The organism is Phenylobacterium koreense (assembly GCF_040545335.1).
GTDB lineage: Bacteria > Pseudomonadota > Alphaproteobacteria > Caulobacterales > Caulobacteraceae > Phenylobacterium > Phenylobacterium koreense.
Window position 1 is genome coordinate 944,268 of sequence record NZ_JBEPLU010000001.1, and the last position, 112,164, is coordinate 1,056,431.

Sequence of the window (112,164 nt, forward strand, 5' to 3'; positions counted from 1 at the left end):
CCGGCGAGATGATCCTGGCCGAGGCCGAGGAAGACATGATCGCGCAGGCGCTGTCATGAACGCCCTGGCCGCCCAGCCCTACGCCTTCCAGCCCAGTCGCTGCGGCGGCCTGCGGATGAACCTCAACGGCGCGGCCGTGACCCTGCGCGCCAGCGGCGCGCTCTGGATCGAGGCCGCCCGCATGCTGGTGGTGGCCGACCTGCACCTGGAGAAGGGCTCGGCCTACGCCGCCCGCGGCCAGATGCTGCCCCCCTACGACACCCGCGACACCCTGCGCCGCCTGCAGGCCGAGGCGCTGGCCACCCTGCCCGACGCCCTCGTCCTACTGGGCGACACCTTTCACGACCGCAGGTCGGAGGACCGCCTCGCCCGCGACGACGCCGAGGCGCTTCGCGCCCTGGCCGGCCTCACCCACCTGATCTGGGTGGTGGGCAACCACGACGCCGACGGACCACGGCATCTGCCCGGCGAGATACGTGACGAGATCGTGGTCGAGGGCCTCGTCCTGCGCCACGAGCCGACCGAAGGCGCCCAGCCTGGCGAAGTCGCCGGCCACCTCCACCCTTGCGCCCGCGTGGTCGCCAGCGGCGGCAGCGTGCGGCGGCGGTGCTTCGTGACCGATGGGGCGCGGATGGTGACACCCGCCTTCGGCGCCTATGCCGGCGGGCTCAATGTGAAGGACCAGGCCTTTGCGGGCCTCTTCGGCCGCCCTCCGCTCTGCGGAGCTTTGGGAGCCGGCCGGGTCCACGCCGTCGGCTGGCGGTCGCTGGCCGGCGACTGACTACATCCGCAGCGCCTGCTCCAGGGCCAGCGCCAGTGAGAGGCAGGCCCCCAGGGTCAGCACAGTCATCAGCCGCGGATAGCGCGCCGGCACGTCCGGCGCGGAATGGTCGAACAGCCATTGCAGGATGAAGGCCGCGAGAAATCCGCCGAGCAGCCAGGGCATGGCGATCGAGCCACGCGCAAAGAGCAGGGCCCAGCCGCCGATCGGCGAAACGGCGCTGAGCGCCAGCCGCGGCCAGCGCGGCTGGGCTCGTCCGCTCTCCAGCCCCCAGCGCACGCCGCCCAGAAAGCCCAGCATCACCGCCGACCACGACAGCAGCACGGTCAAGGCGTCCGGCGAGATTCCAGGCGGTCCGTAGACATAGGCGAGGGCCGCCGCCGGAAACGGCGCAACGCCGGCCAGGGCGATCGCCCAAAGCGGCTTCGGGGCTGGGCCGCCCCCTGGAAGATCGGCGTGAATGTTCAAGCTCAGTTCCTCCGGAACGCGACGGACGCCGCCCAGCCGGCCGCAAGGGCGATGGCGACGGAGGCAAGACCGTAGAGCCACGGTCGTCGGTTGGCGAAAAGATAGAGCAGGCGTTCGAAGCCCGCCTTCTCGACGGTCAGGCCGCGCATCCGCCGCGAGACCGCCTCCCCATTCTGGAACAGGAATATCTCCGCCGAATAGGCGCCGATCGGCGCGCCGGCCGGCAGGTCGATCTCGGCCCGGAACAGGCCGCGGTCCACGAAGGTCACGCCCCGATCGCTTGCCGCATAGAGGCCCGCGTTCTGCTTGAGCCGGACGACGGCTCGTCGCCAGTCGAGATAGTCCGGCCCCAGGCGCGAGACGACCACGTCGCGGACCCCGTACCGCGTCTCGGTCCGCTGCTCGAGGGGAGCGTTGATCCGCAGGTGGTCCACCCCCGCCCCCAGCCGCCGCAGGGTGCTGAAGCTGGCGATCTCGCTCAGCGGCCGGGTGGAGGCGGCCATGTAGAAGCCCGGCGCTCCCTCGAACACCACCGGCTTGGAGTTGACCCAGATGCCCGCCACCCTGGTCTTGCGCGCCAGGCGGACCGGCGCGTCCGGCCCACGCACGATCACCACCACGTCGCTCGGCTTGGTGGTTGGATCGAAGACCGCGCCATAGAGCACGATCCGTGCGCCACGGAAGCTGGAGGTCACCCGCACATTGGTCGTGGTGAGGGCGGCCGACACGGCGGCGGGCGGCGTCTCCGGGGGCGGAGCATAGGCGCTCATCCGTTCGCCCCCATCAGCACGAAGGGTTCGCTGGGGGTGAAGAAGAGGCCGAGCCCCATCCGCAGGCCCACCGCCAGCACAATCAGGGCCAGCAGGGCCCGCAGCTCCTCGGCCCGGAACCGCGAGGAGGCGCGCGCGCCGATCTGGGCGCCCAGCACCCCGCCGACCAGCAGGGTGGTCGCCAGGACGATGTCCACCGTCTGATTGCGCCCAGCCTGCAGGACGCTGGTCAGCGAGGTGGTGATGATGATCTGGAAGAGGCTGGTCCCCACCACGACGCCCGCCGGCATGCGCAGGATGTAGACCATGGCCGGTACCAGCACGAAGCCGCCGCCCACGCCCATGATCGCCGACAGGATGCCGACGAACACCCCCAGCAGGATCGGCGGGATCACGCTGATATAGAGCCGCGACCGCGGGAACCGCATCTTGAAGGGCAGGCCGTAGAGCCAGGGCGGGCGCCGGTCGCGCCGCGCCTTGGGCGCTTCGCCGCGACGCCGCCGCAGGATCGTCGAGAGCGACTCGCTGAGCATCAGCGCGCCGATGATCCCGAGGAAGATCAGATAGGACAGCGAGACGACAAGGTCGGCCTGGCCCAGCAACCGCAGCCAGCGAAAGACCTCAACCCCGATGAGCGAGCCGATCGCCCCGCCGGCGGCGAGGACGCCGCCCATCCGGAAATCCACCGCCTTGCGCCGCGTGTAGGAGATGACGCTCGAGGTGGAGGAGGCGGCGACGTGGTTGGCTTCGCTGGCCACCGCCACCACCGGCGGGATGCCCAGGAACACCAGCACCGGCGTCATCAGGAAGCCGCCGCCGATCCCGAACAGCCCGGAGATGAAGCCGACCGCAGCCCCCAGCGCCACCAGGAGCGGCGCGTTTACCGAGACTTCTGCGATGGGCAGATAAAGGTCCAAGCAAGCCCCTTAGCCGGCCAGGGCTACTGGGTGAAGACCTGCAGGCGCGAAAGAGTGGTCGGATCGAGCGCGCCGGTCGCCGTCAGGCCAGCTTCGCGCTGATATGCGGCGATCGCCATCTTCAGCGCCGGCGAAGAGACCCCGTCGGTGGGGCCCTGATAGTAGCGCAGCACCGACAGCGCCTGCTGGGCGCTGGAGATGTCGGCCGGCGAGGCGCCGCTCGGCGCGGCCAGGGCGGTGGTCGATGGGTTCGGCTCGGTCGGGCGGAAGGCGCGCGCCGCGCGTTCGGCGACGGTCCGGGCCTCAGGGCTCAGGGCCTGGCGCAGGCGGGCGGCGTTATCGAGCGCGCCCTTGTCCCGGCTGCGCGCGGCGATCAGGTACCACTTGTAGGCCTCGGCCGGGTTCAGGCTGACGCCCCGCCCCTGCTCGTAGAGGACGCCGAGGTTGAACTGGCTGTCCACGAGGCCGAGTTCGGCCGCCCGGCGGAACCACTGCGCGGCCGTCACCGCATTGGTCGGACCGCCTTGCCCCTCGGCCAGGGCGATCGCCAGATTGTGCATGGCGGCCCGGTTGCCGCCCTCGGCCGCCCGCTCCGTCCAGCGCCGCGCGGCGACCGGGTCCTTCTTCAGCCCGGCGGCCCCCTCGGAGTAGAGCTTGGCCATGTAGAATTGCGCCGGGGAATGCCCGAGATTGGCGGCCCGGCGCAGGCTGTCGACGCCGCCCGGCCGCCCCGCCTCGATGGCCTGCAGGCTTTGTGCATAGAGGTCCGCCAGGGCCGCGGCATCCTCTGGCGTCGCCGGCGTCTTGGCCGAACCAATGGGAGAGCCGGCCGCCGTCGTAGGCGCGAGCGCGACGGCGGCTCGGGCGACCGCCGGCGCGGTGTCGGCTTCCCCGGTCGTGATCTCGCCCGCCCGGTCGCGCTTGAGCACGTCCAGCGCGTCGGACACGCGGTCGGGCGTCGCCCCACGCGGCTCACCATCGACCACGAAATAGCTGGCCGCGCCGAGGCTCAGGCACGCCGCGCCCCCGGCCACCAGCAGGGCGGTGTGCAGCGAAGAGCCGCCGCCTCCGGCGCGCTTGCGCAGGCCGGGGAACAGCGGCTTGCCGTCCCGCTTGGGCAGTTTCTCGAGCTTTCCGCCCTTGTGGCCCTTCGCCTCGGCCGAGGCGGCCCGCGCCGCCGCCCGCGCCTGTTCGATCACCTCCCGCGTGGAGAGCTGGCGCTGGGGCTGCGGGACCTCTTCGGCGGCGGCTTCTACGATCTCGGCGGCCGCGACCGTCGCTTGGGTCTCATCAGCAGGCTCGACCAGCAGCGGGTCGAAGTCGTCGGCCGCCTCGAAGTCGGCGGCCTCGAAGGCCTGAGCCTGGGCCGCTTCGGCGAACTCGTCGGCCTCGCCCGGTTCTTCGATGTCGTCTTCGTCGGCCCGCGTCGCCTCCGCCACCTCTTCGACGGGCAGGTCGCTGTCCTGAGGATCGGGGACGGCGAAGGCCTGCAGCGCCAACGGCGCTTCCTCGAGCTCTTCGCCCACGATCTCGTCGAGCGGCGCGTCCGCCGTTTCCTGCATCAGGCGTGGCGCGTCGCCGGCCTCGGCGGGCTGCTCGTCCATGCGCTCGCGCGAGCGCGCCAGACCGCGATCGACCTTCTCCCGCGCCTCTTCCAATAAGCGGGCGGTGCGTTCCTCGCTCTGGAGGACGCGTTCGGACAGCAGCGAGACCTGTTCCCCGACCTCGTCGATCGCCGCGGCTGCGCGACGGTCCGAGCTGCCGATGCGCTCGGTCAGGCGATCGGTGATGCGGCTGATCTCGGCGCCCAGCCGCTCCAGGGCCTCGGCGTGGGCGCTCTCGGAACGACCGAAGCGGCCTTCCATCGCCTCGGCGATCCGGGCGACCTCGCCGCCGACCTGCTCGATGGCGTCGGCGCTGCGGCGCTCGGCGGCCTCGACCTGTCGATTGAGGTTGTCGGCGACGGTCATGACCTCGCGGCCGACCCGCTCCACGGCGTCTTCGGTGACCTGTTCGGCCCGGCGGACCGCTTCGGAAATCTCACCGCGGAGATCCTCGACCCGTTGGGACAGCGCCGCCGACAGGCTCTCGATCCGTCGTTCCACGTCCGGCGTGCTGCCGACCTCGGCCGCGCCCACGCGGCTGTCCAGATCGGCGAAGGCCTGGCCGAGATTGACCAGGGCCTCGGAGGTGCGGCTTTCGGCGTCGGCCAGCCGCGCTTCGACGCGCTCTGCGATCTCGTCCAGCAGACCCGCGCGATCCGGCGCGCCGCCGCCCAGTTGCTCGATGCGGGCTTCCATGGCCCGCAGGCTTTCGCGCGTTCGTCCCTCGCCTTCGCTCAGGTGGCTGGCGACGCGGTTCAGCGCGGCTTCGAGGGAGCGCAAGGCTTCCGGCGACTTCCCCCCGGCCTCGACGCGCCCCAGGCGCTCGGCCAATCGGCTGTTCTCTGCGCGCGCCTGCTCGACCGCGCCTTCGACCCGGGCCACCGCCTGGGTGATCTCGTCGGCGTTCCGCCCGGACCCGCTGTCATTCTGTGAGTCGCCGGGATCATCCCCTTCGAGGATCATCCGGTTGAGCCATTCGCCCAGGGTCATGCCGGACCGGCGGGCCAGGTCCTTCGCGACCTCCCTCGCCTTCGGATCAATGCCCTTGACGCTCCAGGGCGCACCCGAGGTCATGTCGAATCGCTCTCCCAGCCCATGGAGGACGCTATCACCGATCAGTGGTGTGTAAACGAGCTGTTAACACCAGATATAGCGTCCAGCGTGCGAAACCTGTGGATGGTTAAGCTTGTTCGCCGATGGAAGTCCCGGCGACCGACGGCCGCAGCTTCGCCGCTTTGCCATCGCCCGCGCTCTGATGTAGGCGCTCGCCCATGCCGCTGAACGTCACCATCGCCGCGAGCCTCGGCCTCCTCGCCCTCGCGGCCTTCGCAGGCTGGCGCGGCTCGAAGCCGTCCGACCCCTTGAAGGGCCCGCGGCTCATTCCATGGCGGTTCATCATGGTGACGGCCAGCGCCCTGGCGCTGTTCTTCGTCGTCCACCTGGTGAACCTGCTCGGGGTCACCACCGGCCGCTAGGCGGCCGCGGCCGGCTCCTCGGACTTCTTCGGCCGCTTGGCCAGGCCCGCGACGCCGCCGGAGGTCAGCAGACCCATGTCCGCCAGCAGCAGGGGTATCGACCACTTGTTCGGCGCAGCGATGTAGCGCGGCCGCCAAACCGGGTCGTACTTGCCCTTGTAGGCCCGCACGCCCTGGAAATTGTAGATCTCCTCGCCGCGCTCGAAGATCAGAGCGCCGACCCGCGAGAGCACCGGCGCCAGGGGCCGGCCTTCCAGCCCCGACAGCGGCGCCATGCCGAACTCGATCGCGGCGTAGCCCTCGCGCCGGCCCCATTCAATCAGCTCGACGAACAGGAAGTCCATGATGCGCCGCGGCCCCTCGTCGACATAGCGCATGAGGTCCATCGAGAAGGCGCTCTTGTTGGCCGTGGTCCAGAGCGTCGCAAAGGCGATGATCTTGCCCTCGAAGCGGACGACGCCCACCGGGAACTCGGCGACATAGGCCGGATAGAAGCCGCCCATCGAGAAACTCTTGTCGGCGCCGGCGTGGTGCACCAGCCAGGCGTCGGAGATCGCCTGCAGCTCGGGCAGGATGGCCTGGACGCCTTCGGGCGGGACGACTTCGAAGAGCGCGCCCGCCTCGCCCGCTTGCCGCCAGGCCCGGCGCAGGTTGCCGCGCTTGGTCCCCTCGATGGTGAAAGTCTCCAGCGAGACCATCGCGCTTTCTCCCACCTTGGCGATCGCAAAGCCCAGCTCGACGACGTCGGGCAGGTGCTCGGGGTCCAGGCCATAGAAGCCTGGCCGGGCCGCGTGGGCGTCGGCCAGTTCGCGGAAGCGCCAGAGCAGGTCCATGCGCTCGTCCCGGCGGCCGACCGGCGCGCCCAGCGATATCCAGGACCGGCCGCGCACGCCGAACATCAGGAAGCTTTCGCCCGAGGATGAGAACAGAAAACGCTTGTCGCCCAGCAGGGCCAGGTTCGACCCGGGCTCGGAGTCTTCGGCCTTGGCGATGATCGCCCGCACGCGCTCCAGTTCCGGATCATCCTCGCCGACAACCTTGGGAGTCGCGGCCGATGCGAACAGTCGCCAGATCCCGAAGCCGAACAGCAGCACCGCCGCCCCGGCCCAACTACGGATGGCGCGGGCGGCGTCGGCGTCGGCCATCACCGCCCAGAACGGCTTGTCGCCATAGTCTGCGTGCTGGAACGACCAGATGCCCAGCAGCCCCGCCCCCGCCACCGCGGCGAAAGCCGAGAACAGCCAGCCGGGCGTCACTTCCATCCGCGCCAGCCGCGCCTTGCGCGGGAAGGCGCCGTGGAATGGGGCGAGCAGGGCCGCGAACCCCGCCAGCAGCACCGCTTCTTCCCAGGCGAAGGCCTTGAACAGCGCCAGCGGGCTGGCCACCAGCAGTGTCGCCATGGTCGCCCACCAGGCGCCGTCCAGCCGCGCCTTGAGGCCGAACGCCAGCAGCACCAGCACCAGGCCCAGGATGCTGGACAGGAAGTGGCTGACCTCGATCAGGAAGACCGGCGCGAACTCGTAGAGCTGGAAGAAGCGATCGGGGATGGTCGGGGTGGCCCCCGAGGCCAGCAGCATGACGCCCGCGAGCAAGGCGAGGATCGCCGCCGTGACGGGCGCCGCAGCGAACGCCGCCGGCTTCAGTTCGCGCCAAAAGCTCATCCGCCCTCCGGGCCCCACGTCAACGGCGGCTATATAAACCGATTTGAGCAAGGGACAGCGCGCTGCAAAGCCTTAAACAAGCGTTTCGTTCCGCTTGCTCTTGGGGCGCCCGGCGCTAATGTGGCCGCGCAAAGCTATTCCGATCCCCGGAGGATTCCATGGCCGACTTTGGCGGCGGCGAGCTCGACGCCTTCCGCAACGAGGTGAAGGCTTGGCTGGAGGCCAACTACCCGGCGGAATTGCGTGATCCGAACGCCAAGAGCGATCCGGAGGCGATGTGGGGCGGCCGGGCCTTCGCCGGCTCCAGCGACCCGCAGATCGTCTGGATGAAGCGGATGGCCGAAAAGGGCTGGACCGCCCCGACTTGGCCGGCGGCCTATGGCGGCGGCGGCCTGACGCCGGCGCAGGCCCGCGTGCTGGACCAGGAACTGGCGGCCGGCCGCTATCGCACCCCGCTCGCCTCGTTCGGCATCTGGATGCTCGGCCCGGTCCTGCTGGAATACGGCACGGAAGCGCAGAAGGCCGAACACCTGCCGAAGATCGTTCGCGGCGAAACCCGCTGGTGCCAGGGCTATTCCGAGCCGGGGGCCGGCTCCGACCTCGCGGGCCTGCAGACCAGGTGCGAGGACAAGGGCGATCACTGGCTGATCAACGGCCAGAAGATCTGGACCTCCTACGCCAACAAGGCCGACTGGTGTTTTTGCCTGGTGCGCACTGACACCAGCAAGAAGCACGAAGGCATCTCTTTCGTACTCATCGACATGCGGACCCCGGGCGTCGAGACCCGGCCGATCCAGCTTATCTCCGGCGAAAGCCCCTTCTGCGAGACCTTCTTCACCGATGTGAAGATCCCCAAGGACGCCCTGGTCGGCAAGGTCAACGGCGGCTGGGAGATCGCCAAGCGCCTGCTGCAATACGAGCGCCAGAACATCTCCGGCGGCTTCGGCGGCGGCGGTGGCGCGGGCGGTGCGTCGGGCGACCTCGGCCAGCTCGCCAAGACCTATTTCGGCGTCGATGGGACCGGCGCGCTCGCAGATCCGGATCTGCGCACCCGGATCACCAAGAACAAGATGGACTTCGACTGCTTCTACAAGACCATCGCGCGGATCGCGGCGGAGTCGAAGGCGTCGAACGGTCCCAGCGCGGCGACCTCCATCATCAAGTACGCGGCCGCCACCTTTGCTCAGGAGCGATCCGAGCTCATGGTGGAGGCCATGGGCGCTCAGGGCCTCGGCTGGGAAGGCGAGGCCTTCAGCCCGCTGGAACTGGCCGCTACTCACGGCTGGCTGCGTTCCAAGGGCAACTCCATCGAGGGGGGCACCTCCGAGGTGAACCTCAACGTGGTGTCAAAAAGGGTGCTCGGCCTGCCCGACCCCAAGTAAGTGTGAACGACGGCGCCCTGTTCTTCGGACGCCGTCCTTGTTTTGATCGACCTGATTTCGAGAGGCGAGATTTCCATGGCTGATTTCGGCGGCGACGACCTGCAGGCCTTCCGCACGGAGGCCGCGGCCTGGCTGGACGCGAACTTCCCCAAGGCGCTGGCCGCAGACCCGGCCGCCCAGACCGCCAAGGCGGGCGGCGGCGAGGAAAGCGCCGACGCGCTGGCCTGGCGCAAGGCCATGGGCGCCAAGGGCTGGGGCGTTCCGACCTGGCCGGCGGAATACGGCGGCGGCGGCCTGACCCGCCAGCAGGCCCGCGTCCTGCAGGAAGAAATGGCCAAGATCGGCGCCCGCAACCCGATCGGCGGCATGGGCGTGATGATGTTCGGCCCGACCCTGATCGAATACGGCACCGAAGAGCTGAAGCGCCAGCACCTGCCGGGCATCATCAACGGCGACGTCCGCTGGTGCCAGGGCTACTCGGAGCCGGGTTCCGGGTCCGACCTCGCCTCGCTGCAGACCCGCGCCGAGGACAAGGGCGACCATTATCTCGTCAACGGCCAGAAGATCTGGACCAGCGGCGCCAACCTGGCCGACTGGTGCTTCTGCCTGGTGCGCACCGACACCAGCAAGAAGCACGAAGGCATCTCCTTCCTGCTGATCGACATGCGGACCCCGGGGGTCGAGACCCGCCCGATCCGCCTGATCAACGGCTCCTCGCCCTTCTGCGAAACCTTCTTCACCGACGTGGTGGTCCCGAAGAACCAACTCTTCGGTCCGCTGAACGGCGGCTGGACGGTGGCCAAGCGCCTGCTGCAGTTCGAGCGCGACAACATCTCGACCGGCCTTGGCGGCGGCTCCATCGGCGCCCCGGTCCGCGCCCTGACCGTCAAGCAGGCCGCCAAGGACTATGTCGGCCTGGACGAAACCGGTCGCCTGGCCGACCGCGACCTGCGTCAGCGCATCACCGACCACCTGATGGAGACCCAGTCGTTCCAGCTCACCGTCCGCCGGGCGGCTGACGAGGCCAAGGCCGGCAACGGCCCCTCGGCGGCGACTTCGATCATGAAGTATGCTGGCGCCAAGCTCGCTCAGGATCGCAACGAGCTGATCATCGAGGCGCTCGGCTCGGCCGGCGTGGGCTGGCAGGGCGAAGGCTTCGACGAACCGGAGCTGGCCGCCGTGCGCACCTGGCTCCGCTCGAAGGGCAACTCCATCGAGGGCGGCACCTCGGAGATCAACCTGAACGTGGTCTCCAAGCGGGTCCTCGGCCTGCCCGATCCGAAGTAATTTCCACCCCCTGCCACTTCGCGGGGGCACATGCTATACTGAGGTTTAACATAATGAATTTTAGGGAGATTTTCCATGGCTGACTTTGGCGCCCCCGATTTGGAGGCCTTCCGCACCGAGGCCCGTGAGTGGCTTGAGGCGAATTTCCCGAAGTCCTTGGCCAAGGACGTCGAGGCTCAGGCTAACGCCGTGCAGAGCCCCGACGCCCCCAAGGGCGACATGGCCATCTGGAAACAGCGCATGGGCGAAAAGGGTTGGGGCGTCCCGACCTGGCCCAAGCAATACGGCGGCGGCGGCCTGACCCCGGCCGAAGCACGCGTTCTAGCCAGCGAGATGGCGAAGATCGGCGCCGTGAACCCGATCAGCGGCATGGGCGTGGCCATGTTCGGCCCGACCCTGCTCGAGTACGGCACCGAAGAGCAGAAGCAGAAGTACATCCCCGACATCGCCACCGGTAAGGTGCGCTGGTGCCAGGGCTTCTCCGAGCCGGGCGCCGGCTCCGACCTGGCCTCGCTGCAGACCAAGGCCGAGGACAAGGGCGACCACTGGATCGTCAACGGCTCGAAGATCTGGACCTCCGGCGGCCAGTACGCCGACATGATCTTCTGTCTGGTCCGCACCGACCAGACCAAGAAGCACGAGGGCATCTCCTTCGTGGTGTTCTCGATGCACCAGCCGGGCGTCGAAGTCCGCCCGATCAAGCTGATCGCCGGCTCCTCGCCGTTCTGCGAAACCTTCTTCACCGACGTTCCGGTGCCGAAGGAAAACCTGGTCGGCCCGCTGAACGGCGGCTGGACCGTCGCCAAGCGCCTGCTGCAGCATGAACGCAGCGGCATGGGCGGTCGTCAGGGCGACGGCAGCCAGAAGTCGGTCCCCTTCGGTGTCTTCGCCAAGAAGTATGTCGGCGAGGACGAACAAGGCCGCCTGGCCGATCCGGACCTGCGCACCCGCATCATCCTGAACGAGATCGACCAGCGCGCCCTGCAGCAGACCGTCCGCCGCGCCGCCCTGGAAGCCAAGGGCAACGCCGGCCCGTCGGCCACGACCTCGATCATGAAGAACGCCAACATGAAGGTCGCCCAGGATCGCGCCGAACTGACCCTGGAAGTCATGGGCCATCAGGGTCTGGGCTGGGAAGGCGACGCCTTCACCCCTGAGGAACGCAACGCCGTCCGCGGCTGGCTCTCGGGCAAGGCTGGCTCGATCTACGGCGGGTCCAACGAGGTCCAGAACAACATCATTTCCAAGCGGATCCTGGGACTCCCGGACCTCACGCAGAGCCGCTAGGGTACGCAAGAGCTTGGCCGCCGCGCCCACATTTTCGAGCGCGGCGGCCCCCAAGTTTCAAACGACCTGATTTTTTAGGAGACTATTTCAATGGCAGATTTTGGCGGCGGCGATCTCGACGCGTTCCGCACGGAAGTGCGGGACTGGGTCGCGGCCAACTTCCCCGAAGGCCTGAAGGGCAAGCCCAACCCGGCCATGCGGGAAGAGCGTTCCACCCCGAGCCCGGACCAGGAAGCCTGGCGCAAGGCGGTCGGCGCCAAGGGCTGGGGCACCCCCACCTGGCCGGCCGAATATGGCGGCGGCGGCCTGACCCCGGCGCAAGGCCGGATCGTCCAGCAGGAGTTCGCCAAGGCCGGGGCCTACAACCCGATCGGCGGCATGGGCGTCATGATGTTCGGCCCGACCCTGCTCGAGTACGGCACCGAGGCTCAGAAGCAAGAGCACATCCCGCCGATCTGCCGCGGTGAGCTGCAGTGGTGCCAGGGCTTCTCCGAGCCGGGCGCCGGTTCGGACCTCGCCTCGCTGCAGACCAAGTGCGAGGACAAGGGCGACCACTACCTGATCAACGGCCAGAAGATCTGGACCTCCGGCGCGCAATACGCCGACTGGTGCTTCTGCCTGGTGCGCACCGACACCAGCAAGAAGCATGAAGGCATCTCCTTCGTGCTGTTCACCATGCACCAGCCGGGCGTCGAAGTTCGTCCGATCCCGCTGATCGCCGGCAACTCGCCCTTCTGCGAGACCTTCCTGACCGACGCTCGCGCCGAGAAGAAGGATCTGGTCGGCCCGCTGAACGGCGGCTGGACCATCGCCAAGCGCCTCCTGCAGCACGAACGTTCGGGCCTCTCGGGCGCCGGCGGTGGCGGTTACGCCGGCGGCCGCAGCCTGCCGAAGCTCGCCAAGGACTATGTTGGCGTGGACGCGCAAGGCCGCCTGGCCGACACCGACCTGCGCACCCGCCTCATCCTCAACGAGATGGACGGCCGTGCTTTCCAGCAGACCGCCGTGCGCGCGATGATGGAAGCCAAGGGCAATTCCGGCCCGTCGGCGGCGACTTCGATCATGAAGAACGCCGGCACGCGCTGGATGCAGGACAAGGCCGAACTGACCCTCGAGATCATGGGTCACCAAGGCCTGGGCTGGGAAGGCGACACCTTCACCGGCGAGGAACTGGGCGCGGTGCGTTCGTGGCTGGGCGGCAAGGCCACCACGATCTACGGCGGCTCGCAGGAGGTGCAGAACAACATCATCTCCAAGCGCATCCTCGGCCTGCCCGACCTGTCGCAAAACAACTAACCCTCAGAACAACCACAAAATTTCAGGAATAGGATTTTAGACATGGCCGTTCTGAACGAAGAACAGAGCATGCTCCGCGACGCGGCGAAGAGCTGGGTCCAGGAAAAGAGCCCGGTCACCGCTTTCCGCAAGATGCGCGACTCGGGCGTCGAGCTCGGCTACGACGCCGCCGCCTGGAACGAACAGGCTGAAATGGGCTGGGCCGGGGTCATCATCCCGGAAGACTTCGGTGGCTCGAACTTCGGCTACCTGTCGATGGGCCTGATCCTCGAGGAAATGGGCCGCACGCTCACTGCCTCGCCGCTTCTGGCCTCCGGCCTGGCCGCCGCCAGCGCCCTGATCCTGGGCGGCAACGACGCTCAGAAGGGCGAGTACCTGCCGAAGATCGCGGACGGCTCGCTGGTCGCCACTCTCGCGGTGGACGAAGGCGCGCACCACGCTCCGGAAAAGGTCGCCCTGAAGGCTGAAAAGTCGGGCGCCGGCTACAAGCTGAACGGCAAGAAGACCTTCGTCCTCGAAGGTCCGGGCGCCGGCCTCTTCGTCGTCTCGGCCCGCACCTCGGGCGCTCCGGGCGACAAGGACGGCATCAGCCTGTTCCTGGTCCCGGCCGACGCCAAGGGCGTGACCAAGCAGAACCTGAAGCTGGCCGACAGCCGCGGCGCCTCGAACGTCTCGTTCGACAACGTCGAAGTCGGCGCCGACGCCCTGCTGGGCGCCGAGGGCAAGGGCTGGGACGTGCTGGAAGGCACCCTCGACCGCGCCCGCGCCGGTCTGGCCGCCGAAATGCTCGGCTCGGCCCTGCAGGCTTTCGAGACCACCCTCGAATACCTGAAGGTCCGCGTCCAGTTCGGCCAGGTGATCGGCTCCTTCCAGGCCCTGCAGCACCGCGCGGCCAAGATGTTCACCGATCTGGAACTGGCCCGCTCGGCGGTTGAAGCCGCCCTGCAGGCGATCGACGCCGGCTCGCCGGACGTTCCGGAACTGGTCTCCCTGGCCAAGGCCAAGATGGGCGACGTGTTCCACCTGATCTCGAACGAAATGGTCCAGATGCATGGCGGCATCGGCATGACCGACGCCCACGACGCCGGCTTCTATATGAAGCGCGCTCGTGCGGCCGAAGCGGCCTACGGCTCGCAGTCCTACCACCGCGACCGCTACGCCCGCATCCAAGGCTACTAAGACCAGGCCTTCGGGCCTCAAGTCTCAGAACTAAGAACCCCTCCGGCTCGCGCCGGAGGGGTTTTTCTTGGCCCCTAAGATTGCTCCCCGCTCACCCAGACATAAAGGCCTGCAGCGCTCCAATTACGGTGTCATCCCGGTTTGCGAAGCAAGACCGGGCCCTATACGCGCCACATCCCGACGAAGATGGCTCGGGCCTAGTCTGTCCCTGATAAATCCGGTGCTTATGGGTCCCGGTCTTCGGCCTCCGGCCGAAACCGGGATGACACGCAAGTTTAGCGTCGCACTGGCGCGCGCCATCTCCCCCAGAAGGGGAGGATCGCCTAGGACCGCCCCCGCCGGGCCTGCAGCAGGTCCGACCAGCGCCACTGGTCGCGGCCCAGCGCGATGCGCGGCGCGCCGGGGCCGTCGCCCAGCGAGATCAGCACCAGGCCGCGGACCGGAATGGTGCGGCAGGCTTCGGGCGCGAAGGCGATCTTCCACATCATGGCCTCGCGCACGGTGGCCAGGCCCCCGCCTTCCTGGCCAGGATGGCGGACCCACTCGCCGGTCCACACCACCACCGGCTTGCCTTTATGGGCGCCGGCCATCGCCGCCTGCACGCGGGGAGACTCCCGCAGTTCCTGCTGCAGCCACTCCAGCATGTTGCAGGCGCCGCCGCCCGCGCCGGAGCCGGACCCACCGCCCCCGCCGCCGGAGCCGACCCGCGCAGCGCCGGCGATCTGGGCCTCGCTGAACTCGACGGCGGCGACTGCGCCCTCGTCGGCGCCTTCGGGCTCGCCGGTCGGGATCGGCTTTTCCACGGGCTTCGGTTTGGGCGGAGTGCGCCGGGCGACGGTCTTGCGCGGCGGCGACTTCTCGGGCGCCTTGGCGACCTTCGGAGCTTCGGCCGGCTTGGGATCGGGCGAGGGTGACGGCGCCGGCGAAGGGGACGGCGGCGCGATCACCGGCGTCGGCTTGGTGATCTCCACCAGTTGCACGATCATCGGCTCCGGCTCGAGCGGCGTCTCCTCCGGCTTGGCCGAAAAGATCGCGAGCAGAACGGCCAGGTGGGCCAGGGCGCTTGCCGCTGTCGCCACCCAGCGCGAACGCCGACGCAGCGCCAGCTCCAGAGCGGCAAGGCCACGCGGGGGCTCGGCTTGCGGGCCGAAGGTCGGCTGGGTGTCGGCCATCGCGCCTCTACTTCACAACGATTCAAGCAAGGCGCGTACGGCCAGCAATCCCTTCCATCCGAAGCGAAAGGGGCGCTTTTCGGGCGCAGCTTGACTGTAGAGGCTGCTTCAGAGGCGCCGGTCGCGCTGCAGCGTCCGGACCACGCCGGTGCAGATCAGCAGTTGGCCGAAATAGTAGAGCCCCCAGATGGCCAGACCGATCCAGGCGGCCTGCGCCCAGGGGCCCGCGCGGGCGAAGATCAGGAGATCGGAGAGCACGAACATCAGCGCCCCCAGACCGGTCAGCGCCAGCGGGAAACGGCTGATCAAGGCGCAGGCGGCCATCAGCGACAGCCCCAGCGTATAGAGCGCCACGCCCGGCGCCATCGCCCGATCGGTCGGCAGCAGGTAGGCGATGGCCACCGCGGCCGGCACGATCAGGAAAGCCCAGGCCCGTCCGCCCAGCCGATGCGCGCGGTTCTTCAGATAGAGCCCGATGGCGACCAGATGCCCGGCCAGGAACGCCAGCGCCCCCACCGTGAGGCCCGAGGTCTCCAGCAGGACGTCGCCCAGGGCGCCCAGGGCCATGACCAGGCAGATCAGCCAGCCGTCGAGGTTGCGCGCTTTCAGTCCGGCATAGAGAGGCAGCAACGCCACGCCGGCGCCCTTCCAGGCCACGGCGAGGGTCGGCGTCAGGGCCAGATCCCGGGCGATCCAATAGCTCACGCCAGCGGCCACCGATGCGGCCAGCACCAGCCACGCCGCCGGGCTCTTCCGTTCCATGGCTCCCCCTCCCCGTCGCCGCCGAGCCTGGCCTCGGCGATGCGCGCGACCTAGCTGTACCTCAGCGCCGCGGTGTCCAGGTCGATCTTCGGGAGCTCGTCCTTCTCGGCCCAATAGTCCTGGGTGTGCTGCCACTCCGAGCCTTCGCCGCTTTTGGGCATCAGGTGCAGGCCCCGCATCAGGTAGCCCGGATTGAAGTTCTCCGGATCGATCCAGGGCTTCAGCTCCATGCCCTCGGGAACCTGCGGGACGACCTTGTGGTAGCCCTTGTCCTGCATGTGCGCCAGGAGCCGGGCCACGAAGTCGCTGACCAGGTCCGCGCGCAGGGTCCAACTCGCCCGGAAATAGCCGAACACCCAGACGAGATTCGGCACACCGGTGAACATCATCCCGCGATAGGTGACGGTGGAGGACCAGTCGACAGGTTTGCCATCGACCTCGAAGGGAATGTCGCCCAGCACGCTGAGATCGAACCCGGTGGCCGTGATGATCACGTCGGCCTCCAGCTCGAGGCCCGACTTCAACAGGATGCCCTTGGCCGTGAAGCGCTCGATCTCGTCGGTGACGACCGAGGCCTTGCCCGCCTTGATCCCCTGGAACAGGTCGCCGTTCGGAATGAAGGCGATCCGCTGGCGCCAGGGCCGGTAGCGCGGGGTGAAGTGGGTGTCGATGTCGAAGTCGTCTCCGAGGAACATCCTCACGCCGGCCAGCAGTTCGGCCTTCACCGCCTCGGATTCCTCCTGGGCGCGGCGGGTGAAATTCGCTTGGTCGAACAGGATCTTGCGGCGGACGATCTCGTGGATCCACGCCTCGTCCACCTTCAGCTCGCGCAGGGTGTCGGCCAGTTCGTTGGCGTTGCGGCCCGGCACGAAATAGGTCGGCGAACGCTGCAGCAGGGTCACGTGCTCGACCTGATCGGCGATATTCGGGACCAGGGTCGCGGCGGTCGCGCCCGAGCCGATCACCACGACCTTCTTGTCCTTGAGGTCGATATCCTCGGGCCAGGTCTGCGGGTGGACGATCGGCCCCTTGAAGTCCGACATGCCGGGCCACTGGGGCGTATAGCCCTGATCGTGCTTGTAATAGCCCTGGCACATGAAAAGGAAGTTGGTGGTGAAGCGTAGCGGCTTGCCGTCGTGGACCGCCTCCACCGTCCAAAGATTGTCCTGGCTGGACCAGCTCGCGCTGGTGATCTTGTGCCCGTAGCGGATGTGGCGGGCCAGATGGTTCTCTTCGATGACCTCGCCCATGTAGGAGAGGATCTCCTGGGCCGTGGCGATGGGCGTGCCGGTCCACGGCTTGAAGCGATAGCCGAACGTGTAGAGGTCGCTGTCCGACCGGATGCCCGGATAGCGGTGCGTCACCCAGGTGCCGCCGAAGGTGTCCTTGGACTCCAGCACGACAAAGCTGGTTCCAGGGCGCTGGGTCTGGAGGTGATAGGCCGCCCCCACGCCGGAGATCCCGGCCCCGACCACGAGCACGTCGAAGTGCTCGGTCTTGGCGCTCGTCGGCCGCGCAGCAACCATATCCGTGGCGGTCATTCTTCCCGTTCCCTCTCCCATTGCCGTTTCGGCCGCAGGTCTTTCGCCCGCGAATAACTTATCATCGATAATGAATGCGCTCGAGACGCTGCGTCAAGCTTTCGCAACGCGGGCGACGAGGGTTAAGCTTCGCTCCAAAGCAACAAAGGAGAGGACGCATGACCCAGGAACTGGCCGGCAAGACCGCTTTCGTCGCCGGCGCGTCGAGCGGCATCAATCTCGGCATCGCCAAGCGGTTCGCCGCCGCCGGGGCCAAGGTCGTCATCATCAGCCGCAGCCAGGAGAAGATCGAGGCCGCCGCCAAGGAGGTCCAGGCCTTCGGCCCCTGCATCGGCATCGCCGCCGACGTGCGCGACTACGCCGCGGTCGAGGCGGCTCTGAAGCGGGCGCACGACGAGTACGGCCCGATCGACATCGTCCTGTCGGGCGCGGCGGGCAACTTCGTGGCGCCCGCCCTGGGCATGAGCGCCAACGGCTTCAAGACCGTGGTCGACATCGACCTGATTGGCACCTTCAACGTGCTGCGCGCCTCGTTCGAGTTCCTGCGCCGACCGGGCGCCTCGCTGATCTCGATCACCGCCGGCCAGGCCGAGCGCGCCTCCCTCTTCCAGGCCCACGTCTGCGCGGCCAAGGCGGGCATCAACATGCTGACCAAGTGCCTGGCGCTGGAATGGGGACCGGGCGGCGTCCGCGTAAACGCCATCTCGCCCGGCCCGATCGCCGAGACCGAGGGCATGGCGCGCCTGGCGCCGACAGCCGAGGCCGAGGAGCGGGTGAAAGGCCGCAACCCGCTGCGCCGCTATGGGACCAAGGACGAGATCGCCGACATGGCCATCTTCCTCTCATCCGACAAGGCGGCCTATGTGAACGGGGCGATCATCCCCGTGGACGGCGGCAGCGGCGCAGGCGATGCGAGCGGCAACGCCCTGGCCAACTATGCCTGATCGCGGTCCTCGCGCTGCGAGGGCCGATAGAAGAGGCCAAGCTTGAAACTGTCGGCGATGCGGCTCGCACGGGCCTGCAGGCCGCGGGCGAGTGCAGGCGCGTAGAGTTCATCGGTGGTGCGGGCCCAGTGCGCGAGCCACCGGTCGAACATCTCCGGCTCGATCGGATGGCGCATATGCGCGGCCATAGGGCGCCCGGTGAAACGCCCGACGCCCAGCAGGCCGCTGGCCCAGAACTGCGCGATATGATCGAGGTGATGGTCCCAGTCGTCGATCGCGGCGTTGAAGACCGGTCCGATCATGTCGTCCTCGCGCACGGCCGCATAAAAGCGGCCGACGAGTTCGCGGAGGTTTTCGGGCGTCAGTTCAGCGTGCATGGCCGGCAGATCGTATCGGGAAGGCGGCCGCGCCAGAGGCGTCTCGCCGCAGAGCGCCGCTTTCGCATGGAATCCGGCGATGCGTCACCCTCGGTTGACCCCTGAGGTGGGCTCCGGGGCTGATCTGGGCCGATTCACTTTTTTTGCCAGACAACCGCCACGCGAACGCTACGGCACAGCTTCGGCACCCATCCGCCCGCGCAAGCTGCGCCTCGACATGCCCTACGCAACAGCCGAGATAGCGAAATCTTGCAGCCTTGGCGCCGGCCATAGGCATGCAAGATCACATGTCAAGCCCGACTACCGCCACTGTGACTGACCGGTCACACCCTTCGCAGACCAGCGAAATCCGAGGGCCCGGACCATTGTGACGAGGGGATGACAGGCATAGCTGGGCTCCAGTGCTTTCAACCCACAGGGGATCAAAAAAGTGAGAAACCAACTGTTCGCGACGGCCGCCGTGGCCGCCTTTTTCGCGCTGACCGGCGCCGCCGCCCAAGCTCAAACCGTCGGCTCCGTCGGCGCCGGCTACAGCCGCGCCGAAGTCGACACCGGCCTGGGTGACGGCGACCTCGATGTCTTCTCGGCTGACGGCTCCGTCGCCTTCGACGCCGGCTCGCTGCGCGGCGCGGTCGATGGCTCGGTCGCCAACTTCGACGGCGACGGCGGCGACGCCACCAACTGGTCGGTCACCGGCCACCTGAACACCGGCTTCAACGGCGGCCTGGCTGGCGGTTTCGTCGGCGTGACCACCAATGACGAAGTGACCGTCTGGGGCGTGGGCGGCGAAGCCCAATTCAACGTCGCTCCGCAAACGACCCTCTATGGCCAAATCGGCTACGGTCAATCGGACGACCTGGCGGACGCCGACCTGTGGGCCGGCCGCGCCGAGCTGCGCTACTTCATCAGCGACAACTTCAAGGTCCAGGGTTCGGCTGGCTACACCAACATCGACACCAACTTCGGTGATCTCGACACCTGGAACATCGGCGCCGACGCCGAATACCAGTTCGCCAGCACCCCCTGGAGCGTCACCGCCGGCTACGAGCATGGCGAAATCGACGACGCCAACCTGGAATCCGACACCTTCAAGGTCGGCGTGCGCTACAGCTTCGGCGGCACCCTGCGTGACCGCGACCAAGCCGGCGCCTCGCTGGGTTCGGTGAACAACCTGTTCGGCGGCGCCCTGGGCCAAAGCGTCATCGCGGCCTTCGGTCAGTAAGACGCAAGCCTACGCCGCGCTTCCCCCTTCCCACCGAAGCGCGGCGCAACGCCCCGGCCCCTCCCCCGGCCGGGGCGTTTTCCTTTCCAGCTAGGCTGCTTCGGCCATGGCCGAGCTCAGGCTGGCCTCGAAGTCCATGAAAATGTCGACGAGTTCATCGACCGCCACCCGCTGCATCCGGCTGGTCGGGAAGCGAAAGCGCCAGAAGCTGGCCACATGCTCGACGGCGCTGAGACGCTCGCCCAGGGCGTTGAACATTGCGGGCGCCTTGACCAGGAAGTCGCGGAAGAACGCCGGGTCGCTCTCCTGGGTCATGGCCGCATAGGCCCGATCATAGACGCCGACGGTGTCCGTGACGCTGGCGATCGCACCGAAAATCCAGCCGCGCAGATCGCCCTTGATGCGGCTGATATAGACCTTGTCCTCCGGATCGACCGCGCCGACCGGACGGATCACCGCGATCTCTTCGACCACCGCCTGGATTCGCGGGATCAGATCGCGTAGCTGCCATTTGTAGTAGAGGAACGCCTTCCAGCAGAACACGCCCTCGCGGAACTGCTCCGGCTCCATCCCCATCACCCGGCGCAAGGGCTCGAGCTCGACGCTGTTGGCGTCGGCCAGGATCTTTGCAAGGAAGGTCGCCGCCTGGGCGCTTGAAGCCTGGCCGCCCCCGAGGGACATCCGCACGAGCGGCTCGAGCTCGGTCCGCGTCGAGGCGAACAGTCTCTCCATGTCTCCATCTGACACGCTGAAATAGCAAGCCGCCGGCGTGTAGCCGTTCGTCTTCAGGCTCTCGCGCATCAGGAACGGATCGAGGGACGGCAACGAGGCGATGAGATCCAGGACGATCCGGTCGCGGGCCCCGACCTGCAGATCCTCGCCGAAGGACTCGGCGGCGATCTCCTCGAAGTTCCGCTGGCCGACGAACAGAAAGCGCGCGCCATAGCGCAGCTCCCGCTCGGCGATCGGCAGCAGAATCTTGGTGGAAGTCTGAACCGGGTAGTCGAAGAGATCAGCCTCACCGCCCCGGATGCGATGCTTGAGGATGATGCTGCGGTTCAGCAGCGCGTTCCTGAAGAACGGCTTCTGCCCATGTTCAAGCTTGCCGCCGTCGCGCTGATAGATCTGCCAGAGGTTCAGCACCCGGGACGTGGCGGCGCTTCTCCGAAGATGCTCCAGGCTTCGATAGGATCGATCGCGCGCCACGTGGGAGCCCGCCCAAGATTAGACGATGATATCCAGGGCGTGGCCCCGGCTTTCGTCGCGCTGCTGGCCAGCCGGCACCACGCGGGTCTCGTCCGCAAAGCCGAGGCCCTCCAGGCTTGCGGCCAGGTGATCGGCGCCCACTTGCGTCATCGGCAGAGCCGCACGGCTCCACAGCCCCTCGCCCGTCAGGCGAAACTCCACTCGGTACATGGCCCCGCGCCTTTCCCGCGAATCGAGGCCTGCACCTTATCCATGTATGGTTATCGCCAGCTTAACCATAGACGTTCAGCGAACATCGTTACGCCGGACGTCATCGACGAGCTGGGCAGCGACACGGAACCCGGAGGCTCCGTGTCGCCGTCAGGATCAGGCCTGAGCGTTGGCCGCGGGGGCTGGCGCCGGCGCGCCGGGCGGACGACCGATCCAGATCTGGCCGGACCGCGCCATCACCTCGCCCTTGTCGTCGAACAGCGCCACGCCTGCGAAGTGCTTGCGGCCTTCGACCTCGCGTGCCCAGGCCACGACCACATAGGTTTCGCCGACCTTCGGCTTGCGCAGCACCTCACCGGCCATGGTGCCCAGCAGGCCCACGGCCGAACCGGTCTTGATCCACCAGGCCATCGAGCCCGAGCAGTCCAGAGCGCCCCAGGTGATCTCGTCGGGGATGGTGCCGTCGTCGAGCGCGAAGTTCTCGTGCGGGGTCCAGACGCCCGCGCACTGGCCCAGCGGCGCGCCGTCGATCTGGCCGACGTGGACGCCCAGGCCCTCGCCCGCTTCACGCTCGATGCAGCAGGAGAAGCAGCCACGGTGCAGCGACCGCTCGGCGAACTGCGAGGCCGCAGCGAAGGTCTTGGCCTCCTCGACGGTCGGAGGAGCCGGGGGCGGGTTCGGAATCTGGCTGTCGTCGGCCGGGCGGGCCGAGCCGAGGATGGCGCCCTCGGCGTTCACCAGCGTCACCGCCCCGTCTTCGCCGGGTTCGATGCGCACGGCCGTGTCGAGGGGAACGCCGGAGCGGAGCATGGCTACGCCACGGCCACCGACTGCGCCCGCGAGGACGCCGCAGATGTAGCCGCCGTTGGCCTGGAAGGGGGGACCCCGAAATTGGCGGGGTACGACGATCTCGGTCATCGGAAATGATCTCTGGTTTGAATCAGCGGTCAAAAGAATACGCCGATCATGGCCCAGCCCATGGCGACTAGGAAGCATGACCTTGGGGAAACAGCGCTCGCGGGGCAGGAACCCCTTGCGGGCTTTGGGGTTGAACCTGCGTCATTGCACCGAGGAGTCGTCATGAAAACCGACATGAATGACCCCGCCGCAGTCGAACAGCGGCTTTGGGAGGATATCGAGCGCCACCAGATCGGAATGCTCGGTCTGCTTGGAAGGCTCGATCACCACACCCAGCCGATGACCGCCTTTGTCGAGCGCGACGCGCGCACGCTCTGGTTTTTCACCAGCATCGACTCCGGAATGGCCAAGGCCGTCGCGGAGGGCGCGCCCGCGCTTTTCACTTTCAACCATAAGGAGATCCAGGCCAGCATCTCAGGCGTGCTCGACCTCGTTCATGACGAAGCGCGGATCGCCGAGTACTGGAACGCGGTGGCCGCCGCCTGGCGTCCTGGTGGCAAGGACGACCCCCGCCTCACCCTGCTACGCCTCGATTGCCGTGAAGCCGAGGTATGGCTGTCCCAAGCTGGCCCGGTTCAGTTCGCATGGGAAATCGCAGTCGCCAACGTCAGAAAACACGAGCCGCATCTGGGCGGACACGCCAACCTCCGCTTCCATTGACCGGCGTTTTGTGAATGTCGCTATACTTCGGTCGACTTGCGATTACGCAGAACGCTGGTCACCGCTCGACCGATTATTCCGAGATTCTTTCCTAGTATCGATTTGTTTTAGTAAATCTGAGCACAACTGTGTCGTGTTCACGACAGTCATTCGCGGCAGCCGTGGGTAGGCTCCATCCAGGCCGCAAGGCTGCTTCCGATTCGCCACCGCCAAGGTGCCTCCGGCCCGTGCAAAATCGTCTGCTCGCAGCGTTGCCCCCCGACGACTATGGGTTGCTCGCACCTCATATTACGCACGTAGATCTGGAGCGGGGTCGGCTGCTGCACGATCCCGGGGACCGCATCGAGGTGGTCTATTTCCCCCACGACGGCGTCATCTCCCTGCTCACCCTGATGAACAACGGCGCGGCTATCGAGTGCGCGGCCGTCGGCTATGAGGGCGCGGTCGGGCTGAGCGCGGCGTCCGCCCCCCGTACTTCGCTCTCCCGGGCCATGGTCCAGACGCCCTGCCGCTGCGCGCGTATCGGCTCGTCGCAACTGCACGACGCCTGGCTGAAAAGCTCCCGAATCCGGGAGATGGTCGATCGGCATTCCGAGGCCCTGCTCGGGCACATGGCCCAGTCGGCCGCCTGCAACGCCCTGCACACTGTGGAGGCGCGGTTCTGCAGATGGCTCCTGACCTGCGACGACCGGATATCGACCCACACGGTCGCCCTGACGCAGGAATTCGTCGCCGACATGCTCGGCGTGCAGCGGACGACGGTCACCGCCGTAGCCCGCGCTCTGCAGGCCCGCGGCTTCATCCGGTACAGGCGCGGCGTCATCGACATCGTCGACCGCGAAGGCCTGCACGGCGCGGCTTGCGAGTGCTACGGCGTCGTCCGCCGCCACTACGAGCGGCTGCTTCTCCCTATGGAAGCCGGCGGCTAGGCCGCGAACAGCAGTCTGGCCGTGACGCTCGGCTGGGAGCTCAGCTCGAACTCGCCACGCACCTGGGCGGCCAGGCTGCGGACGAACCAAAGGCCGAAGCGCTCGCGGCAGGTCGAGGGATCGAAGCCCTTGCCATCGTCCTTGACGATGAGTTCGTAGCGCCGCTCACCGGCGGGCGCGAGGCTGACCCGTAGAACGCCGCCGGCGTCGTCATAGGCATGGGCGAGCGCGTTGGAGGTAAGTTCATGGACGATCAGCGCCAGGGTCGAGGCCGTCTGGTCCGGCGCGATCAAGGTCTCGACCGACAGCACCACCTCGGCCGACTGCACGCCGCGCCGCCGGCTCCAGACCGGGGCCATTTCGTGGAGATAGGCGCGGAAGTCGACGCCGCCCTCGCAACGGTGGCGCTCCAGCGCCCCCAACGCCCCGACGGCGTCGGCCATCCAGACGAGTTGCCGACGGGTTTCCGGATCTCCGGCCCGCTGGCCGCGCATGCGGGCGAGCGCCGATATGAGCTGCAGCGTGTTGGCCGTGCGGTGCCGAACCTCCGCCGCATGCGCATCGTGGCGCGTCTCATCGCTCATCTTCAGTCGCCCCAGCCTCGCCGCCGCGCGGCGGTATAGCCCGGCGACGTTCCGCCTGTCGGTCGGGCCGGCGACCGAGCTACGGCGGATTTTTCGAACATTAAGCATGTCCGGCTCGCGATAAAAGCCGAACATTTCTATCAGAGGTCGAAAAGCTCAGCTCGTGACCGCAAAAGCAGCAGCCGCGCCCAGCATGAAGCCCAGCTCGAAGACCTGCTCGACGCCGCCCAGCACGTCGCCCGTATAGCCGCCCAGCAGCCGACGCGCCGTCAGCGCCAGCAGGGCGGCCATCGCAGCGCCCACCACGAGGGCGAGGCCCGCCGCCTGCCATGACCCGAAGAGCAGCGGCGCGCCTGCGGAACCCACGGCGACCAGGGTTTCCGGCCAACTGAGATTGGCCGGCGCCGGCTTCCATTTCGAGACCTCGAGCGCCCCGACATAGCCAAGGCTGCGCATCGTCACCACCGAGGCGCCGCGCGCGGCCGCGTGCCCTGCGACCAGCGCCCAGGCTCCCGGCGCGGCCGGCAGGCTCGCCAGGGCGGCGGCCTTCAAGGCCAGGGACAGCAGCAGGACCAGCGCGCCATAGGTCCCGATCCGGCTGTCCTTCATGATCTCCAGCCGCCGCCGCGGATCGCCGCCGCCGCCCAGCCCGTCGGCCGTGTCCGCCAGGCCGTCCTCATGGAAGGCCCCGGTGACCAGCACCCCCACGGCGATCGCCAGCAGCGCCGGCAGCCAGCCGCTCCAGAGCTGGGACGCAGCCCAGAACACGGCGGCGCAGATGCCGCCGACCAGCAGGCCGACCAGTGGGAAATAGCGGGCGCTGCGCGAGATCCAGTCCGCCTCGAACCCGTGCAGGGTGGGCGTCGGCATCCGCGTCAGGAACTGCACGGCGCAGATGAAGAGCTGGATCTGGCGCGCGAGGAACCTCAAAGCCGGCCCGCGAGCACGTCGTCGAGGCTGGCGACGTCCGTCAGCAGCGCCGCGGCCGCGCGCATCAGCGGCGCCGCCAGCAAGGCCCCCGTGCCCTCGCCCAGCCGCATGGAAAGGTCCAGCAGCGGCGCGGCGCCCGCCGCGGCCAGCGCCAACGCGTGGCCCTTCTCGCAGGAGCGATGGGCGAAGACGCAATAGTCCGCCACCGCCGGCTCCAGGCGGATCGCCGCGAGGGCCGCGGTCGAGGCGATGAACCCATCCACGATCACCGGACGTCCCGCCGCCCCCGCGCCGAGGATCGCCCCGGCCATCATGACGATCTCCAGGCCGCCGAACTGCGCCAGCACATCCATCGGCTCTACGGCGGCGCTGCGGGCTGCGGCCCGGGCCAGCACGGCGACCTTCCGCGCCATACCCTCGGCGTCATGGCCCGCGCCGGCGCCGATGCAGTCGTCCAGCGGCGCCGGCGCCAGCCGATGCAGCAAGAGCGCAGCACTGGCGCTGTTGCCGATGCCCATCTCCCCGACCGCGAGAACCTCGAAGCCCTGCTCCTCGATCGCCTGCCTGGCGATGGCCGCCCCGCGGGCGAGCGCCAGTTCGACCTCCCCGGAGGTCAGGGCCGGACCGAGCTCCGCATTGCGTGAGCCTTTGCGGACCTTTGCTTCGATCAGGAGCGGATGCGGCGCGAGGTCCGCCGCCACGCCCGCGTCCACGACCTTCACCTCCGCGCCCACCGAGCGCGCGAAGGCGTTGGCGCTGGCTCGGCCGGCCAGTAGGGTCGCCACCATCGCCGTGGTGACCGATGAGGGAAAGGCCGACACCCCCGCCTCGTTCAGTCCATGGTCGCCGGCGAACACAAGCAGCAGCACCCGCTCGCATCGCGGATTGGGCCGCCCCTCGATGAGGGCGAGGCGCACCGCCAGGTCCTCGATCCGCCCCAGGGAGCCAAGCGGCTTGGCCTTGCCGTCCACCAGGGCGCGGTAGGTCGCCTCGAGGCTCCGGTCCAACGGCCGAACGGAAATCATGAACGCCCCTCCAGGCCGGCGATGGCCACGATACGATCCAGGTCGAAGTGCTTGTCGAGAACCTCGGCGATCTCGTCGAGCGCGCGGTCCACGCGATCCGTCTGCTCGCCCCCCACCGATGCGGCGCCCAGCTCGGCCAGGATCGCGGCCCGCGCCTCGCCGCGATCGAACAGGCCATGGACATAGGCGCCGGCGATCCGCCCGTCCGCCGAGATCGCCCCCTCGCCCGCCCCGTCCTCGCGGATCAGCAGCGGCCGCGAGAACGCCGGCCCCTGGCTGCGCCCGACATGGATCTCGTAGCCGGCGAAGGCCCCGCCGCGCACCAGCCGCCCGGCGGTCGGCCGCAGGGTCTTCTCGCCGGTCAGCACCGTGCTCATCTCCAGCAGGCCGAGCCCCTCTACCGAGCCTGGAGCGCCTTCGACGCCTTCCGGATCGGCGATGGTCCGCCCCAGCATCTGGAACCCGCCGCAGACGCCCAGCACGCGCCCGCCGCGCCGGACATGGGCGGCCAGGTCGATGTCCCACCCCTGCGCGCGCAGGAAGGCCAGGTCGGCGATCGTCGCCTTGGTCCCGGGCAGGATGACGAGGTCCGCATCGCCCGGCAGCGGCGATCCGGGCGGAACGAATCCGAACTCGACCTCGGGCTCGGCCTTCAGCGGGTCGAAGTCGTCGAAGTTGGCGATCCGCGAGAACATCGGGGCGATGATCTTCACCCGGCGCCGCGCGGTCCCGCCGCCGCGCTCCAGCACCACGGCGTCCTCGGCCGGCAGTCTGGCCGCCGCAGCCAGCCACGGCGCCATGCCCAGGTCAGGCCATCCTGTCCGGCGGACGATCTCGGCCCGGCCATCTGCGAAGAGACTAGGGTCGCCCCGGAACTTGTTGATCAGGAAACCCGCGACCATCGCCCGGTCCTCGGGATCCAGCACCGCATGGGCGCCGACCAGCGCGGCGATCACGTGTCCCCGATCGATGTCCCCGACCAGGACCACCGGCACGTTCGCCGCCCGCGCAAAACCCATATTGGCGATGTCGCCGGCCCGCAGGTTGGTCTCCGCGGGGCTGCCCGCGCCCTCGACGATGACCAGGTCGCTCTGCGCCTCCAGGCGTCGATAGCTCTCCAGCACCACATCCAGCAGGGCCGCCTTGCGCTCCTGGTAAGCCCTCGCCTTCCACGTGCCCGCCATCTCGCCGCGAATGACCAGTTGCGCCCCGACGTCGCTCTGCGGCTTGAGCAGCACCGGGTTCATGTCGACGGTGGGCGGCGTGCGGCAGGCCATCGCCTGCAGCGCCTGGGCGCGCCCGATCTCGCCGCCGTCGGCGGTCACCGCGGCGTTGTTCGACATGTTCTGCGGCTTGAAGGGACGGACGGTCAGGCCGCGATTGGCGAACAGGCGGCACAGACCGGCGACCAGCACCGACTTGCCGACATCCGAGCCGCATCCCTGGATCATCAACGCGGCCAAGCCAAACCCCCGAGAGCCAAGAGAACGGCCAGGACCGCGCAAGCGCGCAGATAGATCCCAAGCCCCCGTTTCAGGTCGGCCGTCGTGGGCCGCCGCCCGTCTCCGAAGCTCGGCCGGGCGTGCTCGACGCCGTCATAATAGGCAGGGCCGCCCAGTTGCACGCCCAGGGCCCCGGCCATCGCCGCCTCCGGCCAGCCGGAGTTGGGCGATGCGTGGCCCCGCGCGTCCTGCGCCATGGTCTTTCCCCCGCGCCCGGCGGCCAGCACGATCAGCAGCCCAGCCAGCCGGGCCGGGACGAGGTTCATCAGGTCGTCGCTCCGCGCCGCCGCCCAGCCGAAGCAGCGATATGGCTCCTCCTTGTGGCCGATCATGCTGTCGGCGGTGTTGACGGCCTTGTAGGCGAAGAGGCCGGGAAGCCCCGCGAGCAGGAACCAGAACAGCGGCGCGACGACACCGTCGTTGAAGCTTTCCGCCAGGCTTTCCAGCGCCGCCGCCGCGACACCCGCCTCGTCCAGCCGATCGACATCGCGGCCGACGATCATCGCCACCGCGGCCCGCGCCGAAGCCAGGTCCGGCGCGCGCGCCACCGCCGCCACGTGATCGTAGAGGCTGCGGGCGGCGAGGCCGGTCGCGCCCGCCAGGATCGTCAGCGGCGCCCAGTCCAGGCGCGCGACCGCGTGGCCCGTCAGCGCCGCGCCTCCGGCGACGATGACCAGCGTGACGGCCCCGGTCAGCCGCCGCGCCAGGTCGCCGCCGCGGTTGAACCAGCGGTCGAGCAGGCCGAGCGCCCCTCCGACCCAGGTCACCGGATGCGGCAGCCGCGCGGGATAGCCGACCGCGCCCTCCAGCCCGGCGGCGGCCAGGACGATCCAGGGATCAGCCGGCACGGCCGACGATCTCGATCAGCACGCCGCCCTCGCCCTCGGCGATGCGGGCCTCAACGCCATAGGCCTGGCGCATCACGTCCACGGAGAGCGCCGCGGCCGGCGGCCCGTCGGCCAGCAGCCGCCCGCCCGCCATGATGATGATCCGGTCGGCGATGCGCGCGGCCAGCGACAGATCGTGCAGGGTGAGGATCACCCCACGCCCCTCGTCGTGCGCCAGGCTGCGGAAGAGGTCGCCGGCGTCCAGTTGGTGCCCTGGATCGAGCCCGGTCAGGGGTTCGTCCGCCAGCAGCCATTCCGGATCCCCGGCAAGGGCGCGGGCGATCAGCACGCGCCCGCGCTCGCCGCCCGACAGGGTCGTCACGTCGCGGTCGGCCATGGCCGCGACTCCCGCCGCCTCCATGGCCCGATCGATCGCTGCGGCGTCCTCCAGCGAGAGGCCGCTGGAACCGATGAACGGCGTCCGCCCGAGGCCCACCAGGATCCGCGCCTCCACCGCCCAGGCGATCTCCGGCGTCTGAGGAATGAAGCCGATCCTGCGCGCCCGCCCACGCGGCGGCATGGCGAGGATGTCGTCGCCGTCCAGCGAGACCCGGCCGCCCTGCGGCTTTCGCAGGCCGGCAAGGCAGCTCAGCAGGGTCGACTTGCCCGCACCGTTCGGCCCGAGGATCGCGGTCACGACGCCGGACTGGAACGCCGCCGAGACGCCGTCCACCACCGCCCTGCCGCCGAGGCGGACAACGACGTCCTGCGCGACCAGGGCGCTCATGCGATCCTCCGGCGCAGGGACAGCAGCAAAGCAAAGAAGAACGGGCCGCCCAGCACCGCCATGGCGACGCCCAGCTTCACCTCCCCCGCCGCCGCCGGCGTCAGGCGCACCGCAATGTCGGCGGCCAGCACCAGCACCGCGCCGCCGATGGCGCTCGGGATCAGCAGGCCTCCCGGCCGCGCACCAACCAGCGGGCGCAGCAGGTGCGGCACGATCAGGCCGACGAAGCCGATGACGCCGGTCACCGCGACGCTCGCCCCCGCCGTGAGGGCGACGCCCAGGGCCAGCGCCCAGCGCATCCTCGTCATGTCGACGCCGAGCGAGCGGGCTCCCGTCTCGCCAAGGGTCAGGGCGTCCAGGCCGCGCGCCGTGGTCAGCAGGATCGCCATGCCCGCCACCATGAAAGGCAGCGCCAGCCGCACGTCGTCCAGGCTGCGATCGGCCAGCGAGCCCATCAGCCAGTTGACGATCTCGTTCACCGCCCAGGGGTTCGGCGCCAGGCTGAGGGCCAGCGCGACGCCGGCGCCGGCCACCGTCTGCAGGATCACCCCCGCCAGCACAAAGGTGACGATGCTCGACGCCTGCCCCGACAGGGCCAGCAGCAGGAAGACCGCGATCAGCGCCCCCAGCATCGAGGCGCTGGCGATCACCCAGGGCGCGGAGGCCCCGGCGCCCAGATAGAGCGTGAGCACCGCCCCCAGCGCGCCCATGGAAGAGACCCCCAGCGCACCGGGATCGGCCAGTGGGTTGCGCGTATAGCCCTGCATCGCCGCGCCCGACATGCCGAGCGCGGCGCCCACGGCAACGCCCAGGATCGTCCGCGGCAGCCTCAGTTCGAGGATGATCGCCGAGCGGGGGTCCGACGGGTCGAACCAGTTCTGGAACGGCGTCCAGACCCGGCCAGCCATCATGCCGCCCGCCGCCAGCAGGACGAGCAGCCCGGTCAGGGCGGCGATGGTCGTGGTCCGGCGGCTCATGCGGCGCGCGCCTTCAGGGCTTCGCGCCGCGCCTTGGCGAGCATGGCGGCCGTGCGGATCAGCACCGGCCCGCCGCAGAAGGTCAGGTTCTGCGGGAAGGTCGCACGATGCATCCTGTGCGCCACGCGGGCCAGGGCCGGATGGTTCAGAACGCGGTCCGCCCAGGTCGGCGCGCCAGGCTCGGCCTCTCCCGCCAGCAGGACGTCCGGCGGGTCGGCGATCAGCAGCTCCAGAGGAATGTTGCTGGTCCGCTTCAGGCCATAGCGCCCCGCGGCGTTGTCCAGCCCGCAACGGCGCATCATCTCGTCCATCAGCGTGCCGGGCGCAGTGGCGAATCCGCCGGCCTGGAACGTAACCGCGCTGAGCCTGGGCGCGCCGGCCGGCGGCGTGGCGGCGGCGATCGCGGCCCGGATCCTGGCGACCATGGCCTCGCCGCGCTCGGGCTGGCCCACCGCCGCCGCCACCTGCCGGACCTGGGCCAGGCTCTCCTCGACCGAGCCCGGTATGGAGAACAGCTCCGTGCGGACGGCCAGGCGCTGCAGCGCCGCGCGGGTCGCGGGGGCGGAGTGGCGGGCCATCAGCACAAGGTCGGGCCGCAGGGCCAGCACCTCCTCGGCGCTCTCGTGGGTATACGGATAGGTTTCGGCGCCCGGACCGATGCTCGAGGAACTGGGCTCGTGCGAATAGTGGCTGATCGCGGCGATCTGGCCGCGGTCGGCGACATTGACCAGGATCACGTCAAGGCACGGGTTCAGCGAGACGATGCGGTGCGGCGGCCGCTCGCCCGCCCCGCCGAGCCCCACCGCCGCACCGGCGGCCAGGGCCGACCGCCGTGTGATCCTCCAGCTCAAAAGTCGATCCCGCGCTGGGCCTTGATGCCCTGTTCGAAGGGATGCTTCACCAGCGTCATCTCGGTCACTAGGTCGGCGATGGCCAGCAGTTCCGGCTTGGCGTTGCGGCCGGTGACCACGACATGCTTGTCGCGCGGGCGGGCCTGGAGGTCGGACACCACCTTGGCGATGTCGAGATAGTCGTACCGCAGGGCGATGTTCAGCTCGTCCAGCAGCACCAGCTCGAGCTGCGGATCGTGCAGCATCTCGACGGAAGTCGCCCAGGCCGCTTCCGCCGCCGCGATGTCCCGCGCCCGATCCTGGGTCTCCCAGGTGAAGCCCTCGCCCATCACCTCGTAGCGGACCTGGTCGGGGAACCGCTTGAAGAACTGCCGTTCGCCGGTGATCCACTTGCCCTTGATGTACTGGACGATCCCGACCTTCTGGTTCCAGCCGAGGGCGCGGGCGACCATGCCGAAGGCCGCGGTGGACTTGCCCTTGCCGTCGCCGGTGTGGACCAGCAGCAGGCCCGGCGCCTCGTCGGTCTTGGTAGCCATCAGCGCCTCGCGCTCGGCCTTTAGCGCCTGCATGGCGGCCCTGTGCTCGGCGTTCTTCTGATCCTCGTTGGCGCTCATGGGCGGGAGTCCTCCAGGGCGGCGGCCAGCCTCGGCCAATCCTTGGGTTTTGGCAGACCGAACCTGAGCCAGGTCGGCTGATCGGAAAAGGGGCGAACCAGCACGCCTCGGCGGGCCAGGGCGACAAAGCGGCTCCGGGCGTCCGGTGCGGCGGCCAGGCGGAACAGCGAAGTTCCGCCGACGATCTCGTAGCCTGCCTTGACCAGCAGGCGGTCGAGCCGAGCCGCATCGCGCTCCAGGCGCCGCCGGGTCTGCTCGCGCCAGGCCTCGTCCGCATAGGCCGCGCGTCCCGCTGCGATGGCCTCGGCGCTGACCGGCCAGTCGCCGAACCCGGCCGACACGCGAGCCGCCAGGCCCGGCGCGGCGATCACGAAGCCGAGCCTGACGCCGGGCAGCCCATAGAACTTACCGAACGACCGGATGACGATGGTCCCGGCGTCGGCGCGTGAGGCGATGCTCTGCCCCGGACAGCTTTCCACGAAGGACTCGTCGACGATCAGCCACGAAGCGGCCGGCTGAGAGATGTCGACGGCGCGGCCGTCAGGGTTGTTCGGGTTCACGACCACGACCACCTCGGCGCAGGTGGCCGTCGCGGGCCACGCAACCTCCCGCACCTTGGCGCCCGCCAGCCGCCAGGCCTCGGCGTGGCCGCCGTAGGTCGGCGTGGCGACCGCCACCGACCGCGCCCCCAGCAGACGCGGCAGCAGGCGCAGGGCGGCCTCGGCGCCCGGCGTCGCCGCCACCCGGTCCGGAGACACGCCGAAGGCCCGCGCGGCGGCCGCTTCCAGTTCGCGGATTTCCTCCGGATCCGGCAGGCGCTGCAGGGCGGCCGCAGCCGCCCTGGGCGCCGGATAGGGGCGCGGATTGATCCCGGTCGACAGGTCGAGCCAGGGCGAGGGCGCCTCGGGAAACGCCGCTCGCGCCGCAGCCAGTCGGCCGCCGTGCCGAAGGAAGGCCTCCAGGGCCGGATCAGAATCGGGCGCGGACACCGACATAAGCCCCGCGGCCCGGCGAGCCGTAGTTGCGGACGGTCTCGTAGTCCTCGTCGAGCGCGTTTTCGATCCGGCCATAGAGCTCGAACGTCTCGTTCACCGGATAGGACGCGCGCAGGTCAAGCAGGGTGTAGCTCTGCAGCACGGTGGTGTTCGCCGCATTGTCGTAGCTCTTGCCGACATAACGGATCGCACCCCCGAGCGTCGCGTGGCTGGGCCAGCTATAGACGGCCTGGATATTGGCCTGATGCTCGGGTCGCCGGGCCAGCAGCTTGCCGTGGTTCGCCCCCTCGGAATCGTTCTTCGCTTCCGTCCAGGTGTAGTTGGCCGCGACCTGCAGCGGGCCGAGATCGGCTTCGCCCTCCAGCTCGACGCCCTTGGCCTTCGCCTGCGCGATGTTGTCGTAATAGCCCCAGCGCACGGCGCCGTTCACCACGCACATCGGATCGGCGGCCGAGCTGCAGGAGACGTAGTCGATCTGGTTCGTGGTCTCGCGCTGGAACCAGGTCGCCCGGGCGACGAACCGGTCGCCAAGGCGCTGCTCGACGCCCAGGTCCCAGCTATCGGCCTCCTCGGCCTTCAGGTTCGCGTTCCCGTACTCCGTGTAGAGCTGATAGAGCGTCGGGGCCTTGAAGCCCTGGCCGAAGCTGGCGCGCAGGATGGTGGAGCCGTCGTTAAGCGACCAAGCCGCCGCAACCTGCCCCAGGACGTTGTCGCCGAACGCGTCGTGGCTGTCGCGCCGCAGTCCGGCGGTGATGTTCAGTCCACTGACGACCTCACCCTGCACCTGGGCGTAGACGCCGTCGATGCCGGCCTTGCCGCGCACAACCGGCGGATGGGGATCGAAGTCGGTGGGGGACGCGGTGCGCATCTTCGCGTCCTCGGTCTCGCCGCCGAAGGTCGCGGTCCAGGCCCGGTTGATCTTCCACACGCCCTGGTACTCCCAGCGCCGGTTCTCGCCGCGGGCGTCGAAGGTGGTGGTGGTCACCGCCTGGTCCGGATTGAAATTTTGCCGGTCGGTGCGGGTGTAGGCGTAGGCGACACGGTTGAAGAGCGCGCCGCCGAACAGCTCGAAGTTCACGCCGGCATAGCCGACGAAGTCCTCGGTCTCGCCATGGTCGCGACTGTCGGTCAGGAAGCCGTCGAAGTCGTTCCGGCCCTTCGAATAGACGCTGCGCAGGTCGAGGGAGATCGTGTCCGTCGCCTGGAAAAGCGCGCGGCCGCTGACGCCGGTGTTCTCGTACCCGTCCTTCTCCTCGCCATAGCGGTAGGACGAAACGCCGTCGGTGTCATAGCGGCTGGCCGCAAGGCGCCAGGCCAGGCGTTCGGTCCTGCCGCCGGCGGCCCCACGGAAATAGCTGGTCCCCATCGAGCCGCCCTCGGCCGAGAGGTCGGCTTCGAAGGGTTTCTGCGGTTCACGAGTGGAGATGTTGACGATGCCGCCGATCGCCTGACTGCCCCAAAGCGTCGACTGGGAGCCACGAAGGATCTCGATCCGGTCGATGTCGCCGGCCAGCAGATTGGCGAAGTTGTAGCCGCCGCCGGTTGAGGACGGGTCGTTCAGCTTCACCCCGTCGATCACCACCAGGGTCTGGTCGGTTTCCGCCCCGCGGATCCGCAGGGTGGTGGCCGCGCCCACGCCGCCGTTGCGGGCGAACGAGACGCCGACCGTCCGGGACAGCAGGGTCGAGACGTCGGTCGCCTGGCTGGCCTTGATGTCCTGCGGCGTCAGCACGGTGATGGCCTGGCCGACCCGCTCCAGCGCCTGGGGCGAGCGGTTGGCGGTGACCACCAGCTCGCCGACGCTGGCGACCGCGACGGGCGTGCTCTGGGCGAAGGCGGTGGTGGAGAGGCCGCAAAGGGCGGCGGCGGTGGCGAATAGAACGGTCTTCATCGGGTATCCCCCTGACGCGTGACGACGAAGCCTGTGCACGAACACAGGCCAACGGACGTCGTCTCTCGGGAAGATTCCCCGTTCGCTCGGCGCACCCCGGCCGGACGAAGGACGACGGCGTCAGGCAGGTCTCCTGGCTCACGGGTCACAGCCGATACGCGCCGCCTTCCCAGACTTTCGTCCAGTGGCTTATGACGCGTGGGCTCGCCGCTTACAGTTGCGGGGGCAGCCCAGGTTTCACACCTGAGTTCCCTATTAATCCCCTTGCGGGGAACCTGTCGCGAGGCCTGGACTAGGCTTCGCCATGCGGAGCGTCAATCCCGATGAGCTTGACATTCGTCATTGGAGGGGCCCGCTCGGGCAAGACCGCCTATGCCATGAGCCGGGCGCTTTCCCGCCCAGCGCAGCGAAGGGTGATGATCGCCACGGCCCAGGCGCTGGACGAGGAGATGGCCGCCCGCATCGCCCGCCATCGGCAGGACCGCGGTGCTGACTGGGAGACGGTCGAGGAGCCGCTGGCCCTGGCCGACGCCGTCCTCGGCCTGCTTCCCGGCGATGTCGCGGTGATCGACTGCCTCACCCTCTGGCTTAGTAACCTGCTGCTCGGCGACATCGACGTCGCCTCGGCGGTCCAGGCGCTTTGCGACGCCCTGACGGCCACCCCCGCCGACGTCACCGTCGTCTCCAACGAGGTCGGCCAGGGCATCGTGCCCGACAATCCCCTGGCGCGGCGGTTCCGCGACGAGGCCGGCTGGATGCACCAGGCCGTGGCCGCCGCCGCCGACCGCGCGGTCATGGTCGTCGCCGGCCTGCCGGTGGCGCTGAAGGGCTAGTTGCGGCCTCGTTCGGCGTGGTCGGACCGCCCGTGGCCGCCCTTGTCGGCCCGCGCTTCCTGACGGGGTCGGTCGCCCCCTCGCGCCTGAGCCTTGTCCGGGCGAACTTGCCGCTCCTGGCGCGCCGCGACCTGGCGGGTTTCGCGCCGCTCGGCCTGGACCGCCCGCTGGGCCTGGACCGGCCGCTCCGCCCGCTGCGGCTGGCGCTCGCGCGCGACGGGTTGCGGACGTGCCGCGCGTTCTGGACGTTCGACGCGCTGCGGCCGCGCTTCCTGCCGGCTCGGCTTGCGCTCGACCGGCGCGGCGCTGCTCGGGCGCTCGGAACGTGCGACCTCGCGGCGGGGAGCCTCGGCCTTGGCGGTGCGCCGCGGGGCCTCGGCCTGCGGCCGCGGACGCTCGACGCGCTGGGCGCGCTCGACGGGCTGCGAACGCTCCGTCCTGCGCTCGACCTGACGTTCGGGATGATTCGAGCGTTCGAGGCGTCGATCCGGACGCTCGACGCGCGCCTGGCGTTCATCGCGCTCGACCCGACGCGGCGGCTCGTTCCGCGGGTTCTCGAACAGCGGCCGGCCGCGGTTGGCGTCCTGCCGGACCTGGACCGGCCTCACGGCGTCGTGGCCGCGACGGGCGATCTCGACCCGGCGCTCGCGTTCGCGGTCGAAGCGGCGGATCTCGCGGTCGCGGTCCTGCTCGCGATAGCGGCGCCAGTCGCGGTGCTCCACCGCGGCCTTCATCCAAGGGCGCTGGCTCGCGACCAGGGCGGGCCGCCTGGCGAGCCAGATCTCGCGAACCACGGGGGCATGGTGGCGGTGGGCGGCCACGCGCAGGTCGCGGGCGCGCGTCCAGTAGAGGCCGGGATAGTCGACGACGCGCTCCCGATGCACATACGGCACGATCACGCCGACCGAAGAATAGACGACAGTCACGACACCGAACGGATCGTAACCGTAACTATAGTCGGGCGCCCGCACGAAGAACGGATATTCGGCGCCGGGCTCGTAGTAATAGTAGAGATAGCCGTCGTCGATCGGCTCGGCGTACATCTCGTAGCCGTCTACCGAACGCCAGGCCCAGGGCTCCTCGTCCATATAGGCGAAGCCGTAGTCCGGCGGCGCATCGTAGAAGGCGCGGTCGAGCGCATAGGCCCGTTCAGCGTAGCTGTAGTCGGCGACCGGCGCCGCGATGGCCTCCGGCGGCGGCGGCAGGTTGTAGGCCGGGGCGTTGGAAGCCGGCACGAAAAGCGGCTCCGGGGCCGCGGGCGCGTTGTCTCGACAACCGGCGAGCGCCAAGGCCGCAACCCCGCCCAGGAGCGCCAGATTCAGGCGATGGTGCATGGCTTGAAGCCTCCGTTCCGCGCACCCGAAGTGCGCCTAAAGCGCCAATTTGCGCCACCCTGCCTGAACGTCGCTTGAGGCTCCCGTCATCCGCGGTTCAGCTTGATGGCGGAATTGGGGCGCGCGCGGCGCGCGTCGGGCCGACGACCGACCAGACAAGTTCACATCTATACAACTAGACAAGTTTTACTTACGTAAGATAAGTTTCACGATCGAATTGTTGCCGCACATCGCCATCTAAACTACTCATCATCCCAATAAATACGCAAATTGCTTATTTGTCGGAGACAGGTGATGTCGGATAGGACAGCGATGGATGGAGAGCCCGACCGTCGGCGGTGGCTCTCGGTTCTAGCCAAGGCGCCGGCCCAGGAAGTGATCGCCGCGTGGGAAGGGCTGGCTGAACGGCCGGCGTTCCAGGCCCTGCGCGCTCCTGAGAACGGCATGGTGCTGGTCCGCGGCCGGATGGGCGGCACGGGCGATGCGTTCAACCTCGGCGAAATGACCGTGACCCGGGCGGCGGTTCGCCTGGAAAGCGGCGAGACCGGCGTCGGCTACGTGGCCGGCCGCAACCATCGGCATGCCGAGATCGCCGCGGCGGTGGACGCCATGATGCAGTCGGCCAGCCTGCGCCCGGCCGTCGAGGACGCCGTGATCGCTCGCCTTGAGAGCGCCCAGCTCCAACGACACGACCTCGCAGCGCGCAAGGCCGCCGCGACCAAGGTCGAGTTCTTCACGATGGTTCGCTAAGGTCGAGGTGGATGATGTCCGCAGTGTTGGACGCAATTACGACGAAGCCGGGTTTCTCCGACCCGGCCCGCGACTCCCAGAAAGTGTTCCGCGTCCTGTTGGACGCGGTCGCCCGTCCCGGAACCATCGCAAAGACGCCGGTCGCCCCCGAGCCGCCCGCCGGCCTCTCCACCGCGGCCGGCGCCGTGGCGCTGTCGCTCTTCGATTTCGAGACGCGCGTCTGGCTCGATGACAAGGTCCGCTCGGACGCCGTGGCCGCCTGGCTGCGCTTCCATTGCGGCTGCCCGCTGACGACGGATCCGGCCCAGGCGCATTTTGCCCTCGTCGGCGACCTGGCGTCGGCGCCGCCGCTGTCGGCCTTCATGCAGGGCGACCCGCGCTATCCCGACCAGAGCACCACGCTGATCATCGAGGTTCCGGCGCTGGCCGGCGGGCTTCCGGTCGAGATCAGCGGCCCCGGGATCCGCGACACCGCGCTGATCTCGCCGGTCGGCCCGACCGCCGAATTCTGGGCCGCGGCCCAGGACAATCACGAGCAGTTTCAGTGCGGCGTGGATCTGATCTTCACCGCCGGCGACAGCCTGTTCGGTCTGCCGCGCTCGTCAAGCATCACGCCTAAGGAGAGCTGAGAATGGCCTACGTAGCTGTGAAGGGCGGCGAGGCCGCCATCGCCAACGCCCACCGCTGGCTCGCCGAAGAACGCCGCGGCGACCCGGCCGTTTCCGAACTGGACGTGGCCCAGATCCGCGAGCAGCTCTCGCTCGCCGTCGACCGCGTCATGTCCGAGGGGTCGTGCTATGACCGCGACCTGGCCGCCCTGGCCATCAAGCAGGCCCGCGGCGACATCCAGGAAGCGGTCTTCATGGTCCGCGCCTATCGCACGACCCTGCCGCGCTTCGGCGCGTCGGAGCCGCTGAACACCATCGACATGCGCGCCGTCCGTCGCGTCTCCGCCGCCTTCAAGGACATTCCCGGCGGCCAGGTGCTCGGCCCGACCTTCGACTACACCCACCGCCTGCTGGACTTCGCCCTCGCCGCCAACGGCGGGACCGACGTCGTTCCGGCGCTGAAGGCCGAAGAGCCGCAACAGTACCCGATGCCGAACATCGGCTCGGTCTTCGCTCACGAAGACCTGCTGGAGCGCGACGAGCCGACCCCCGACGCGCCCGAGCCCTACGACCTGACCCGTCAGCCAATGCGCTTCCCCGCCGGTCGCGACCAGCGTCTCCAGGCGCTGGCCCGCGGCGACGAGGGCTTCCTGCTGGGCCTGGCCTATTCGGGCATGCGCGGCTGGGGCAACGCCCACCCGCTGTGCGGCGAGATCCGCTATGGCGAGGTCGATGTGGAGTTCGTCCCGGAGGAGTTGGGCTTCCCGATCGAGATCGGCGAAATGCAGCTCACCGAATGCGTGATGATCACCGGCGGCGCGCAGGGCGGCGTTAGCAAGGCCCCGCAATATGGGCGCGGCTACGGCCTCGTTTTCGGCCACTGCGAACGCAAGTCGATGAGCATGTCGATGATCGACACCGCCCTCAAGGCGGCCGACGCGGGCGATGCGGTGAACGCGCCGGTGAAGGACGAGGAGTTCGTCCTCTACCACAGCGACAACGTCGAGGCCTCCGGCTTCGTCCAGCACCTGAAGCTTCCGCACTACGTCGACTTCCAGGCCGGCCTGCTGTCGATCCGCAAGTCCAGGGCTGAATTCTTTGAACGGCAGCGCGCCGCCGAGGCGGCCATCGCGGCCGCTCCGACCGCCATCGAGGAGCTGGCGTGATGACCGCACAGAAATCCAACCAGCCAGCGCAGCAGTACAGCTACGCCTATCTCGACGAGCAGACCAAGCGGATGATCCGCCGCTCGATCCTCAAGGCCCTGGCCATCCCCGGCTATCAGGTGCCCTTCGGATCGCGCGAGATGCCGGTTCCCTATGGCTGGGGCACCGGCGGCATCCAGGTGACCGCCGCCCTGATCGGTCCGGAAGACGTCTTCAAGTGCATCGACCAAGGCGCCGACGACACCACCAACGCCGTCTCCATCCGGCAGTTCTTCGCCAAGGTCGCCGACGTCGCCACCACCGAGGACACCGGTGAAGCGACCATCATCCAGTCGCGTCACCGCATTCCGGAAAAGACCCTGAAGCAAGGCCAGATCATGGTCATGCAGGTTCCCCAGCCAGAACCGCTGCGGGGTCTGGAAGCGCACGAGACCGAGACCCGCGCGATGCACGCCTATGAGGAATACGGCGTGCAGTACGTGTCGCTCTACCAGAGCGTCGCCGCCCATGGCCGCATCACCATCGGCGCGACCTATCCGGTGATGGTCAACGAACGCTACCTGATGGGTCCCTCGCCCATCCCGAAGTTCGACAACCCCAAGATCAACCAGAGCGACGCGATCATGCTGTTCGGCGCGGGCCGCGAGAAGCGGATCTACGCCGTGCCGCCGCACACCGACGTGCGCAGCCTGGATTTCGAGGACTATCCCTTCGAGGTCCAGGCCTGGGACGAGATCTGCGCCCTGTGCGGCGCCGAGGACTCCTACCTCGACGAAGTCGTCCTCGATGACGAGGGCAATCGGATGTTCGTCTGCTCCGACACGCATCACTGCTCGGTCCGCCGTGACGCCGGCCATGCCGGTCCGCTTGCCGGCCACACCTTGGGTTCTTCGAAGGAAGCCGCCGAATGAACGCCCTTGCTAAGATCGAGCCGGCTCCGCTGCTGCGCGTGACCGGCCTCACCAAGACCTTCGGCAACGTGGTCGCCTGCCGCAATGTCAGCTTCGACCTCCACCCTGGAGAGGTGCTGGGCATCGTCGGCGAAAGCGGTTCAGGTAAGACCACCCTGCTCAACTGCATCTCCGGCCGCATGCGTCCCGAGCAGGGCGAAGTGGCCTTCGCCACCCGCCGCCTGGGGCTCACGGACATCTACGAGCTGCCCGAGCCGGACCGGCGGCGGATGCAGCGCGAGGAATGGGGGTTCGTCCACCAGAACGCTCGTGACGGCCTGCGCATGCGCGCCACGGCCAGCGCCAATGTCGCCGAACCGCTGATGAACATGGGCGGCCGGCACTACGGCAAGATGCGCGCCGAGACCGAGCGCTGGTTCAACCGCGTCGAGCTCGATCCCGCGCGCCTCGACGGCCAGCCGCGCCTGTTCTCGGGCGGTATGCAGCAACGCGTTCAGATCGCCCGCAACCTGATCCATCACCCGCGCCTGGTGTTCATGGACGAGCCCACCGGCGGCCTCGACGTCTCGGTGCAGGCCCGCCTGCTCGACCTGATGCGCGAGCTGGTGCGCGACCTTGGGCTGGCCGTCGTGCTCGTCACCCACGACATGGCGGTCGCCCGGCTTCTGGCCGACCGGCTGTTGGTGATGAAGCAAGGCGACGTGGTCGAAACCGGCCTGACCGACCAGGTGCTGGACGATCCGCAGCACCCCTACAGCCAGCTCCTCGTTTCCTCCGTCCTGCAGATCTAGAGGCCGCCATGAACACCGAACCGCTGATCGTGGTCGACGATCTGGCAAAGACCTTCGTGCTCCACAACGCCGGCGGCGCCGCCATTCCCGTGTTCAAGGGCCTCAAGCTCGAGGTCCGACCGGGCGAGTGCGTCGTCTTGGCCGGCGAGTCCGGCGTGGGCAAGTCGACCCTGATGCGCTCGATCTACGGCAACTACATGCCGTCGAGCGGCGGCGTCCGCGTCCTCCACGACGGCGCCTATGTCGACATCACCAACGCCCCGCCGCACCGGGTTCTGGAAGTGCGCCGCCGGACCCTTGGCTATGTCAGCCAGTTCCTCCGGGTCATCCCGCGCATTCCGACCCTGCAACTCGTCATGGAGCCGCTGCTCGAGAACGGCGTCCCCGAGGACGAGGCGCGCGAGCGGGCCGCCGCCCTGCTGACCGACCTGCGCCTGCCCCAGGCTCACTGGGCCCTTCCGCCCGCCACCTTCTCCGGCGGCGAGCAGCAACGCGTGAACATCGCCCGCAGCTTCATCCGGGAATACCCCGTGCTGCTGCTGGACGAGCCCACCGCCTCGCTCGACGCCGAGAACCGGGCGATCGTGGTCTCGCTGATCCGGCGCGCCCTGTCCAAGGGCGCGGCGATGATCGGCATCTTCCACGATCACGACGTGCGCGACGCCGTGGCGACCCGGCTGTTCGAGGTCGTCCAGTTCAAGGCCGCCGCCTGATCCTGACTGGCCCCGACCACGGCCCTGCCTGCGGCGAGGCCTTGGTCGGGACCGACAAATATCTGACACGCCCTAAATCTCGTCATCGGCGCTTCACGCCAGTGATGCAGGAAGCCACCAATTTCTAGGCCATTGAAATTGCAGGAATGAGTGATGGCGTGCAGGCGTCTTCGCGCGGCGCTGGCCTTGACGGCCATGATGCTGCTGAGCGGTTGCGGCGACCATGAGGACGGCGCCGCCCCCCAGACCATGACCAAGATACGCATGGTCATGAAGGGTTCCGAGGACGACCCCGCGGTGTCCAAGCGCTGGAACGTCTACAAGGCCCTGTTCGAGAAGCTGTTCGGCCTGCCGATGAAGCTCTACGAGAGCGCCGACTACAACGGCGTGATCCAGGCCATGGCCGCCGATCAGATCGACGTCTCGCCCATGCCGGCGGCCAGCTACGCCAACCTCGACGCCCAGGTCGGCGACCTGGCGGCCCCCATCCTGGGGCCGCGCGATGCGGACGGCGGAAACGGCTACTATTCGACGCTGCTCGTCCTCAGCAAGAGCCCCTACAAGGCCATCGAGGACTTGAAGGGCAAGACGATAGGCTACGTCGACCTCAACTCGACCTCCGGCTTTCTGTACCCCCGCGAGATGATGCGCAAACAGGGCATCAATCCCGACACCTTCTTCGGAAAATCCACATTCTCCGGCGGCCACACACAGGCGGTCATGGCGCTGGAGAACGGCCAGTTCGACGCCGCCGTGACTATGGTCAGCGGCGGGACGCCAGAGCACGGCTTCACCACCGGCTCGTTCTTCACCCTGGCTCAGCGAGGCCTGGCCAAGGTCGACGACTTCCGGCTCATCTGGACCGTGGGGCCCATCCCCAACACCGCCATCATCGTCCGCACTGATCGCCCGCAGTGGTTCATCGACACCGTCCGCGGCGCGCTGGCCGCCCTGCCCTACGACGATCCGCAGACCTGGGCGGACACCGGGCAGGTGGACGGCTCGACCTATTACGCCGTCGACCGGTCCTACTTCTCGCAGATCATAAAGTTGCGCGAACAGGATATCGCGCGCCGTCGCTCGGGTGAGCAGCCGTGAAGCGCCTCGTCCTCTGTGGCGCGGCCGGCCTGACGATCGCCGCGGCCGCCGCCTTCGCCGCCCCCACAGGCGCGCCCGCTCCCGAGCCTTCGCCGCTCCGCATCGCCGTCGTCGAGCCGGCCGCCGCGCCCTGCGCCCCGCTCGCCACCGACGCTCCGGCGGGCCAGAAGGCCTATTTCGAACTGTTGTCCCAGCGGATGGGCCGCAAGGTGATGGCCTGTCCCGTCACCAGCACGGCCGAGGCCGCCCAGGCGCTCGCCGCCGGCCAGTTGGACATCGCGCCCCTCGACGGCGCCAGCTACGCGCCGGTGAAGGCCGCTGTCCGCGCCGCCATGACCGTCCGCGGCGCAAGGGAACTTCCCCGAACGCCCATCGTCCTCGCCGTGCTCCGCGACAGGGACGGAACGCCCTCAGCCCTGAAGGGCGGGGTTATCGCCTATGGCGGCCCCTCGCCCTCGATGCATGACCAGCCGAAGAGAATTCTCGCCGAGCAGGGCTATGGCCCCGACATCCTGACCCGCGAGATCGTTCCCGACGTGGAGGAAAAGGCGATCGCCGCGCTGCGGGCCGGCAAGGCCGACGCGCTCGCCCTCCACGTCACGGCCTGGCGACGTCAATGCCGGGGCACCAAGCCGGGCGAGCAGCGCTGCGGCGACCTGAAAGTCCTGTTCCGCGCCCGCCCCATAGTTCCGCGGGCCCTCGCCGTGCGCCGAAGCATGAGCGACGCCGACCGCTATCGCCTGATCGGGATACTCATCGCCATGCACATGGAAAACAAGGCCGCCTTCTCCTGGGGAGCGGCCCAGTTGGGGGCCGACGCGGTCGAGTTCACCCCCACCGAAGCCGACGCCCTGATCGCCACCCACGAAAAGCCCGTCAAACTCTCATGAACTTCGCGGTCAAGGCTGACACCGTCGTCGTGGACGCGTTCGAGCACGAACGCTCGCAGATCCTGCGCCGCCAGAGGACACAGACCGCTTTCAGCGTGCTCATCTTCAGCGTGATCCTGGCGATCTCCCTGGAGCGCAGCGGCTTCATCGGCGCCGACCTAGGCGCCGATCCCGTCGGACGGGTCGTCAGCCTGCTGCACCGGTTGTCGCCGGACCTTCGCCTCGAGGCCCTGTTCGCCGGACGGCGGACGCCAGGCTCCCTGGCCTCATGGTATTACGATCTGCCCCTCTGGCTGAAGGCCGCCTGGCAGACCTTCGAGATGGCGGTCCTCTCCAGCGCGTTCGGAACCTTCGGCGGCGTCCTCGCCGGCTTCCTTTGCGCGCGGAACCTCATGCCCTTCGCCCCGCTGCGCTTCGTCGTGCGCAGGACGCTGGAGGCGATCCGCACCCTGCCGGAGATCATCATCGCCCTGATCCTGGTCGCCGCGTTCGGCGTCGGCCCCTTCGCCGGCATTCTGGCCCTCAGCATCAGCACCATGGGCGGCCTCGGCAAACTGTTCAGCGAGATCAACGAGCAGGTCGACGACCGGCCCATCGAGGCCCTGCAGGCCAGCGGCGCCAACCGCTTGCGCCAGATCCGTTTCGGCGTTCTGCCCCAAGTTCTGCCGGCCTATGCCTCCTACGGCCTGATCCGACTGGAGGCGAATATCGGCGGGGCCGCCGGTCTTGGCATCGTCGGCGCGGGCGGAATCGGGATCGAACTCCAGCGGGCGATCACCTTCACCGAATACGACACCTATCTGGCGATCCTGCTGCTGATCGTGGGGATGATCTTCGCCATCGACGTCACCTCGGAAAAGATCCGGCATCACCTCCTCGGCCTGGCGCGCGACAAATGACCCAAGTTCCGAAAGATCACGCCGCGCAGGTCCTGAACCCGTCCCTGGGCTCTCGACTGCTGTATCCGGCCGCGACGCTGGTGGGCCTCGTCATCCTGACGCTGATGGCGATCGACGTCGACTTCACCCCGGCGCGGTTCATGAGCGGCCTCGACCGCATCGGCCGGATGCTGGTCTCCATGGTCCCGCCGAGCAGCGGCGGCCAGTTCTTCCGCGACCTGAAGGCCCTGGCCGAGACCATGGCCATGGCGCTCGTGGGCACGATACTGGCGGCTCTGATGGCCCTGCCGCTCGGCGTCATCGGCGCCACGACGGTCGTCCCGAACAAGGCGGTCCACTTCGCCTTCCGCCGTTTCCTCGACCTGTTTCGGGGCGTGCCCGCCCTGGTCTGGGCGCTGATCCTGATCTCCGTCTTCGGCCTTGGCCCCCTGGCCGGCGTCTGCGCCCTCGCCATCGCCGACGCCCCGCACCTGGCCAAGCTGTTCGCCGAGGCGATCGAGAATGTGGACGACAAGCCCATCGAGGGCGTTCGTTCGGCCGGCAGCTCTCCGCTGCAGGTCTTCCGTTTCGGGTTTCTGCCGCAGATCTTGCCGGTCATGGCCAGCCAGTGCCTCTATTACCTGGAGGGCAACTTCCGTAACGCCGGCGTGCTCGGCATGGTCGGCGCGGGCGGCATCGGCTTCGAACTGCAGGAGCGCATCCGGGTGTTCGACTTCGACGTCGCCGCCTTCATCATCCTGCTCTACATGGCCTCGGTCGCCTTGCTCGACACGGCCTCGAGGGAGCTGCGCAAGCGGCTGAGCTGACCGGCGCCTCCCGCCCGCCCCGCGGGCGTCCTTGGCCCGCCGGAAGTTCGTCAAACGCTTGCCGAAGGCAGAGCCGTGCATACTCCTGGCTCGTCATGGCCGGGGCCACAGGCCCCGGGCATCCATGCACGCCGAGGCTCGCCGGAACGCAGATGCGTATGGGTTCCCGGCACGCTCACGCGGCCGGGGATGACGATCTGAAGAAAGAGCGACACCGGTAGTGGCGAACGGCCTACCGCTTCGCGTCAGCCGGGACGACACCAAAAGACAGGTCTCGGCAGCGTTCTCGCCCGCCCCCTTGGAAACCTAATCGCCCAGGCCGTCGTCAAAGGACGACTGCGACGACATCTGCAGCCGCCGATAGAGGCCGTCCCGGGTCATCAGTTCGTCGTGCGAACCTTGCTCGACGATGCGCCCGTGACGCAGGACGACGATGCGATCGGCGTCCCGGACGGTGGCCAGGCGGTGGGCGATGACGATCACGGTGCGGTCGGCGAACAGCGTCCGCAGCGCGTCCTGGATGGCCAGTTCCGTGAAGCTGTCGATATTCGCGGTCGCTTCGTCGAGGATAAGGATCTGCGGGTCGGCGACGAGGGCCCGGGCGAACGAGACGAGCTGGCGCTGCCCCATCGACAGGTTCAGGCCGCGTTGGCCCAGGGGCGTATCGTAGCCCAGCGGCAGCTCGGCGATGAAGTCGTGGGCGCGCACCGCCTTGGCTGCGGCGATCACGTCGTCCAGCGTCGCGCCGGGGGTGTTGTAGCGGATGTTGTCGGCGATGGTCCCGGTGAACAGGAACGGCTCCTGCAGCACCATGCCGACGCCGCGCCCCAGGGTCTGCAGGCTGTAGCCCTTTACGTCGCGCCCGCCGATCAGCACCTCGCCCGCGGTCGGGTCATAGAAGCGCCTGGCCAGGGCGATGATCGAGGTCTTGCCCGATCCCGTCGGGCCGACCAGGGCCACCACCTCGCGCGCGCGGACCTTGAAGCTGACGTCGTGCAGCACAGGCCGGTCGGGATTGTAGCCGAAGGTGACATTGCGGAATTCGACGGTCGGCTCGAAGCCTTCCACCTTCGGCGCCTGCGGATCGACCTTCAGGGTGAGCGGCACGTCGAGCAGTTCGAACACCCGGTGGGCTGCGGCCAGGGCCCGCTGGGCGACGGTGTACTGCTGGGAGAGGGTGCGCACCGGATCGAAGAAGCGCTGCACATACAGGACGAAGGCCAGCAGCACCCCGACCTCGAGGCGCTTGTCGAGCACCGCCTCGCCACCGAGCACGAACACCGCCGCCAGCGCCAGGCCGGTCAGAATGTCCACCAGGGGGGTCATGATCTGGGCCACGGCCGAGGCGTGCGTCTGGGCCTGGAAGTTGGCCTCGGCCTTTTCCCGGTAGAGGCCCAGATTGACCTCCTCGCGGCGGGTCGCCTGCACCGTGCGCACCCCGTTGATGTTCTCGGCCAGGGCGCTGTTGGCGGTCGAAGACGCGTCGCGGGCTCCGCGGAAGGCGTTGCGGGAATAGGGCAGCCAGATCGTGCGCAGGACGATCATCACCGGCAGGGTGGCCAGGGTGACGAGGGCAAGCTGCACGTCCAGCATCAGGAGCATGACCGCGATGCCGATCAGGGTGACGAAATCGCCGAAGGCTCCGGTCGTGCTCTCCAGGAATTCCTGCAGCGAGCCGACGTCGCCCTGAAGCCGCGCCATCATCCGTCCGACGTGGGTGCGGTCGAGGAAGGAGAGGCTGACCCTCTGGAGATGCTCGAACATCTCCCGGCGAAGGTCGACGATGATCCCCTGGGCCATTCTCTGGGTGATCCACGGCTCCAGGAAGAACATGACGATGTGCGTCGCCACGGACCCTGCGAAGACGGCCAGCCAGAGGGAGAAGCTGTCCTGCGCGCCCTTGACGGCGCTGTCCAGTATCCGGCCGATGGCCAGCGGGATGATGAGCTGACTGCCCACCGACAGGAGCGCAGCGACCTGCGCGGCCGCGAACGCCCACAGTTGGGGCTTGATCCGGCTGACGAGCCGGCGGGCGACGCGGGGATCGAACGTTCCGAAGACGTCGTCGCCTTCCGGGTTCCCGAGCGAGGCGCGAAGCGTACGGTTGGAGGCGACGTTCATGCGGTCACGAGCCTTTCCGGCGCGGCCGGTTTGTCGAGGCGGGCCTGGCTGCTCTGCAGGTCGTAGAGGCGCGCGTAAAAGCCGCCTTGGGCGAGGAGTTGAGCGTGGTCGCCCCGCTCGACGATACGGCCGCCGTCCAGCACCAGGATTTCGTCCGCGTGCAGCAGGGAGCCGAGGCGGTGAGCGATGATGATCGTCGCCTTGTCGCGCGTCTGAGCGGCCAGGCCTTCACGCACCCGCTGCTCGGTCACTGCGTCGATGGCTGCGGTGGAATCGTCGAAGATGATGATCCCCGGCCCCGGAAGGATCCCGCGAGCGATCGAGGCCCGCTGGCGCTGGCCGCCCGAGAGGGAGACGCCCCGCTCGCCGACCCGGGTGTCGTAGCCTTCGGGCAGGCCGTCGATGTGCTCGTGCAACTGGGCGATGCTGGCGGCGTCGACGATCTTGTCGTCCTCCGCCCAGGGATCGGCGTAGGCGAGGTTGTGACGGATCGAGGCGTCGAACAGGAACGCCTCCTGCTGGACCAGGCCGACGTGACCGCGCAGGGACTCCAGCGTCGCCCGGCGGATGTCCGTTCCGCCGATGGTGATCTGCCCCGCGCTCGGGTCGTAGAAGCGCGGGATCAGGGCGGCGATGGTCGACTTGCCCGAGCCCGGCGCGCCCACTAGGCCAAGGGTCTTGCCCGGACGCACCTCGAAGTCGATGTCGCTCAGCACGTCCGGCCCGTTGGGCTTGTAGCGGAAGGAGACGTTCTCGAAGCGCAAGGTCCAGCCCGCCGGATCGAGCGGCCGGGCGTCCGGCGCGTCGGCGATTTCCGGCTGGCGGTCGAGGATCTCGAAAACCCGCTGGCCGGACGACGAGCAGCGCGCCGCCTGGTTGAAGATCATCGAGATCTGCCGGATCGGACCCTGCAGCGCGGTCAGGTAGGCCACGAACTCCGCCAATTGGCCGACGGTCATCTGGTGGGCCATGACCTTGCGCCCGCCGAGCCAGAGCAACCCGCCGAGCGACAGGTTGAAGAAGAGGGTCATCCAGGTCAGGCCAGTGAACCGCAGGGTGATGCGCCGGAACTGCAGCTTCAGGATCTCGGCGGCGGCGCGGTCGAACTTGGCCAGTTCGAAATCCTCCGCGGCGAATGCGCGCACCACCCGCACGCCCTGCAGGTTCTCCTCCATGACCAGCGATAGGCGCGAGGTTTGCTCCTGCACGTCGAACCAGGTCCGACGGAGCGCCCCCCCGTTGCGGGCCAGGACCCAGGCCGCGACGGGGACGAAGGCCAGGGACACCGCCGCCAGCATCGGATCGGCGCGCACCATCAGGCCGCCGGCGATCGCGACCAGCAGCACCAGCGGCAGGGCGTTCTGCAGGATGACCTGGATGAAGCCGCGCATGCCTTCGAGGTCCAGCATGCCGCGGGTGATCAGGTCGCCGGAGTGGGTTTCGTCGTGGAAGGCGAAGGGCAACCGCTGCAGTTGGGCGAAGTAGCGCAGGCGCAGGCCCAGCGCGACGGCCTGGGTCAGGCGCTCGCCTATGTAGCTGGCGGCCATGGCCAGCAGCCCCCGGCCAGTGATCACCAGGACCACCAGCCCGGCGCTGATCAGAAGCCCCCGGCGGACCTCCTCCCCATGCGCCGCGCCGAGCACCAGGAGCTGGTGGGTCTGATCGACCATGCGACCGATCAGCTTGGGAACCAGCAGGCTGGCCGCCGCGCCCGCCACGCTGAGCGCCACGGTCGACCACATTTCAAGCGGATGGCGGAGCGCCAATCCCAGGACTTTCAGCAGCACTTTGGAGGGGCGCGTCGCCTTCAGCGGCGCGTCGCCCTGGCGGCGCAGGGAGGGATCGTTCATCGCGGTCTCGATCTGGCAAGGCGCCTGTAGATCTTCGATTGTCCGAAACTGTCAATCCGGATGAATTTCTATGTTGTATGCCCGCAACAAAACTCGGCCATAATGCGCTATATTGTACAAGCCTCAATAAGCGCTCCGACGATGACGATTTTATTTCGTCGGCTGTTCTTACAATTTACGATAAGTTGTATAATTAAATAATATTGCTGAAACTGCGATTTAATTAAATTAAACGATAGTGTCACGGTTATGTCGTAAATCGCGGCGCTCATTTGAACAAATTTGAGCCGCATGTTTATTTCTTAATGGAAACAGAGGCGCAAATGTAACTTCCTCTTACTAAGCACCCCCTCCGTACGCAGGTTCAACCTCCGGGGGATGAGTGTTAAGCATGATATCGTTTTCCAAGAAGATGCGCGGCGGACGTCGCTCGCGCCAATCGGCGCTGATGACCAGCGTCGCCATCTGCGGGCTGGCCTTTGCGGGCCAGGCCTTCGCGGAGGAGGAAGCCAGCGTCGAAGAGGTCGTGGTGACCGCTTCGCCAATCCGGGAAAGCCTGGAGAAGTCGCTTCAGATCCAGAAGGCGTCCGACAACGTCGTCAACGTGATCGCCGCCGACACGATCGGCCGCTTCCCCGACGCCACCGCCGCCGGCGCGCTCGCCCGCCTGCCGGGCGTGGGCGTTCAACGCGACCAGGGCCAGGAGCGATATATCCAGATCCGTGGCGCCCCGACCCGTTGGACGACCGTCGCGCTCGACGGCATCAACGTGCTCGGCGCCGAGGACCGCGTGTTCCGCTTCGACTCGGTTCCGGCGAACCAGATCAGCGAACTGGTGCTGAACAAGACCCTGCTGCCCAACATGCCGGCCGAGGCGCTGGCGGGCCGGGTGAACATCACCACCTATTCGCCCCTCGACAATCCCGGCTTCAGCGGCGCGGCCGACCTGGGCTACGGCTTCATCGACATGGGCGATGGCCCGGTGAAGCAATATTCCGGCCGCCTGTCGTGGGCCAACGACACGTGGGGGATCACCCTGGCCGCTTCGAACTATCAGTTCGAGCAGCACACCAACAACGCCGAGTCGCGCTTCGATGACGTCGGCATCACCCAGTTGCGCATCACCAAGTACGTCATCGAGCGCCGCACCCAGTCCTATTCGGGCAAGGTGCAGTTCGCTCCCGACGACAACAACCGGTTCACGCTTCACCACCTGAACACCGAGTTCAACGACTTCGAAGAGCGTAACCAGTACCGCTTCCAGTACGACAAGGCCTGGTCGGGGACGCGCAACTTCGAAACCGCCGACCTGATCGGCGTGCCGGTCGACTCCCAATGGGAGGACGGCATCTTCTCCAACGGCGTGTCCTTCACCGACCTCCACGGCGAACACACCTGGGGCGGCTGGGACGTCGACTGGCGCCTCGCCTACACGACGACCGAGTTCAACAGCAACATCCCGCTCACCAGCGGCGTGACCTCGACCGCGCTGGGCGCCCCGACCCGCGCCAACGCGCTGATCTCGCCGTCCATGCATCTGCAGGTGAACGCCATTCCGGAGGGCGTGCCGAGGGCGACCCTCTACGGCACCGTCGCGGGCCCCGACGGAACCCTCGTGCGCGGCGATCGGTGGTTCGCCCTGGACCAGAGCTCGCGGGCCCTGCCCATCACCTACACGACCGAAAGCTCGGCGAACCTCGAGACCGAGGCCAAGACCGCCAAGTTCGACGCCAGCCGCGAGTGGACCAGCTTCGGCGCGGACTCGAAGTTCAGCTTCGGCTTCCAGTATGACGACCGGGAGCAGAACAACTACAGCACCGCCCTGGTCCGTCCCGACGGCACGGTGGTGAGCGGCAACGCCAACGGCTTCAACCTCACCAAGATCGCCGGGGAACTCGGCGTGCCGTGGACGCCCGACGCCTTCATCACCAGCAACGCCTGGGACAAGCCGTGGGACTTCGGCTTCCTCGCGACCTACATGGACAACGTGGCGATGAACGAGCAGGCGCGCGCCGTCATGGACGCCGCCAGGGCCGCCAACGCCAACGGCGGCAACTATCCGATCTTCGCCGCCGATCCGCGGTCGGTCAACGTCGTCCAGGAGAAGGTCGCATCGGTCTATGCGATGAACCGCTGGGACTGGGGTCGCCACTCCGTGACCGCCGGCGCGCGGATCGAGAACACCCAGATCGACACCAGCGGCTTTGCGGCGGTCGGCTCGAAGCTTACCGCGGTGGACTTCTCGACCGACAAGACCAAGGTCTTCCCGAGCATCCACTACAACTTCGACTACTCCGACACCCTGAAGCTCCGGGCGGCCCTGATCTCGGGTCACGCGCGCCCCAGCCTCGCGGACATGCGCGCCACGGTCTCCATCAGCGACCCTGGCCTGACCGTCAGCGGCGGCAACCCGAACCTGGTGCCGGAATCGGCCTATGGCGTGGACCTGTCTGCGGAATGGTACTTCGCCCCTTCCTCCCTGCTGGCGGCGAGCTTCTTCCACCGCGAGATCAAGGACACGCTCTTCGACTCGACCGAGATCGTCCGGGACGAACGCTACAACTTCGACGGCGTCGACCGCCGGGGCTATACGTTCAGCACCACGATGAACGGCGGCGACGGTCACCTGACGGGTCTCGAACTGGTCTACAACCAGCCCTGGACCTTCCTGCCTGGCGCCCTCTCGGGCTTCGGCTTCCAGGGCAGCATGGCCTTCGTCAGCGGCGAATTCACGCCGCCGGAAGGTGGCGAGGCGATCAACTTCCCGGGTACCTCGAAGCGCCTGTTCAACGCCACGCTCTTCTATGAGAAGTACGGCCTGTCGGCGCGGCTCAGCTACCAGCACCGCACCCACTGGCTGGACGAAGTCTTCGCCAGCGGCAGCAGCTCGGCCGGCAACATCTACTGGGGCGCCAGCCAGCGCGTGGACCTCTCGGTCCGCTACCAGGTCAACGACTACGTGTCGGTGTTCATGGACGGCAACAACCTCACCAACGAGACCGGCGTCCGCTACCAAGGGTCGGAAGACCGGCCCTACGAGATCGAGAACTTCGGTCGGAAGTTCCTGTTCGGCGTCCGCGCCAACTTCTGATCACGGCCCAGCGGCGCCTCACCCCGGGCGCCGCCCCGACAAACTTCAGACCGGTCCAGCGATGGGCCGGTCTTCTTTTGGGCGCAGCAGGGCCGTGCGCGGGCTGACTGTCACGGCACGGCGATAGGGGAGACCGCGCAAGGGGGCGTCGTTCCGCGCCAGAGGGGGCATCATGAAGCCGTTCGGCCACCGTCCGTTCGCCATCGCCGTCCGCGCTGTAGTGCTGGCGACCGCAGCCCCGGCCTGGGCAGGGACCTTCACCATGGCGGTGGTTCCCGACGCCCAGAACTACTCCGATGCGATGCTTCCCCAGCCTCGCGGGGCCGACACCCAGTTCGACACGGAGAAGCGCAAGATGCGCTTCTACACCTATTCCACGCTGCTCGATCGCTATGCGGGCCGGAACGGTTACCTGCCGTTCGGCACGCCCGCCGAACTTTCGGAGTTCGAGTTGGACTTCCCGCCGCAACTGGCGAAATAACGGCGATGCATCCCGCGGCTGGCCGCGGGATGCAAGTCCGTTCGAGGTCAGGCCGCCCGGCGGCCGCCGACCCAGACGCCGCCGATGATCGGCAGCCCGCCGATCTCGCGCACCCGCAGGAAGTCCGCGCGCAGGCCCTCGGCGATGGCGCCTCGGTCCGTCAGGCCGCCCGCCTCCGCGGTCGCCGCCGTCACCGTCGCCACCGCCCGCGGAAGCGACCAACCGAAAGGCGCCTTGGCGAGGGCGAAGACGCACTCGATCAGGCTGCGCGGCACATAGTCGGAAGCGAAACCGTCCAGCAGGCCCGCCTCCACCAAGGCGCTCGCCGGCACATTGCCGGAATAGGACCCCCCACGGATCAGGTTGGGGCCGCCCATGACGATGGTCATGCCCCGCGCCCGGGCCCGCTCGGCCGCGGCCTGCGTTACCGGAAACTCGGCGACCGTGGCGCCGAGGTCCGCCGCCAGATCGACGTGCTCGTCGGTCTCGTCGTCGTGACTCATGAGCACGGCACCCTTCGCCTTGGCGACTTCGGAGACGAAGCGGGCGTTGGCCACGGCGTTTCGAGCCTGGCGCTCGCGGATTTCCGCCAGCCGCTCGACGACCTGCTGGTCGTTCAGGCCGCGCGCACGCCAAAGCTCGACGTGCTTCTCGACGTTCTTGTGCTGCCGCTGTCCGGGGGTGTGGTCCATCATGGAGAACATCGCCGTCAGCGGGTGCTCGGCCAGCGGGGGCAACCGCTCCCGAAGCTCGTCGGACGTGGTTTCGCAGCGCCAGTGGACGAAGTGGCTGGCCTTCAGCATTCCAGCTTCCTTCGCCTGCAGAAGACCGTCGACGAGGCGAACCAGCTTGTCCGTCTCTCGCGCCTCCGAGGCGGCGTAGGAGCCGACGCTCATCGAGTTGAACACCGTGGTCACGCCGACCGAGATGTCGGACGAGTCATGGGTCACCGAGGCCGACACTGGATTCCAGCCGATATTCTGGCGGGGGTAATAGTGCCGCTCGAGGTTGTCGGTGTGGATGTCGACCACGCCCGGCATCAGCACGTCGCCGTCGAAGTCCTCGCCCACCGTGCCCGCGCCGCGATCGACCGCGGCGATCAACCCGTCCCGCACCACGACCGAGCCGATGAAATCCTCGTCGCGCATCACGACCCGGGCGTTGCGATAAATCTGTTCCAAGATGGTTGCTCACTGATTGGTGGTGTCTGGCAAGCCGCTCGGCTGCTCATCGGCGCCGCCGGCTTGGCCGGAACCCGACGCTCGCCGCCTCAGGCCAAGGACAGATGCCTGGCAATCGCCTCCAAGCACCCGAGGCGCGACGTCTCGCCTCTGGACAATTTTTACTGCCGCAACATAAGCTTCATACTTATTGTATTGCCGCGTCAGCTAGGCACACCTATCAATCAATTTTGACGAATACACTATCTCGCCAGATTTTTAGGATGGACATGTTGGCGGCCCGTCGAGGATTTTCGCGGGACCGCCGTCCGGGCCGCCGGGCGCAACCATCGACGGAAGCGGAGATGATCGGCATCTTCCTCGATCACAACGCCCGCGACCTCCTCGCCGTCAGGCTCTTCAAAGTCGCTCAGTTCGAGGCCGCTGCATGACCGCTCGCTACGCTATCTATTACGCGCCCGCCCAGGGGGACGATCTGCTGCGCACCGCCGCCGCATGGCTCGGCCGGGACGCCTATGACGGGCGGCTCCAGCCTCGCCCGGCGGCTGCGCGATTGCCCGGCCTCGACCTGGACGCCCTGACCGCGGACCCGCGCGGCTATGGCTTTCACGCCACCCTGAAGGCGCCCTTCGAGTTGACCGAGGGCGCCACGGAAGATGAGCTGCTCGACTTCGCCCGCGCGTTCGCGGCGAGCCGCGAGGCGTTCGAAGCCCGCCTGGCGCCAGCGGCCCTGGGCCGCTTCCTCGCCCTGCGCCTCGAAGCCCCGACGCCGAAGATGAATGAGCTGGCGGAGGCCTGCGTGAAGGCCTTCGACCCGTTCCGCGCGCCACTCTCGGACTTCGACCTGGCCCGTCGACGCAAGGCGCCGCTTACGCCGAAACAGGACGCCCGCCTTGTGGAATGGGGCTATCCCTACGTCTTCGAGGACTTCCGCTTTCACATGACCCTGACCAACTCGATCGCCGACGAGGCGGTTCGCGGCCAGGTTCTGGAGGTTCTCCAGGGCCTGTTCCCGGCCCAGACCCATCGCTTCGACGCTGTGGCGGTGTTCAAGCAGGACACACGGAACGCGCCGTTCCACGTCATCGCCCGGCCGGCTTTCGCCGGCGCTTCCGTCAGCCCCTGATCGCCTGGACGAGGCGGGCCACGCCCGCCTCGGGAGGCCCGTCGTTGGCGATGACGATCACGTCCTCGCCTTCGACCGCGACAGCCTGGGCGCGCGCCAGGCGCTGTTCGATCTCGGCGGCGGTCTCGCGCCCGCGGGCGGCGAGCCTTTCGGCCAACAGCCTTGGGTCGGCAGTCACCGACACGATCCTCAGTTCGTCGACTCCGAGCCTGCGGGCCTCGTCCAGGACCGCACGGGAAACATTGACGACGACGGTCCCGCCGCTCGCCAGCGACGCTGCGCTCGCCCGCGGGATTCCATAGGCCAGGCCATGGGCTCGCCAGGACAGCAGATAGGCTCCCGCCGCCTCGCGCTCTTCGAACGCCTCGAGGCGGAGGGGCGCATGATCCTCACCGCCCGCCTCCCTTGGCCGGGTGATCTCCCGGCGCACGAACACCACCGAAGGGTCTTCGCGCAGGGCGCTGCGGGCGCCATGCAGGAGCGTGTCCTTGCCGACCCCGGAGGGGCCGACGACCAGCACCAGCCGCCCCCCGCGGGGCTGCTTGCCGGCCGCTTGCCTGAATGTCGCCAGAGAGCTCATGCCTGGAGAGCGGACCTATCAGAGGGCGGATCAGGCCGCTATGGCGAAGGTCTGACGTCCGTAGATGCGATCGAGCACTTCGTCGGTGAGCTCGGACGGGGCGCCGTCGAACACCATCGAGCCGGCGGCCATGGCCACGACGCGGGTGCAGTAGCGGCGGGCGACCTCGATGCTGTGCAGGTTGACGATCACCGGCACGCCCCGCTCGCGGCAGATGCGCTGCAAGGCGCCCATGACCGCGTCGGCATTGACCGGATCGAGCGAGGCGATCGGCTCGTCGGCCAGCAGAAGCTCGGGATCCTGCAGCATGGCCCGCGCGATCGCGACCCGCTGTTGCTGACCGCCCGACAGGGTGCTGGCGCGCTGCAGGGCCGAGTGCGCCATGTCGAGGGTGTCGAGCTCCATGATGGCGCGGGCGCGATCCTCGCGCGGGAAGAACTTGACGAGTGACGGCGCCAACGGCCGCTCGGCGACCACGCCCACCAGGACGTTGGTGATCACGTCGAGCCGCGGGCAGAGGTTGAACTGCTGGAAGATCATCGCGCAACGCCGGCGCCACTGGCGCAGGGCCTTGCCCTTCAGGGCGGTGACCGGGACGCCGTCCCAGGTGATCGTCCCGGTGGTCGGATCGCCCAGCCGGTTGATCATCCGCAACAGGGTCGACTTGCCGGCGCCGGAGCGTCCGATGATCCCGACCAATTCGCCGCGCCCGCAGGCGAACGAGACGTTGTCGACGGCGACCTTGTCGCCAAAGCGCTTGGTCACGCCATGCAGTTCAAGCATCGGACCTCCATTTGCTGTCGGAAGAAGGCTAGGCCCGGGGAGTGACCCGTTGATGACGGGCGCTCCCGGCCAAAAACCGACGAGCGGTCGATTTGTCGGCCTGATCGTGAGGTTTCTGGGCGGATTGGCAGGAAACCTGCCGATCGGCGTCTCCGTGCCGCTCGCCGATCGTCCGACAAATTGCGCCTCTGTCGGCCAGGCCTCGGCGGGGGTGTCACACCCACGACACTCCCTGATGGCATGTCGGGGGATCAGTGGACCGGCGCGAGACCCATGAAGTTATTGCCGTTTTCGCCACTCGCACGTGTCGGCGCGCGCGTCATGTCGCCCGGCCAAGCCTCGTGCGCCATGACGTCGCCCCCCGTCATGGCCAGGTTGGCGCCCCGCCGATCGCCCGTCCCGCGCGAGGGCGGCTATCGGCATGCCGATAGCTTGCGGACGCGCCCGAGCCACCCCTGTCGAATATTGACTTTCGAAAGCATCTCGCTAGTAGCATTTAATCTAGGAGATCGAAATGAAACATGACGACTTAATGAAATAAGTCGAACTTGTCTACACAACCAGTACAATTGACATGGTGACTTGATCATGCCCGGTGGAACGCCGCTCTGGCGCGAGATATCCCGTTCAATCGAACGCCGCATCGGCGCCGGCGAGCTTGTTCCCGGCGACAAGCTCCCCACGGAACAGGATCTGTCCCGCCAGTTCATGGTGAACCGGCACACCGTCCGCCGGGCCTTGGCCGACCTGCAGGACAAGGGCGTGGTCGAATCCAGCCAGGGGCGCGGCAGCTATGTGCGTCTCCCGGCCAAGCCCGCGCGGCTCAGCCGCCGCCCCCGCTTCACCGAGGCCGTGAAGCGCTCCGGCAGCCGGCCCGGCCTGAAGATACTGAAGCTGGAGACCCGGGCCTCGGACACCAAGACCGCACGGGCCCTCGACCTGCGCCCCGGCGAACCGATCATCTTCCTCGAGCGACTGCGCTTCGTGAACGACCGTCCGCGCGCGCTCAGCCAGCACGCCTTCAGCCTCGACCGCTTCCCGACCTTCATCCAGATGTACAAGGAACGGGGAACCATCACCCAGACCCTGACCGACAGCGGCGTTCCCGACTACACCCGCAAGCGCACGGCGATCTCCGCGCGGTTGCCGACCCCGCAGGAAGCCGACCTGCTGCACCTGCCGCGGCACGTGCCTTTGCTGCTTCAGCGCTACCTCAACGTGGACGGCCTGGGCCGGCCGCTCGAATACGGGGAATCGCGGGCCAACACCTCGGTCGAGATCGAATTCGAAGACATCGCCCTGGGCGATCTGTCGACCGTCAATCGCTAGGAGATTTCAGTGGAACTCGCGTTCAGAAACGCCCGCATCGTCACCCCCGAAGACGCCTTCATCGGCTCCCTCCTGGTGCGCGACGGGAAGATCACCGCCATCGATCGCGGCGTCAGCGAAGTCGGCGAAGACCTTGAGGGCGACATCCTCATGCCGGGGGTCATCGACCTCCACACCGATAGCCTGGAGAAGCATTACTTTCCGCGCGCCAATATCGACTGGTCGCCGACCTCGGCCGCCGTCACCCACGACGGCTGCGGCCTCTCGGTGGGGGTCACGACCGTCTTCAACTCCCTGAGCGTCGGTTCCTTCAACGCCGCGCCGTCGCGCAAGCAGGACCGCCTGCAGAAACTGATCGACGGCATCATGGAAGCGCGCGAGAACGGCATGCTGAAGGCCGACCACCGCATCCACTGGCGCTGTGAGACGACCTCGGACCTGCTGCCGGAATTGCTGCAGGACCTCCACGGCCACCCGCTCACCTCGATGTTCTCGATGATGGACCATACGCCGGGTCAACGGCAGTACCGGAACGTCGAGCGCCACATGGAAAACTGGCGCGCCAACGGCATGAGCCAGGAAGACTGCGACGCCCGCCTCGCCAACCATCGCGAGCGTCAGGCGCGCAACGCCGACCGCAACCGCAAATACGTCGCCGAACTCGCCACCTCCCTCGGCCAGCCGCTCGCCAGCCATGACGATGAAGATGTCGAGCACATCGACGTGGCGGCCGACCTGGGCGCCACCGTCGCCGAGTTCCCGGTCACCCTGGAAGCGGCCGAGCGGGCGCGCGAACGCGGCATGATCGTAGTCATGGGCGGGCCGAACCTGATCCGCGGCGGCTCCTATTCGGGAAATGTCCGGGCCGCCGATCTCGCGGAGGCCGGACTGCTCGACGCCTTCGCCTCCGATTACGTGCCGCGCAGCCTGATCGAATGCGCGTTCGCCCTTACCGACGATCCCTTTGCGTGGCCGCTGCACAAGGCTGTCGCGGTCGTCACCTCGGCCCCTGCCCGCGCAGCAGCCCTCGACGATCGCGGCGAGATCGCCCTCGACAAGCGGGCCGACCTGATCCGCGTCCGCCAAAAGGGCGGCCTGCCGATCCTGCAGGGCGCCTGGGTGGAAGGCCGTCGCAGCGCTTAGGATCGACCCGCCCGACCTCGGTCTTGAGAGGTCGGGCGGGCCATCATTGCGTGGGCGGCGAACCGGCGTCGGTCAGGGCTGTCAACGCCTCGCCGGGCGCGCAGAACCAGCAATCCTCGCCGATCGGGCTTCCAGGCGGCGTCTTGGGCGCCGGCGCGTGCTCGGCGGCGAACCGGCTCAGGCTCGCACGGTCGCCACGGGCCAGCAGCCGGGCGAGGTAGCGGTCATAGGCGCCCGCATCGCCCGCGGCGGCTTTCGCCTCGAGAGTCTTGCCGGCGTCGACCAGCACCGCCTCGATATTGGCCGCGATGGTGGGCGACAGGGTCTTGTCGCCAAGCGTCTCGGCTAGGTCGCCGATCAGGCGCGCCTGCTGCCGCCGGCGGATTTCGGCCAGGCGCGCCGGCTCGCCGGGACGGGCCTGCACCTGGGCGAACACGGCCCGCAGAACTTCGTCGACCCCAAGCTGACCCGGGTCGCGCCTCGCCTGCTCCTGCACCCGGTTGAGCCGCGCAGGCTCGACAAGCTGCCCCAGCGCCATCTCGGAGGCGACCATGGCCGCCCCGACGGGGTCGAAAACCGGCCCGCCGAGGGTCTGGAAGACCTCGATGTCGAACTGCCGGTCGGCCATGGCCCCCTGGCCCTGGGAGAGCAGGCCCACAAGCTTGTCACTGGTGTCGAGCATCTCCGGGTCGAGAGTCTGCATCAGCGCCTTGAGCGCGCGGCGCTGTTCGCTCGCCGCGATCACCGACGCCGCCTCGCGCCCCTCGCCGTTGACCGCGTAGGCGTAGTCCACGCCGCCGATCTGCTTCACCACCGCGTCGATCTGGTAGCGATGGAAGAGATAGATCGGCACGAAGACCCGGCGCAGGTCGGACACCGGAGCGCCGGGCGCGATATTGCGCAGCCCGAAGTTCGACAGGGCCAGCCTCCGAATCGCCAGCACGTTGTCCAGTTCGGCTACCGGGTCGGCCCCGTTGTCCCACTGGGTGCTGGCCGGATGCTCGGCATCGGCGATGAAGCGCATGCCCTGGGCGCCGGCCTCACGGGCGATGGCGTCGAGGGCGGCGGGCTCGTCGACGCCCTTGGGGAACTGGCTGTAGAGCCACCGCACCGAGAGCTTGTCCCAGGCGCCCGCGCCCACGACATAGGCGTCGCTGAAGTCGAGCCTGCCGTTCTTCACGTGGATGAGCGGGGCAGGATAGTCCATGGCCGAGGCTCGGCCGGCGAAGGTGGACCCGGTGAAGTTGTGCGAGAAGCCGAGCGCGTGGCCGGTCTCGTGCATCCCCAATTGTCGGATGCGCTGCAGGGCGATCTGGACCGGGTCGTCGGGACCGCCCTTGCCGGTCCCCTCGGCGCCGAGCAGCCCCTCGAAGATGATCCTGTCCTGGCGAATACGCAGCGAGCCCAGTTGCACGACCCCGCGCACGATCTCGCCGGTGCGCGGATCGACGATAGTCTGGCCGGTGGACCAGCCGCGCGTCTGGCGATGGATCCAGTTTATGACGTTGTAGCGGGCGTCCATCGGATCGACGCCCTCGGGCAGGACCTCCACCCTGAACGCGTCGATGAAGCCGGCCGCATCGAAAGCCTGCGCCCACCAGTTGGCCCCTTCGACCAGGGCGCTGCGGATCGGCTCGGGCGCGGCCCGGTCGACATAGAAGACGATGGGCTTCTTCACCCGCGAACGGGCGGCCGCGGGATCGACCTTCTCCAGGCGGAACCGCCGCGCGAGCCGGTAGACGACCGGAGCGTCGAGCGGGGCGGCGTAGTCGTTGAACACCACCTGCACCGACGTTCCCGTGCGCGGGTCATAGGGCCGCGGTTCGAATCCGGCCTCCGGCAGCTTCAGGAGGGAATGATGCACCGTAAGGGTCAGCGACCTCGGATCGGGCGCAATCGCCTTCACCTCGGCGCCGGGGTCGTCGGCGGTGTAGGTCTGGACGGCCTCGAACTCCAGGTTCTCGGGGAAGACGCCCACATGGCTGGCGTCGGCGTAGCTCAGGGCCGGCGCGGCCCGATAGCTCCCTTGACGGCGCGCCTTGATGCGGGCCGCAACGTCGAGGACGTCCTGGGTCAGGAAGCTGGTGAAGTCGACGATCACCCCGCCATCCGCAGCTTCGGCGACCACGTCGCCGCTCCAGAGGTTGGAGACCGCGAAGGAGTCCCGCACCGACTCGACCTCGTCGGCCGACCCGCCAGCGGCGCGGAAGCCATAGTTCTCGGCCTGGACGATCACCTTCTTGCCAGCGCGACGGAAGGCCAGCACCTGGGTCTTACCGGTCTCGGCCCGGTCAAGGCCGAGCGGCGTGGAGCCAAGACCGGTCGCGAGACTGGCCTGATAGAGGAAGCGCGCCGAAACGCCGTCGCTACCGGCAGCCGGTATGCGCAGCAGAATGCGGTTGGCCCTGCGATCCACGAAAGTGCGCAGCAGGCCATCCTTGGCCTCGGCGCCGCCAACCGCGGGCTTGACCCAGTCTTCCGCCGGCGCGGCGAGCGCCACCGGAGAGAGTGCGGTCGCCGCCAGAACAGCGCCCAACAACGCCGCTCGCCCAATCCCCAAACGTTTCATCCGCCCCCACTTGACGCTCGACCAACACGCCCGCGCCCGCCCGCCCCAGAACACAAGCCCAATACAGAAATATTGTTCTATTTCTACTGCATTCGCAACTATATACTGAACTCTACTTCTTTGATTAGCTGGCGTTTTATTTTTCACAAGTTGCGCTGATGGTTGTTGACATGAGCCGTGCGGGGAATAGGTCGGGGCCTCGGCCCAGACCCCGCCAACCAAGGAGCTCCCCCATGAACCTCGCCAAGTTCGACCGCCGGCGCTATACGCCCGGCCCGACGCCGCTTGAAGCCCTGCCGCGTCTGTCGGCGGCGCTGGGCGGGCCGAACATCTTCATCAAGCGCGACGACCTGACGGGGCTGACCTCGGGCGGCAACAAGACCCGCAAGCTGGAATTCCTCGTCGCCGATGCGATCGCCCAAGGCTGCGACACCCTGATCACCGTCGGCGCGGTCCAGTCGAACCACTGCCGCCTGACGCTGGCGGCGGCGGCGAAGGAAGGCCTGAAGTGCCGGCTGGTGCTCGAGCAACGGGTGCCGGGCAGCTACGATCCCGCCGCCAGCGGCAACAACTTCCTCTTCCACCTGGTCGGCGCCGAAACCATCACCGTCATCAACGCCGGGACGGACCTGAACGCGGCGATGACCGCCGTGGCCGACGAAGTGGCCGCCCTGGGCCGCAAGGCCTACATCATTCCCGGCGGCGGCTCCAATCCGTTGGGCTCCCTGGGCTACGTCTCCTGCTTCGAAGAGATCATGGCCCAGACCTTCGACATGGGCCTAAAGCTGGATCACGTGGTCTGCGCCAGCGGCAGCGCCGGCACCCACGCCGGCCTGCTGACCGGCGCCTTCGGCACCAATTCCGGGATTCCGATCACCGGCATCAACGTGCGCCGTCCGAAGGCCGAGCAGGAAGGCAACGTCTTCGACCTGGCGCAACGGACCGCTGCGTTTGCGGGCGTCGCGACGTCGCTGCCGCGCGAGAGCGTCGTGTGCTTCGACGAGTGGGTCGGCCCCGGCTACTCGCTGCCCACCGACGAGATGATCGAGGCCGTGAAGATGCTGGCGACGCTGGAAGGCGTGCTGCTGGACCCGGTCTATACAGGCAAGGCGATGGCCGGCCTGATCGGCCTGGTTCGCCGCGGCCACTTCCGCAAGGACGAGAACGTGCTGTTCGTCCACACGGGCGGCTCGCCGGCGCTCTACGCCTACCAGTCGATCTTCTAGGCATGGTCGCCCCCCTCAATGTCGGCGTTCTCGGCGGCATGGGTCCCGCCGCCACGATCGACCTGATGACCCAGGTCCTGCGGCTGACGCCGAAGGGGCGCGAACAGGATGGCGTTCGCCTGATCGTCGATAGCAATCCGGGGATCCCGGACCGCAACGACGCGATCCTCCGGAGCGGGCCCTCCCCCGCTCCGGTCCTGGCGGCCATGGCCCAGGGGCTGGAAGCGGCCGGGGCGAACTTCGTCGTCATGGCCTGCAACACCGCCCACGCCTTCCAGTTCGACATCGAGCGAGCGCTGGGCGTGCCGTTCGTAAGCATGATCGAGGAGGCGGGCTCGGCCGTTCAGGCCATCGCTCCACCGGGCGCTGCGGTCGGGCTGCTGGCCGGCGAGGGCTGCCTGGAAGCGGGGCTCTACCAGGCCGAACTGGGCCGCCGGGGCCTCACCTGCGTCACGCCCGAGGGAAAGGCGCGGACCAAGTTCATGGCCCTGCTCTATGACATCAAGGCGGGCGATGTCGGAGCCTCCAGCGCCCAGCGCATGGCCGCCCTCGCGGCCGAACTCGAAGCTCAAGGCGCCGAGGCCCTGATCGCAGCCTGTACCGAAGTCCCGCTGGTGCTCCGCCCAGGAACGACCAAGGCGCCGCTGATCGACGCCACCGAGGCGCTCGCCACGGCGATCGTCGACTACGCCCTGAGACGACGGCCCCTGCCGCCGCCGTTCTCATGGACCAGCGTGGGCGACGCCTGACCTCTCGTGCGACAGCGTGTCGGCGCCCAAAACTTGGGCGCCGATGCCGCACTGCTCAAAGATCAAACACTCGGAACTCAGCTCCGGCGCACCGACGCCGACGCGGCTGAATCGCAATTTCTTCAAATAATTCAACACCGATAAACCGCCTTAGGTTGCGCGTGCAAACGATGTCCGCAGGGGGCGATTATTGTCATAAAAACACAGTGATCCACGTTCTATAGGCTGAACGATATTCCCTTTGATGAACACCCAAGCTTGTGCGCTGCTGTGTGCGGAAGAAGTTGGGGTGCTCCATGACGCTCGAGCAGCTTAGAATTTTTGTTTGTGTCGCCGAGCGGCTGAACATGACCCGCGCCGCCGAGGCGCTCCATATCACCCAGTCAGGCGTAAGCGCGTCGATCAGCGCCTTGGAGAACACCTACGGTACGGCGCTCTTTGACCGGGTCGGTCGGCGGATAGAATTGTCGGTCGCAGGCCAGGCGTTCCTGGTGGAAGCCGAGAAGGTCCTCAGTCAGGTGCGCAATGCTCAGCGCACGCTGGCGGACCTCAGCAATCTTCGGCGGGGCGCCGTCTCGATCAGCGCCAGCCAGACCATCGGCAATTACTGGCTTCCGCAGATCATCGCAGAATTCAACACCCGCTTCCCGCACCTGGGAATCGAGCTTCACATGTCCAACACCGCCGGCGTCGTCCGCATGGTGCTGGAAGGCGAGGCGGAGCTCGGCTTCGTGGAAGGATCCCACGCCGACGCCGCCCTGACCGGCTCCGACATCGACGGCGACCGGCTGTGCGTGTTCGTCCGGCCCGGGCACCCCTGGGCCGAACATCCCCCTGGGATCGAGGCGCTGGCGCGCGGCGGTTGGGTGTTGCGGGAAGACGGCTCGGGCACGCGCTCGGAATTCGTCCGCGCGCTCGGCTCGCTCGGCGTCGACACCAGTACGCTCGACGTCCGACTTGAGCTGCCGACCAATGAGTCGGTTCGTTCAGCGGTGCTGGCCGGCGTCGGCCCCGGCGCCATGTCCGAACTCGTCGCCCGCGAGGCCGAGGCGTCGGGCGCGCTGGTTCGAGTGGCTATCAAGTTGCCGCGCCGCGCCTTCCGCATGTTGCGGCACTCCGAGCGCAAACTCAGCCGGGCGGCGGAAATGTTCGTGAAGAGCGTGCCGGCGTCCCGTCCGGCCAGGGCGCCGGAGATCCGGCTGGCGGCGAACGCCTGACGAAGTACGGGACCGCCGCGACGCAGCGGCCCCGCATCCGTTTCTAGAACTGGCGAACCCCGATGGCCGCCGAGTCGGGACGGCGGGTGTCCGCAGCCCCGTAGAAGGTGTTCCCATCCGGTCCGATCATGATCGACTGGGTGCTGCCGATGATCTGTGACCGCTCGACCTTGTGGCCTTTGGCCTCCAGGCCGGCCACGAGATCCTGCGGGATCGACTCCTCGAGCTGCAGCGGCCCGTCGATGCCGGCTTGATAGACCCGCGGACGCTGCGCCGCCTCGGCGACGTTCAGCTTGTGGTCGATCAGGTTGGACAGCATCTGCACCATGGTGCCCAGGATCGTGCCGCCGCCCGGCGTGCCGGTGGCGACCCAGGGCTTGTCGTTCTCGAAGACAATGATGGGCGAGATGGTCGACTGGGCGCGCTTTCCCGGCTCGATCTTGTTGCCGAGGCTGGTGGGCCGCGGGTTCCAGTCGAAGTTGCCGAGCGAGTTGTTCAGCAGGAAGCCCGTGCCCGGGGCCACCACGTGCGCTCCGAAGGAGGCGGTCAGCGTGTAGGTGTTGGAGACCACGTTCCCGTACTTGTCGGCGATCGAGAAGTGGGTGGTGTCGGGCCCCTCGAAGTTATGCGGGTCGAGCGCCGGCAGGGTCTTCGAATCCAGGGACTTGTCCATGGAGATGAGCTTGGCGCGCTCCTTGCCGAACGCCTTCGAGGCGATGCCCTTGGCGGGCGTCTTCCACTGAGGGCCGCCGCCGGAATAACGACGGTCCATGGTCACGATCTTCAGCGCCTCGGCGATGACGTGCATGGAGGCGACGTTGCCCTGCCCGTACTCGCTCATCGGGAACTGCTCGAGGATGTTCATGGCCTCGGCGACGCTGGATGCGGCTGAGGTCGGCGGCATGTAGGCGATCTTGTAGCCACGATAGTCCGACCAGATCGGCTCCAGGACATTGGCCTTGTAGGAGGCGAGATCCTTCATCGAGATGATGCCGCCATTGGCCTTCATCGCCGCCACCAGGCGCTCAGCGACGGGCCCCTTGTAGAAGCCATCGGCGCCGTTGGCCTGGATCTGCTTCAGCGACCAGGCGAGGTCCGGATTCTTGAAGACATCGCCGGGCTGATAGGCCGAGCCGTCCGGCTTGAAAAACACCTTCTTCGCGCCGTCCGGGTCCTTGGCCATGGCGTCCTTGCGCTGGGCGAGCGCCGTGGCCTCGTCGTCGCTCATGACGACGCCGTTGGTGGCAAGATCGATAGTCGGCTGGATGAGTTCGGCCCAGGGCAGCTTGCCGAACCGGCGGTGCGCCTCGTAGAGGCCGGCCACCGTCCCGGGGACGGTCACGCCCTTGAAGGACTGCACCTTGTCGGGATCGACGCGGTTGTCGGCGCCCAGAAGGAAGTCCGGCTTCACCGCCAGCGGCGCCTGGCCGTAGTACTCGATCGCGATCGTCTTCCGGCTGGCCGCATCATAGACCAGCATGTAGCCGCCGCCGCCAATGTTGCCCGCCCGCGGCAGGGTGAGCGTCTCGGCGATGCCGACCGCCACGGCCGCGTCCACGGCGTTCCCGCCCTTGGCCAGCACATCGGCGCCGATCCGGGCGGCGATCTTGTTCTGCGCCACGACCATGCCATCGCGGCCGATCACCGGATGGTGGATCGAGCCGTAGCCGATCAGGTCCCCGCCGGTGCTCGCGAGCCCCGCCGACGGTGTCGCTTCCTGGGCGAAAGCGGGAGCGCCCAGGCCCACCGACAGGGCCAGGACGCTCGCCAGGGCGACGCGCGAGAATGCGGTGCGAACAACTTTACTCATAACTGCTCCCCAAAAACGTAAGTCCCCTCCCGCGGTGCGGGAGGGGATAGGCCATCCGACTTAGAAGCTCTTGCGGATGTTGAAGTAAACGTACCGGGCGTAGGGGTTGTAGACCGTGGCCGGGTAGCCGTCCGACACCAGGGGCGGTTCCTTGTCGAACAGGTTGCGGGCGCCGACCAGGATCCGGGTTCCCTGCAGGTACTTATTGTCGGTGTCCTCGAAGGTGTAGGAGACCGAAGCGTTGTGCACCAGGGTGTCCGGCACCCTGAAGTATTCGCCCGTCGAATAGGTCAGGGCGGTGGAGTAGAACTCACCGGTATAGGTCGTGAGCCAATTGACGGCGAAGTTGTTGTAACGCCAGTTGACCGAGCCCGTGCCCCGCCACTCCGGCGCACCGTTCTGGCCGACGATGTCCTGACCGCCGGTGATGATCGTGCCGGAGTTGATCTTGCCGGCCGCCCGGGCCTCCAGGAGCGCAGCCAGACCCTCGGTCGGGGACTGGTAGAGCTTGTCCAGGCGCGCCACGTTCAAATCGACGCTGAAATCGCCGAAGCTTTCGGTGGCGAGGCGCCAGTTGACCGCGAAGTCGACGCCCTGGGTCACCTGCGGAAGCTGGTTGACGTACTTGTCGTCCGCGTACTCCACGAAGCCGACGGGCGCCAGGCCGGTGCCCTCGAACACGGCGATGTTGTCGGGCGTCGGGGCCAGGCGGTGGACCGCCGGGTTCGACGAGCCTTCCATGCGCATCAGGTAGTCGAGGATGACCGCGTTACCCTCGCCGAACAGCCCGACGATGCCCTTCTGGCGGATCTTCCAGACGTCCACCGTGAAGATGAACTGGCCGACTTCCGGCGGCAGGAATTCCGGCTGGAAGACGATGCCGTAGGACAGGCTTTCCGAGGTTTCCGGCTTCAGGTCGGGGTTGCCGGCGCGCACCGCGCGGGTGGTCCGCGACTGGGCGCACTGGCTGAAGCTGGTGATCCGGCCGGCGCGCAGGTCAGCCTCGCAGAAGTAGTAGTCGCGACGGCTGTTGGTGCGGCTCACCTGGGCGACGTTGATCTGCTCGAGGTTCGGCGCCTTGAAGCCTTGCGACCACGAGCCCCGCAGGCGGAAGCCGGGGACGACATCCCAGGCGGCCGCCACCTTCGGCTTCGCCACGCTGCCGACGTCGCTGTAGTCCTCGATGCGTCCGGCGAGTTGCATTTCCAGGCGGTCGACGAACGGGATGTCCATCTCCGGCGACACCAGCGGGATGGCCAGTTCGGCATAGGCGGACTTCACGGTCCGGTGGCCCTTCACATCCGGTGACACCGAGGTGCCGGGGATGTTGCTGAGCGCCACGGCGCCGCCGACAATCGGGCCGGTGATCGCATCGACATACGAGATCGTGCCGTCGATGTTCGCGTCGCGGTCGTCCTGGTAGGTCTCACGCCGGATTTCGACCCCCGCCGCCAGGCCGATGTCGCCGCCCCAGATCGTGAACAGGTCCGGGCGGCTGATCTTGAAGTCCCATAGGGCGAGCGTGGTCTTATTGGCGCGGGTGATCGGGATGATCAGCCCGGCCATCGCCGCTGCGCTGGACGGCGTCTGATCGCCACCGGTGACCAGGTTCGTCCCGGCGCCGATACCGTTGAACGGATTGTAGGCGTCCGCAGTCGTGCGGTTGACCGCGGCGGAGAAGGCCGTGCCGTCCAGGGCGTAGGAGCGGTCATCGACCGTCGCTTCCGAATAGAGCGCGGCGCTTTCCCAATGGAAGCCGTACTTCTCGCCCCTCAGCCCGCCGAGCAGCCGGTACTGGTCGTTCTTCACGATGACCTGGGATGCGCCCAGGTCCAGCAGGCCGTAGGAGTTGAAGGTGAGCCGCAGCCCGCTGTCGGGCACGCCCACCAGGCCTGGAAGGCGGTTCGGGTTCGGCTGGCCGTTGGCCAGCGTCGTCGCGCCGAAGGGGTTCCAGTAGGCGTTGGGGCCGATGCTGATCGCCGGCGAGGTGCTCAAGGCGTTGTACTGCGCGACGTTGCCCTCGGTGCGGGCGTGGTAGTAGCCGGCCTCACCGAAGAAGGTGACCTCGTCGTTCAGATCATAGTGGCCAGAGACGAACAGGTTGATCCGGTCGGCCTGCGGGATGACCGACGCCTTGGTCTGGGCCAGGACGTCCGGGCGGAAGGCGCGGTCAGTCGTGGTGTTGAATGCGCCCGGAACGACGCAGAGAGCCGGCCCGATCACCACGGTGCAGCTCACCGGTTGCGGTGAGGTGTGGAAGATGCCGGTGGCGCCTGTGATCGCCGTCGTCCCCTGGCGGATCGCGCTGGTCACGCCCATGGCCTGGAACGCGCCGAAACCCGAGGTGGTCGGCCGGCTGTCAAGGCTCACGGTGTCGGCGAATTCCGTGCCGGCGAACAGCGGCCTGCGGTCCTGGGAGGCGGTGTAGTCCTGGTCGGAGGCCAGCAGGGCCGAGCGCTTCTCCAGCGAGCCGAACAGGGTGATGTTGCCGCGGCCTTCCTGGATATCCCGGCCGAAGAAGCCCGACAGGCGGCCTTCGCGCAGGTTGGTGCCCGGCGCCGTGCCGTACTGGAACTCCAGTTGGCCGCCATCGATGTCGTCGCGCAGCACGGTGTTGATCACGCCGGCCACGGCGTCGGTGCCGTAGATAGCGGCCGCGCCGTCGCGCAGCACCTCGATGCTCTTCAGGCCCGCCACCGGGATGGCGTTGGTGTTGTAGGTGAAGGTCGGCACCAGGGACTCGGCCTGGGTCGTCGGGTGGTAGACGGTTCGGCGGCCGTTGATCAGCACCAGGGTGTTGCCGGCGCCGAGGTTGCGCAGGCTGACCGAGTTCACGTCGCCGCGCGCGGAGTTGCTCGAACCCGGAATGAAGCTCGAGTTGAACGTCACGTTGCCGGCCTGAGGGATGGAACGGAACAACTCGTCGCCCGAACCGGCGGCCGTCGCCTGGATCTGGTTGGCGTCGACGACCGTCACCGGCAGGGCGGCGGTGACCTTCGCGCCCTGAATCTGCGAACCGACGACGACGACTTCCTCGACGGCGGCCTCGTTCGACTGCGCCCAGACTGGCGTTGCGAGGCCGGCGATGGCGCAGATGGCGCTCGTCGCAAGCATGGCGGCGCGGCTCGATACTGTACTCTTCATTTTTTTCTCATCCCCTCCTTAGTTGGTTCAGTGACTTCACGCCGCCTGATCCAGGGGGATTTTGAGCAGCTAAGCCGCCATGCGTCCAACAACTGCTCTTGGACTGTTCAATAACATGGAGTGATGAATTAGAAGTCCGGCGCCCATTTTGTGTCCGCCCAGGGGGCTCAGCGCCACATTCGCTCACAGTTGAGCATGACCAAGAATAGAGTCGTCACGCCATGGTTGTCACCCATTGCGTTATCTGGAAGCAACGGAATGCGATGGCCGTGATCTGGGCTCACGCCTGCGCGTGATGGTTTCGACAACAAAAATCCGTTTCTGCCGATCGGTTCGTTTGGCTATGTGCCAAGGCCCCCGCCGGCGCGCCGGTGCATCCCACCTGCCGGACGGCCACCGTGACTGCACGCCCAAGCCCCGATCTCTCCAAATCCCTCGCCAGACTGGCGCCCGGCCTTGGTGCTGTCCTCGCCATCGCCGCCATCGCGACGGGACTACATGCCCTGCCCGGCGCTCGCATCCTCAGCCCGCTCATCCTGGCGGTGGCGCTCGGTATCGTCCTGCGCAATCTGGGCGGCGTCAGGCCGGTGTTCGCCGCCGGCCAGACCTTTGTCCTGCGCCGCCTGCTGCGGCTGGCCATCGTCCTGCTCGGCTTCCAGATCAGCCTCGGTCAAATCCTCTCGCTCGGCGCGTCCGGAGTCGCGATCGTGCTGGTCGCCACGCCGGCGACTTTCCTGGTGATAATGCAGCTCGGGCGCTGGTTCGGCCTGGATAGCCGCCTGACCACGCTGATCGCTTCCGGCGCCTCGATCTGCGGCGCCTCGGCGATCGTCGCCGCCAATTCCGTGGTCGCCGCGCCCGAGGAGGACGTCGCCTACGCGATCGCCAACATCACGCTCTACGGCACGCTTTCGATGTTCCTGTATCCGGCGATCGCCCCGCTTCTGAACCTGACCCCGGCGGCCTACGGTCTGTGGAGCGGCGGCTCCATCCACGAGGTCGCCCAGGCCGTCGGCGCAGCCTTCCAGGGCGGCGAAGTCGCCGGTCACGCCGGGGTGGTCGGCAAGCTCCTGAGAGTGGCGCTGCTTGGCCCGCTGGTCATGTTGCTTGCGCTGCGCCGGCGCTCAGGATCGGACTCGGCGCCCACGCCCTGGTATTTGCTGGGCTTCCTGGCGGTGATCGCGTTGAACTCCTTCGCCCCGCCCCCGGCCGCCCTCGCCAAGCAGATCGCAACGGCGACGACTTTCCTGATGACCATGGCGCTGGCGGCCATGGGCATGGCCACCAATCTGCGCGCCCTGGTCCGGCGCGGGCCAGCTCCCATGGTTGTCTGCGGGCTCGGCACGGTGTTCATGAGCGTGCTCGTGCTGTTGCTGGTGCGCTGGGCGGCTTAGTCCCCGGCGCCGCATTCCCGTCAAACAGCGTTCGGATATTGACGACAACTTTAGGTGCTGAAAAAGAATACGTTCAAGCAACGGAACGATATTCATATAGATGACCGAGAACGTTCTCTCCGCCGCGCGGGTCTTGGATCTGATCGAGCTGATCGCCGCGGCGGACGAAGGAGTGCTGCTTCGCGAGGCGACGATGCGCCTCAATGCGCCGAAAAGCAGTACGCTGATGTTGCTGCGCACGCTGGTGAATCGCGGATACGTCTACCGTGACACGGTCAGCGACCGCTACGTGCTGGCTGATCAGCATCGGTCGGGCGGGTTCGGGTGGATCTCAGATCCTCATGCGCGGCTGGTCGCGGCCGCCCGGCCCTTCATGGAGAGCCTGTCGCAGGCCCTGGGCGAGTCGATGAATTTCGCGGTCCTGGACAAGCCAGGCCATGCCAGAGCGCTGACCCAGGTGGTGGCCGATGTCGAGGTTCGGTACGTCGCCAACATCAATCGGCCCATTCCGCTCTATTGCACCGCCATCGGCCGCGTCCTCGTCTCCCGCCAGCCTGAGGCGGAGTGGGGGCAAATGATCGGCGAAGGCCCCTTCCTCGCACTGACCCGCTACACGCAAACCGATCCGATCGAGATCATGAAGATCATCGGCCAGGTGCGCGATCAGGGCCACGCGGTGGTGATGGAGGAATTCGCGCTCGGCGGCACCGGCGTGGCCGCGCCGGTGCTGGGGGCCGACGGGCGTGCCGTGGCGGCGCTCAACATCGGGTGCGTGACCAGTCGCTTCGCCGAGAAGCGCGAACGCCTGATCGGGGCCGTCATGGCCGCCGCCAACGCCCTGAGCGAGCAGCTGCGCGTCCGTCGGCCGGCCGCCACGCCGTGACAAGGAGCGCGCACTGACCGGGCGCGCTCCCTGCGGATAGACCTTACTCTTCGCCGCCCTTGCTCTTGGCGCGGTAGTCGAGCGGCGGCGGGCGGTCGCCGACCATCGCCTTGTAGACGAAGCCAGGGCCGCGCCGGCTTTCCAGCTCGGCCTGCGCCTTCTTGATCAGCGCCGGATCCCGGAAGAGTTCGGCGGCGGTCAGCGAGATCGTCTTGGCCGCCACGACGCCGCCCTTGTCGGCGATCGACGTCCCACCGGCTGCGGCCGCCTGCCAGCTATGGGACGGGGTGCCCGGCACCCAGGTGGCAGCGACCAGACCCACCGTCGGCGTGACCCAACTGATGTCGGACACGTCGGTGGACCCACCACTCGAGTTCACCATCTTGTAGGGCTGGATTTCCTTGACGCTGTCCAGGGTGAGCTTGGTCGGCGGCAGTTGCTTGGCCATGGCCTCGCCGAAAGCACGCTCCTCGGCCGTCCAGGTTTCACCGCCCACCCGATGCAGGGATGCGTCCATCACGTTGCCCAGGGTGTGGTTGGTCAGCATATTGTAGACACCGCCGGTCTGCTCGAAGCTGACCTTGGTCTCCGTCGCCATCGCTGCGCCCTCGGCGGCCTTCTGCACCCGCGCCATGACGCTACGCACCACTTCCGGATCGCCGTGGCGGACGTAGTAGTAGACCTCGGCCTTGTCGGGGACGACGTTCGGCGCCTTGCCGCCGTCGGTGACCACGTAGTGGATGCGGACGTCCGAGGGCACATGCTCACGCATGTAGTTCACCGCCACGTTCATGATCTCCACCCCGTCGAGCGCCGAGCGCCCCTTGTCCGGAGAGGCCGAGGCGTGGGCGGAGAGCCCAGTGAAGCGGAACTTGCCGCTGATATTGGCCAACGAGTCCCGCTGCGAGGCGTCGTTCACGTCTGAAGCGTGCCAGTGCAGCACGGCCGAGACGTCGTTGAAGAGCCCGGCTCGCACCATGTAGGCCTTGCCCGAGCCACCTTCCTCGGCCGGGGCGCCGTAGACCCGCACCTCGCCCTTGATGTTGTTGGCCTTCATCCACGCCGCGATGGCCTTGGCGGCGGTCACGGACGCCGCGCCGAAGATATGGTGCCCGCAGGCGTGGCCGGCGACCTGATCGGCGATGGGGGAGCGCTCGGGCACGGCGTTCTGGGCCATGCCCGGCAGGGCGTCGAACTCGGCCAGGATAGCCAGGACCGGCCCGTCGCCGGTCTTGTAGCTGGCCACGAAGGCGGTCGGGATGTCGGCTACTCCGGCCTTCACCTGGAAGCCGGCGGCGGCCAGCTCCGACTGCAGGAGGGCCGAGCTCTTGGTCTCCTGATAACCGACCTCGGCATAGCTCCAGATCTGGTGCGCCACCTTGGACATTTCCGGCGCGTCCTTGTCGATCAGGCCGATCAATTGCTGACGGTCCTTGGCGGACGCCGCGGCCTCCGCATTGGCGGCGAGCGCCGCAAGGCTCGCGCCCAGAAGAAGCGCCCGGGCGGCGCGGTGCAAGGTCTTCGACATCTCAGCCTCGTTCATCAAATGGGGCGGCTCGGTGCGCCGCGCCTGGGCTCATGGGAGCGGCGAATTCCGCCCAAACGGCCCGCGCCATCTTGATCGCCGACCGGCGCCCCGACCGCCCAATAGTTCCCTCACGGCGCAGCTCAGGCAACAAAAAATGCCCAGCATTTGCGACATTACTGGAAGTTTTATCTTTGATTACTTCAATTGATGACTAGTGATCGTCGCCCACCGCCGCAATCTTCGGCGTCATCACCAACCAGGGCGTCGCCTGGAGGCGGAATTCCCAGACCGCCAGCAACTGGTCGAGATGGCTGGCGCCCTTGAGGAAATCGGGAAGCGGCAGGGTCTTGGGCTGGGGATCCAATCGCACGATGTCGTGGGTCTCGGCGAACCGCTCCACGAGCCGATCGAGGACGCCCTTGCGGTAGACGCCATGGGTCTCGACGATCAGGTCCATGCCGGCCAGGGCGGGCGAAAGGTCGGGGCGCAGCAGATCGTCTTCGGCCCCCTCGATGTCGACCAGCACCAGGCAGCGGCGATCCTTGAAGGCCTCGAAGCCGTCGGGTTCGAAACGCTCGCCGATGACGACGCGGTCGGCGACCCCGTTCTTGGCGGCCAGCTCGGCGCAGGCGCGGCGGGCCTTCTCCTGGATATCGAAGGCGTGGACGGTCACCTGCGGCATCATCCGCGCCAGGCCGACGGCGTAATAGCCTTCGGCGCACCCGACATCGATCACGCAGTCGAGGGGCTTGGCCGCGAACTTGGCGAGATACGGATGCAGCTCGGATTCGTAGGTCCCGATGAGCCGTGGGGTCAGGGCGCCCTCGGTCGCTGAGGTCACGTACTCCATGCCGGCGAAGGGGCCCTGCATGATCCTCGCCCCGTACTGGCGGACATAGGCGTCGGCGATGGCGCGCGAGCGCCAGATCGCCAGCACCCGCAGCGCCAGGTTCAATTCTCTCGGATCGGCCAGCGAGGGCTCACGCGCGAGCCGGTCGCGCAGCCATTGAACGACCTGTTCGATGTAAGTCATGCGTACTCCCCCAGGGCCGCCGGCCCCCAGGGGGAGCTCTAACACGGGTCGTCATCCCCGTGTCAGCTCACACCGTTCCCTCGGTCACGGCGTGTAGTCGCGCATAGGCGCCGCCCTGGCGCACCAGGTCGGCATGGCGGCCTTCTTCGATGATCCGGCCGCTATCGAAGACGAGGATCCGGTCGGCGCCGCGGATGGTGGAGAGGCGGTGGGCGATGACGATGGTGGTGCGGCCCACCATCAGCTCTTCCATCGCCGCCTGAACCTGGCGCTCGGTCTCCACGTCCAGCGACGAGGTCGCTTCATCGAAGACCAGGATCGGCGCGTCGGCCAGGAAGGCTCGAGCGATGGCCACCCGCTGGCGCTCGCCGCCCGAGAGCTTCACCCCGCGCTCACCCACCAGGGTCTGGTAGCCAAGCGGCAGCTTCATAATGAACTCATGCGCTCGAGCGCGGCGGGCCGCGAGCGCGATCTCCTCGGCCGTGGCGCCGGGCCGGGCGTAGGCGACGTTGTCGGCGATGGTCCGATGAAACAGCGCCGGGTCCTGGGGCACCACGGCAATGGCCTGGCGGAGCGAGCCCTGCTGTACATGGGCGATGTCCTGGCCATCGATCAGCACCCGCCCCTCGTCGAGGTCGTAGAGACGCTGGATGAGTTTGACGAAGGTCGACTTGCCAGAACCCGTCGGACCTACGAGGGCGACGCGCTCGCCGGGACGGACCGTCAGAGAGAAGTTCCGGAACAACGGCTCGCCGGCCGACTTGTAGCGGAAGGTGGCGTTTTCGAAGACCACCTGCCCCAGTTCGCCCGCGAAGGGCCTCGCGCCGGGACTATCGGCGACCTGAGGCTCCATCTCGGCGAAACGGGCCACGTCCTCCACATCGTCCAGGCCCTTCTGAAGCATGCGGACGTTTTCGCCGATGTTGCGGAGATAGCCGCTCATCACGAGGAAGGCGGTGATACCGAAGGCCACGTCGCCCGGAGTCGCTTTGCCTTGAGACCAGAGGACGAGCAGGAGACCGGTCAGTCCGCCCTGCAGCACCGCCAACAGGAGATTCTGGACCAGCCAGAGGTCGGTGAAGCGGTTCCACGTGCGGACTACCGCGCCGCGCCACGTCTCGGTGATCTCACCGATGCGAGCGCTTTCGCGGTCCTCGGCGCCGAAGCTGCGAACGGTCGGATTGCCGGTTATGGAATCGGCCAGCGCGCCGCCGATCCGCGAGTCCAGGGCCACCGACCGCTGATTGAGCGGCCTGCCGTACTTGGCGGTCAGGATCACGTTCGAAGCGATGTAGAGCGCCACGATGGTGAGCGAGAACAGGCCCACCATCGGCCAACGGACGACCATCATGGCCGAAAGACCCACGAGCACCAGCAACGCCGGGCCGATCCACATGACTATGGCGTCGGAGACCAGATCATAGCCCCACATGGCCCGCGACAGCCTCCGCACCGTGGCGCCGGCGAAGGCGTCGGCATGCCAATCGGCGGAGAAGGACTGCACCCGGGCGAAGCCTTCGTCAGTCAGGTCGCGCATGTTCAGCGCCGCCAGCGGATTCCAGAACTTGTTCGCGATGTTCCGGACCACCGACAGCACCACGTACAACCCGACGAACACCGCCCAGGCGCCCCAGGCGATCTTGGCCGCCTGGGGGCCCTCCGCCACGGCGTCCACCAGCCGACCCGCGGCAAGCGGGATCGTCATGTCCGCGGCGATGGCGAGCAAGGTGAAGACGGTCATGCCGCCGAGCAGGCCGGGACGGCGCAGCCAGTAGCGCATGATGAAGCCAATGACCCTGCTGTTAGGCAGGGTTCGGCGTCTTTGGTCCTCTGTGTCTTCGTAATGTTCGGTCACTAGATCATTCCTTCGGTGACGGCGTGCAGACGCGCATAGGCGCCGCCCCTGTCGATCAGTTCGTTGTGGCCGCCCTCCTCGACGATCCGACCCTTGTCGAAGACCAGGATCCGGTCGGCGCCGCGGATGGTGGAGAGGCGGTGGGCGATGACGATAGTGGTGCGCCCGACCATCAGCTCCTCCATCGCCGCCTGGACCTGGCGCTCGGTCTCCACGTCCAGCGACGAGGTGGCCTCGTCCAGCACGAGGATGGGCGCGTCGGCCAGGAAGGCGCGGGCGATGGCCACCCGCTGGCGCTCGCCGCCGGACAGCTTCACGCCCCGCTCGCCCACGGGCGTGTCGTAGCCGTTGGGGAGCCTGGAGATGAACTCGTCGGCCCTGGCCCGCTTGGCCGCCAGCATCACCTCGTTCGGCGTGGCGTCGGGCCGGGCGTAGGCGATGTTCTCGGCGATCGAGCGGTGGAACAGGGCTGGGTCCTGCGGCACCACGGCGATCGCCTGCCGCAGGCTGGTCTGGCTGACCCTGGCGATGTCCTGGCCGTCGATCAGGATCCGGCCGCCCTGCAGATCGTAAAGCCGCTGGACGAGCTTGACGAAGGTCGACTTGCCCGCGCCGGTGGCCCCGACCAGGGCGATCCGCTCGCCCGGCGCGACCGCCAGGCTGAAGTCCTCGTAGAGCGGGCGCGGCTGGTTGGCGTAGCCGAAGGTGACGCGATCGAAGACGATCTGGCCCATCTCACCGCGAAAGATCGCAGCGCCCTCGACGTCCATGAGCTGCGGTTCGTGCGCATGTAGGTCGCAACGTCCAACATGTCGTCCAGGCCCTTCTGGAGCATCTGGGTGATCTCGCTGAAGTTCCGCATGTAGCCGGCCATCACGATGAAGGAGGTGATGGCGAAGGCCACGTCGCCCGGCGTCGCCCGGCCTTGCGACCAGGCGTGGACCAGGAACCCGGTCAGTCCGGCCTGCAGGATGATCAGCAGGATGTTCTGGCCGAAGCCGACGACGTTGAAGCGGTCCCAGGTCTTGTTGACCGCCCAGCGCCAGGCGTCTGCTGTTTCCGCAAACCGCGCTTCTTCACGCTGCTCGGCGCCGAAGGACTTCACCGTCGGGTTGGCCCCGATGGAGTCGGCCAACGCCGCGCCGATCTCGGAGTCCAGCGCCGTCGAGCGCAGGTTGGCGGGCCGCACGTAGTAGACCGACATCAGGACGTTGTAGGCGGCGAAGACCAGGACGACGATCGCCACGAACACGCCAGCCCATGGCCAGTGAAGACCCAGTGAGATGGCCAGGCCGCCCAGCACCAGGACGGTCGGGATCAGCATGGCGATCAGCGCGTCGGAGGCGCTGTCATAGCCCCACATGGCGCGGCTGACCCGCCGGACCGTCGCGCCGGCGAAGTTCGAGGCGTGCCAGTCCGAGGAATAGGCCTGCACGCGTGCGAAGCCCTCCTTGACCATGCGCGACATGATCCGCGCGTAGAAGCCGTTCATGATCCGGAACATGCTGGTCCGAGACATGTAGAAGGTCAGATAGAGGGCCGAGAGCGCGGCCCAGGCCGCCCAGGCCGCGGCCGTCACCCGCTCGGGGCTGGAGACCGCGTTGATCAGGCCGCGGGTCGCCCAGGGGATCGACAGGTCACAGACCGTGGCGACCAGCACCAGGGCGATGATCAGCGCGAAGCGGCCAGGCTCGCGCAGCCAGTGGCCGGCCATGAAGGCCAGCACCTGACGGTTCGTAAGACTTCGGGGACGATCGTCCTCATCGTGAAGTTCTGACATGACGCTTTCACAAATCTGCCGACGCGAAGGTCGGATGAATGGGATGTCGAGGTCTGGCGCCGGGACCGGTGGGGGAGCACCGGTCCCGGCGCCTCAGCCGCGCCCCTGGACGGGTCGCCGGGCCTCGAAGTTGAGTATTCGGCTGGAGCGGCCCGGCCTGCGGCCGGGCTGGTGATCTGCGCCGATGGAGATCTCGCCAAAGCCCGCCGCGGCGAGCGCAAGTTCGAACTCCTTCAGCCCCCAGATCCGGAAGGCCATGACCTCCAACTCGGACTCCACCAGACGGCCGTTTCTCCAGCGCTCGTACCGGTCGTGCGTGACGCGGCGCTGACGCAGGAGATCGATCTCCACAGCCCGGCCTTCGATCCGCAGGACATCGCCCTCGGGCGTGGTCCAGGTGCGGATGTCGGGCCGCTCGTTGACCAGGTAGCCAAGCGGAAGCAGGTCGATCATCAGGCGCCCGCCGGGACGCAGGTGGTCGAAGAACCGCTTCAGCACGGCCAGGGCCTCGGCGAAGTCGTCCAGCAGGGTGAAGGTCCCGGCCGGCACGAGGATCGCCGCGAAGTCGTGGTCGTAGGCGAAGTCCTGGAAGCTCATCTGGCGGAGCGCGGGCGAGAGGCCACGCCCAGCGCAATGGCGCGCGCACGAGGCGAGCATGTCGCCAGAGCGGTCGAAGCCCTCGACCTCGAAGCCCGCTTCCAGCAGGGGAATGAGCAGCCGCCCGGTGCCGCACCCGGCCTCGAGGATCGGGCCGTCCAGGCCCGCCAGTCGCTGCACATAGAAGTCCACGTCCGGCAGGCTGCCGGGGGGCTTGTCGAGGTCGTAGACCTCCGTGCACATCGCGCCGTAGCGGTTTGGAACGAAGGCGTTCGTCGGGGCCGGAATCGGCTCGGCGTATGTCATGTCGTCGTCTTTCGAGACGGACGGACTCCGCGCTACGAAGCGCGGGAATCCATTGTGTCGGGAAGCGCCAGGGGCACGCGCGGCTGCGCGTTGGAAGGCTGGCTATGGAGTTGCAGATCGGCCCGCAGGCGGGGCCGGGCGCGACCTAGTCGCGGAACCTGCCGGCGCAGGCGATCACGGCGACAAGCGGCTTCTGCGGATGATGATTAGATGCTGTCACGCTGATCATCTCCCTGTCAGAGCTTGTGGGCCGAACGACGATACAGGCGACCCTGCGCGCACGATCCTGCCCTGTCAACCCGAATGACCGGCGTTATTTCGCCCTCATCGCCAAGTTGCAGGGAGGGAGTGGCCGCAACGCCACAGGCGGGGTAAACGCCTACACATGTCCGCCCAGCTACCCGACGCCACACCGACCAACTGGGTCGACCGGCACGCGCCCGCCGCCCTGCAGCCCTGGCTGAAGCTCGGCCGGTTCGATCGCCCAGCGGGAATCTGGCTGCTCATGCTGCCCGGTTGGCAAGGCGCGGCCCTGGCCGGCGCCATGGAAGGCCTGTTCCCCGACCTGATGCTGCTGGCCAAGATCTTCGTCGGCGCCGCGCTGATGCGGGCGGCCGGCTGCGCGTTCAACGACATCGTCGATCGGGACATCGACGCCAAGGTCGCCCGCACCGCCTTGCGGCCGGTGGCCTCCGGACAGATCAGCGTCAAGCAGGCCCTCGCCTTCATCGCCCTTTGCAGCCTGGTGTCGCTGGGCATTCTCTTGACCATGCCGCCGCTGGCGATCTGGCTGGGGGTCGCGTCGCTGGCGCTGGTGGCGGCCTATCCGTTCATGAAGCGGATCACCTGGTGGCCACAGGCCTGGCTGGGCCTGACCTTCAACTGGGGCGGGGTACTGGCCTTCGCCGCCGCCACCGGGACGATGTCGTGGGCAGCGATCCTGCTCTATGCGGGCGGCGTCTTCTGGACGCTCGGCTACGACACGATCTACGCCATCCAGGACCTGGAGGACGACGCGCTGGTCGGGGTGAAGTCTTCGACCCGGCGGTTGGGGACCGCGGTCCAGAAGGGGGTGCTGGCCTTCTATGTGGCGGCCTTCGCCCTGGCGCTGGCTGCGGCCTGGGTCGGCGGGCTGGGTCCGCTCTTCCTGCCGCTGGCGGCGCTCTATGGGATGCACCTTTCGCGTCAGGCGGCCCGGGTCGACACGACGAACGGCCCTCTTGCTCTCGCGCTGTTCAAGTCGAACAGCTTCGCCGGGCTGCTGCTGTTCTTCGCGCTGGTCGCGGGGATGTGGAAGGGCCCGGTCGCGAGCTTTTGACGTCGCGAGCTTCTGACCAGGCCCTCGGTCTTCAGGCGAAGGCCGCGCGGCCGGCGGCCTCGGCGAGCTGGGCCTCGACCCGCGCGCTGGCCACGTGAAGTTCCTGGATAGCCTCGTCGATTTCCTGCCGCTGGCGTTCGAAAGCCTCGATGCGTTCGCGATATTTGCGCAGGGCGTGGGTGTTCTGCGCCACCAGCCCGTCGTCACGGTCATAAAGCTCAAAGATATCGCGGATCTCGGCCAGGGACAGGCCGACGCGCTTGCCGCGCAGGATAAGCACCAGCCGGGCTCGATCACGGTAGGAATAGACCCGGGCCTGACCATCGCGCGTCGGCGACAGCAGCCCCTGCTCCTCGTAGTACCGCAGGGCTCGGGGGGTCGTCGCGAACTCGCGGCATAGCTGGGTGATGGTGAAGGTGGTCGCCGGACGGCGAAGCTTCTGTAGCATCTGTACCTCCCTGCGGGCGTCGTTACGCGCCCGTCACCCTGAAACCCTCCTACCAGCTTACGTGAGCGTCAAGGCTAACGCGGCGTGAGGCTTTACGCCCCTGATCGGTCGCCGGAGGATGAGAAAAACCAGCCAGGGAGGACGCCATGGGCGAGCTGGATTTCACCGGCAAAAGGGTGCTGGTCGTCGGCGGTTCGAGCGGAATCGGCAACGGCATCGCTCATAGCTTTCGAACACACGGCGCTGAGGTCCATGTCTGGGGAACCCGGCCCAGCGCGGCGGCCTACGAAGGGGTCGAGGGCTCGGACCTGAGCTGCCTATCTTACGCCAAGGTCGATGTCGGCGTCCGGGCCGAGATCGACGCCTGCACGCCGCCGTTCGAGAACCTCGACGTCCTGGTGCTGTGCCAAGGAACGGTGGTCTACAGGCGCGGCGAGTTCCAGGCCGAGGGATGGGACCGGGTGATGGCCGTCAACCTGGACAGCCTGATGGCCTGCGCCGTGAAGTTCCGCGAGATGCTGGCCAGCGCCGGCGGCTCGATCATCATCGTCAGCTCGGTTTCCGGCTTCCAGGCCAACATCGGCAATCCGGCCTATGCCGCCTCGAAGGCCGGCGCGGTGAGCCTGACCAAGACCCTGGGCCGCGCCTGGGCGCCGGAGGGCATCCGGGTCAATGGTCTGGCGCCAGGCCTCGTCGACACCAAGCTGACCAAGGTCACCACCGAACATCCCGACAGGCTGCGCGGCGCCCTGGCCCGCATCCCCGTCGGACGGATGGGCGAGCCGTCCGACATGGCTGGGGCTGCTCTGTTCCTGGCTTCACCCCTGGCCTCCTACGTGGCCGGCCAGACCCTGATCGTGGACGGAGGACTGAGCCTGTGAACGCGCTCCGATCCCTCAAAGGCGCCAAGGCGCTGGTGACGGGCGCGGGGTCCGGAATGGGCCGCGCCACGGCCGAACTCTTCGCACAGGAGGGCGCCATGGTCGCCGTGACAGACCATGTCCTGGCTCCCGCCGAGGCGGTGGCGGCGACGCTGAGAGACGCCGGCCTCGACGCCCGCGCCTGGAAGATGGACGTCTCCGACGGCGAGGAGATCGCCCGGGTCGTCCGCGAGATCGGCGAGGCGTTCGGCGGCCTGGACGCGGTGGTCAACAACGCCGGCATATCGGCCTTCTCGCCCATCGACAGCGACGCTTACGAGGCCGTTTGGGAGCGCTCGCTGACTGTGCTGCTGAGCGCGCACCATAGGGTGATCCGCGCGGCCCTGCCCTTTCTGCGTCGCTCGCAAGCGCCTCGGATCGTCAACATCGCCTCGACCGAAGCGCTGGGCGCGACGGCCCAGGACAGCCCCTATTGCGCCGCCAAGGCCGGTGTCACCGGCCTGACCCGGGCCCTGGCCGTCGAACTAGGGCGCGAGGGGATCACCGTCAACTGCATCTGCCCTGGCCCCATCGACACGGCCATGACCGCCGGCGTGCCGGACGAGCACAAGCAGACATTCGCCAGGCGGCGCACCGCATTGCTCCGCTACGGGCGGCCCGAGGAGGTGGCTCACATGACTCTGAGCCTGTGTCTGCCCGCCGCCTCCTACATCACCGGCGCGGTGATCCCGGTCGATGGAGGGCTGATGGCCCGCAACGCCTGAGGGGCGCGTTGACGCCAAATTTGTATGACGTACAATTAACGCATGTCAAACGTGCGAGCCCTGGCGGAAAAGCGCGGCGTGCGAGAGCCGGGCAAGCGCATGCGCTCCCAGTTGTTGGACGCGGCGGTTGAGCTCTTCAAAGCGCAGGGACTGGCCGGCGTATCGGTCGCTGACATCGCCGCGGCGGCCGGGGCGTTCCCCAGCCAGATCACCTATTACTTCCGCACAAAGGAGGGCCTGTTCGTCGAGGCCGCCTGCCGCGAGGTGCTCTATGTCGCCCGGCGAGCGGAGGAAGCCGCCGCCAGCGCGGCGACGGGCTCGGCCTACAACCGCAAGCTCGTGGAAACCGTCATCGGATCACCGGGCCTCGTCCTCTTCGTCGAGGCGCTGTCGCTGACCCGCAGGCGGCAGGATCTGGCCCCGCTCATCGAACGCACTTTCGATCGCCTCCACACCCAGGGCGACCGCGCCTATGCCGAGACCCGCGCCCGACGGGGCTGGTCGGGCGGCGACACCGCCACGACCGCGCGGCGGTTCTGGACGCTGGCCCTGGGCGTCGCCCTTCGCGAAGGCGCCACCGACGCCAGCGACGAGGAGGAGATCGAAGAAATGCTCGTCCTTCTTCAAACCGGCAGGAGCGCCTAATGGCCGTTGCGGCGCGTCTCGATCCGAAAGCTTTCTTCAGCGTCGAGGAATGGGCGCCCCTGACCGCCCGCTCGACATGGCGGGGACCGGCGATGCTCGCCCACGCGTGGGCGCTGATCATCGCTGCGGGCGCCATGGTGGTCGTCTGGCCGCTGACCCTGCCGCTGGCGGTGATGATCATCGGCGCACGCCAACTGGGGCTGGCGATCCTCATGCACGACGCCGCGCACGGCGCGCTGCACAGGAACCTGAAGCTCAACGACTGGATGGGCGAGTGGCTGACCAGCGGCGGGCTGGCGCGCTACCGACCCTATCACCTGGGACATCATCGGTACGCCCAGCAATCCGAAGACCCGGACCTCGTGCTGTCGGCGCCCTTCCCGATCACCGCGGTCTCGCTGCGCCGGAAGATCATCCGCGACCTGACCGGCCAGACCTTCTTCAAGCAACGCTTCGGGGGTTTCGTCAGTCGACTGCGCGCCCGCAAGAAGGGCGAGCCCCTGGCGCCGATCGTCCTCAACGAGATCAAGGCCAAGCGCCGCTGGCTGGGCTTCGGCCTCATCGTCACCGCGATCGGCGCGCCGTTCGGCCTCTGGTGGATCTGGCCGGTGCTGTGGGTGTTGCCGCAGGCCACCTGGCTGCCCCTGGTCACTCGGCTGCGCAACATCGCCGAGCACGCCTGCATCGCCGAGAACGAGCCCGACCCGATGCGCCAGGCCCGCACCACCAAGGCCGGCTTCATGGAGCGGCTGCTGATCGCCCCCTATTACGTGAACTATCATTGCGAGCACCACATGTTCATGCACGTGCCCTGCTACAACCTGCCCCGCGTCCATAGCGCATTGGTTCGCAAGGGCGTCGCGGGCAAGATGCTGGTCGAGCCGGGCGGCTATCTCGCGGTGTTGCGCCAGGCGGCGTCCAAGCCCCCTGGCCTGGGACGCCTGGAACCAAGCAAACCCTAGTAATCGCCAGCGCCTTCTTGCCGCCGGCTGCGCATCCAGCCATATGGCTTTGATGGAAGAGAGCCTGTTAGCCGATGTGGTCGCCGCCGCGCTGAAGGCCGGCGCCGATTCCGCCGAAGCCGTCAGCGCGCAACGCAGCGCGCTTGGCATCAATGTTCGCCTTGGCGAACTGGAGGAAGTCGAGCGGGAGGAGAGCCGCGACCTTGGCCTGAGGGTGTTCGTGGGCCAGCGCCAGGCGACCGTCTCGGGCTCCGATATTTCGCCCGCCGCGCGCGCCAAGCTCGTCGAGCGGGCCGTGGCCATGGCCCGGCTGGCGCCGGAAGATCCCTATGCGGGCCTCGCCCCCAAGGAGCGCCTCGCCAAAGGCCCCTTCCCCGAACTCGACCTCTACGATCCGCAGGAACCTTCGCCCGAGGCGCTGGAAGAAGTGGCGCGGGCCGCGGAGGACGCGGCGCGCGCCAACCCGAAGGTGACCAATTCCGAAGGCGGCTCGGCCTCGGCCTCCTCATCGCACTGGCGGCTGGTGACCTCGACCGGATTTTCGGGCGTCTACCACGCCTCGGCCTTTTCGATCATGGCCTCGGTCGTGGCGGGAGACGGCGAGACCATGGAGAGCGGCTATGACGGCCGTTCCGCCCGCTGGCGCGGCGACCTGCCCACGCCGAAGTCCATCGGCGAGGAAGCCGGCCGCCGGGCGGCCCAGCGGCTGGGCGCGCGCAAAATCGCCTCGACCACCGCGCCCGTGATCTTCGAGAACCGCATCGCCATGTCGCTGATCGGGCCGCTGATCGGAGCGATCTCCGGGCCCTCGATCGCGCGCGGCACCTCGTTCCTGAAGGACAAGCTGAACGCCCAGGTGTTCGGCAAGGGCGTCAACATCGTCGACGATCCGCACAAGGTCCGCGGCCTCGGCTCCTCACCTTTCGATGACGAGGGCGTGCAGAACCGGCGCTGGTCGCTCATCGAGGACGGCGTGCTGACCACCTGGCTGATGAACTCGGCCTCGGCGCGGCAACTGAGCCTGGAGACCACTGGGCACGCCTCTCGCGGCCTTGCCGGCGCGCCGGGGGTCTCGACGACCAATCTGACGCTCCAGCCCGGCGCCAAGAGCCAGGCCGAACTGATCGCCGACGCCGGCAAGGGGCTGTTGATCACCTCGATGTTCGGCCCGTCCCTGAACGGCAACACCGGCGACTGGTCGGTGGGCTGCGCGGGCTTCTGGTTCGAGAACGGCGAACTTGCCTACCCGGTGACCGAGATCACCGTCGCCGGCAACCTGGTCGACATGTACGGCAGGCTCATCCCCGGCTCCGACCTGGAGATCCGCGGCTCGGCCAACGCCCCGTCGCTGCTGATCGACGGACTGGCGATCGCCGGACGCTGATGACGGAAGCCGCCGAGGACCTGAAACTGATCACCGAGGCGGCGAAGGAGGCTGGCCGCCTGGCCATGCAACTGCGGGAGGCGGGCCTGGAGACAACCTTCAAGGAAGGCGACTCCCCAGTGACCAACGCGGACTTGGCCACGGACGCCCTGATCAAGGCGAGGCTGACCAGCGCCCGCCCGGGCTATGGCTGGCTCTCGGAGGAGACACCCGACGATCCGGCGCGTCGGACCCGCAGGCGGCTGTTCGTGGTCGATCCCATCGACGGCACGCGGGCCTTCATCAAGACGCGGCCCTGGTGGGCGGTGTCGGTGGCGGTCGTCGAAGAGGGCCTGCCGCTGGCTGGCGTGGTCTACGCGCCCGATCTGGACGAGACCTTCCAGGCCGTGGCGGGCGGCGGCGCCACGCTGAACGGCGCCCCGATCCAGGCTGGCGAACGCGACGTGATCGAGGGCTGCGGCATGGTCGGTGATGCAAGGATGTTCACGCATCCGGCCTGGCCCACGCCCTGGCCGGAAATGCGGATCGAGGCCCGCAACTCCACCGCCTATCGCATGTGCGTGGTGGCCTCGGGCGCCTTCGACGCAACCCTCGCCCTGGTTCCGAAGTTCGACTGGGACCTGGCCGCCGCGGACCTGATCGCCCGCGAGGCCGGCGCCTATGTGGGCGATCATCTCGGCCGCCCATTCCTGTACAATGGCGTTAAACCGTCACAGCCTAGTCTTGTTTGTGCGGGGCCGCGCCTCGCCCCATTGATCCTTGAGCGCGCCCGGCATATCGCACTACCAAATTGACCAGTTTGGGAAAGACCATGCCCGAAAAGCAGCTTCTGCACCTCGTGATCGGCGGAGAACTCGACGATCTAGAGCACAATAGGTTCCGCGACCTGTCGAAGATCGACCTGGTCGGCGCCTATGCCAGCCACGACGAGGCGCTCGCCGCCTGGCGCCGCAAGGCGCAGGAGACCGTGGACAACGCGCTGATGCGCTATTTCATCATTCACGCGCACAAGCTGCTGGATCCGGAAAAGGACCCGCAGCAGGACTAAGACGTCCCTTTGACGGCCCCCGCCCGGCGGGGGCCTCCCCCGAGGCTACTCCCGCCTGAGAACGCCCTCGGTGAGCAGCCGCCCCCACATCTGGGCGCGGAAGTCGGCCTTGATGGCGGCGGGATCGTAGGCGTCGCTATCGACCCACTCCAGGAAATCCTGTCCCTTCGGCTCCCCCTCGGTGAGGTAGCGCTCGAAGGTGTAGTCCAGGACCCCGGTCTTGCCCTGCTTCACATGCAGGTAGCGGATGTGCAGTTGGTCCAGCGCCTCGCGGATCGGCAGTCCCTTGCGGAAGTGCATGTAGAAAACGCTCATGATGCCGGCGCGGTCCGCGCCTGACTTGCAGTGCATCAGGGCTGGATACTCGATCGTCTCGAACAGCTCCTTGGCGCCGTGCACGCGCACGCGGCTAGGCACTTCGCGCGAGGTGATGGTGAAATCGACCATCTTCAGTCCCAAGCGTTCGCAGGCGTCCTTCTCCAGCGCGTAGAAGCTGGCGTCGAACCCGCCGCGGAGGTTGACGATGGTCCTGATCCCGCGCCGCTTCCACTCGGCGAGCTGGTGAGGCCAGGGCTGGTTGGCCCGGACCAGTTCGTCGCTGATCCAGTGCGCGTTGGAAAAACCGAGCCGCAGATAGGCGTGGTCCTTCCAGAGGTAATCCAGATAGGTCGAGACCCGCCCGGAGGACGTGGTGAGATCGAATCCGGCCAAGGGCGCTTCCTGCATGGGCGGCTAGATAGGTTGTTTGCCAGGGCGGCGGAAGTTGGGCGCGAGGCCAGGCCCTAGTCCGCGGGCTTGAGCACGGCCGTGAAGCCCGCGACCTTGCCGGAACTGGGCGTTAGGGCGCAGGTGAAGGTGAAGTCCCTCCATTTTTCGCCCGAGCGGACGCTGCCGCTGCCGGTCAGGCTGCGGGCGCTGACCAGGGTGAGCGTGGCCGGATCGCTGGTTCCGAGAAAGACGCGGTCCGCCTCAGGGATCTGTCGGCGAAGCGACGGCAGGGCGGCAGGGCGGCAAATGACCTCGGCGACCTTCTTGGCGTTGCTCCAGCCGGACGCCAGGCTGCGCTCCTCCGGCCGCTTCAGGGCGGCTATGGCCTGGCTGATCTTGGCGTTCTGGGCGGGCGACAGCGCCGGCTCGGCCGCCGGTGGCGGCGCAGGCGCGGTGGCCGCGGCGCTCATCAGCAAGGCGATCGCGACAAGTCGCATGACGAAGTCCTCCGGTTCAGGCGGGCCTTCCCACAGCCCAGCCAAGCCGACACCATATTCCGGCCGCGGCCAGGGCCAAAGACGACTTCTTGACTTCCCCGCGCCGACAGCCGACCCCAAGGAGCCATGAGCGAGCCCGCAGACCTCCCCACCCGCGCTGTCGCCGCGCGGATCGCGCGAACCTACATGGCCCCGCGCTGGAAGGGCTGGACGATCGCCATGATCGCCGCCGTCGCGGTCGCCTATCTGAGCGCCAATCTGATCCAGATCCTCGAGCCGGCCATCAATGACCTGTTGGTCAACCACAAGCCCGGCACGCTGCTGTCCGTGCCGCTGACCATCGCTGGCTTGGCGATCGCTCGCGGTCTGGCCCAGGTCATCCAGGCCAGCCAAGTCAACCGCATCGGCAACGAGGTCGTCGGCCAGGTCCAGGTGCAACTGTTCGGCAAGCTGGTCAGGGCCGACCTGGCGCGCCTGCGCTCGGCGCACACCGGCTCGTTTGTCTCCTCGGTGCTCTATGACGCAGGCCTGATCCGTGAGGCGGCCACGGCGGGCATCATCAACTACACTCAGCACCTGCTGACGGTGATCGGCGCGATCGTGGTCATGGTCGGAAACGACCTGATGCTGTCCCTGACCCTGGTGGTGGCTGCGCCGCTCTCGACCTGGGTGATGCGCCGGTTCTCCAAGCGGACGGTGAAGGCGACCAAGGGCGCCATGGCCGAGACCTCGGCGCTTTCCACGGCGATCATGGAAAGCCTGGATGGCGTGCGCGTCGTGAAGATCGACAATCGCGAGGCCTATGAGGAGGCGCGTGTGGCCGAGGTGGTCAAGCGCCGCCAGCGGTTCCTGGTGAAGGGCGCCAACGCCCGCGCCCGCGCCGCGCCGGCCACCGAAACGCTGATGACCGTGATCACCGCCGCGGTGATCGCCTACGCCGGCTGGCGCTCGCAGTCAGGCGGAATGAACGTCGGCGCCTTCGTCGCCTTCATCGGAGCTCTTGGCCTGGCTTCGCAGTCGCTGCGGCAACTGGCCAATCTGCAGACAGTGATGGCGGAGGGCCTATCGGCCGCCCGCCGCCTGTTCGCGGCGCTCGATGTGGAGCCGGAGGTCCGCGAGCGGCCGGGCGCGAAGGCGCTGACGATCGGCGATGGCGTGATCCGCTTCGAGGACGTCGGCTTCGCTTATCGGGCCGAGGACCGACCGGCCCTGCGCGGAGTCGATCTGGAGGTCCGCCGCGGCGAGACGGTCGCCCTGGTCGGCCCGTCCGGAGGCGGCAAGACCACTATCCTGAACCTCATACCGCGCTTCTACGACACCAGCAGCGGCAAGCTGACCATCGACGGGACGGACGTGCGCGACGTGACCCTCGCCTCCCTGCGCGATCACGTGGCGCTGGTGACGCAGGAGCCGTTCCTGTTCGACGACACCATCCGCGCCAACATCTCCTATGCACGCCCCGACGCCACCGAGGCGCAGATCATCGAGGCCGCCAAAGCCGCGGCCGCCCACGACTTCGTCAGCGCCCTTCCGAGCGGCTACGACACCATCGTCGGCGAGGCCGGCGCGCGGCTGTCCGGAGGTCAGCGCCAGCGGATCGCCATCGCACGGGCCTTCCTGAAGGACGCCCCCATCCTGCTTCTCGACGAAGCCACCAGCGCGCTCGACACCGAGAGCGAGCAACAGGTGCAGGCGGCGCTGTCGCGCCTGATGGCCGGCCGGGCGACGATCCTGATCGCCCACCGCCTGTCCACCGTTCGCGGCGCCGACCGCATCTATGTCATCGAAAAGGGCCAGGTGGTGGAACAGGGTGACCATGCCAGCCTCATGAAGAAGCGCGGCGGCCTCTACGCCCGCCTCGCCAGGAGCCAGGACCTGGACGCGGAGCCCGCCGCGTGAAGAAGGTTCTGCGTCACCCGGGCGTCCAGGCGTTCCTCGGCTGGGTGCTCTATCTCCATCTGATCGTCACCCTGCGGAGCCGCCGCTGGGTCCACGACAACCTGGAATGCGTGGAGCCCGTGCTGAGCGACGGCAAGCCGGCCATCGGCCTTTTCTGGCATGGCGGCATTCCCCTGTGCCTGGGGCTGGCGCCCGTCTGGTGGCGACGGGACAAGGTTCGCTGCATGGTCTCGCCCTCGGCCGACGGCGAGTTCATCGCCCAGGCCCTGTCGCGGGCGGGCTTTCCGGCCATCCGGACCTCGTCCGCCAAGAAGGGCGACACCGCCAAGGCTCGCGCCGCCGTCGCGGCCATCCGCGAGGCGATCGGCTGGGTCGGCCAAGGCGGGGTTCTGATCGTCACGCCCGACGGGCCGCGCGGACCGGCCGAAGTGATCGCCCCCGGCTCGCTGCAGATCGCCAAGAAGACCGGGGCGCCGATCTATCTGATGGGCCTGGCCGTCTCGCCGGCGATCGAGCTCGACACCTGGGACAGGGTGACCTTCGCCTGGCCGTTCGGACGCGGAGCCACCGCATGGGACGGGCCGTTCTATGTTCCGCCGGACGCCAACGAGGCGACGATGACCGCGCTGATCCAGGATCTGTCCGCGAAGCTGACGGCGACGACCCAACGCGCCAAGGCCCTGGCCTCGCGCCGTTGATCCTCGCCGGTTTGGGTGACACATAAGGCCATGGCCCACGACCATCACGCGCATCGACATCACGATCATTCTCATGATCACGACCATGATCATGCGCACCATGACCATGATCACGGACACTCGCACGGGCGTCATGACCACGGCCATTCGCATGGCCCCGGCGGCCATAGCCATGCCCCCAAGGACTTCGGCCGCGCCTTCGCCATCGGCGTCGGGTTGAACTTCGCCTTCGTGCTGGCCGAGGCCGGCGCGGGCCTCTGGTCGGGATCGCTGGCTCTGCTGGCCGACGCCGGCCACAACCTCTCCGACGTACTCAGCCTGTTGCTGGCCTGGGGCGCGACCATCCTCGCCAAGAGCGCGCCGACCGCCAGACGCACCTACGGCCTGCGCAAGGCGACGGTCCTCGCCTCCCTGGCCAACGCCGTGATGCTGCTGGTGGCGGTGGGGGTGATCGTTTCCGAGGCGCTCCACCGGTTCACCGAACCGACGCCCATCGCGACCTGGCCGGTGATGGCCGTGGCTGGCATCGGTGTGGTGATCAACACCGCGACCGCCCTGATGTTCATGAGGGGCCATGAGGATCTCAATATCCGCGGCGCCTTCCTGCATATGGCGGCCGACGCGGCGGTCTCGCTCGCCGTCGTGGTCGGGGCCGGGCTGATCGCCTTCACCTCGCTCTACTGGATCGACCCGGCGCTGAGCCTGCTGATCGCCGCGGTGATCGTCATCGGCACCTGGGCCTTGCTGCGAGATTCGGTGAATCTCGCGCTCGACGCCGCGCCGCGCGGCATCGACGTCGAGGCCGTTCGCGCCTGGCTGGTGAGCCGCCCTGGGGTGACCGAGGTCCATGACCTCCACGTGTGGGCCATGAGCACCACCGAGACCGCCCTGACGGTTCACCTGACCCGTCCGGACAATCCCGACAGTGACGAGTTCCTGCACTCGACCTGCGAGGGCCTGGCCGGCAAGTTCGGGATCGGCCATTCCACGCTGCAGGTCGAAACCGGACACTCCGAAGCCTGCCGCCTGGCCAGCGTGCACGCGATCTGACCTTTGCGTCCGCTTTCCCTCGCGCTTTACGCCGGCCTGACCGGCCTCGCCGAGCCGTTCGCGCCAGCCCTGCTGCGCCGTCGAGCCGCCAAGGGCAAGGAAGACCCCGCACGTATCGATGAGCGGTTGGGGCGCGCCAGCTTTCCTCGTCCTGCCGGTCCGCTGGTCTGGCTGCATGGCGTCAGCGTCGGCGAGAGCATGTCCCTGCTCCCGCTCATCGAGGCCTTGCAGAAGCCGGGGCGGACCCTGCTCGTGACTTCGGGCACGCGTACCTCGGCCGAGTTGCTGGCAGGCCGCCTCCCGCAAGGCGTGATCCATCAGTACGCGCCGATCGACACGCCTGCCTCTGTGCGGCGCTTCCTGGACCATTGGCGGCCCGACACGGCGATCCAGGTCGAGAGCGAGCTCTGGCCGAACCTGATACTTGGGGCCAAGGCGCGCGACGCGAAGCTCGCCCTGGTGTCGGCCCGGATCACCCAGGCCAGCGCGGACGGATGGCGACGTGCGCCAGGCGCCGCCCGCTTCCTCTTGCAGGCCTTCGACCTGATCCTGCCGCAGGACGGCGAGACCGAGGAGCGACTGCGGTCCCTCGGCGCATCCACCGGCCCTCGGCTCAACCTCAAGAACGTCGGCGCCCCCCTGCCCGTCGACGAAGATGAGCTGGCGCGACTGCGGGCGTCGATCGCAGGGCGCAAGGTGGTGCTGGCCGCCAGCACCCATCCGGGCGAAGACGAAATCATTATCCGGGCCTGCCGCGGCCTGGACGTACTGCTGGTCGTCGCGCCGCGCCATCCCGACAGGGGGCCGGCCGTGGCAAGACTGCTGGCTGAGGCCGGCCACATCGTCGCCCGCCGCGCGGCGGACGAGCCCCTGTCGGCGGCGACTACGGCCTATGTGGCGGATACGCTCGGCGAGATGGGCCTCTTCTATCGGGCGTGCGACGTGGCGGTGATGGGCGGCAGCTTCGTTCCGGGCATCGGCGGGCACAATCCGCTGGAGCCGGCGCGACTGTCGGTTCCGATCGTCACCGGGCCGCACGTGTTCAACGCCGCGGCGATCTATGCGGACATGTTCGAACGCGTCGCCGCGATCAAGTGCGCCGGCGAAGCTGAGCTTGCCCGGGACCTGGCGGGGCTCTTGACCCAACCGCTCATCGCTCCGCGCATCGGCCGCGCGGCCATGGCCTATGCGGAAAATCAGGGCGCGGCGTTAGACGCGGCTCTCGGTTTGCTTGAACCCTTGCTGCCGGCATGAAGCTCTCGACCCCTCGCTGGTGGTATGTGCGCGAAGGCGCCCCGGCGCCCGTCTCGCGCCTGCTGCTGAAGCCGGTCTCCTGGATATGGGCCGCGGTCACCGCGCGTCGGATCGCAAACGCCAAGCCGGTCGATCCGGGCGCTCCAGTCATCTGCGTGGGGAACCTGACCGTTGGAGGGGCGGGCAAGACCCCGGTCGTGCGTGAATTGCTACGCAGGCTGCCGGGGGCGCAGGGACTCTCACGTGGGTATGGCGGCAGCGAACCTGGGCCGCTGCGCGTGGACCCGCAGCATCACACCGCGGCGGACGTCGGGGACGAGCCGTTGATGCTGGCCCAGGATGCGCCGATCTGGATCGCCCGCGACCGTGTAGTGGGCGCACGGGCGGCGGCCAAGGCCGGCGCCAAAGCGATCGTCATGGACGACGGCCATCAGAATCCGACCCTGGCCAAGGCGTTGTCGCTGGTCGTGGTCGATGGCGAGACCCGGGATGGTGTGTGGCCCTTGGGCGACGGCTCCGTCTTTCCCGCCGGGCCGCTGCGTGAGCCGCTGGCCAAGGGGATAGCTCGCGCCGACGCCGTGATCCTGATGCTGCCAGCCGACCTCGCCGAGCCGGACCCTGGCCTGCTGCGCGTCTTTCGCGACAAGCCGGTGCTGGTCGCCAGACTTGACCCAGCCCAACCGCCCCCGAAGGGCCCGCAGGTCGGGTTTGCCGGTATCGGCATGCCGTGGAAGGTCGAACGGGCGCTCAAGGCGGCCGGCTGCCAGCTCGCCGACTTCATCCCGTTTCCCGATCACTTCGCCTATGACACCGGCGCGCTGAAGCTGCTGGCCGATCGCGCCGAGCTATTCGGCGCCGGACTGGTCACCACCGAGAAGGACTGGGTCCGGCTCCCGCCCGAATGGCGCGACCGGGTGACCGCCTGGCCGGTGCGGGCCGCCTTCGAGGACGAGGAGGTCCTCGAACGGCTCCTCGCCCCCTTCCGCTAGAAGATCGGCTGCGGCGCCGCCTGAGGCGTAATTTCTGGCGCGGTTGGGGCGGGCGCGGGCGTGGTTTCGGCCGTGGGCGGGGCTGCCACTTCAGGCTCGATCGGCGGCGGCGCCATTGGATCGATCTCCAGTTCCTGGACCGGCGGAGGCGCTGCGGGCGCGACGCCGATCTGACGGCCTCCCGCACGGACCATGCCGCGGCCCATCGCGAAGCGGGCGAACTCGCTCCAGATTTCAGCCGGCAGGCCGGCGCCGGCCACGCCATTCATGGGGCTGTTGTCGTCGTTGCCGACCCAGACGCCGATCACCATGTCGCCGACGAAGCCCATATAGAGGGCGTCCCGGTAGTCCTGGGTCGTACCCGTCTTCGCGTAGGCGTACTGGGAGACGTTGCCGCCATTGGCGGTGCCGAAGGTGACCGCGGCGCGCATCAGGTCCAACAGTTGCTCGCGCTCGCGCACCGGCAGCTTGCGCTTGGGCGCGACCTTGGCCTGCTCGACCCCATAGGGGACCACGGGGATCTCACCGGAGGCCACGCCGGCATAGGCGGCCGTGAGGTCAAGCAAGGTCATCGGGGCTGTCCCGAGGGCCAAGGTCAGGTCGGGCGGAAAATCAGCATGCACCCCCATGTCCTCGGCGGCGCGGATGATCGCATTGCGGCCGATCTGCTGCGCCAGGCGCGCGGCGGCGACGTTGGACGAACCGGCGAAGGCGTTGCGCAGGTGGATTTCCCGATTGGCGTAGTGGCCCTCGTGGTTCTTGGGCGACCAGTCGCCGATCGTGACCGGCGCGTCGAGGATCAGGCTGTCGGGGGTCATGCCCTGGCGAAGGGCCGCCTGGTAGACGAAGAGCTTGAAGGCCGAGCCGGGCTGACGCTTGGCGTCCGAGACCCGGTTGAACTGGCTCTGCTTGTAGTCGTCGCCCCCCACCATCGCCAGGACGCGGCCGTCCGGGCGCATGGCGATCAGCGCCGCCTGGGTCGCGTGCAGGTAGCCCCCGTGCCGGCGCAGGGCGCTGCTGACGATCTGCTCGGCCTGGGCCTGCAGCACCGAGTCCAGAGTGGTCGGCACGCTCACCTCGCCATAGGCGGCTTCGAAGGCGCGGCGGGCCTGGGGCGAGACCCAGTCGGCGAAATAGGAACCCACCGGCAGGTTCTCGGTCCCGCGGCGAACACTGGCGGGCCGTGCGCGACGCGCCTGCTCGGCGGTGATGACGCCCGTGTCGGCCATGGCCGCGATGACCACCCGGGCGCGCTCGCGGGCGGCGGACAGGTTCTCGGTCGGGGCCAGCCGGGAGGGCGCCTTGACCATGCCCGCCAGCATGGCCGCCTCGCCGATGCTGAGCTTCTCAGGCGGCTTGTCGAAATAGTGCCTGGCCGCGGCGCGCAGGCCGAAGACGCCGTCGCCGAAATAGACCGTGGAAAGGTAGCGCGAGAGGATCTCGTCCTTGGAGAGCCGCGCCTCGAGATAGAGGGCGATCATCGCCTCCTGGGCCTTTCGCCGCAGGCTGCGCTTGTTGGTCAGGAAGGCGTTCTTGGCCAACTGCTGGGTGATGGTCGATCCGCCCTCCTGCACCCCGCCGGCGGAGACATTGCGGGTCAGGGCCCGGGTGATCGCCCGCAGATCGATGCCGAAGTGGCTGTAGAAGCGGCGGTCCTCGATGGCCACGAAGGCGCCGGGGACATACTTCGGCAGCTTGGTCACATCGACAGGCTGCTCCTTGTACGAGCCGCGGCGCGCGAACGGCTTGCCGTCGGCGGTGACCAGGATGAGGGTCGGATTGGCCAGAGGCTCCAGGGCGCGGCCCAGTGGCAGCGACCAGACCATGAAGACCAGCAGGGCGACGACCAGCAGAACCGCTCCGGCGACCGCTTGCCAGAGAGGGCGCCGCCAGAACGGCCGTCGTTCGCCTACGACTTCAGGCGCGCCGGTAAGTTCGGTCATGGAGCTCCGTGCGGACGTGGGCGCAGGCCAGCTTGGCCTGCGCCCTAATCGCATGCCGCGACGTCAGTTTCTAGGCCCCCGCCTTCTGGGCGTAGGTCCAGGCCGACTTGGCGAGCGCCGGCACCCGTTGCGCCATGGCGGCGGCCTGCGGGCTGTTGGCCGTGCCGTCCCGAACCCGCCCGACGATGCCCTGGCAGATGCCGGCCAGCCGGAACATGTTGTACGAGAAGAACCAGTCCAGGTGATGCAGGCCGGACCGGCCGGTCCGTGCGCAATACAGCTCCACGGCTTCATCGAGCGTCGGAATGCCGTGCGCCTTCAGGTCCGGGATCTGCGAGATCGTGCCGTTCACCCAGTTCATCAGCAGGTAGGTGAAATCGGCCAGCGGCTCGCCGAGGGTTCCCAGCTCCCAGTCGAGCACCGCGATGACGCGCGGCTCGGTCGGATGGAAGACCATGTTGTCCAGGCGGTAGTCGCCATGGACGATCGAGGTGCGCTCCTGCTCGGGCAGGCTCCTGGGCAGGAACTCGATCAGCCGTTCCATCTCTTCGATGTGGACGGTCTCCGAGGCCTTGTACTGTTTGGTCCAGCGGTCGACCTGACGGCCCATATAGTTGCCGGGCTTCCCGTAATCGCCCAGGCCGATGGCCTGGTAGTCGGTGTTGTGCAGGTCGGCCAGGGTGTTGATCTTCGAGGTGAAGATCGCATGGCGCTCGGCCGGCTCGTACTGCGGGAGCTGCTGGTCCCAGAGGATGCGGCCCTCGACCATGTCCATGACGTAGAACATGGTGCCGATCACGCCGTCGTCGGTGCAGAGGCCGTAGGACCGAGCCACCGGGAAGCCGGTCGGATAGAGGGCTGTGATCACCTTGTACTCGCGATCGACCGCGTGAGCCGAAGGCAGCAGCTTGCCCGGCGGCTTGCGCCGCATGACGTAGGTCTTGTTCGGGGTGATCAGTTGGTAGGTCGGGTTGGACTGGCCGCCCTTGAACTGGCGAACCTCGAGCGGGCCTTCGTAGCCGGCGACATTCGCCTGCATCCATGCGGCAAGCGCGGCCTCGTCGAAGCGATGGCTTTCGGCGACCTCCTTGGTGCCGCTGTTGAGCTGTTCGCGCTTTTGCTCGGCGACGTCGGCCATGGCGTTCCCTCAGGTCGTACAGTTGTTTGAACCACCATACCGAGGCGCGGCCCCGGCGAGCAAGCACCGAGGCGAAATCCATACCGATTTTTCTAATAAATGACGCCGCCGTCAGCGAACGGCGAGCGCCCGCCAGCCGATGTCGGTGCGATGGAAACCGCCCGGCCAATCAATCCTTTCGATCGCCGCATAGGCCTTGTCGCGCGCCTCCTGCAGCGTCGCGCCGCGAGCGCAGACGTTGAGGACGCGGCCACCCGCCGCACGCAGAGTCCCGTCGGCATCGCGGGAGGTGCCGGCGTGGAAGACCACGACCTCAGGCCCGAAGTCCTGTTCGGCCCCACGGATGACCGAGCCGGTGACTGGGCTTTCCGGATAGCCGTCGGATGCGAGAACCACGCAGATCGCCGCCTCATCCCGCCAGACCGGCGCCGGCAGCTCGGCCAGGGCGCCCTTGGCGCAGGCGACGAGGTAGGGAACCAGGTCGCTTTCCAGCCGCAGCATCAACACCTGGCACTCCGGATCGCCGAAGCGGACGTTGAACTCGACCAGCTTGGGGCCATCCCTGGTCGCCATCAGTTCGACGAAGAGCACACCCTTGTAGGGCGCGCCTTCGGAGGCGATCCCGGCGAAGGCGGGCTCGGCAAGGCGCGTGCGGACCTGCTCCACCAGTTCGGGCGTGAAGACCGGAGCCGGCGAATAGGTGCCCATGCCGCCGGTGTTGGGGCCGAGCTCGCCGTCATAGGCCCGCTTATGGTCCTGGGCGGAGCCGAAGACGATGGAGTCCTTGCCGTCGCAAAGAGCGAAGAGCGAGCCGATCTCGCCCTCCAGGAATTCCTCGATCACCACCCGCGCGCCGGCCGCGCCGAACCGGCCGCCCAGGGCGTCGTCGATCGCTGCTTCGGCGGCGGCCCGGTCCTGAGCGATGACCACGCCTTTGCCCGCCGCCAGGCCGTCGGCCTTGATGACATAGGGCGGCTTGAAGCCGTCCAGGGCGGCCTTGGCCTCGTCGGCCCGCTCACACACCTTGTAGCCGCTGGTGGGCAGGCCGTGCCGATCGGCGAAGCCCTTGGTGAAGGCCTTGGACGACTCGAGCTGGCCGGCCTGGGCCAGGGGCCCGAAGCAGGGAACGCCGGCCTTGGACAGAGCGTCGGCGAGGCCCGCCTCCACGGTGACCTCGGGGCCGATCACCACCAGGTCGGCGGCGATCTCCTGGGCCAGCGCCACCAGGCCGGTGACGTCCGTCGGCTTCAGGGGAGCGAGCTCACCCAGGGAGGCCATGCCCGGATTGCCCGGCGCCATGACCAGACGTTTCACCAGCGGCGAGGCCGCGATCTTCCAGGCCAGCGCATGTTCGCGCCCGCCAGAGCCGACGAGGAGGATGTTCATGCGCCCGCCTTTGGCGCGCCTGCGCCGTTCGGTCAAGGACGGCCGGCGGCGCCCCAGCGCGCCACCCGCAGCGCCGCGCTCTGGGCGCTGTGTGGATCGGCCCGGCTAGGCGGCGCGGTGATCTCGATGACGACGCCGTCCGGATCCTCCAGATAGAGCGACTGCTGGACCCCATGGTCCTCTTCCCAGAAGCGAAGGCCGGCCGCGCGCAGCCTGCCCCGCCAACCATCGAGCTCGGCGCCATCCTCGACCGCCAGCGCGTAGTGGCGCGCGTCACGCGGCAGCCCCTGATAGCTCGGCGCCGGCGCGCCCTTCAGTTCGACCAGCACCAGCTCACGCCCGTCCGGCAGGGCGAAGACCATCATCAGCCAGGGATAGGAGTTCCAGTCGTCGCCCTCATGGGCCTCCGCCAGCGTCAGGCCGAGAACATCGCGGTAGAAATCGAGACTGCGTCCGGCGTCCTGCACCGGGAAAACCACATGGTCGAGCCTGAGCATGGGCGCCCTCCTTTCGAGGGGCGCACAGCATACCACACCGCCGTCACCAGACGCGGAAATGCTTGGAGAGTTTCAGGCCCTGGCGCTGATAGTGGGAGCCCAATTCGCCGTACAGACGGGCAGGTTTAGCGGTGAGCGGCTCATAAACCAGCCGAGCGACGATCTGGCCGTCTTCGAGCAGGAACGGCGTCTCGTGGCTGCGAACCTCGAGCACCCCGCGCGAGCCCACGGCGTTGGCTTCCTCGGTGCCGAAGCCCGGATCGAAGAATCCGGCGTAGTGGACCCGAAACTCCCCGACCGACGGATCGATCGGCGTCATCTCGGCCGCTTCCATCACCGGAATCTCGACAGCCTCCTTCGAGGCCAGGATGTAGAACTCGCCTGGATCGAGCAGCAGTTCGCCGCGGCGGGGGATCAGCGGCTCCCAGAAGTCGCGCGGGTCGTGGCCATCCACGCGATCCATGTCGACGACGCCCGCGTGGCGACGGGCGCGGAAGCCCGCGACGCCGTCCGAGAGGTCGACCCCGACACTGCGGATCGAAAGCTTCGGCGGATCGCCGCGCTTCAGCCGGAGCTGGTTGAGGCGGGTCGAGGTGCGAACCAGGATCGAGAAGGTCTGTGGCGCGATCTCGATATAGGTCGGGCCGCTATAGCCTTCGGCGACGTCGTCGAAGGTCACGGATTTGTTGGTCAGCAGGCGAACGAAGACGTCCACCCGGCCGGTCGAGCTCTTGGGGTTGGCGCGCGCCGAGACACCCTTGGGGAGGGCCAGGCTCTCCTGCAACTCGGCGATATAGACGCAGCCCCGCTCAAGCACCGCACCCTTGGTCAGGTCGAGTTCGTGCATGGCCACGTCCGCGATCCGCTGGGGAACCGTGCGGCCTGCCCCTGGCAGGAACGAGGCCCGCACCCGCCAGGCGCGGGCGCCCAGGCGCAGGTCGAGGCTGGCCGGCTGGACCTGGTCGGCGTCGAACGGTCGGGACGCGGTGATAGCCCCTTCGGCGATCAGGTCCTCGATGGATTGGGAAGGCAGAATGCCGGGGGCGTCACTCATCGCCGCGACACTCGCCGCCCGCCACGAGTCTGGCAAGCCGCTGGTGCGCCATTCTCTATAAGACGCGGCAGTTTTTCACTGGTGGCGGCAGCTCGGAGGGGGTTTAGAGAGCCCTCATCATTCTCGAGTTTGGAGACGCGGCCATGGCCGAAGACGTGCGCGATTGGGAACTGGAAACCAAACTGGTGCGCGGCGGTCTCACGCGGACGCCCTACGGCGAGATTTCCGAAGCGCTCTTCCTGACCCAGAGCTTCGCCTACGACACCGCAGGGGCGGCGGACCGGCGGTTCTCGGGCGAGGAGCCCGGCTTCATCTACCAGCGCTTCGGCAACCCGACGACGGCGATGTTCGAGGAGCGCCTGGCGCTGCTGGAAGGCGCTGAGGTCTGCCGCGCCACGGCCTCGGGGATGGCGGCCGTCCATGTGGCGCTGCAAGGCCTGGTTCGAGCCGGCGACCACATCGTGGCGGGCCGGGCGCTGTTCGGCTCCTGCCGCTGGATCCTCTCCGACTGGATGGGCCGCTTCGGCGTCGAGGTCACCTACGTGGACGCCACCGACCTGGAAGCCTGGAAGAACGCCGTCCGCCCGAACACCAAGGCCTTTCTGGTCGAGACCCCCGCCAACCCGCTGCTGGAAGTCACCGCGATCGGCGCGGTGGCCGACATCGCCCATGCGGCCGGCGCCAAGCTGGTGGTGGACAACGTGTTCGCCACCCCGGTCTTCCAGAAGCCGCTGGCCCTGGGCGCGGACGTCGTCGTCTATTCGGCGACCAAGCACATCGACGGCCAAGGCCGAGTCCTGGGCGGGGCGATCCTGGGCGCCGAGCAGGTGATGACCGAGGCCTACAAGGACATCCTGCGCCATACGGGGCCGGCGCTCTCGCCGTTCAACGCATGGGTGCTGCTGAAAGGGCTGGAGACGCTGGACCTGCGCGTCCGCCGCCAAGCCGAAAACGCCAGCAAGATCGCCGAGGTCATCGCCAGTCACGGCAAGGCCAAGCAAGTGCTCTATCCCGGGCGGCCCGACCACCCGCAGGCGGCGATCATCGCCAACCAGATGACCGGCGGCGGCAATGTCGTGGCCTTCGACCTCGGCAGCCGCGAGGCTGCGTGGCGGTTCTTGGACGCCCTGGCGATCGTGGACATCTCGAACAACCTCGGCGACGCCAAGTCGATGGCGACGCACCCGTCGACCACCACCCACCGCTCGATGCCCGAAGAACAACGGCTGGAGATTGGCCTCACCCAGGGCTGGGTGCGGATGAGCGTCGGCCTCGAAGGCGTCGGCGACCTGAGCCGCGACGTCAGCCGGGCGCTGGACGCGGCCTAGCCTCCAGCCAGCGCAGAATCTCGCCGCTCATCTCGGTGGGATAGGTGTGAGCGAGGTCGCCCATCTCCCGATAGGCGACCTCCGCGCCCGCGGACTTCAAGGCCCCGACGGCGCTCCGCGCCATGTCGACCGGGAACATCCAGTCGAGAGCGCCATGGACCACATGGATCGGCAGGCTGCGCAGGCGGTCGGCATCGGCCATCTGTGCGAGCATCGGATGGAAGGCCGCGGCCACCGGCGCCAGGTGGGTGAAGGGCGACGCGGGCTCCAGCCCGCTCACATAGCTGAAGGTGCCGCCGTCGCTGAGACCGGTCAGCAGCAAACGGCCCGGATCGAGCCGCCAGCGAGCGTCGATCTCCAACAGGATACGGGTCAGGTTGGGCGTGTCGAGATCGGGGCCGGAGAGCGCCCAGGTCTGCCCCATAGCAGTCGGCGCGGCGACGATGGCGCCATGGCTGCGTGCTGCGCGCAGCCAGCTCCACAGGAACGTCCGGCCATTGCCCGAGCCGCCGTGCAGCGCCACGACCAGCGGCCAAGTGCGCTCGGGCGTATAATACTCCGGCACATAGAGCGAGAAGCCGCCCCGCGCGCCGGGCTCGCCGCCCGCATGCATGACGCCGGTGTGGGCCGCCGGCGTACCAAAACGCCCCTGCAACGCCGCGTCACCGCGCATCGCCGGCTCCAGGAAGAAGCGGTTTACAGGCGGCAGCACCGCGGCCAAGGGATAGAGCGCCTCGAGCGCTAGGGGGGCCTGGCGCAGCCCCCGAAAAGCGCGCAAGGCATCGCCTGTTTCCACCGCAGCGCGTAGTTCGTCAAAGCCGGACAGGACCGCCGAGCCGGCCTCATCGAGCTGCGCGCGCAGCACGATGGCCGGTCCCTGCCAGTCCGAGAGCTTTCGCAGGGCCTCACGAAGGGCGTCTTCCGGCCGGCCGACCCTCCCCATCAGATCGGGCAAGTCCGGCGGGTTCAGCCGCCTGCCGATAAAGGCGAGCGCCTCCAAAGCGCCGAGAAGAGCGCCAGTCAGGGTCGCGAGTTCGTCAAGCTCCCGGTCGTCCACAGCGTCCTCCCATGACGCCATAGTCGCGTCAGCCGAGATCGGCTGGATCGACGTCGTAGACCTTAGAGCAGTATTCGCAGGTCACATGGATCTTGCCGTCGTCCTCGACCATCTCGGCGCGCTCGTCGGGACCAAAGGATCTCAGGACCGTGGATATCCGGTCCTCCGAGCAGCGGCAGAAGGCCTGGAGGGGCTTGGCTTCGAACAGCCGCACGCCATCCTCGTGGAAAAGACGGAAAAGCAGTGTTTCGGCCGAGATGGTCGGATCGACCAGCTCGTCCTCTCCGATGGTCTCGAAGAAGGCCTGACTGCGGTTCCAGGCCTCCTCGGTCGAGCCGCGAGCGTCGTCCTCGGCGATATTCTGGATCAGCATGCCGCCCGCGCGCCATTTCGGTCCCTGCCCCGCGTCGGCCTGGCCGACGGCGAGGCGGACGCGGGTCGGGGTCTGTTCCGATTGGGCGAAATACTGCTCGGCGCACAGGGCCAGGGTCTCGCCCTCGATGGCGGTCACGCCCTGATAGCGATCCATGTCGGGACCCTGATCGATGGTCATGACGAAGACGCCGCCGCCCAGGAGGGACTTGGCGCCCGGACGCGCGAAGCCGGTGCTGAGCCGGGCCACTTCCTCTTCGTCGAAACGGCAGTAGCCGCGCAGGGAGCCGGAGGTGTCGTAGTCGGCCACGACATAGCGCACCGGGCCGTCACCCTGCGCCTGGACGATCAGGCGGCCGTCGAACTTCAGGCTCGAGCCGACCAGCGCTGCGAGCGCACAGGCCTCGCCCAGCAGGTTCGCCACCGGCTCGGGATAGGCGTGACCGGAAAGGATCTCATGAATCGCGGGGCCAAGGCGGACCACGCGGCCGCGCACGGGTTCGCCCTCGATCTGAAACGGGGCGACGAGGTCGTCAGGAGCGGCTTGCAGAGCGGTGTCGGACATGGTGCGCGCATATAGGACGGCGGAGGCCAAGTTGCGAGCTTGGCCTGCGCAGAGCGACCTGAAGGCAGGGCCTCTCCCCTATCGGTTCGTCATGGCCGGGCCGTCAGGTCCCGGCCAGATAGGAATGTTGCGCATGGATCCCCGGCGCGCATTCGCGGCCGGGGATGACGATCCAAGAAAAGCAGGTGCGCGGTCAGATCGCCCGGAAGCACCAGGCCAGAATGGACTTCTGGGCATGGATGCGGTTTTCGGCCTCGTCCCAGATCAGGGACTGTGGGCCGTCGATCACGTCGTCGGTCACTTCCTCGCCCCGGTGGGCGGGCAGGCAATGCAGGAAGACGCCGTCCTTGGCCGCCAGGGACATCAGGTCGCCGTCGACCTGATAAGGCTCCAACGCCTCCATGCGCTCGTCATGGTCGGTGTCGCCCATGGAGACCCAGGTGTCGGTGATCACGCAGTCCGCTCCGCGCACGGCCTCGCGCGGGTCGTCGGTGGTGAAGACCTGGCCTTGCAGCTCGGCGGCGCGGGCCAGATCCATCAGATCCGGATGGTAGAGCGCCGGGCTGGCGATATTGAGCTTGAAGCCGAGCTTCGGCGCGGCGTGGATGAAGCTCGAGCAGACGTTGTTGCCGTCGCCGACCCAGGCGAGCGTGCGTCCCTTGAGCGGGCCGCGATGCTCTTCGAAGGTCATCAGGTCGGCGATGATCTGGCAGGGATGGCCCTTGTCGGAAAGGCCGTTGATCACCGGCACGGTCGCGGCGTAGGCCAGCCGCTCGACGTCCTCATGGCTGTTGGCGCGCAGCATGATCGCATCGACCATGCGCGAGAGCACCTTGGCGGTGTCCTCGATGGTCTCGCCGCGGCCGAGCTGCATGTCGTTGGCTGTCGAGATGATCACGTCGCCGCCAAGCTGGCGCATGGCCGCATCGAACGAGAAGCGCGTACGCGTCGAGTTCTTCTGGAAGATCATCGCCAGCGTGCGCTCGCGCGCCGGAGCGTCGCCGTCCACGCGGCCTTGTGGCCAGCCGCGACGGGCGGCCTTGCGGGCCTTGGCGTCGTCCAGGATCGCGCGCAGGTCGGCGGCCTCGATCTTCCAGAGGTCGACAAAGTGTCTCGGGGATTGGGTCATTGGATCGAATCCTGAAACCCGCTCATTCCCGCCAGAGCGCGAAACCAAGCCGGCACGGCCCCGGCTTGGCGCGTCGTCAAAGGAATGAGCGGCGATCTGTGTTCTAGGCGGCGGCCTTGGCCTTCTGGCGCGCGCGTTCGCAGGCGCGTTCGAGCTTTTCGACCGCCTCGCGAGCCTCTTCGAGGGTCAGGTTGAGCGGCGGAAGCAGGCGCACGCAGTTGTCGCCGCCGCCGGCGAGCAGCAGGTGCTCGTCGCGGGCGTGCTGCATGAACTCGCGGTTGTTGGTGGCGAGCTTCAGGCCGATCAGCAGGCCCTTGCCCCGGATATCGAGGACGATGTCCGGATAGCGGTCCTTCAGCCCGTTGAACTGCTGGGTGAAGTAGCCGGCCAGCTCGCGGACATGATCCATCAGTTCGGGCTTCGACAGCTCTTCCATGGCCGCCAGCCCGACGGCCATGGCCAGCGGGTTGCCGCCGTAGGTCGAGCCGTGGGAGCCCACGGTCATCCCGGAACCGGCCTCGGCCGAGGTCACGCAGGCGCCGACCGGGAAGCCGCCGCCCAGCGCCTTGGCGAGAGCTACGATGTCCGGCTTCACGCCCTCGGCCCAGGTCCAGGCGAAGAGCTTGCCGGTCCGGCCCAGGCCGCACTGGATTTCGTCGAGGATCAGCAGGACCCCGGCGTCGTCGCAGATCTTGCGCAGGTCCTGGAGCTGCTGCTCGGTGAGCGCGCGGGCGCCGCCCTCGCCCTGCACCGGCTCGATGATGACCGCCGCGGTGGTCGGGCCGACGGCGGCCTTGAGGGCGTCCATGTCGCCGAAGGGCAGTTGCACGAAGCCCGGCATGCGAGGCCCGAAGCCTTCGAGATAGGCCGCGTTGCCCGAGGCGTTCACCGCCGCGAGGGTCCGCCCATGGAAGGAGCCCTCGAAGCCGATGATGTCGATGCGCTCGGCATTCCCCTTGGCCCAGTGGTACTTGCGCGCCGCCTTGATGGCGCACTCGACCGCCTCGGTTCCGGAATTGGTGAAGAACACCTCGTCCAGGCCGGTCAGGTCGGTCAGCACCTTGGCCAGCTTTTCCTGGCCGGGGATCTTGAAGACGTTGGAGACGTGCCACAGCTTCTCGGCCTGGTCCTTCACCGCCTGCACGAGCCGGGGGTGGGCGTGGCCCAGCGCGTTCACGGCGATGCCCGCCATGCAGTCGAGATAGTCCTGGCCATCCGTGGTGAACAGTCGCGCGCCCTCACCTCGCTCGAACGCCAGCGGGGCGCGGTTATAAACGCCCATGATGTGGTCGCTGGGAACGGTCGCGGCTTGATGCGCGGTCTTTTCAGTCACGGGGATGCCCTCCGAAAACGTAAGCGTCCCCGCGGCAAGGGCGGCGGGGACTGGAAGGCTTGGCGTTTTCCGATGGGAACGGCGATCTGTCAATGATCGGCTTTCCTTCCGAAGCGATGGACGGCGGGGGTCCGCCGGGCCATGGTCGATGCAGATTCACCGAGGAGTTGAGGATGCGCCCTGGGATGCTCGCCCCGCTCGCAGCCGCCATGCTGGCGCTTACGGGCTGTGCTTCGGCGCCGCCTGTGGCCGACAGGGCTCAGGTCACCGGGGCGGTCACCTATCGCGAGCGCATTCTGCTGGCGCCGCCGGGCATGGTGACCGTGACCCTGGCCGACACTTCGCTGGCGGACGCCCCGGCCAGGGTGATCGCGACGCAGGTGATCGAGGGGGCTACGGCTCCGCCGTTCAATTTCAGCCTCGACTATGATCCGGCGCAGATCATCCCGAACCATACCTATACGGTCTCGGCCCGGATCGAGGTGGACGGGCGGCTTCGGTTCATCAACGACACCCAAGTCCCGGTCATCACGCGAGGCGCGCCGACCCATGTGGAGATCGTCGCCGTGGCCGTGCCGCAGCGCTGAGAACGATCAGGTCTTCAGCTTGTAGCCGGTCTCGAACGCCCAGAGGCAGGTGAAGGCCAGGGCCATCACCAGGCCCGCGGTCATGCCGACGCCGGCCAGCAGCGAACCCTCGGCATGGCCGATGAAGCCGTAGCGGAACCCGTCGATCAGATAGAAGAACGGGTTGTAGTGGCTGGCCGAACGGAACGGCTCGGGCAGGCGGTCGACCAGGTAGAAGGTCCCCGACAGGAAAGTCAGCGGCATGATGATGAAATTGGTCACCACCGCCATGTGGTCGAACTTCTCGGCCCAGAGGCCGGCCATGATGCCGACCATGCCGAGGATCAGGGCCGCGCCGATCCCGAAATAGAGCACAGCCCAGATGTGGGCGACGGGTAGCCAGGCGAAGGGCAGGATCGCCGCGAAGGTCACCAGGCCCACCACCACGCCGCGGGTCGCCGCCCCCAGGGAGAAGGCCAGGACCTGCTCCAGCGGGGTGAGCGGCGGGGTCATGAAGTCGCCCACCAGGCCGTTGAACTTCGCCTGCAGCAGGGATGACGAGGAGTTGGCGAAAGCGTTGTTGAGGATCTGCATCATGATCAGGCCGGGCGCCACGAACACCGCGAACGGCGTGCCGTGGATCGGCGGGGCCGCGCCGCGCACAGCCACCACGAAGACCATCATGTAGAGCAGGGCCGTGACGACCGGAGCCGCCAGGGTCTGCATGCCCACCTTCCAGAACCGCCGGACCTCGCGCATGTAGAGGGTCGCGAAGCCCGCCCAGTTGAACCCGTGATAGTCCCGGGGCTGGGGCGGAATGACGGTCGGGGCGTCAGGCACGTCTTTCATGCCCCCGATGTGCCCCCCCTTCGCGCCCGGCGCAAGCGGCCGGCTTGACGAGCTTCGCCGTTACGATCCTGTGGATAGAATCAACATCTAGTTTCTGTGGACGAACCCCAGGGCGCCTATTGTGGCCTCTCCGGAACGAGTTACGATATCTAGTAGTTGCTGATGGGGGCGTTGATACGCCGCCACAAGATGTAGATCCCGGTTCGCGGGGGCGAGGCCGGGAGCGCGTACAAGCGAGTGGAGGCCAGACATGGGTTGGACTGACGAACGCGTCGAGAGTCTGAAGAAACTCTGGCAAGACGGCCTCTCGGCCAGCCAGATCGCGAAACAATTGGGCGGGGTGACCCGCAATGCGGTGATCGGCAAGGTGCACAGGCTTGGCCTGTCGGGCCGCGCCGCACCGTCGAAACCTGCACGACCGGTCTTCAAGGCTCCGCGTCCGGCCCGTCCGGTCGCGGCCCCGGCTGCGCCGCGCCGTATCCAGGAACCGGTCGTCGCGACCGCTGCGGCCGCCACGGCGCCCCTGCCCGCGCCCGTCCGCCATGTGGACGAAGCGCCCGGCACGGCCACGGTGCTGACCCTGGGCGCGCACATGTGCAAGTGGCCGATCGGCGATCCGTCGAGCGACGACTTCACCTTCTGCGGCCGCCGCCAGGACGAGGGCCCCTATTGCATGGAGCACGCCCGCGTCGCCTATCAGCCGGTCCAGACCAAGAAGCGCACCGGCGCCAACGAGCTGGCCCGCTCGCTGCGCCGTTACATCTAGTACCCCGAGGGGATGGCGTGGGGCGCGTCCGCGCGATGGTTCGCCATCGCCGGGCGCGCCTCTGCTTTTTTCCGGAGGCCGTCATGGCTATGTCTGCCCCATGACCGATATCGCGCCTGAGACATCCGGCAACGCCAAGGCCTATTCGGTCTCGGAACTCGCGTTCGCTCTTAAGCGCACGCTGGAGGACGCCTACGGCTTCGTGAGGCTGAGGGGCGAACTCTCCAAAGTTACTCACCACTCCAACGGCCACGTCTATCTGACCATCAAGGACGAACGCGCCGCCATCGACGGCGTCGTCTGGAAGGGCTCGGTCCGCAACCTCTCCATTCGCCCGCAACAGGGGATGGAGGTCGTGGTCACCGGCAAGATCACCACCTACCCGGCCGGATCCCGCTACCAGATGGTCATCGAGACCATGGAGGCGGCGGGCGTCGGCGCCCTGCTGGCCCAGCTTGAACGCCTGAAGGCCAAGCTGCAGGCCGAGGGTCTGTTCGAGCCGTCCCGCAAACGGGCGCTGCCGACCATGCCTGCGGTGGTCGGGGTGATCACCAGTCCCACCGGCGCGGTGATCCGCGACATCCTGCACCGCATCCGCGACCGCTGGCCCTGTCGGGTCATCGTCTGGCCCGTCGTGGTGCAGGGAGACGCCGCCGCCGGCCAGGTCGCCAACGCCATCGCCCGCTTCAACGCGCTGCCGATGGATGGCCCGGTCCCGCGGCCGGACATCCTGATCGTCGCCCGCGGCGGCGGTTCGGTGGAAGATCTTTGGGCGTTCAACGACGAGGCCCTCGCCCGCACCGTGGCCGAAGGGACCATCCCGCTGATCTCGGCGGTGGGTCACGAGACGGATACGACCCTGATCGACTTCGTCTCCGACCGCCGCGCGCCGACACCAACCGCGGCCGCAGAAATGGCGACGCCGGTGTTCGCGGAGCTACGTGGCTATATCGGCGACCTTTCGGCGCGGCTGCACCGTTGCGGCGGCCGTGTGGTCGAGGATCGCCGCGGCCGGGTCGAACATGCCGGCCGCGCCTTGGGCCGGGTTCCCGACCTGGTGGAAATGGCCGCCCAGCGCTTCAACCTGGCCGCCAGCCGGCTGGGCGCCGGCCTGTCGCGCAATGTCGCTGCCCATGGGACCGACCTGGTCCGCGTCTCCGCACGCCTTCACCCGGCGCTCCTCAAGCGGCCGCAGGAAGTGCAGACCGACCGGCTCCAGCGGCTGTCCGTGCGGCTGTCGCCAGCCATGGAGCGGCGCATCGAGCGGGCCGGCGAGCGGCTGACCGGCCTTTCGAAGCTCTACGCCTCGGTCGATCCCAGCGCGCCGCTGAAGCGCGGCTTCGCGCGAGTGCATCGGACGGACGGCTCGCTGGTCCGCGAGGGTGGCTCGCTGGCGAGCGGCGAAGGCGTGCGGCTGGTCTTCGCCGACCAGACCCGCGAGGCCGTCATCGACGGGGCGTCCTCGCCCGCTGCAGTTCCGGCTCCAAAGGTCGGCCCAAAGCCGGCGCGTCCCGCCAAGCCGGCGCCGCCATCCAACCAGGGCGACCTGTTCTGACGAGCCCGGACGCGCTACATAGACGACTATGAACGCCCACGACCGTGACCTTACCGGCGCCGACATCGCTTCCCTGCACTACGGAGACGGGGATTTCGTCGTCCTGAAACCGGGGCGCTACGTGATCTGCGCCGTCTCCCGGGTGAAGATTCCGATCGAGGCCCTGCGCTACTGGAACCCCGCGCTGCAGGAAGCCTACGCCACCCCGGCCGACGCCCTGGCGCGTTGGAAGGAAATGCAGTCCTGATCGGCCGCCGGGCCGCAGCCCTCGGGATCACTGGCCTGGGGATAGCCGGCCTAGGCCTTGCCGCACGTCGCGCCCATGCCGGCGCCGGCCTCGCCCTCAGCGGACGCTTCCAGCAGGGCGGGTTTGCGATCGGCCGCACCGATCCAGGCGCCAAAGTCTTCCTCGATGACCGGCAAGTAGCCCGCGCCTCGGACGCCGGCTTCTTCATCCTCGGCTTCGATCGGGACGCCGCGCCGCTGACGACCGTCAAGATCGCCAGCCGCGACGGCGAGGCGCTGCGCACCCTGCAGATCGGCCGCGCCGAATACGACATCCAGCGGATCAAGGGCCTGCGCCGGGTCTACCAGGGCAAGGCCAGCCCTGAGCTCGAGGCGAGGATGGCGGCGGAGACCAGGCGCAAGACCGCAGCCTTCGCCAGCCATGCCGACCGCGACGACTTCCGCAGCGGCTTCTCCGCGCCCCTCAAGAATTTCCGCGTCTCGGCCCGCTTCGGGGGCCAGCGCATCGTCGATGGACGGCCCCGGCCGCCGCATTACGGCATCGACCTGGCTGCGCCGCGAGGGACGCCGGTTTACGCCCCGGCCGGCGGGATCGTAACCCTCGCCGAGACCGGCATGCTGTACGAGGGCGGGCTGATCATGATCGACCACGGCCAGGGCTTGACCACGGCTTATCTGCACTTGAGCGGTGTCGACGTCATGCGCGGGCAGCAGGTGAGCCGCGGTCAGCGCATCGGGGCGGTCGGCGCCACAGGCCGCGCCACGGGACCACATCTGTGCTGGCGCATGAAATGGCGCGACCGGCACATGAACCCGATGCTGATGGTGGGCGCCGCGCCTCCCGCCTAGCGGTTGCGCTTATAGGTGTCGTTGGGCCAGCGCTTGTGGGTCCAGAACCATTCAGCCGGCCGCTCGCGCACGCGCTCCTCCACAAAGGCGTTGATCTTGCGGACGCCCTCGGCGACGTCGGCCGCGTTGTCACCGGTGTGTTCCAGGCGGATCGGCTCATGCACCACCACGCGGAAGCGAGCCTTCCGCTTACGCTGCACCGACATTGGCTGCAGCACGGTGTTGAACCGCAGGGCCAGGCGCGAAGGCCCCGGCGCCGTATGGCAGGTCAGGCCGAAGAACGGCGAGGCGACCCCGCCGTTGAACTTCTGATCGTTCATCAGGGCCACGGACTCCCCGCGGCTCAAGGCCGCCAGCAGGTCGCGCGCGCCGTCCCCGCCCTTAGGTGCGAAATAACGGACGCCATAGCGGAAGCGGTAGTCGCGGACACGCTTCTCTACGTGCGGATTGTTCATCGCCCGATAGGTGATGTGGCACTGGACAGGGGAGTTCACGATCGTCGCCGGCATCACCTCGAAGTTGGCGAAGTGACCAGAAATGAACACCACCGGCTCGGCGTTGGCGGCGATCTCGCTGAGTCGATGGCCGTTCACAACCTCCACCCGGTCGGGCGAGCGGATGATCCTGTCCATGATCAGCAGCTCGAGAAAGGTGCGCCCGGTGTTGTCCCATTGGTCGGCCAGCAGGGCCGCGATGCGGCTGTCCGAGGCGTCCGGAAAGGCGATGCGCAGGTTGGTCTCGGCCACCCTGTGAGCGCTGGTCATCGGCCCCAAGGTCTTGAAAAACCACGCGCCGAAGTCGGACACCAGATCGACCGGCAGGATGCGGGCGAAGCCGATCACCACGTCGAAGGCGAGCGCTTCCAGCCGCCACAAAAGGTCCTGCGCCACAGAGGGCTTAGCCTGGGTCATGGGCCTCTACTAGTCAGGTCACTTGCTGTCGTGCAACGCGAACGACACTCGCTTGGCGCGCGATTTGCCGGTTCCCCCGCAAGCCGTCTCAGTTTGGAACGGCGCCAGTAGAAGGATCGGGGGCGATGGAGTCCATGGGCAACCAAATCGACGTTCACCTCGGCAAGCGGCTGCGCCGTCGGCGCCGTCTGCTGGGGCTGACCCAGCAGCAACTGGCCGGAGCATGTGGCGTGCGATTCCAGCAGATTCAGAAGTACGAGTGCGGCGCCAACCGTATCTCGGCCTCCCGCCTGTGGCAGCTTTCCGAGGCTCTCGATGTACCCGTCGGCTATTTCTACGACGGTCTTGGTGGCCCGAACGGCGCCGAGAGCGAGACGGTCGAGGCGAGCTGCACGAGCGAAGTGCTTTCGAGCGACGAAACGCTCGACCTGATCCGCGCCTATTACCAGCTCGACGAGCGCCCCCGCCG

The 112,164-nt window shown here is 68.0% G+C and carries 105 protein-coding genes and 1 riboswitch (2 of these 106 running past the window's edge); of the genes, 53 read left to right on the forward strand and 52 right to left on the reverse strand.

Annotated features, from left to right (window positions below; all coding sequences use genetic code 11):
- A protein-coding gene (locus tag ABID41_RS04655) for a ligase-associated DNA damage response DEXH box helicase (RefSeq protein ID WP_331929205.1) crosses the window boundary here: on the forward strand, positions 1-59 show its 3' end. Its footprint begins 2,425 nt before the window's first position; only the last 59 of its 2,484 coding nucleotides appear in the window; its start codon lies beyond the left edge, outside the window; the stop codon is at positions 57-59.
- Positions 56-781: a ligase-associated DNA damage response endonuclease PdeM gene (gene pdeM, locus ABID41_RS04660; protein ID WP_331929207.1), complete on the forward strand. Its 726-nt coding sequence runs from the start codon at positions 56-58 to the stop codon at positions 779-781. Before ABID41_RS04655 ends, pdeM begins: the two co-directional genes overlap by 4 nt.
- Here the strand turns inward: pdeM and ABID41_RS04665 are convergent, their stop codons facing one another.
- The 4 genes from ABID41_RS04665 to ABID41_RS04680 are packed head-to-tail and all read right to left on the reverse strand — an operon-like array spanning position 782 to position 5,614.
- Positions 782-1,249, reverse strand: a complete 468-nt coding sequence (locus ABID41_RS04665) for a DUF3429 domain-containing protein (RefSeq protein WP_331929209.1) — start codon at positions 1,247-1,249, stop codon at positions 782-784.
- Between the two features lie 2 nt (positions 1,250-1,251).
- The gene (locus ABID41_RS04670; protein WP_331929210.1) at positions 1,252-2,019 is read right to left on the reverse strand and encodes a TIGR02186 family protein; all 768 of its coding nucleotides are present in this window, start codon (positions 2,017-2,019) and stop codon (positions 1,252-1,254) included.
- Complete coding sequence (locus ABID41_RS04675; protein ID WP_331929212.1) at positions 2,016-2,936, reverse strand: sulfite exporter TauE/SafE family protein; 921 nt, start codon at positions 2,934-2,936, stop codon at positions 2,016-2,018. The genes ABID41_RS04670 and ABID41_RS04675 overlap by 4 nt, the downstream gene beginning before the upstream one ends.
- 23 nt (positions 2,937-2,959) lie before the next feature.
- Positions 2,960-5,614, reverse strand: a complete 2,655-nt coding sequence (locus ABID41_RS04680) for a peptidoglycan-binding protein (protein WP_354297229.1) — start codon at positions 5,612-5,614, stop codon at positions 2,960-2,962.
- A gap of 197 nt (positions 5,615-5,811) precedes the next feature.
- Here ABID41_RS04680 and ABID41_RS04685 point away from each other — a divergent pair, with 197 nt between their 5' ends.
- On the forward strand, positions 5,812-6,015 hold the full coding sequence (locus ABID41_RS04685; protein WP_331929491.1) for a hypothetical protein: 204 nt from the start codon (positions 5,812-5,814) through the stop codon (positions 6,013-6,015).
- Here the strand turns inward: ABID41_RS04685 and ABID41_RS04690 are convergent.
- The gene (locus tag ABID41_RS04690) at positions 6,012-7,676 is read right to left on the reverse strand and encodes a bifunctional lysylphosphatidylglycerol flippase/synthetase MprF (RefSeq protein WP_331929489.1); all 1,665 of its coding nucleotides are present in this window, start codon (positions 7,674-7,676) and stop codon (positions 6,012-6,014) included. The genes ABID41_RS04685 and ABID41_RS04690 overlap by 4 nt on opposite strands.
- A 158-nt stretch (positions 7,677-7,834) precedes the next feature.
- Between ABID41_RS04690 and ABID41_RS04695 the strand changes: the two genes are divergently transcribed.
- The 5 genes from ABID41_RS04695 to ABID41_RS04715 all read left to right on the forward strand — a co-directional run bounded on the left by ABID41_RS04695 (position 7,835) and on the right by ABID41_RS04715 (position 14,107).
- Positions 7,835-9,058 carry an acyl-CoA dehydrogenase family protein gene (locus tag ABID41_RS04695; protein WP_331929487.1) on the forward strand — a complete coding sequence of 408 codons (1,224 nt, stop codon included), beginning with the start codon at positions 7,835-7,837 and terminating at the stop codon, positions 9,056-9,058.
- 75 nt (positions 9,059-9,133) lie between these two features.
- A complete protein-coding gene (locus tag ABID41_RS04700; RefSeq protein ID WP_331929485.1) occupies positions 9,134-10,345 on the forward strand; it encodes an acyl-CoA dehydrogenase family protein in 1,212 nt (403 codons plus the stop codon).
- 75 nt (positions 10,346-10,420) lie between these two features.
- Positions 10,421-11,632 (forward strand): acyl-CoA dehydrogenase family protein, encoded by a 1,212-nt coding sequence (locus tag ABID41_RS04705; protein ID WP_331929483.1) that lies wholly within the window; start codon positions 10,421-10,423, stop codon positions 11,630-11,632.
- A 90-nt stretch (positions 11,633-11,722) separates the two neighbouring features.
- Complete coding sequence (locus tag ABID41_RS04710) at positions 11,723-12,928, forward strand: acyl-CoA dehydrogenase family protein (protein WP_331929481.1); 1,206 nt, start codon at positions 11,723-11,725, stop codon at positions 12,926-12,928.
- Between the two features lie 42 nt (positions 12,929-12,970).
- A complete protein-coding gene (locus tag ABID41_RS04715; protein WP_331929479.1) occupies positions 12,971-14,107 on the forward strand; it encodes an acyl-CoA dehydrogenase family protein in 1,137 nt (378 codons plus the stop codon).
- 323 nt (positions 14,108-14,430) lie between these two features.
- Here the strand turns inward: ABID41_RS04715 and ABID41_RS04720 are convergent, their stop codons facing one another.
- The 3 genes from ABID41_RS04720 to ABID41_RS04730 form a co-directional block, all read right to left on the reverse strand.
- Positions 14,431-15,279, reverse strand: coding sequence for a hypothetical protein (locus ABID41_RS04720; RefSeq protein ID WP_354297230.1), 849 nt, complete (start codon positions 15,277-15,279; stop codon positions 14,431-14,433).
- A gap of 108 nt (positions 15,280-15,387) precedes the next feature.
- Entirely contained in the window at positions 15,388-16,041 is a 654-nt protein-coding gene (locus ABID41_RS04725; RefSeq protein ID WP_331931055.1) for a lysoplasmalogenase family protein, read from the reverse strand.
- 50 nt (positions 16,042-16,091) lie between these two features.
- Complete coding sequence (locus ABID41_RS04730; RefSeq protein ID WP_331931057.1) at positions 16,092-17,582, reverse strand: flavin-containing monooxygenase; 1,491 nt, start codon at positions 17,580-17,582, stop codon at positions 16,092-16,094.
- 158 nt (positions 17,583-17,740) lie between these two features.
- Between ABID41_RS04730 and ABID41_RS04735 the strand changes: the two genes are divergently transcribed.
- Positions 17,741-18,526: an SDR family oxidoreductase gene (locus ABID41_RS04735; protein ID WP_331931059.1), complete on the forward strand. Its 786-nt coding sequence runs from the start codon at positions 17,741-17,743 to the stop codon at positions 18,524-18,526.
- On the opposite strand, the gene ABID41_RS04740 is transcribed toward ABID41_RS04735, so the two are convergent.
- Complete coding sequence (locus tag ABID41_RS04740; RefSeq protein ID WP_331931061.1) at positions 18,517-18,903, reverse strand: group III truncated hemoglobin; 387 nt, start codon at positions 18,901-18,903, stop codon at positions 18,517-18,519. The two genes, ABID41_RS04735 and ABID41_RS04740, sit on opposite strands and share 10 nt — an antisense overlap.
- Positions 18,904-19,333: 430 nt before the next feature.
- Between ABID41_RS04740 and ABID41_RS04745 the strand changes: the two genes are divergently transcribed.
- Positions 19,334-20,125 carry an outer membrane protein gene (locus ABID41_RS04745; protein WP_331931063.1) on the forward strand — a complete coding sequence of 264 codons (792 nt, stop codon included), beginning with the start codon at positions 19,334-19,336 and terminating at the stop codon, positions 20,123-20,125.
- Positions 20,126-20,215: 90 nt separating this feature from the next.
- On the opposite strand, the gene ABID41_RS04750 is transcribed toward ABID41_RS04745, so the two are convergent.
- From ABID41_RS04750 to ABID41_RS04760, 3 genes are all read right to left on the reverse strand, one after another.
- On the reverse strand, positions 20,216-21,331 hold the full coding sequence (locus ABID41_RS04750; protein WP_331931065.1) for a hypothetical protein: 1,116 nt from the start codon (positions 21,329-21,331) through the stop codon (positions 20,216-20,218).
- 18 nt (positions 21,332-21,349) lie between these two features.
- Positions 21,350-21,541 carry a hypothetical protein gene (locus ABID41_RS04755; protein ID WP_331931066.1) on the reverse strand — a complete coding sequence of 64 codons (192 nt, stop codon included), beginning with the start codon at positions 21,539-21,541 and terminating at the stop codon, positions 21,350-21,352.
- 156 nt (positions 21,542-21,697) lie between these two features.
- On the reverse strand, positions 21,698-22,459 hold the full coding sequence (locus ABID41_RS04760; RefSeq protein ID WP_331931067.1) for a hypothetical protein: 762 nt from the start codon (positions 22,457-22,459) through the stop codon (positions 21,698-21,700).
- A gap of 162 nt (positions 22,460-22,621) precedes the next feature.
- Between ABID41_RS04760 and ABID41_RS04765 the strand changes: the two genes are divergently transcribed.
- Together ABID41_RS04765 and ABID41_RS04770 are read left to right on the forward strand one after the other, a co-directional pair.
- Positions 22,622-23,119, forward strand: a complete 498-nt coding sequence (locus tag ABID41_RS04765) for a pyridoxamine 5'-phosphate oxidase family protein (RefSeq protein ID WP_331931069.1) — start codon at positions 22,622-22,624, stop codon at positions 23,117-23,119.
- 227 nt (positions 23,120-23,346) lie between these two features.
- Positions 23,347-24,048 (forward strand): Crp/Fnr family transcriptional regulator, encoded by a 702-nt coding sequence (locus ABID41_RS04770; RefSeq protein ID WP_331931071.1) that lies wholly within the window; start codon positions 23,347-23,349, stop codon positions 24,046-24,048.
- On the opposite strand, the gene ABID41_RS04775 is transcribed toward ABID41_RS04770, so the two are convergent.
- The 11 genes from ABID41_RS04775 to ABID41_RS04825 form a co-directional block, all read right to left on the reverse strand.
- Positions 24,045-24,632, reverse strand: a complete 588-nt coding sequence (locus ABID41_RS04775) for a sensor histidine kinase (RefSeq protein ID WP_331931073.1) — start codon at positions 24,630-24,632, stop codon at positions 24,045-24,047. The two genes, ABID41_RS04770 and ABID41_RS04775, sit on opposite strands and share 4 nt — an antisense overlap.
- A 156-nt stretch (positions 24,633-24,788) precedes the next feature.
- Positions 24,789-25,562, reverse strand: coding sequence for an adenosylcobinamide-GDP ribazoletransferase (gene cobS / locus ABID41_RS04780; protein WP_354297231.1), 774 nt, complete (start codon positions 25,560-25,562; stop codon positions 24,789-24,791).
- Positions 25,559-26,587, reverse strand: coding sequence for a nicotinate-nucleotide--dimethylbenzimidazole phosphoribosyltransferase (gene cobT / locus ABID41_RS04785; RefSeq protein ID WP_354297232.1), 1,029 nt, complete (start codon positions 26,585-26,587; stop codon positions 25,559-25,561). The genes cobS and cobT overlap by 4 nt, the downstream gene beginning before the upstream one ends.
- Positions 26,584-28,050, reverse strand: coding sequence for a cobyric acid synthase (locus ABID41_RS04790; RefSeq protein ID WP_354297233.1), 1,467 nt, complete (start codon positions 28,048-28,050; stop codon positions 26,584-26,586). The genes cobT and ABID41_RS04790 overlap by 4 nt, the downstream gene beginning before the upstream one ends.
- Positions 28,038-28,937, reverse strand: a complete 900-nt coding sequence (gene cbiB, locus ABID41_RS04795) for an adenosylcobinamide-phosphate synthase CbiB (RefSeq protein WP_354297234.1) — start codon at positions 28,935-28,937, stop codon at positions 28,038-28,040. Before cbiB ends, ABID41_RS04790 begins: the two co-directional genes overlap by 13 nt.
- Positions 28,927-29,703 (reverse strand): ABC transporter ATP-binding protein, encoded by a 777-nt coding sequence (locus tag ABID41_RS04800; RefSeq protein WP_354297236.1) that lies wholly within the window; start codon positions 29,701-29,703, stop codon positions 28,927-28,929. Before ABID41_RS04800 ends, cbiB begins: the two co-directional genes overlap by 11 nt.
- Complete coding sequence (locus tag ABID41_RS04805; RefSeq protein WP_354297237.1) at positions 29,700-30,680, reverse strand: FecCD family ABC transporter permease; 981 nt, start codon at positions 30,678-30,680, stop codon at positions 29,700-29,702. Before ABID41_RS04805 ends, ABID41_RS04800 begins: the two co-directional genes overlap by 4 nt.
- A complete protein-coding gene (locus ABID41_RS04810; RefSeq protein WP_354297238.1) occupies positions 30,677-31,531 on the reverse strand; it encodes an ABC transporter substrate-binding protein in 855 nt (284 codons plus the stop codon). The genes ABID41_RS04805 and ABID41_RS04810 overlap by 4 nt, the downstream gene beginning before the upstream one ends.
- On the reverse strand, positions 31,528-32,145 hold the full coding sequence (gene cobO, locus ABID41_RS04815) for a cob(I)yrinic acid a,c-diamide adenosyltransferase (protein WP_354297239.1): 618 nt from the start codon (positions 32,143-32,145) through the stop codon (positions 31,528-31,530). The genes ABID41_RS04810 and cobO overlap by 4 nt, the downstream gene beginning before the upstream one ends.
- Positions 32,142-33,134 (reverse strand): threonine-phosphate decarboxylase CobD, encoded by a 993-nt coding sequence (gene cobD / locus ABID41_RS04820; protein WP_354297240.1) that lies wholly within the window; start codon positions 33,132-33,134, stop codon positions 32,142-32,144. Before cobD ends, cobO begins: the two co-directional genes overlap by 4 nt.
- Positions 33,115-35,031 carry a TonB-dependent receptor plug domain-containing protein gene (locus tag ABID41_RS04825; protein ID WP_331930031.1) on the reverse strand — a complete coding sequence of 639 codons (1,917 nt, stop codon included), beginning with the start codon at positions 35,029-35,031 and terminating at the stop codon, positions 33,115-33,117. Before ABID41_RS04825 ends, cobD begins: the two co-directional genes overlap by 20 nt.
- Positions 35,032-35,137: 106 nt before the next feature.
- Positions 35,138-35,325, reverse strand: a riboswitch (cobalamin riboswitch).
- Between the two features lie 29 nt (positions 35,326-35,354).
- Here ABID41_RS04825 and cobU point away from each other — a divergent pair.
- Complete coding sequence (gene cobU, locus ABID41_RS04830) at positions 35,355-35,864, forward strand: bifunctional adenosylcobinamide kinase/adenosylcobinamide-phosphate guanylyltransferase (protein WP_354297241.1); 510 nt, start codon at positions 35,355-35,357, stop codon at positions 35,862-35,864.
- On the opposite strand, the gene ABID41_RS04835 is transcribed toward cobU, so the two are convergent.
- Positions 35,861-37,198: a hypothetical protein gene (locus ABID41_RS04835; protein ID WP_354297242.1), complete on the reverse strand. Its 1,338-nt coding sequence runs from the start codon at positions 37,196-37,198 to the stop codon at positions 35,861-35,863. The two genes, cobU and ABID41_RS04835, sit on opposite strands and share 4 nt — an antisense overlap.
- Positions 37,199-37,492: 294 nt before the next feature.
- On the opposite strand from ABID41_RS04835, the gene phnG reads away from it, so the two are divergent.
- From phnG to phnE (ABID41_RS04885), 10 genes are all read left to right on the forward strand, one after another.
- The gene (gene phnG / locus ABID41_RS04840; RefSeq protein WP_331932203.1) at positions 37,493-37,948 is read left to right on the forward strand and encodes a phosphonate C-P lyase system protein PhnG; all 456 of its coding nucleotides are present in this window, start codon (positions 37,493-37,495) and stop codon (positions 37,946-37,948) included.
- 14 nt (positions 37,949-37,962) lie between these two features.
- Entirely contained in the window at positions 37,963-38,577 is a 615-nt protein-coding gene (phnH, locus tag ABID41_RS04845) for a phosphonate C-P lyase system protein PhnH (protein WP_331932204.1), read from the forward strand.
- Positions 38,578-38,579: 2 nt separating this feature from the next.
- Positions 38,580-39,722 carry a carbon-phosphorus lyase complex subunit gene (locus ABID41_RS04850; protein ID WP_331932205.1) on the forward strand — a complete coding sequence of 381 codons (1,143 nt, stop codon included), beginning with the start codon at positions 38,580-38,582 and terminating at the stop codon, positions 39,720-39,722.
- A complete protein-coding gene (locus ABID41_RS04855) occupies positions 39,722-40,633 on the forward strand; it encodes an alpha-D-ribose 1-methylphosphonate 5-phosphate C-P-lyase PhnJ (RefSeq protein WP_354297243.1) in 912 nt (303 codons plus the stop codon). The genes ABID41_RS04850 and ABID41_RS04855 overlap by 1 nt, the downstream gene beginning before the upstream one ends.
- Entirely contained in the window at positions 40,630-41,424 is a 795-nt protein-coding gene (gene phnK, locus ABID41_RS04860; RefSeq protein WP_331932207.1) for a phosphonate C-P lyase system protein PhnK, read from the forward strand. Before ABID41_RS04855 ends, phnK begins: the two co-directional genes overlap by 4 nt.
- Positions 41,425-41,432: 8 nt before the next feature.
- A complete protein-coding gene (phnL, locus tag ABID41_RS04865; protein ID WP_331932208.1) occupies positions 41,433-42,137 on the forward strand; it encodes a phosphonate C-P lyase system protein PhnL in 705 nt (234 codons plus the stop codon).
- A 153-nt stretch (positions 42,138-42,290) separates the two neighbouring features.
- Positions 42,291-43,235: a phosphate/phosphite/phosphonate ABC transporter substrate-binding protein gene (phnD, locus tag ABID41_RS04870; RefSeq protein WP_331932209.1), complete on the forward strand. Its 945-nt coding sequence runs from the start codon at positions 42,291-42,293 to the stop codon at positions 43,233-43,235.
- A complete protein-coding gene (locus tag ABID41_RS04875; RefSeq protein ID WP_354297244.1) occupies positions 43,232-44,125 on the forward strand; it encodes a PhnD/SsuA/transferrin family substrate-binding protein in 894 nt (297 codons plus the stop codon). Before phnD ends, ABID41_RS04875 begins: the two co-directional genes overlap by 4 nt.
- Entirely contained in the window at positions 44,122-45,024 is a 903-nt protein-coding gene (gene phnE / locus ABID41_RS04880) for a phosphonate ABC transporter, permease protein PhnE (RefSeq protein WP_331929690.1), read from the forward strand. Before ABID41_RS04875 ends, phnE (ABID41_RS04880) begins: the two co-directional genes overlap by 4 nt.
- On the forward strand, positions 45,021-45,830 hold the full coding sequence (gene phnE / locus ABID41_RS04885; protein ID WP_331929688.1) for a phosphonate ABC transporter, permease protein PhnE: 810 nt from the start codon (positions 45,021-45,023) through the stop codon (positions 45,828-45,830). Before phnE (ABID41_RS04880) ends, phnE (ABID41_RS04885) begins: the two co-directional genes overlap by 4 nt.
- A gap of 306 nt (positions 45,831-46,136) precedes the next feature.
- Here the strand turns inward: phnE (ABID41_RS04885) and ABID41_RS04890 are convergent, their stop codons facing one another.
- Positions 46,137-47,951 carry an ABC transporter ATP-binding protein gene (locus ABID41_RS04890; RefSeq protein ID WP_331929686.1) on the reverse strand — a complete coding sequence of 605 codons (1,815 nt, stop codon included), beginning with the start codon at positions 47,949-47,951 and terminating at the stop codon, positions 46,137-46,139.
- Positions 47,948-49,801 carry an ABC transporter ATP-binding protein gene (locus tag ABID41_RS04895; protein ID WP_331929684.1) on the reverse strand — a complete coding sequence of 618 codons (1,854 nt, stop codon included), beginning with the start codon at positions 49,799-49,801 and terminating at the stop codon, positions 47,948-47,950. The genes ABID41_RS04890 and ABID41_RS04895 overlap by 4 nt, the downstream gene beginning before the upstream one ends.
- Before the next feature lie 391 nt (positions 49,802-50,192).
- Here ABID41_RS04895 and ABID41_RS04900 point away from each other — a divergent pair, with 391 nt between their 5' ends.
- Both ABID41_RS04900 and ABID41_RS04905 read left to right on the forward strand, forming a co-directional pair.
- Positions 50,193-52,892, forward strand: a complete 2,700-nt coding sequence (locus ABID41_RS04900) for a TonB-dependent receptor (protein WP_331929682.1) — start codon at positions 50,193-50,195, stop codon at positions 52,890-52,892.
- 172 nt (positions 52,893-53,064) lie between these two features.
- Positions 53,065-53,373 (forward strand): hypothetical protein, encoded by a 309-nt coding sequence (locus ABID41_RS04905; protein ID WP_331929680.1) that lies wholly within the window; start codon positions 53,065-53,067, stop codon positions 53,371-53,373.
- Between the two features lie 47 nt (positions 53,374-53,420).
- On the opposite strand, the gene ABID41_RS04910 is transcribed toward ABID41_RS04905, so the two are convergent.
- Entirely contained in the window at positions 53,421-54,554 is a 1,134-nt protein-coding gene (locus ABID41_RS04910; protein ID WP_354297245.1) for an alpha-D-ribose 1-methylphosphonate 5-triphosphate diphosphatase, read from the reverse strand.
- Positions 54,555-54,981: 427 nt separating this feature from the next.
- Here ABID41_RS04910 and ABID41_RS04915 point away from each other — a divergent pair, with 427 nt between their 5' ends.
- A complete protein-coding gene (locus ABID41_RS04915; protein WP_331930973.1) occupies positions 54,982-55,680 on the forward strand; it encodes a DUF1045 domain-containing protein in 699 nt (232 codons plus the stop codon).
- Here the strand turns inward: ABID41_RS04915 and phnN are convergent.
- The gene (gene phnN, locus ABID41_RS04920) at positions 55,670-56,260 is read right to left on the reverse strand and encodes a phosphonate metabolism protein/1,5-bisphosphokinase (PRPP-forming) PhnN (protein WP_331930975.1); all 591 of its coding nucleotides are present in this window, start codon (positions 56,258-56,260) and stop codon (positions 55,670-55,672) included. The genes ABID41_RS04915 and phnN overlap by 11 nt on opposite strands.
- 30 nt (positions 56,261-56,290) lie before the next feature.
- Positions 56,291-57,043, reverse strand: coding sequence for a phosphonate ABC transporter ATP-binding protein (gene phnC, locus ABID41_RS04925; RefSeq protein WP_331930977.1), 753 nt, complete (start codon positions 57,041-57,043; stop codon positions 56,291-56,293).
- A 588-nt stretch (positions 57,044-57,631) separates the two neighbouring features.
- Between phnC and phnF the strand changes: the two genes are divergently transcribed.
- Positions 57,632-58,372: a phosphonate metabolism transcriptional regulator PhnF gene (gene phnF, locus ABID41_RS04930; RefSeq protein WP_331930979.1), complete on the forward strand. Its 741-nt coding sequence runs from the start codon at positions 57,632-57,634 to the stop codon at positions 58,370-58,372.
- 9 nt (positions 58,373-58,381) lie between these two features.
- Positions 58,382-59,515 (forward strand): alpha-D-ribose 1-methylphosphonate 5-triphosphate diphosphatase, encoded by a 1,134-nt coding sequence (locus ABID41_RS04935; protein ID WP_331930981.1) that lies wholly within the window; start codon positions 58,382-58,384, stop codon positions 59,513-59,515.
- A gap of 43 nt (positions 59,516-59,558) precedes the next feature.
- On the opposite strand, the gene ABID41_RS04940 is transcribed toward ABID41_RS04935, so the two are convergent.
- Positions 59,559-62,051 (reverse strand): zinc-dependent metalloprotease, encoded by a 2,493-nt coding sequence (locus tag ABID41_RS04940; protein WP_354297246.1) that lies wholly within the window; start codon positions 62,049-62,051, stop codon positions 59,559-59,561.
- 266 nt (positions 62,052-62,317) lie between these two features.
- On the opposite strand from ABID41_RS04940, the gene cuyA reads away from it, so the two are divergent.
- From cuyA to ABID41_RS04955, 3 genes are all read left to right on the forward strand, one after another.
- On the forward strand, positions 62,318-63,310 hold the full coding sequence (gene cuyA, locus ABID41_RS04945; RefSeq protein WP_331930985.1) for a D-cysteate sulfo-lyase: 993 nt from the start codon (positions 62,318-62,320) through the stop codon (positions 63,308-63,310).
- A 2-nt stretch (positions 63,311-63,312) separates the two neighbouring features.
- Complete coding sequence (gene cuyB / locus ABID41_RS04950; protein ID WP_354297247.1) at positions 63,313-64,059, forward strand: cysteate racemase; 747 nt, start codon at positions 63,313-63,315, stop codon at positions 64,057-64,059.
- A gap of 296 nt (positions 64,060-64,355) precedes the next feature.
- The gene (locus ABID41_RS04955) at positions 64,356-65,276 is read left to right on the forward strand and encodes a LysR substrate-binding domain-containing protein (RefSeq protein WP_331930989.1); all 921 of its coding nucleotides are present in this window, start codon (positions 64,356-64,358) and stop codon (positions 65,274-65,276) included.
- Positions 65,277-65,319: 43 nt separating this feature from the next.
- Here the strand turns inward: ABID41_RS04955 and ggt are convergent, their stop codons facing one another.
- Positions 65,320-67,086: a gamma-glutamyltransferase gene (gene ggt, locus ABID41_RS04960; protein ID WP_331930991.1), complete on the reverse strand. Its 1,767-nt coding sequence runs from the start codon at positions 67,084-67,086 to the stop codon at positions 65,320-65,322.
- Positions 67,087-67,146: 60 nt separating this feature from the next.
- The gene (locus tag ABID41_RS04965) at positions 67,147-70,230 is read right to left on the reverse strand and encodes a TonB-dependent receptor domain-containing protein (protein ID WP_331930993.1); all 3,084 of its coding nucleotides are present in this window, start codon (positions 70,228-70,230) and stop codon (positions 67,147-67,149) included.
- A gap of 398 nt (positions 70,231-70,628) precedes the next feature.
- Between ABID41_RS04965 and ABID41_RS04970 the strand changes: the two genes are divergently transcribed.
- Both ABID41_RS04970 and ABID41_RS04975 read left to right on the forward strand, forming a co-directional pair.
- Complete coding sequence (locus ABID41_RS04970; RefSeq protein ID WP_331930995.1) at positions 70,629-71,624, forward strand: YeiH family protein; 996 nt, start codon at positions 70,629-70,631, stop codon at positions 71,622-71,624.
- 100 nt (positions 71,625-71,724) lie between these two features.
- Positions 71,725-72,507, forward strand: a complete 783-nt coding sequence (locus ABID41_RS04975; RefSeq protein WP_331930997.1) for an IclR family transcriptional regulator — start codon at positions 71,725-71,727, stop codon at positions 72,505-72,507.
- 43 nt (positions 72,508-72,550) lie between these two features.
- On the opposite strand, the gene ABID41_RS04980 is transcribed toward ABID41_RS04975, so the two are convergent.
- The 6 genes from ABID41_RS04980 to ABID41_RS05005 all read right to left on the reverse strand — a co-directional run bounded on the left by ABID41_RS04980 (position 72,551) and on the right by ABID41_RS05005 (position 79,606).
- Positions 72,551-74,035, reverse strand: coding sequence for an amidohydrolase (locus ABID41_RS04980; RefSeq protein ID WP_331930999.1), 1,485 nt, complete (start codon positions 74,033-74,035; stop codon positions 72,551-72,553).
- 211 nt (positions 74,036-74,246) lie between these two features.
- Complete coding sequence (locus ABID41_RS04985; RefSeq protein WP_331931001.1) at positions 74,247-75,068, reverse strand: methyltransferase domain-containing protein; 822 nt, start codon at positions 75,066-75,068, stop codon at positions 74,247-74,249.
- Between the two features lie 67 nt (positions 75,069-75,135).
- On the reverse strand, positions 75,136-76,923 hold the full coding sequence (locus ABID41_RS04990) for an ABC transporter ATP-binding protein (protein WP_331931003.1): 1,788 nt from the start codon (positions 76,921-76,923) through the stop codon (positions 75,136-75,138).
- On the reverse strand, positions 76,923-77,582 hold the full coding sequence (locus tag ABID41_RS04995; RefSeq protein WP_354297725.1) for an ABC transporter ATP-binding protein: 660 nt from the start codon (positions 77,580-77,582) through the stop codon (positions 76,923-76,925). The genes ABID41_RS04990 and ABID41_RS04995 overlap by 1 nt, the downstream gene beginning before the upstream one ends.
- Complete coding sequence (locus ABID41_RS05000) at positions 77,468-78,703, reverse strand: ABC transporter ATP-binding protein (protein ID WP_354297249.1); 1,236 nt, start codon at positions 78,701-78,703, stop codon at positions 77,468-77,470. The genes ABID41_RS04995 and ABID41_RS05000 overlap by 115 nt, the downstream gene beginning before the upstream one ends.
- Positions 78,704-78,796: 93 nt before the next feature.
- Positions 78,797-79,606, reverse strand: coding sequence for a class I SAM-dependent methyltransferase (locus ABID41_RS05005; protein WP_331931007.1), 810 nt, complete (start codon positions 79,604-79,606; stop codon positions 78,797-78,799).
- A gap of 385 nt (positions 79,607-79,991) precedes the next feature.
- Here ABID41_RS05005 and ubiA point away from each other — a divergent pair, with 385 nt between their 5' ends.
- Positions 79,992-80,924 (forward strand): 4-hydroxybenzoate octaprenyltransferase, encoded by a 933-nt coding sequence (gene ubiA, locus ABID41_RS05010; protein ID WP_331931009.1) that lies wholly within the window; start codon positions 79,992-79,994, stop codon positions 80,922-80,924.
- A 31-nt stretch (positions 80,925-80,955) separates the two neighbouring features.
- On the opposite strand, the gene ABID41_RS05015 is transcribed toward ubiA, so the two are convergent.
- Positions 80,956-81,372, reverse strand: a complete 417-nt coding sequence (locus ABID41_RS05015; RefSeq protein WP_331931011.1) for a MerR family transcriptional regulator — start codon at positions 81,370-81,372, stop codon at positions 80,956-80,958.
- Positions 81,373-81,518: 146 nt separating this feature from the next.
- Here ABID41_RS05015 and ABID41_RS05020 point away from each other — a divergent pair, with 146 nt between their 5' ends.
- Genes ABID41_RS05020 through ABID41_RS05050 form a run of 7 tightly spaced genes read left to right on the forward strand, consistent with a single transcriptional unit; the run spans position 81,519 to position 87,056 of the window.
- Positions 81,519-82,253: an SDR family NAD(P)-dependent oxidoreductase gene (locus tag ABID41_RS05020; RefSeq protein ID WP_331931013.1), complete on the forward strand. Its 735-nt coding sequence runs from the start codon at positions 81,519-81,521 to the stop codon at positions 82,251-82,253.
- Positions 82,250-83,017, forward strand: a complete 768-nt coding sequence (locus ABID41_RS05025; RefSeq protein WP_331931015.1) for an SDR family NAD(P)-dependent oxidoreductase — start codon at positions 82,250-82,252, stop codon at positions 83,015-83,017. Before ABID41_RS05020 ends, ABID41_RS05025 begins: the two co-directional genes overlap by 4 nt.
- A gap of 42 nt (positions 83,018-83,059) precedes the next feature.
- Positions 83,060-83,662, forward strand: a complete 603-nt coding sequence (locus ABID41_RS05030) for a TetR/AcrR family transcriptional regulator C-terminal domain-containing protein (RefSeq protein WP_331931017.1) — start codon at positions 83,060-83,062, stop codon at positions 83,660-83,662.
- Complete coding sequence (locus tag ABID41_RS05035; protein WP_331931019.1) at positions 83,662-84,624, forward strand: fatty acid desaturase family protein; 963 nt, start codon at positions 83,662-83,664, stop codon at positions 84,622-84,624. Before ABID41_RS05030 ends, ABID41_RS05035 begins: the two co-directional genes overlap by 1 nt.
- A 52-nt stretch (positions 84,625-84,676) precedes the next feature.
- Positions 84,677-86,008: a TldD/PmbA family protein gene (locus tag ABID41_RS05040; protein WP_331931021.1), complete on the forward strand. Its 1,332-nt coding sequence runs from the start codon at positions 84,677-84,679 to the stop codon at positions 86,006-86,008.
- Positions 86,008-86,802, forward strand: a complete 795-nt coding sequence (locus ABID41_RS05045; RefSeq protein ID WP_331931023.1) for a 3'(2'),5'-bisphosphate nucleotidase CysQ — start codon at positions 86,008-86,010, stop codon at positions 86,800-86,802. The genes ABID41_RS05040 and ABID41_RS05045 overlap by 1 nt, the downstream gene beginning before the upstream one ends.
- 17 nt (positions 86,803-86,819) lie before the next feature.
- Positions 86,820-87,056, forward strand: a complete 237-nt coding sequence (locus ABID41_RS05050) for a DUF4170 domain-containing protein (protein ID WP_331931025.1) — start codon at positions 86,820-86,822, stop codon at positions 87,054-87,056.
- 45 nt (positions 87,057-87,101) lie between these two features.
- Here ABID41_RS05050 and ABID41_RS05055 read toward each other — a convergent pair whose 3' ends face one another.
- Together ABID41_RS05055 and ABID41_RS05060 are read right to left on the reverse strand one after the other, a co-directional pair.
- Entirely contained in the window at positions 87,102-87,767 is a 666-nt protein-coding gene (locus ABID41_RS05055) for a fused DSP-PTPase phosphatase/NAD kinase-like protein (RefSeq protein ID WP_331931027.1), read from the reverse strand.
- Between the two features lie 71 nt (positions 87,768-87,838).
- Entirely contained in the window at positions 87,839-88,261 is a 423-nt protein-coding gene (locus ABID41_RS05060) for a hypothetical protein (protein ID WP_354297250.1), read from the reverse strand.
- 126 nt (positions 88,262-88,387) lie between these two features.
- Between ABID41_RS05060 and ABID41_RS05065 the strand changes: the two genes are divergently transcribed.
- From ABID41_RS05065 to lpxK, 5 genes are read left to right on the forward strand one after another with little or no spacing between them, the layout of a single operon-like run.
- On the forward strand, positions 88,388-90,160 hold the full coding sequence (locus tag ABID41_RS05065) for an ABC transporter ATP-binding protein (protein ID WP_331927849.1): 1,773 nt from the start codon (positions 88,388-88,390) through the stop codon (positions 90,158-90,160).
- A complete protein-coding gene (locus tag ABID41_RS05070) occupies positions 90,157-90,858 on the forward strand; it encodes a lysophospholipid acyltransferase family protein (RefSeq protein WP_331927851.1) in 702 nt (233 codons plus the stop codon). Before ABID41_RS05065 ends, ABID41_RS05070 begins: the two co-directional genes overlap by 4 nt.
- A 30-nt stretch (positions 90,859-90,888) precedes the next feature.
- Positions 90,889-91,908 carry a cation diffusion facilitator family transporter gene (locus tag ABID41_RS05075; protein WP_331927853.1) on the forward strand — a complete coding sequence of 340 codons (1,020 nt, stop codon included), beginning with the start codon at positions 90,889-90,891 and terminating at the stop codon, positions 91,906-91,908.
- A gap of 3 nt (positions 91,909-91,911) precedes the next feature.
- Complete coding sequence (locus ABID41_RS05080; protein WP_331927855.1) at positions 91,912-93,162, forward strand: 3-deoxy-D-manno-octulosonic acid transferase; 1,251 nt, start codon at positions 91,912-91,914, stop codon at positions 93,160-93,162.
- Positions 93,159-94,151 (forward strand): tetraacyldisaccharide 4'-kinase, encoded by a 993-nt coding sequence (gene lpxK / locus ABID41_RS05085; RefSeq protein WP_331927857.1) that lies wholly within the window; start codon positions 93,159-93,161, stop codon positions 94,149-94,151. Before ABID41_RS05080 ends, lpxK begins: the two co-directional genes overlap by 4 nt.
- Here lpxK and ABID41_RS05090 read toward each other — a convergent pair.
- From ABID41_RS05090 to ABID41_RS05110, 5 genes are all read right to left on the reverse strand, one after another.
- Entirely contained in the window at positions 94,148-96,094 is a 1,947-nt protein-coding gene (locus ABID41_RS05090) for a transglycosylase domain-containing protein (protein ID WP_331927859.1), read from the reverse strand. The genes lpxK and ABID41_RS05090 overlap by 4 nt on opposite strands.
- Before the next feature lie 70 nt (positions 96,095-96,164).
- On the reverse strand, positions 96,165-97,232 hold the full coding sequence (locus ABID41_RS05095; RefSeq protein ID WP_331927861.1) for a phosphotransferase family protein: 1,068 nt from the start codon (positions 97,230-97,232) through the stop codon (positions 96,165-96,167).
- 111 nt (positions 97,233-97,343) lie between these two features.
- Positions 97,344-98,618: a phosphoribosylamine--glycine ligase gene (gene purD, locus ABID41_RS05100; protein ID WP_331927863.1), complete on the reverse strand. Its 1,275-nt coding sequence runs from the start codon at positions 98,616-98,618 to the stop codon at positions 97,344-97,346.
- A gap of 32 nt (positions 98,619-98,650) precedes the next feature.
- The gene (locus tag ABID41_RS05105; protein ID WP_354297251.1) at positions 98,651-99,115 is read right to left on the reverse strand and encodes a VOC family protein; all 465 of its coding nucleotides are present in this window, start codon (positions 99,113-99,115) and stop codon (positions 98,651-98,653) included.
- Positions 99,116-99,158: 43 nt separating this feature from the next.
- A complete protein-coding gene (locus ABID41_RS05110) occupies positions 99,159-100,169 on the reverse strand; it encodes a 2'-deoxycytidine 5'-triphosphate deaminase (RefSeq protein ID WP_331931116.1) in 1,011 nt (336 codons plus the stop codon).
- A gap of 143 nt (positions 100,170-100,312) precedes the next feature.
- Here ABID41_RS05110 and metZ point away from each other — a divergent pair, with 143 nt between their 5' ends.
- Complete coding sequence (gene metZ, locus ABID41_RS05115; protein ID WP_331931114.1) at positions 100,313-101,497, forward strand: O-succinylhomoserine sulfhydrylase; 1,185 nt, start codon at positions 100,313-100,315, stop codon at positions 101,495-101,497.
- On the opposite strand, the gene ABID41_RS05120 is transcribed toward metZ, so the two are convergent.
- The 4 genes from ABID41_RS05120 to ABID41_RS05135 form a co-directional block, all read right to left on the reverse strand.
- Entirely contained in the window at positions 101,472-102,554 is a 1,083-nt protein-coding gene (locus tag ABID41_RS05120) for a carboxylesterase family protein (RefSeq protein ID WP_331931112.1), read from the reverse strand. The genes metZ and ABID41_RS05120 overlap by 26 nt on opposite strands.
- Before the next feature lie 28 nt (positions 102,555-102,582).
- Entirely contained in the window at positions 102,583-103,491 is a 909-nt protein-coding gene (locus ABID41_RS05125; RefSeq protein ID WP_331931110.1) for an Hsp33 family molecular chaperone, read from the reverse strand.
- A gap of 193 nt (positions 103,492-103,684) precedes the next feature.
- Positions 103,685-104,620: an ornithine carbamoyltransferase gene (gene argF / locus ABID41_RS05130; protein ID WP_331931108.1), complete on the reverse strand. Its 936-nt coding sequence runs from the start codon at positions 104,618-104,620 to the stop codon at positions 103,685-103,687.
- 103 nt (positions 104,621-104,723) lie between these two features.
- On the reverse strand, positions 104,724-105,902 hold the full coding sequence (locus ABID41_RS05135) for an aspartate aminotransferase family protein (RefSeq protein ID WP_331931119.1): 1,179 nt from the start codon (positions 105,900-105,902) through the stop codon (positions 104,724-104,726).
- 224 nt (positions 105,903-106,126) lie between these two features.
- Between ABID41_RS05135 and ABID41_RS05140 the strand changes: the two genes are divergently transcribed.
- Positions 106,127-106,540 (forward strand): YbaY family lipoprotein, encoded by a 414-nt coding sequence (locus tag ABID41_RS05140; protein ID WP_331931106.1) that lies wholly within the window; start codon positions 106,127-106,129, stop codon positions 106,538-106,540.
- Between the two features lie 6 nt (positions 106,541-106,546).
- On the opposite strand, the gene ABID41_RS05145 is transcribed toward ABID41_RS05140, so the two are convergent.
- Positions 106,547-107,368 (reverse strand): ABC transporter permease, encoded by an 822-nt coding sequence (locus ABID41_RS05145; RefSeq protein ID WP_331931104.1) that lies wholly within the window; start codon positions 107,366-107,368, stop codon positions 106,547-106,549.
- A 250-nt stretch (positions 107,369-107,618) separates the two neighbouring features.
- On the opposite strand from ABID41_RS05145, the gene gcrA reads away from it, so the two are divergent.
- From gcrA to ABID41_RS05165, 4 genes are all read left to right on the forward strand, one after another.
- A complete protein-coding gene (gene gcrA / locus ABID41_RS05150) occupies positions 107,619-108,134 on the forward strand; it encodes a cell cycle sigma 70 cofactor GcrA (RefSeq protein ID WP_354297252.1) in 516 nt (171 codons plus the stop codon).
- A 100-nt stretch (positions 108,135-108,234) separates the two neighbouring features.
- Positions 108,235-109,689, forward strand: coding sequence for an exodeoxyribonuclease VII large subunit (gene xseA, locus ABID41_RS05155; protein ID WP_331927819.1), 1,455 nt, complete (start codon positions 108,235-108,237; stop codon positions 109,687-109,689).
- Between the two features lie 28 nt (positions 109,690-109,717).
- Positions 109,718-109,936 (forward strand): DUF2093 domain-containing protein, encoded by a 219-nt coding sequence (locus ABID41_RS05160; protein ID WP_331927817.1) that lies wholly within the window; start codon positions 109,718-109,720, stop codon positions 109,934-109,936.
- The gene (locus ABID41_RS05165; protein ID WP_331927815.1) at positions 109,915-110,784 is read left to right on the forward strand and encodes a M23 family metallopeptidase; all 870 of its coding nucleotides are present in this window, start codon (positions 109,915-109,917) and stop codon (positions 110,782-110,784) included. The genes ABID41_RS05160 and ABID41_RS05165 overlap by 22 nt, the downstream gene beginning before the upstream one ends.
- On the opposite strand, the gene ABID41_RS05170 is transcribed toward ABID41_RS05165, so the two are convergent.
- Positions 110,781-111,695: a lysophospholipid acyltransferase family protein gene (locus tag ABID41_RS05170; RefSeq protein ID WP_331927813.1), complete on the reverse strand. Its 915-nt coding sequence runs from the start codon at positions 111,693-111,695 to the stop codon at positions 110,781-110,783. The two genes, ABID41_RS05165 and ABID41_RS05170, sit on opposite strands and share 4 nt — an antisense overlap.
- Before the next feature lie 125 nt (positions 111,696-111,820).
- On the opposite strand from ABID41_RS05170, the gene ABID41_RS05175 reads away from it, so the two are divergent.
- Positions 111,821-112,164, forward strand: partial view of a helix-turn-helix domain-containing protein gene (locus ABID41_RS05175; protein WP_331927811.1) — the 5' portion only. It continues 52 nt past the right edge of the window; only the first 344 of its 396 coding nucleotides appear in the window; its start codon is at positions 111,821-111,823; the stop codon falls past the right edge of the window.

Coding starts and splice junctions, on each gene's coding strand:
- lpxK (WP_331927857.1), top strand. CDS start 93,159: ATGAAGCTCTCGACCCCTCGCTGGTGGTATGTGCGCGAAGGCGCCCCG.
- ABID41_RS04915 (WP_331930973.1), top strand. CDS start 54,982: ATGACCGCTCGCTACGCTATCTATTACGCGCCCGCCCAGGGGGACGAT.
- cuyA (WP_331930985.1), top strand. CDS start 62,318: ATGAACCTCGCCAAGTTCGACCGCCGGCGCTATACGCCCGGCCCGACG.
- ABID41_RS04695 (WP_331929487.1), top strand. CDS start 7,835: ATGGCCGACTTTGGCGGCGGCGAGCTCGACGCCTTCCGCAACGAGGTG.
- cobT (WP_354297232.1), bottom strand. CDS start 26,587: ATGATTTCCGTTCGGCCGTTGGACCGGAGCCTCGAGGCGACCTACCGC.
- ABID41_RS04725 (WP_331931055.1), bottom strand. CDS start 16,041: ATGGAACGGAAGAGCCCGGCGGCGTGGCTGGTGCTGGCCGCATCGGTG.
- ABID41_RS05075 (WP_331927853.1), top strand. CDS start 90,889: ATGGCCCACGACCATCACGCGCATCGACATCACGATCATTCTCATGAT.
- ABID41_RS05110 (WP_331931116.1), bottom strand. CDS start 100,169: ATGAGTGACGCCCCCGGCATTCTGCCTTCCCAATCCATCGAGGACCTG.
- pdeM (WP_331929207.1), top strand. CDS start 56: ATGAACGCCCTGGCCGCCCAGCCCTACGCCTTCCAGCCCAGTCGCTGC.
- ABID41_RS04965 (WP_331930993.1), bottom strand. CDS start 70,230: ATGAAGAGTACAGTATCGAGCCGCGCCGCCATGCTTGCGACGAGCGCC.
- ABID41_RS05090 (WP_331927859.1), bottom strand. CDS start 96,094: ATGACCGAACTTACCGGCGCGCCTGAAGTCGTAGGCGAACGACGGCCG.
- phnC (WP_331930977.1), bottom strand. CDS start 57,043: ATGCTTGAACTGCATGGCGTGACCAAGCGCTTTGGCGACAAGGTCGCC.
- ABID41_RS04825 (WP_331930031.1), bottom strand. CDS start 35,031: ATGAAGACCGTTCTATTCGCCACCGCCGCCGCCCTTTGCGGCCTCTCC.
- phnL (WP_331932208.1), top strand. CDS start 41,433: ATGAACACCGAACCGCTGATCGTGGTCGACGATCTGGCAAAGACCTTC.
- phnH (WP_331932204.1), top strand. CDS start 37,963: ATGTCCGCAGTGTTGGACGCAATTACGACGAAGCCGGGTTTCTCCGAC.
- xseA (WP_331927819.1), top strand. CDS start 108,235: ATGACCGATATCGCGCCTGAGACATCCGGCAACGCCAAGGCCTATTCG.
- ABID41_RS04980 (WP_331930999.1), bottom strand. CDS start 74,035: ATGTCGAAGACCTTGCACCGCGCCGCCCGGGCGCTTCTTCTGGGCGCG.
- ABID41_RS04890 (WP_331929686.1), bottom strand. CDS start 47,951: ATGAACGTCGCCTCCAACCGTACGCTTCGCGCCTCGCTCGGGAACCCG.
- ABID41_RS05160 (WP_331927817.1), top strand. CDS start 109,718: ATGAACGCCCACGACCGTGACCTTACCGGCGCCGACATCGCTTCCCTG.
- ABID41_RS05020 (WP_331931013.1), top strand. CDS start 81,519: ATGGGCGAGCTGGATTTCACCGGCAAAAGGGTGCTGGTCGTCGGCGGT.
- ABID41_RS04835 (WP_354297242.1), bottom strand. CDS start 37,198: ATGCACCATCGCCTGAATCTGGCGCTCCTGGGCGGGGTTGCGGCCTTG.
- ABID41_RS05035 (WP_331931019.1), top strand. CDS start 83,662: ATGGCCGTTGCGGCGCGTCTCGATCCGAAAGCTTTCTTCAGCGTCGAG.
- ABID41_RS04720 (WP_354297230.1), bottom strand. CDS start 15,279: ATGGCCGACACCCAGCCGACCTTCGGCCCGCAAGCCGAGCCCCCGCGT.
- ABID41_RS04905 (WP_331929680.1), top strand. CDS start 53,065: ATGAAGCCGTTCGGCCACCGTCCGTTCGCCATCGCCGTCCGCGCTGTA.
- cobU (WP_354297241.1), top strand. CDS start 35,355: ATGAGCTTGACATTCGTCATTGGAGGGGCCCGCTCGGGCAAGACCGCC.
- ABID41_RS05105 (WP_354297251.1), bottom strand. CDS start 99,115: ATGCTCAGGCTCGACCATGTGGTTTTCCCGGTGCAGGACGCCGGACGC.
- phnE (WP_331929690.1), top strand. CDS start 44,122: ATGAACTTCGCGGTCAAGGCTGACACCGTCGTCGTGGACGCGTTCGAG.
- phnG (WP_331932203.1), top strand. CDS start 37,493: ATGTCGGATAGGACAGCGATGGATGGAGAGCCCGACCGTCGGCGGTGG.
- ubiA (WP_331931009.1), top strand. CDS start 79,992: ATGTCCGCCCAGCTACCCGACGCCACACCGACCAACTGGGTCGACCGG.
- ABID41_RS04895 (WP_331929684.1), bottom strand. CDS start 49,801: ATGAACGATCCCTCCCTGCGCCGCCAGGGCGACGCGCCGCTGAAGGCG.
- ABID41_RS05045 (WP_331931023.1), top strand. CDS start 86,008: ATGACGGAAGCCGCCGAGGACCTGAAACTGATCACCGAGGCGGCGAAG.
- ABID41_RS04755 (WP_331931066.1), bottom strand. CDS start 21,541: ATGTACCGAGTGGAGTTTCGCCTGACGGGCGAGGGGCTGTGGAGCCGT.
- ABID41_RS04805 (WP_354297237.1), bottom strand. CDS start 30,680: ATGAGCCGCCGGACCACGACCATCGCCGCCCTGACCGGGCTGCTCGTC.
- ABID41_RS05065 (WP_331927849.1), top strand. CDS start 88,388: ATGAGCGAGCCCGCAGACCTCCCCACCCGCGCTGTCGCCGCGCGGATC.
- ABID41_RS04705 (WP_331929483.1), top strand. CDS start 10,421: ATGGCTGACTTTGGCGCCCCCGATTTGGAGGCCTTCCGCACCGAGGCC.
- ABID41_RS04700 (WP_331929485.1), top strand. CDS start 9,134: ATGGCTGATTTCGGCGGCGACGACCTGCAGGCCTTCCGCACGGAGGCC.
- ABID41_RS04765 (WP_331931069.1), top strand. CDS start 22,622: ATGAAAACCGACATGAATGACCCCGCCGCAGTCGAACAGCGGCTTTGG.
- ABID41_RS04900 (WP_331929682.1), top strand. CDS start 50,193: ATGATATCGTTTTCCAAGAAGATGCGCGGCGGACGTCGCTCGCGCCAA.
- ABID41_RS04855 (WP_354297243.1), top strand. CDS start 39,722: ATGACCGCACAGAAATCCAACCAGCCAGCGCAGCAGTACAGCTACGCC.
- ABID41_RS05030 (WP_331931017.1), top strand. CDS start 83,060: ATGTCAAACGTGCGAGCCCTGGCGGAAAAGCGCGGCGTGCGAGAGCCG.
- ABID41_RS05140 (WP_331931106.1), top strand. CDS start 106,127: ATGCGCCCTGGGATGCTCGCCCCGCTCGCAGCCGCCATGCTGGCGCTT.
- ABID41_RS04775 (WP_331931073.1), bottom strand. CDS start 24,632: ATGAGCGATGAGACGCGCCACGATGCGCATGCGGCGGAGGTTCGGCAC.
- metZ (WP_331931114.1), top strand. CDS start 100,313: ATGGCCGAAGACGTGCGCGATTGGGAACTGGAAACCAAACTGGTGCGC.
- ABID41_RS05125 (WP_331931110.1), bottom strand. CDS start 103,491: ATGTCCGACACCGCTCTGCAAGCCGCTCCTGACGACCTCGTCGCCCCG.
- purD (WP_331927863.1), bottom strand. CDS start 98,618: ATGAACATCCTCCTCGTCGGCTCTGGCGGGCGCGAACATGCGCTGGCC.
- ABID41_RS05095 (WP_331927861.1), bottom strand. CDS start 97,232: ATGGCCGACGTCGCCGAGCAAAAGCGCGAACAGCTCAACAGCGGCACC.
- ABID41_RS04685 (WP_331929491.1), top strand. CDS start 5,812: ATGCCGCTGAACGTCACCATCGCCGCGAGCCTCGGCCTCCTCGCCCTC.
- ABID41_RS04975 (WP_331930997.1), top strand. CDS start 71,725: ATGACCGAGAACGTTCTCTCCGCCGCGCGGGTCTTGGATCTGATCGAG.
- ABID41_RS05040 (WP_331931021.1), top strand. CDS start 84,677: ATGGAAGAGAGCCTGTTAGCCGATGTGGTCGCCGCCGCGCTGAAGGCC.
- phnN (WP_331930975.1), bottom strand. CDS start 56,260: ATGAGCTCTCTGGCGACATTCAGGCAAGCGGCCGGCAAGCAGCCCCGC.
- ABID41_RS04800 (WP_354297236.1), bottom strand. CDS start 29,703: ATGAGCGCCCTGGTCGCGCAGGACGTCGTTGTCCGCCTCGGCGGCAGG.
- ABID41_RS05060 (WP_354297250.1), bottom strand. CDS start 88,261: ATGCGACTTGTCGCGATCGCCTTGCTGATGAGCGCCGCGGCCACCGCG.
- phnD (WP_331932209.1), top strand. CDS start 42,291: ATGGCGTGCAGGCGTCTTCGCGCGGCGCTGGCCTTGACGGCCATGATG.
- cobO (WP_354297239.1), bottom strand. CDS start 32,145: ATGAGCGCCAACGAGGATCAGAAGAACGCCGAGCACAGGGCCGCCATG.
- ABID41_RS05015 (WP_331931011.1), bottom strand. CDS start 81,372: ATGCTACAGAAGCTTCGCCGTCCGGCGACCACCTTCACCATCACCCAG.
- ABID41_RS04680 (WP_354297229.1), bottom strand. CDS start 5,614: ATGACCTCGGGTGCGCCCTGGAGCGTCAAGGGCATTGATCCGAAGGCG.
- gcrA (WP_354297252.1), top strand. CDS start 107,619: ATGGGTTGGACTGACGAACGCGTCGAGAGTCTGAAGAAACTCTGGCAA.
- ABID41_RS04735 (WP_331931059.1), top strand. CDS start 17,741: ATGACCCAGGAACTGGCCGGCAAGACCGCTTTCGTCGCCGGCGCGTCG.
- ABID41_RS04670 (WP_331929210.1), bottom strand. CDS start 2,019: ATGAGCGCCTATGCTCCGCCCCCGGAGACGCCGCCCGCCGCCGTGTCG.
- phnK (WP_331932207.1), top strand. CDS start 40,630: ATGAACGCCCTTGCTAAGATCGAGCCGGCTCCGCTGCTGCGCGTGACC.
- ABID41_RS04985 (WP_331931001.1), bottom strand. CDS start 75,068: ATGACTTACATCGAACAGGTCGTTCAATGGCTGCGCGACCGGCTCGCG.
- ABID41_RS04690 (WP_331929489.1), bottom strand. CDS start 7,676: ATGAGCTTTTGGCGCGAACTGAAGCCGGCGGCGTTCGCTGCGGCGCCC.
- ABID41_RS05050 (WP_331931025.1), top strand. CDS start 86,820: ATGCCCGAAAAGCAGCTTCTGCACCTCGTGATCGGCGGAGAACTCGAC.
- ABID41_RS05170 (WP_331927813.1), bottom strand. CDS start 111,695: ATGACCCAGGCTAAGCCCTCTGTGGCGCAGGACCTTTTGTGGCGGCTG.
- ABID41_RS04850 (WP_331932205.1), top strand. CDS start 38,580: ATGGCCTACGTAGCTGTGAAGGGCGGCGAGGCCGCCATCGCCAACGCC.
- ABID41_RS04715 (WP_331929479.1), top strand. CDS start 12,971: ATGGCCGTTCTGAACGAAGAACAGAGCATGCTCCGCGACGCGGCGAAG.
- ABID41_RS04740 (WP_331931061.1), bottom strand. CDS start 18,903: ATGCACGCTGAACTGACGCCCGAAAACCTCCGCGAACTCGTCGGCCGC.
- cuyB (WP_354297247.1), top strand. CDS start 63,313: ATGGTCGCCCCCCTCAATGTCGGCGTTCTCGGCGGCATGGGTCCCGCC.
- ABID41_RS04955 (WP_331930989.1), top strand. CDS start 64,356: ATGACGCTCGAGCAGCTTAGAATTTTTGTTTGTGTCGCCGAGCGGCTG.
- ABID41_RS05000 (WP_354297249.1), bottom strand. CDS start 78,703: ATGTCAGAACTTCACGATGAGGACGATCGTCCCCGAAGTCTTACGAAC.
- ggt (WP_331930991.1), bottom strand. CDS start 67,086: ATGAGTAAAGTTGTTCGCACCGCATTCTCGCGCGTCGCCCTGGCGAGC.
- ABID41_RS04760 (WP_331931067.1), bottom strand. CDS start 22,459: ATGACCGAGATCGTCGTACCCCGCCAATTTCGGGGTCCCCCCTTCCAG.
- ABID41_RS05135 (WP_331931119.1), bottom strand. CDS start 105,902: ATGGGCGTTTATAACCGCGCCCCGCTGGCGTTCGAGCGAGGTGAGGGC.
- phnF (WP_331930979.1), top strand. CDS start 57,632: ATGCCCGGTGGAACGCCGCTCTGGCGCGAGATATCCCGTTCAATCGAA.
- ABID41_RS04730 (WP_331931057.1), bottom strand. CDS start 17,582: ATGACCGCCACGGATATGGTTGCTGCGCGGCCGACGAGCGCCAAGACC.
- ABID41_RS05145 (WP_331931104.1), bottom strand. CDS start 107,368: ATGAAAGACGTGCCTGACGCCCCGACCGTCATTCCGCCCCAGCCCCGG.
- phnE (WP_331929688.1), top strand. CDS start 45,021: ATGACCCAAGTTCCGAAAGATCACGCCGCGCAGGTCCTGAACCCGTCC.
- ABID41_RS05005 (WP_331931007.1), bottom strand. CDS start 79,606: ATGACATACGCCGAGCCGATTCCGGCCCCGACGAACGCCTTCGTTCCA.
- argF (WP_331931108.1), bottom strand. CDS start 104,620: ATGACCCAATCCCCGAGACACTTTGTCGACCTCTGGAAGATCGAGGCC.
- ABID41_RS04710 (WP_331929481.1), top strand. CDS start 11,723: ATGGCAGATTTTGGCGGCGGCGATCTCGACGCGTTCCGCACGGAAGTG.